At 69.6% G+C, this 115,343-nt stretch carries 106 protein-coding genes, 1 tRNA gene, 3 rRNA genes, 1 pseudogene and 1 riboswitch (2 of these 112 cut by a window edge); of the genes and pseudogenes, 35 read left to right on the top strand and 76 right to left on the bottom strand.

Annotated elements, in window-relative coordinates; genetic code table 11:
* Window positions 1-633 carry the 3' portion of a GNAT family N-acetyltransferase gene (locus CT688_RS18065; RefSeq protein ID WP_107758079.1) on the top strand. Its footprint begins 321 nt before the window's first position, so the window shows 633 of its 954 coding nt (coding positions 322-954); the start codon falls outside the window, past its left edge; the stop codon is at window positions 631-633.
* Here the strand turns inward: CT688_RS18065 and CT688_RS07695 are convergent.
* The gene (locus tag CT688_RS07695; protein WP_107756416.1) at window positions 611-1,384 is read right to left on the bottom strand and encodes a thioesterase family protein; all 774 of its coding nucleotides are present in this window, start codon (window positions 1,382-1,384) and stop codon (window positions 611-613) included. The genes CT688_RS18065 and CT688_RS07695 overlap by 23 nt on opposite strands.
* Before the next feature lie 142 nt (window positions 1,385-1,526).
* Between CT688_RS07695 and CT688_RS07690 the strand changes: the two genes are divergently transcribed.
* Window positions 1,527-2,006: a MaoC family dehydratase gene (locus CT688_RS07690; protein ID WP_107756415.1), complete on the top strand. Its 480-nt coding sequence runs from the start codon at window positions 1,527-1,529 to the stop codon at window positions 2,004-2,006.
* 28 nt (window positions 2,007-2,034) lie between these two features.
* Here CT688_RS07690 and CT688_RS07685 read toward each other — a convergent pair whose 3' ends face one another.
* Window positions 2,035-2,514: a nitroreductase family deazaflavin-dependent oxidoreductase gene (locus CT688_RS07685; protein WP_107756414.1), complete on the bottom strand. Its 480-nt coding sequence runs from the start codon at window positions 2,512-2,514 to the stop codon at window positions 2,035-2,037.
* A 9-nt stretch (window positions 2,515-2,523) separates the two neighbouring features.
* Window positions 2,524-3,864 carry a class I SAM-dependent methyltransferase gene (locus CT688_RS07680; protein WP_107756413.1) on the bottom strand — a complete coding sequence of 447 codons (1,341 nt, stop codon included), beginning with the start codon at window positions 3,862-3,864 and terminating at the stop codon, window positions 2,524-2,526.
* A gap of 225 nt (window positions 3,865-4,089) precedes the next feature.
* On the opposite strand from CT688_RS07680, the gene CT688_RS07675 reads away from it, so the two are divergent.
* The gene (locus CT688_RS07675) at window positions 4,090-5,514 is read left to right on the top strand and encodes an NAD(P)/FAD-dependent oxidoreductase (protein ID WP_107756412.1); all 1,425 of its coding nucleotides are present in this window, start codon (window positions 4,090-4,092) and stop codon (window positions 5,512-5,514) included.
* 53 nt (window positions 5,515-5,567) lie between these two features.
* Here the strand turns inward: CT688_RS07675 and CT688_RS07670 are convergent, their stop codons facing one another.
* Together CT688_RS07670 and CT688_RS07665 are read right to left on the bottom strand one after the other, a co-directional pair.
* Window positions 5,568-5,984, bottom strand: coding sequence for a PaaI family thioesterase (locus tag CT688_RS07670; RefSeq protein WP_107756411.1), 417 nt, complete (start codon window positions 5,982-5,984; stop codon window positions 5,568-5,570).
* Between the two features lie 91 nt (window positions 5,985-6,075).
* A complete protein-coding gene (locus CT688_RS07665) occupies window positions 6,076-6,840 on the bottom strand; it encodes a hypothetical protein (protein ID WP_107756410.1) in 765 nt (254 codons plus the stop codon).
* 297 nt (window positions 6,841-7,137) lie between these two features.
* On the opposite strand from CT688_RS07665, the gene gndA reads away from it, so the two are divergent.
* The 3 genes from gndA to CT688_RS07650 are packed head-to-tail and all read left to right on the top strand — an operon-like array spanning window position 7,138 to window position 10,888.
* Complete coding sequence (gndA, locus tag CT688_RS07660; protein ID WP_107756409.1) at window positions 7,138-8,610, top strand: NADP-dependent phosphogluconate dehydrogenase; 1,473 nt, start codon at window positions 7,138-7,140, stop codon at window positions 8,608-8,610.
* A gap of 47 nt (window positions 8,611-8,657) precedes the next feature.
* Window positions 8,658-9,908, top strand: a complete 1,251-nt coding sequence (locus tag CT688_RS07655; protein WP_231750552.1) for a DEAD/DEAH box helicase — start codon at window positions 8,658-8,660, stop codon at window positions 9,906-9,908.
* Entirely contained in the window at window positions 9,905-10,888 is a 984-nt protein-coding gene (locus CT688_RS07650; protein WP_231750551.1) for a hypothetical protein, read from the top strand. The genes CT688_RS07655 and CT688_RS07650 overlap by 4 nt, the downstream gene beginning before the upstream one ends.
* Here CT688_RS07650 and CT688_RS07645 read toward each other — a convergent pair.
* Window positions 10,845-11,780, bottom strand: coding sequence for a hydrogen peroxide-inducible genes activator (locus CT688_RS07645; protein WP_107756407.1), 936 nt, complete (start codon window positions 11,778-11,780; stop codon window positions 10,845-10,847). The genes CT688_RS07650 and CT688_RS07645 overlap by 44 nt on opposite strands.
* A 154-nt stretch (window positions 11,781-11,934) precedes the next feature.
* Between CT688_RS07645 and CT688_RS07640 the strand changes: the two genes are divergently transcribed.
* The 3 genes from CT688_RS07640 (at window position 11,935) to CT688_RS07630 (ending at window position 14,068) form a co-directional block, all read left to right on the top strand.
* Complete coding sequence (locus tag CT688_RS07640; protein WP_107756406.1) at window positions 11,935-12,531, top strand: peroxiredoxin; 597 nt, start codon at window positions 11,935-11,937, stop codon at window positions 12,529-12,531.
* Entirely contained in the window at window positions 12,528-13,052 is a 525-nt protein-coding gene (locus CT688_RS07635; RefSeq protein ID WP_107756405.1) for a carboxymuconolactone decarboxylase family protein, read from the top strand. Before CT688_RS07640 ends, CT688_RS07635 begins: the two co-directional genes overlap by 4 nt.
* A 188-nt stretch (window positions 13,053-13,240) precedes the next feature.
* The gene (locus CT688_RS07630) at window positions 13,241-14,068 is read left to right on the top strand and encodes a hypothetical protein (RefSeq protein ID WP_107756404.1); all 828 of its coding nucleotides are present in this window, start codon (window positions 13,241-13,243) and stop codon (window positions 14,066-14,068) included.
* Window positions 14,069-14,193: 125 nt separating this feature from the next.
* On the opposite strand, the gene CT688_RS07625 is transcribed toward CT688_RS07630, so the two are convergent.
* From CT688_RS07625 to dut, 4 genes are all read right to left on the bottom strand, one after another.
* Window positions 14,194-14,793 carry a DUF3159 domain-containing protein gene (locus tag CT688_RS07625; RefSeq protein ID WP_228548903.1) on the bottom strand — a complete coding sequence of 200 codons (600 nt, stop codon included), beginning with the start codon at window positions 14,791-14,793 and terminating at the stop codon, window positions 14,194-14,196.
* Window positions 14,794-14,915: 122 nt separating this feature from the next.
* Window positions 14,916-15,299: a hypothetical protein gene (locus CT688_RS07620; RefSeq protein WP_228548899.1), complete on the bottom strand. Its 384-nt coding sequence runs from the start codon at window positions 15,297-15,299 to the stop codon at window positions 14,916-14,918.
* 42 nt (window positions 15,300-15,341) lie between these two features.
* A complete protein-coding gene (locus CT688_RS07615) occupies window positions 15,342-16,217 on the bottom strand; it encodes a DUF3710 domain-containing protein (RefSeq protein ID WP_107756401.1) in 876 nt (291 codons plus the stop codon).
* Between the two features lie 79 nt (window positions 16,218-16,296).
* The gene (gene dut, locus CT688_RS07610; protein WP_107756400.1) at window positions 16,297-16,773 is read right to left on the bottom strand and encodes a dUTP diphosphatase; all 477 of its coding nucleotides are present in this window, start codon (window positions 16,771-16,773) and stop codon (window positions 16,297-16,299) included.
* A gap of 53 nt (window positions 16,774-16,826) precedes the next feature.
* Between dut and CT688_RS07605 the strand changes: the two genes are divergently transcribed.
* On the top strand, window positions 16,827-17,333 hold the full coding sequence (locus tag CT688_RS07605) for a DUF3093 domain-containing protein (protein WP_231750550.1): 507 nt from the start codon (window positions 16,827-16,829) through the stop codon (window positions 17,331-17,333).
* 4 nt (window positions 17,334-17,337) lie between these two features.
* Here the strand turns inward: CT688_RS07605 and CT688_RS07600 are convergent, their stop codons facing one another.
* Window positions 17,338-17,640, bottom strand: a complete 303-nt coding sequence (locus tag CT688_RS07600; RefSeq protein WP_107756399.1) for a DUF4193 domain-containing protein — start codon at window positions 17,638-17,640, stop codon at window positions 17,338-17,340.
* 269 nt (window positions 17,641-17,909) lie between these two features.
* Between CT688_RS07600 and cei the strand changes: the two genes are divergently transcribed.
* Entirely contained in the window at window positions 17,910-18,485 is a 576-nt protein-coding gene (gene cei, locus CT688_RS07595) for an envelope integrity protein Cei (RefSeq protein WP_231750549.1), read from the top strand.
* Here the strand turns inward: cei and CT688_RS07590 are convergent.
* Window positions 18,475-19,350, bottom strand: coding sequence for an inositol monophosphatase family protein (locus CT688_RS07590; RefSeq protein ID WP_107756397.1), 876 nt, complete (start codon window positions 19,348-19,350; stop codon window positions 18,475-18,477). The genes cei and CT688_RS07590 overlap by 11 nt on opposite strands.
* A 157-nt stretch (window positions 19,351-19,507) precedes the next feature.
* On the opposite strand from CT688_RS07590, the gene ppgK reads away from it, so the two are divergent.
* Together ppgK and CT688_RS07580 are read left to right on the top strand one after the other, a co-directional pair.
* Window positions 19,508-20,353: a polyphosphate--glucose phosphotransferase gene (gene ppgK, locus CT688_RS07585; RefSeq protein WP_107756396.1), complete on the top strand. Its 846-nt coding sequence runs from the start codon at window positions 19,508-19,510 to the stop codon at window positions 20,351-20,353.
* Window positions 20,354-20,492: 139 nt separating this feature from the next.
* Window positions 20,493-21,920 (top strand): RNA polymerase sigma factor, encoded by a 1,428-nt coding sequence (locus CT688_RS07580; protein WP_370446355.1) that lies wholly within the window; start codon window positions 20,493-20,495, stop codon window positions 21,918-21,920.
* 81 nt (window positions 21,921-22,001) lie between these two features.
* Here the strand turns inward: CT688_RS07580 and CT688_RS07575 are convergent, their stop codons facing one another.
* Window positions 22,002-23,846, bottom strand: a complete 1,845-nt coding sequence (locus CT688_RS07575) for a DEAD/DEAH box helicase (protein WP_182613371.1) — start codon at window positions 23,844-23,846, stop codon at window positions 22,002-22,004.
* On the bottom strand, window positions 23,839-24,084 hold the full coding sequence (locus CT688_RS07570; RefSeq protein ID WP_017837712.1) for a DUF3039 domain-containing protein: 246 nt from the start codon (window positions 24,082-24,084) through the stop codon (window positions 23,839-23,841). Before CT688_RS07570 ends, CT688_RS07575 begins: the two co-directional genes overlap by 8 nt.
* Window positions 24,085-24,141: 57 nt before the next feature.
* Here CT688_RS07570 and CT688_RS07565 point away from each other — a divergent pair, with 57 nt between their 5' ends.
* The 4 genes from CT688_RS07565 to CT688_RS07550 all read left to right on the top strand — a co-directional run bounded on the left by CT688_RS07565 (window position 24,142) and on the right by CT688_RS07550 (window position 27,875).
* Window positions 24,142-24,654: a DUF3099 domain-containing protein gene (locus CT688_RS07565; protein ID WP_107756394.1), complete on the top strand. Its 513-nt coding sequence runs from the start codon at window positions 24,142-24,144 to the stop codon at window positions 24,652-24,654.
* A complete protein-coding gene (locus CT688_RS07560) occupies window positions 24,651-26,267 on the top strand; it encodes a methyltransferase (RefSeq protein WP_107756393.1) in 1,617 nt (538 codons plus the stop codon). Before CT688_RS07565 ends, CT688_RS07560 begins: the two co-directional genes overlap by 4 nt.
* Window positions 26,264-26,767: a D-aminoacyl-tRNA deacylase gene (gene dtd, locus CT688_RS07555; protein WP_107756392.1), complete on the top strand. Its 504-nt coding sequence runs from the start codon at window positions 26,264-26,266 to the stop codon at window positions 26,765-26,767. Before CT688_RS07560 ends, dtd begins: the two co-directional genes overlap by 4 nt.
* A 139-nt stretch (window positions 26,768-26,906) precedes the next feature.
* Window positions 26,907-27,875, top strand: coding sequence for a sigma-70 family RNA polymerase sigma factor (locus CT688_RS07550; protein WP_017837708.1), 969 nt, complete (start codon window positions 26,907-26,909; stop codon window positions 27,873-27,875).
* A 111-nt stretch (window positions 27,876-27,986) separates the two neighbouring features.
* Here CT688_RS07550 and CT688_RS07545 read toward each other — a convergent pair whose 3' ends face one another.
* Entirely contained in the window at window positions 27,987-30,728 is a 2,742-nt protein-coding gene (locus CT688_RS07545) for a GNAT family N-acetyltransferase (RefSeq protein WP_107756391.1), read from the bottom strand.
* 60 nt (window positions 30,729-30,788) lie between these two features.
* Window positions 30,789-32,021 (bottom strand): acetoin utilization protein AcuC, encoded by a 1,233-nt coding sequence (locus CT688_RS07540; protein ID WP_107756390.1) that lies wholly within the window; start codon window positions 32,019-32,021, stop codon window positions 30,789-30,791.
* A 226-nt stretch (window positions 32,022-32,247) separates the two neighbouring features.
* Between CT688_RS07540 and CT688_RS07535 the strand changes: the two genes are divergently transcribed.
* Together CT688_RS07535 and galE are read left to right on the top strand one after the other, a co-directional pair.
* A complete protein-coding gene (locus tag CT688_RS07535) occupies window positions 32,248-32,937 on the top strand; it encodes a metal-dependent transcriptional regulator (protein ID WP_107756389.1) in 690 nt (229 codons plus the stop codon).
* The gene (galE, locus tag CT688_RS07530; RefSeq protein ID WP_107756388.1) at window positions 32,934-33,920 is read left to right on the top strand and encodes a UDP-glucose 4-epimerase GalE; all 987 of its coding nucleotides are present in this window, start codon (window positions 32,934-32,936) and stop codon (window positions 33,918-33,920) included. Before CT688_RS07535 ends, galE begins: the two co-directional genes overlap by 4 nt.
* 80 nt (window positions 33,921-34,000) lie before the next feature.
* Here galE and CT688_RS07525 read toward each other — a convergent pair whose 3' ends face one another.
* Window positions 34,001-35,068 carry a DUF4192 domain-containing protein gene (locus tag CT688_RS07525; RefSeq protein ID WP_107756387.1) on the bottom strand — a complete coding sequence of 356 codons (1,068 nt, stop codon included), beginning with the start codon at window positions 35,066-35,068 and terminating at the stop codon, window positions 34,001-34,003.
* 264 nt (window positions 35,069-35,332) lie between these two features.
* On the opposite strand from CT688_RS07525, the gene CT688_RS07520 reads away from it, so the two are divergent.
* The 7 genes from CT688_RS07520 to CT688_RS07490 all read left to right on the top strand — a co-directional run bounded on the left by CT688_RS07520 (window position 35,333) and on the right by CT688_RS07490 (window position 42,548).
* The gene (locus CT688_RS07520; protein WP_107756386.1) at window positions 35,333-36,268 is read left to right on the top strand and encodes a PAC2 family protein; all 936 of its coding nucleotides are present in this window, start codon (window positions 35,333-35,335) and stop codon (window positions 36,266-36,268) included.
* 41 nt (window positions 36,269-36,309) lie between these two features.
* Window positions 36,310-38,856: an RNA helicase gene (locus tag CT688_RS07515; protein ID WP_107756385.1), complete on the top strand. Its 2,547-nt coding sequence runs from the start codon at window positions 36,310-36,312 to the stop codon at window positions 38,854-38,856.
* 95 nt (window positions 38,857-38,951) lie between these two features.
* Entirely contained in the window at window positions 38,952-39,410 is a 459-nt protein-coding gene (locus tag CT688_RS07510) for a DUF3817 domain-containing protein (RefSeq protein ID WP_107756384.1), read from the top strand.
* Complete coding sequence (locus CT688_RS07505; protein WP_231750548.1) at window positions 39,407-40,042, top strand: TetR/AcrR family transcriptional regulator; 636 nt, start codon at window positions 39,407-39,409, stop codon at window positions 40,040-40,042. The genes CT688_RS07510 and CT688_RS07505 overlap by 4 nt, the downstream gene beginning before the upstream one ends.
* 61 nt (window positions 40,043-40,103) lie before the next feature.
* The gene (locus CT688_RS07500; RefSeq protein WP_107756383.1) at window positions 40,104-40,931 is read left to right on the top strand and encodes an NUDIX hydrolase; all 828 of its coding nucleotides are present in this window, start codon (window positions 40,104-40,106) and stop codon (window positions 40,929-40,931) included.
* A gap of 63 nt (window positions 40,932-40,994) precedes the next feature.
* Window positions 40,995-41,948, top strand: a complete 954-nt coding sequence (locus tag CT688_RS07495; protein ID WP_107756382.1) for a hypothetical protein — start codon at window positions 40,995-40,997, stop codon at window positions 41,946-41,948.
* 57 nt (window positions 41,949-42,005) lie between these two features.
* Window positions 42,006-42,548, top strand: coding sequence for a hypothetical protein (locus CT688_RS07490; RefSeq protein WP_107756381.1), 543 nt, complete (start codon window positions 42,006-42,008; stop codon window positions 42,546-42,548).
* Here CT688_RS07490 and CT688_RS07485 read toward each other — a convergent pair.
* Window positions 42,545-43,000: a YchJ family protein gene (locus CT688_RS07485; RefSeq protein WP_231750547.1), complete on the bottom strand. Its 456-nt coding sequence runs from the start codon at window positions 42,998-43,000 to the stop codon at window positions 42,545-42,547. The genes CT688_RS07490 and CT688_RS07485 overlap by 4 nt on opposite strands.
* A 350-nt stretch (window positions 43,001-43,350) precedes the next feature.
* Here CT688_RS07485 and CT688_RS07475 point away from each other — a divergent pair, with 350 nt between their 5' ends.
* Complete coding sequence (locus CT688_RS07475; RefSeq protein ID WP_370446340.1) at window positions 43,351-44,943, top strand: fatty acyl-CoA synthetase; 1,593 nt, start codon at window positions 43,351-43,353, stop codon at window positions 44,941-44,943.
* On the opposite strand, the gene CT688_RS07470 is transcribed toward CT688_RS07475, so the two are convergent.
* The 13 genes from CT688_RS07470 to CT688_RS07410 form a co-directional block, all read right to left on the bottom strand.
* Complete coding sequence (locus tag CT688_RS07470; RefSeq protein ID WP_107756379.1) at window positions 44,918-45,769, bottom strand: alpha/beta fold hydrolase; 852 nt, start codon at window positions 45,767-45,769, stop codon at window positions 44,918-44,920. The genes CT688_RS07475 and CT688_RS07470 overlap by 26 nt on opposite strands.
* A 28-nt stretch (window positions 45,770-45,797) precedes the next feature.
* Window positions 45,798-46,625, bottom strand: coding sequence for a hypothetical protein (locus tag CT688_RS07465; protein WP_107756378.1), 828 nt, complete (start codon window positions 46,623-46,625; stop codon window positions 45,798-45,800).
* A 70-nt stretch (window positions 46,626-46,695) separates the two neighbouring features.
* Entirely contained in the window at window positions 46,696-49,590 is a 2,895-nt protein-coding gene (gene gcvP, locus CT688_RS07460) for an aminomethyl-transferring glycine dehydrogenase (protein WP_107756377.1), read from the bottom strand.
* Between the two features lie 175 nt (window positions 49,591-49,765).
* Window positions 49,766-49,862: riboswitch (glycine riboswitch) on the bottom strand.
* A 34-nt stretch (window positions 49,863-49,896) separates the two neighbouring features.
* Window positions 49,897-50,499 carry a MerR family transcriptional regulator gene (locus CT688_RS07455; RefSeq protein WP_370446354.1) on the bottom strand — a complete coding sequence of 201 codons (603 nt, stop codon included), beginning with the start codon at window positions 50,497-50,499 and terminating at the stop codon, window positions 49,897-49,899.
* Window positions 50,500-50,789: 290 nt separating this feature from the next.
* Window positions 50,790-51,290 carry a bifunctional nuclease family protein gene (locus CT688_RS07450; RefSeq protein WP_107758072.1) on the bottom strand — a complete coding sequence of 167 codons (501 nt, stop codon included), beginning with the start codon at window positions 51,288-51,290 and terminating at the stop codon, window positions 50,790-50,792.
* Between the two features lie 70 nt (window positions 51,291-51,360).
* Window positions 51,361-52,095: a MerR family transcriptional regulator gene (locus CT688_RS07445; RefSeq protein ID WP_107756375.1), complete on the bottom strand. Its 735-nt coding sequence runs from the start codon at window positions 52,093-52,095 to the stop codon at window positions 51,361-51,363.
* On the bottom strand, window positions 52,092-52,511 hold the full coding sequence (locus tag CT688_RS07440) for an FHA domain-containing protein (RefSeq protein WP_182612409.1): 420 nt from the start codon (window positions 52,509-52,511) through the stop codon (window positions 52,092-52,094). Before CT688_RS07440 ends, CT688_RS07445 begins: the two co-directional genes overlap by 4 nt.
* Before the next feature lie 121 nt (window positions 52,512-52,632).
* The gene (gcvH, locus tag CT688_RS07435; RefSeq protein WP_182612402.1) at window positions 52,633-53,076 is read right to left on the bottom strand and encodes a glycine cleavage system protein GcvH; all 444 of its coding nucleotides are present in this window, start codon (window positions 53,074-53,076) and stop codon (window positions 52,633-52,635) included.
* A gap of 9 nt (window positions 53,077-53,085) precedes the next feature.
* Window positions 53,086-53,850: a CDP-alcohol phosphatidyltransferase family protein gene (locus CT688_RS07430; RefSeq protein ID WP_107756372.1), complete on the bottom strand. Its 765-nt coding sequence runs from the start codon at window positions 53,848-53,850 to the stop codon at window positions 53,086-53,088.
* Window positions 53,847-56,144, bottom strand: a complete 2,298-nt coding sequence (secA2, locus tag CT688_RS07425) for an accessory Sec system translocase SecA2 (RefSeq protein ID WP_107756371.1) — start codon at window positions 56,142-56,144, stop codon at window positions 53,847-53,849. Before secA2 ends, CT688_RS07430 begins: the two co-directional genes overlap by 4 nt.
* A gap of 89 nt (window positions 56,145-56,233) precedes the next feature.
* On the bottom strand, window positions 56,234-57,382 hold the full coding sequence (locus CT688_RS07420; RefSeq protein WP_107756370.1) for a hypothetical protein: 1,149 nt from the start codon (window positions 57,380-57,382) through the stop codon (window positions 56,234-56,236).
* A gap of 90 nt (window positions 57,383-57,472) precedes the next feature.
* Complete coding sequence (locus CT688_RS07415) at window positions 57,473-58,516, bottom strand: NADP-dependent oxidoreductase (RefSeq protein ID WP_107756369.1); 1,044 nt, start codon at window positions 58,514-58,516, stop codon at window positions 57,473-57,475.
* A 57-nt stretch (window positions 58,517-58,573) separates the two neighbouring features.
* Window positions 58,574-58,960, bottom strand: coding sequence for a DUF1304 domain-containing protein (locus tag CT688_RS07410; protein WP_107756368.1), 387 nt, complete (start codon window positions 58,958-58,960; stop codon window positions 58,574-58,576).
* 105 nt (window positions 58,961-59,065) lie between these two features.
* Here CT688_RS07410 and CT688_RS07405 point away from each other — a divergent pair, with 105 nt between their 5' ends.
* Window positions 59,066-59,650: a TetR/AcrR family transcriptional regulator gene (locus tag CT688_RS07405; protein WP_107756367.1), complete on the top strand. Its 585-nt coding sequence runs from the start codon at window positions 59,066-59,068 to the stop codon at window positions 59,648-59,650.
* Between the two features lie 145 nt (window positions 59,651-59,795).
* Window positions 59,796-60,482, top strand: a complete 687-nt coding sequence (locus CT688_RS07400) for a PBS lyase heat domain-containing protein repeat-containing protein (RefSeq protein ID WP_107756366.1) — start codon at window positions 59,796-59,798, stop codon at window positions 60,480-60,482.
* 79 nt (window positions 60,483-60,561) lie between these two features.
* Here the strand turns inward: CT688_RS07400 and CT688_RS07395 are convergent, their stop codons facing one another.
* The gene (locus CT688_RS07395; RefSeq protein ID WP_182612405.1) at window positions 60,562-61,689 is read right to left on the bottom strand and encodes an ATP-binding protein; all 1,128 of its coding nucleotides are present in this window, start codon (window positions 61,687-61,689) and stop codon (window positions 60,562-60,564) included.
* 217 nt (window positions 61,690-61,906) lie between these two features.
* Here CT688_RS07395 and CT688_RS07390 point away from each other — a divergent pair, with 217 nt between their 5' ends.
* A complete protein-coding gene (locus tag CT688_RS07390; RefSeq protein WP_231750546.1) occupies window positions 61,907-62,629 on the top strand; it encodes a hypothetical protein in 723 nt (240 codons plus the stop codon).
* Between the two features lie 91 nt (window positions 62,630-62,720).
* Here CT688_RS07390 and CT688_RS07385 read toward each other — a convergent pair.
* From CT688_RS07385 to infC, 41 genes and pseudogenes are all read right to left on the bottom strand, one after another.
* Window positions 62,721-62,794 (bottom strand) — tRNA-Pro (locus CT688_RS07385).
* A 68-nt stretch (window positions 62,795-62,862) separates the two neighbouring features.
* Window positions 62,863-64,320, bottom strand: a complete 1,458-nt coding sequence (gene der, locus CT688_RS07380; protein ID WP_107756365.1) for a ribosome biogenesis GTPase Der — start codon at window positions 64,318-64,320, stop codon at window positions 62,863-62,865.
* Window positions 64,317-65,060: a (d)CMP kinase gene (gene cmk, locus CT688_RS07375; protein WP_107756364.1), complete on the bottom strand. Its 744-nt coding sequence runs from the start codon at window positions 65,058-65,060 to the stop codon at window positions 64,317-64,319. The genes der and cmk overlap by 4 nt, the downstream gene beginning before the upstream one ends.
* Window positions 65,057-65,791: pseudogene (locus CT688_RS07370) on the bottom strand (pseudouridine synthase); the annotation flags it as partial. The gene cmk and the pseudogene CT688_RS07370, both read right to left, overlap by 4 nt.
* 31 nt (window positions 65,792-65,822) lie before the next feature.
* A complete protein-coding gene (scpB, locus tag CT688_RS07365) occupies window positions 65,823-66,491 on the bottom strand; it encodes an SMC-Scp complex subunit ScpB (protein ID WP_107756362.1) in 669 nt (222 codons plus the stop codon).
* Window positions 66,482-67,351, bottom strand: coding sequence for a ScpA family protein (locus CT688_RS07360; protein ID WP_194305494.1), 870 nt, complete (start codon window positions 67,349-67,351; stop codon window positions 66,482-66,484). Before CT688_RS07360 ends, scpB begins: the two co-directional genes overlap by 10 nt.
* On the bottom strand, window positions 67,348-68,223 hold the full coding sequence (locus CT688_RS07355) for a ParA family protein (RefSeq protein WP_017837670.1): 876 nt from the start codon (window positions 68,221-68,223) through the stop codon (window positions 67,348-67,350). The genes CT688_RS07360 and CT688_RS07355 overlap by 4 nt, the downstream gene beginning before the upstream one ends.
* A gap of 75 nt (window positions 68,224-68,298) precedes the next feature.
* A complete protein-coding gene (locus tag CT688_RS07350; RefSeq protein ID WP_107756360.1) occupies window positions 68,299-69,249 on the bottom strand; it encodes a tyrosine recombinase in 951 nt (316 codons plus the stop codon).
* Window positions 69,250-69,303: 54 nt separating this feature from the next.
* The gene (locus CT688_RS07345; RefSeq protein WP_107756359.1) at window positions 69,304-69,873 is read right to left on the bottom strand and encodes an NUDIX hydrolase; all 570 of its coding nucleotides are present in this window, start codon (window positions 69,871-69,873) and stop codon (window positions 69,304-69,306) included.
* Between the two features lie 6 nt (window positions 69,874-69,879).
* Window positions 69,880-71,685 (bottom strand): CTP synthase, encoded by a 1,806-nt coding sequence (locus CT688_RS07340; RefSeq protein ID WP_231750585.1) that lies wholly within the window; start codon window positions 71,683-71,685, stop codon window positions 69,880-69,882.
* 82 nt (window positions 71,686-71,767) lie between these two features.
* The gene (locus CT688_RS07335) at window positions 71,768-72,700 is read right to left on the bottom strand and encodes a copper transporter (RefSeq protein ID WP_231750545.1); all 933 of its coding nucleotides are present in this window, start codon (window positions 72,698-72,700) and stop codon (window positions 71,768-71,770) included.
* On the bottom strand, window positions 72,697-73,869 hold the full coding sequence (steA, locus tag CT688_RS07330; RefSeq protein ID WP_107756357.1) for a putative cytokinetic ring protein SteA: 1,173 nt from the start codon (window positions 73,867-73,869) through the stop codon (window positions 72,697-72,699). The genes CT688_RS07335 and steA overlap by 4 nt, the downstream gene beginning before the upstream one ends.
* Window positions 73,870-73,928: 59 nt before the next feature.
* Complete coding sequence (gene recN / locus CT688_RS07325) at window positions 73,929-75,707, bottom strand: DNA repair protein RecN (protein ID WP_107756356.1); 1,779 nt, start codon at window positions 75,705-75,707, stop codon at window positions 73,929-73,931.
* 9 nt (window positions 75,708-75,716) lie between these two features.
* Complete coding sequence (locus tag CT688_RS07320) at window positions 75,717-76,646, bottom strand: NAD kinase (RefSeq protein ID WP_107756355.1); 930 nt, start codon at window positions 76,644-76,646, stop codon at window positions 75,717-75,719.
* Complete coding sequence (locus tag CT688_RS07315) at window positions 76,643-77,461, bottom strand: TlyA family RNA methyltransferase (protein ID WP_107756354.1); 819 nt, start codon at window positions 77,459-77,461, stop codon at window positions 76,643-76,645. Before CT688_RS07315 ends, CT688_RS07320 begins: the two co-directional genes overlap by 4 nt.
* Entirely contained in the window at window positions 77,461-77,664 is a 204-nt protein-coding gene (locus tag CT688_RS07310) for a hypothetical protein (protein ID WP_231750544.1), read from the bottom strand. Before CT688_RS07310 ends, CT688_RS07315 begins: the two co-directional genes overlap by 1 nt.
* Before the next feature lie 10 nt (window positions 77,665-77,674).
* Window positions 77,675-78,667, bottom strand: a complete 993-nt coding sequence (locus CT688_RS07305; RefSeq protein ID WP_231750543.1) for an HAD-IIA family hydrolase — start codon at window positions 78,665-78,667, stop codon at window positions 77,675-77,677.
* A 70-nt stretch (window positions 78,668-78,737) separates the two neighbouring features.
* On the bottom strand, window positions 78,738-79,280 hold the full coding sequence (locus tag CT688_RS17470) for a hypothetical protein (protein ID WP_370446339.1): 543 nt from the start codon (window positions 79,278-79,280) through the stop codon (window positions 78,738-78,740).
* A 616-nt stretch (window positions 79,281-79,896) separates the two neighbouring features.
* Window positions 79,897-80,013, bottom strand: a 5S ribosomal RNA gene (gene rrf / locus CT688_RS07295).
* Window positions 80,014-80,112: 99 nt separating this feature from the next.
* Window positions 80,113-83,211, bottom strand: a 23S ribosomal RNA gene (locus CT688_RS07290).
* A gap of 346 nt (window positions 83,212-83,557) precedes the next feature.
* Window positions 83,558-85,074, bottom strand: a 16S ribosomal RNA gene (locus CT688_RS07285).
* Together the 16S, 23S and 5S rRNA genes form the textbook arrangement of a ribosomal RNA operon.
* Window positions 85,075-85,554: 480 nt before the next feature.
* Window positions 85,555-86,835, bottom strand: coding sequence for a tyrosine--tRNA ligase (gene tyrS / locus CT688_RS07280; RefSeq protein WP_197431482.1), 1,281 nt, complete (start codon window positions 86,833-86,835; stop codon window positions 85,555-85,557).
* 22 nt (window positions 86,836-86,857) lie between these two features.
* A complete protein-coding gene (locus tag CT688_RS07275; RefSeq protein ID WP_107756353.1) occupies window positions 86,858-87,508 on the bottom strand; it encodes a DNA-3-methyladenine glycosylase in 651 nt (216 codons plus the stop codon).
* Complete coding sequence (locus CT688_RS07270) at window positions 87,505-87,726, bottom strand: Trm112 family protein (protein ID WP_107756352.1); 222 nt, start codon at window positions 87,724-87,726, stop codon at window positions 87,505-87,507. Before CT688_RS07270 ends, CT688_RS07275 begins: the two co-directional genes overlap by 4 nt.
* 5 nt (window positions 87,727-87,731) lie before the next feature.
* Complete coding sequence (gene argH, locus CT688_RS07265; RefSeq protein ID WP_107756351.1) at window positions 87,732-89,171, bottom strand: argininosuccinate lyase; 1,440 nt, start codon at window positions 89,169-89,171, stop codon at window positions 87,732-87,734.
* Complete coding sequence (locus CT688_RS07260) at window positions 89,168-90,367, bottom strand: argininosuccinate synthase (RefSeq protein ID WP_107756350.1); 1,200 nt, start codon at window positions 90,365-90,367, stop codon at window positions 89,168-89,170. The genes argH and CT688_RS07260 overlap by 4 nt, the downstream gene beginning before the upstream one ends.
* 52 nt (window positions 90,368-90,419) lie before the next feature.
* Window positions 90,420-90,908: an arginine repressor gene (locus CT688_RS07255; protein WP_182626939.1), complete on the bottom strand. Its 489-nt coding sequence runs from the start codon at window positions 90,906-90,908 to the stop codon at window positions 90,420-90,422.
* Between the two features lie 5 nt (window positions 90,909-90,913).
* The gene (argF, locus tag CT688_RS07250; protein WP_107756348.1) at window positions 90,914-91,855 is read right to left on the bottom strand and encodes an ornithine carbamoyltransferase; all 942 of its coding nucleotides are present in this window, start codon (window positions 91,853-91,855) and stop codon (window positions 90,914-90,916) included.
* Window positions 91,852-93,066: an acetylornithine transaminase gene (locus tag CT688_RS07245; protein WP_107756347.1), complete on the bottom strand. Its 1,215-nt coding sequence runs from the start codon at window positions 93,064-93,066 to the stop codon at window positions 91,852-91,854. Before CT688_RS07245 ends, argF begins: the two co-directional genes overlap by 4 nt.
* Window positions 93,063-93,998: an acetylglutamate kinase gene (argB, locus tag CT688_RS07240; RefSeq protein ID WP_182613277.1), complete on the bottom strand. Its 936-nt coding sequence runs from the start codon at window positions 93,996-93,998 to the stop codon at window positions 93,063-93,065. The genes CT688_RS07245 and argB overlap by 4 nt, the downstream gene beginning before the upstream one ends.
* Window position 93,999: 1 nt before the next feature.
* On the bottom strand, window positions 94,000-94,476 hold the full coding sequence (locus tag CT688_RS07235; RefSeq protein ID WP_107756346.1) for a hypothetical protein: 477 nt from the start codon (window positions 94,474-94,476) through the stop codon (window positions 94,000-94,002).
* Window positions 94,473-95,510 carry an N-acetyl-gamma-glutamyl-phosphate reductase gene (argC, locus tag CT688_RS07230; RefSeq protein WP_107756345.1) on the bottom strand — a complete coding sequence of 346 codons (1,038 nt, stop codon included), beginning with the start codon at window positions 95,508-95,510 and terminating at the stop codon, window positions 94,473-94,475. The genes CT688_RS07235 and argC overlap by 4 nt, the downstream gene beginning before the upstream one ends.
* A 68-nt stretch (window positions 95,511-95,578) precedes the next feature.
* Window positions 95,579-96,364 (bottom strand): DUF2786 domain-containing protein, encoded by a 786-nt coding sequence (locus CT688_RS18005; RefSeq protein WP_107756344.1) that lies wholly within the window; start codon window positions 96,362-96,364, stop codon window positions 95,579-95,581.
* Between the two features lie 91 nt (window positions 96,365-96,455).
* A complete protein-coding gene (gene thiD, locus CT688_RS07220; protein ID WP_234414855.1) occupies window positions 96,456-97,280 on the bottom strand; it encodes a bifunctional hydroxymethylpyrimidine kinase/phosphomethylpyrimidine kinase in 825 nt (274 codons plus the stop codon).
* A 22-nt stretch (window positions 97,281-97,302) separates the two neighbouring features.
* Window positions 97,303-99,810 carry a phenylalanine--tRNA ligase subunit beta gene (gene pheT, locus CT688_RS07215; protein ID WP_107756343.1) on the bottom strand — a complete coding sequence of 836 codons (2,508 nt, stop codon included), beginning with the start codon at window positions 99,808-99,810 and terminating at the stop codon, window positions 97,303-97,305.
* 41 nt (window positions 99,811-99,851) lie between these two features.
* A complete protein-coding gene (gene pheS, locus CT688_RS07210; RefSeq protein ID WP_107756342.1) occupies window positions 99,852-100,907 on the bottom strand; it encodes a phenylalanine--tRNA ligase subunit alpha in 1,056 nt (351 codons plus the stop codon).
* Between the two features lie 108 nt (window positions 100,908-101,015).
* The gene (locus tag CT688_RS07205; protein WP_107756341.1) at window positions 101,016-102,677 is read right to left on the bottom strand and encodes an ABC-F family ATP-binding cassette domain-containing protein; all 1,662 of its coding nucleotides are present in this window, start codon (window positions 102,675-102,677) and stop codon (window positions 101,016-101,018) included.
* The gene (locus tag CT688_RS07200; protein WP_107756340.1) at window positions 102,674-103,570 is read right to left on the bottom strand and encodes an RNA methyltransferase; all 897 of its coding nucleotides are present in this window, start codon (window positions 103,568-103,570) and stop codon (window positions 102,674-102,676) included. The genes CT688_RS07205 and CT688_RS07200 overlap by 4 nt, the downstream gene beginning before the upstream one ends.
* Window positions 103,571-103,580: 10 nt before the next feature.
* Window positions 103,581-103,961, bottom strand: coding sequence for a 50S ribosomal protein L20 (gene rplT, locus CT688_RS07195; protein WP_017836228.1), 381 nt, complete (start codon window positions 103,959-103,961; stop codon window positions 103,581-103,583).
* Between the two features lie 68 nt (window positions 103,962-104,029).
* On the bottom strand, window positions 104,030-104,224 hold the full coding sequence (rpmI, locus tag CT688_RS07190) for a 50S ribosomal protein L35 (RefSeq protein ID WP_007630819.1): 195 nt from the start codon (window positions 104,222-104,224) through the stop codon (window positions 104,030-104,032).
* Window positions 104,225-104,318: 94 nt separating this feature from the next.
* Window positions 104,319-104,924 (bottom strand): translation initiation factor IF-3, encoded by a 606-nt coding sequence (gene infC, locus CT688_RS07185; RefSeq protein ID WP_231750541.1) that lies wholly within the window; start codon window positions 104,922-104,924, stop codon window positions 104,319-104,321.
* Window positions 104,925-105,259: 335 nt separating this feature from the next.
* Between infC and CT688_RS07180 the strand changes: the two genes are divergently transcribed.
* The gene (locus CT688_RS07180) at window positions 105,260-105,670 is read left to right on the top strand and encodes a DUF1844 domain-containing protein (protein WP_107756339.1); all 411 of its coding nucleotides are present in this window, start codon (window positions 105,260-105,262) and stop codon (window positions 105,668-105,670) included.
* A 75-nt stretch (window positions 105,671-105,745) separates the two neighbouring features.
* Here the strand turns inward: CT688_RS07180 and uvrA are convergent, their stop codons facing one another.
* The gene (uvrA, locus tag CT688_RS07175; protein ID WP_107756338.1) at window positions 105,746-108,760 is read right to left on the bottom strand and encodes an excinuclease ABC subunit UvrA; all 3,015 of its coding nucleotides are present in this window, start codon (window positions 108,758-108,760) and stop codon (window positions 105,746-105,748) included.
* Window positions 108,761-108,906: 146 nt separating this feature from the next.
* On the opposite strand from uvrA, the gene CT688_RS07170 reads away from it, so the two are divergent.
* The 4 genes from CT688_RS07170 to CT688_RS07155 all read left to right on the top strand — a co-directional run bounded on the left by CT688_RS07170 (window position 108,907) and on the right by CT688_RS07155 (window position 113,796).
* Window positions 108,907-109,608 (top strand): MBL fold metallo-hydrolase, encoded by a 702-nt coding sequence (locus CT688_RS07170; protein WP_107756337.1) that lies wholly within the window; start codon window positions 108,907-108,909, stop codon window positions 109,606-109,608.
* Between the two features lie 179 nt (window positions 109,609-109,787).
* On the top strand, window positions 109,788-110,837 hold the full coding sequence (locus CT688_RS07165; RefSeq protein ID WP_107756336.1) for a DoxX family protein: 1,050 nt from the start codon (window positions 109,788-109,790) through the stop codon (window positions 110,835-110,837).
* Window positions 110,838-111,001: 164 nt separating this feature from the next.
* Complete coding sequence (locus CT688_RS07160) at window positions 111,002-113,368, top strand: ATP-binding domain-containing protein (protein WP_107756335.1); 2,367 nt, start codon at window positions 111,002-111,004, stop codon at window positions 113,366-113,368.
* Window positions 113,365-113,796 carry a DUF732 domain-containing protein gene (locus CT688_RS07155; protein WP_107756334.1) on the top strand — a complete coding sequence of 144 codons (432 nt, stop codon included), beginning with the start codon at window positions 113,365-113,367 and terminating at the stop codon, window positions 113,794-113,796. Before CT688_RS07160 ends, CT688_RS07155 begins: the two co-directional genes overlap by 4 nt.
* Before the next feature lie 34 nt (window positions 113,797-113,830).
* Here CT688_RS07155 and CT688_RS07150 read toward each other — a convergent pair whose 3' ends face one another.
* Both CT688_RS07150 and uvrB read right to left on the bottom strand, forming a co-directional pair.
* Window positions 113,831-114,280, bottom strand: a complete 450-nt coding sequence (locus CT688_RS07150; RefSeq protein ID WP_107756333.1) for a universal stress protein — start codon at window positions 114,278-114,280, stop codon at window positions 113,831-113,833.
* A gap of 92 nt (window positions 114,281-114,372) precedes the next feature.
* On the bottom strand, window positions 114,373-115,343 hold the 3' end of the coding sequence (uvrB, locus tag CT688_RS07145; RefSeq protein WP_107756332.1) for an excinuclease ABC subunit UvrB. 1,165 nt of this gene lie beyond the right edge of the window; 971 of the gene's 2,136 nt are visible here — the last part of the coding sequence; its start codon lies off the right edge, out of view; the stop codon is at window positions 114,373-114,375.

Below are 115,343 nucleotides of genomic sequence, written 5' to 3'. Positions count from 1 at the left end.
GCGTTCGAGCATGACGCCGCCACCGTGGCGGCCGACCTCAACCGGCTCAAGGGACTCCTCGAGGCGGATCGCCCTCCGCTCCCCTCGTCCGCGCCTGGTCTGGCCCTGCCCGCGGACATCCGCGTGGCCGGGCCCTCGGACGCGGCGTCCCTGGGGCGGCTGCTCCACGCCTTCAACACCGAGTTCGACTGCCCCACCCCGAGCCCCGCCGAGGCGGCGGGGCGCTTCGAACGCCTCCTGGGACGTGAGGACGTCCTCGCCGTCGTCGCGCGACTCACCCACGGCCGCGAAGCCGGGACCGACGTGGGTTTCGCGTTCCTCACCCTTCGCCCGACCCCCTACTGGGACGGTCCCCTCGCGCAGCTCGAGGACCTCTACGTCCGTCCGGACCTCCGGGCGGCCGGTGTCGGAACCGCGATGCTGGACCGTTCGGTCTCCGAGGCCCGTCGGCGGGGGTGCGAGGAGATGCTCATCAACGTGGACGCTGACGACCTCGGTGCCCGCCGGTTCTATGAGCGTCACGGCTTCTCGGACGTCGATCCGGACACCGGATCCGGAATGCGGTGCTATCTGCGCGGACTGAGGGCCGTGGGCGGGTCGCCCGGTGAGGTCAGGTCACCGGTCTCACGGTGAGAGTCTGCGCGAGCGTGCCCATCGGCCCCGATTCGTCGTGCAGAACGCTCGCGGTGAGTCCGAGACCGCCCGGGCCGAAACCCACCCGGGTGTCGAACCCGACCCAGTCCCCGCGCGGTTCACGCAGGAGGTGGGCGGTGAGATCGATATTGGGGAACTGAACATCCGACGGATCGGCACGGATCGCCATTCCGTTGGCGATGTCGAACAGCGTGGCCGCCCCGGCCAGAGCGCCCACCGGCTCCCCTGCGACGAGCGGGACGCCGGTGCGCACCCAGTACCGGGCCCGTCCCGGCCCGACCGAGTCCCGGCGGACGTCCGCGGACGCCAGGTAGCCGCCCTGCCAGACCGAGGTGGGGTCCCACTGCTCCATGGCGGACGGCCCCGGGATCGGGTCGAACCCGGCGCCCTGGAGTCCCGTGGTGTCCCTCGGCTGCTGAAACCAGGCGCGCAGGCGGACCCCCACGCGATCCTCGAGACCATAGCTCGCCTCCACGAGCTCGATGGTGCGTCCCGGTCTGATCACCTGCACGTCCACCGCCACCGGGTCCATGGGCACGGTGCCGAGGATCTCGTAGGTCAACCGCGAGAGCACCATGGGGTCGTCCCGCCGACGCCGCAGGTCACGCTCCACCTCATGCACGAGCAGCCCGAATGACGGGCCGATATGCTGCACCGCCGGGTCCCATGCCCCGGTGGTGTGCGAGGTCGGGCGGAACCGCTGGTCGCCGAGTCGCTCGAAGTACGCCACGCCCGCCTCCCATCGGGTGAACTGTCATTAACTGATTACCACGCGAGGAGGAGTCCGGCCGCGAATCGGCACCCGTCGTCACCCGCGTGCGGTTGACTCTCCACTGCACTCACGAGCCCGTTTCCGCGACCAGGAGTCCCACATGACCGCCGAGCAGTACGACACTTTTGACACACCTCTCCACGACAGGTACCTCGAGGACTACCGGGAAGGTCGGATCTACCGCTTCGGCGAGGAGTCGGTGGACGCCGAGGAGATCGTGGAGTTCGCCCGCAGGTACGACCCGCAGAGCATCCACACCGATCCCGAGGCGGCCGCAGACGGCCCCTTCGGCGGACTGATCGCGAGCGGTTGGCAGACGGCCGCACTCATGATGCGACTGTTCGCCGACAACTATCTCACCGCCGTCGCGAGCCTGGCCTCACCCGGGATCGACGAACTGCGCTGGGTCCGCCCCCTGCGTCCCGGCGACACGCTGACCCTGATCTGCGAGACGACCGGCGTCCGCCCCTCCAGGAGCAAGCCGGACCGGGGAGTGCTCACCACGGATGTGACGCTGGTCAATCAGGACGGCGATCCGGTCCTGACGGCGACGGCGCTCAACATGGTCGCCCGGCGATGACCGGGACCCCGATCCGAACCGGTGACGGTCAGAGCCGGGGGGTCAGGTGGAAGATCGGCAGCTGCCTGCTCGTGCGGGTGGCGTAGATCTCGTAGTTCGGCCACACCTTCACCGCGGCGTCCCAGGCCGAGGCCCGCTCGGCCTCCGACACCTCTCTCACGTCCACGATGAGCCTGGCGCCGTAGACCGATACGGCGACCTCCCCTTCCCTCGCCGCACGGAGGTTGTACACCCACGCCGGCGTCTTCTCGCCGCCCCAGTTGGAGCCGACGATCACCAGTCCGTTGCGCCACGACGCACACAGCAGTGGCGTATCCCGCACCTCTCCGGTCTTACGCCCCGGGACATGCAGTGTGAGAGTGGGCAGTCCCGCCACCCGGAGGAGCGGGACACGCCCGCCGGACACCCTGTTCATCCACTTGTCGACCGTCACGACGAGATGGGAGTTCTCGCGCGTGGCGTCCTGACGACCGAACCAGATCGCGACCGGGGTGAGGAAGTTGCTCATGAACGAACCCTAGGACCTCGGCGTCCCCTCCCGACGATTCAGGGTGGTTTCGGCCGTGGCGACCACCTGGACGGACTCGAGCCACCCCCGTCGCAACCCGGCCTCCAGCGCCGCGAGGTGGAACGCCCACATCCGGCGGTAGACGGCGTCGAATCCCAGAGCCGCCGCATCCCGCCCCCGGAGCGCGAACGTCTCGGACCACAACCTCACCGTCTCGGCATGGTGGGCCGTCGCCTCGATCCGACCGAGCAGGCGCAACCGCGGAGAGCGCTCCACGGCCGCGGCCAGTTCGGCCCAGGACACCACCGGGCCCGCGTCGGAGACGTACCGCGAACCCCATGCGGCGAGTTCGACGACCGCCGGCCTGGGGCGCTCCGCGGACACCACTCCCGCGATCGCGAGCCTGCCGCCACCCACCAACAGCCGCTCGGCCGTGTCCAGCACCTCCAGGTAACCGGCCACACCAGCGGTGACCCCGGGGTCGACCGCGACCACTGCGTCGACACCCCCCCGCGCGTCCGCCGGCCCCCCCAGGAAGAGGGTGATCTCGTCGCGGAGCCCCGCCGCGGCGAATCTCGATCCGAGCGCGGACAATCGCTCGGTCGAGGCGGTCATCGTCCGCACGTGCGCGCCACGCTCGGCGGCCCGCATCGGCAACTCACCCCACCCGGGCGTGACGACAAGGGCGCGGGAGCCGGCGCCGACCCCCGCCAGGGTGAGCAGGGTGTCGACTGATCGACGCTGGGCGTCGCCCAGGTCGTTGCGCCGGGGAGGCGATGCCGGGGCCTCGAGGTGGACCACGTCGGTTCCGTCGTCCAGCCGTACCCGGGTCCGCGCTCCGGAGGCGAACACCGCACCCGCCGTCGACATCGTCTCGTCGGTGTAGAGGGACGTGAGGGCACCGGGAACGGAATCCTCGAGCTCCACCACCACCGGTCCACCCCGCCTACGCCCCCCGCCGGGGGTCCCGCGACCGTCGCGCCCGAAAGCACGTTCACCCGGGTGGGCGCAGTCGGGGTTCCCGGCGATCCACGGCGCGAGGATCCCGATCACCGCGCCGAGGTCGGTGGTCGTCCACTCACCGGCCATGTACGACTCGCCCAGACCGAGGACACCGGCCGAGGCGAGCCGCGCCCAGAACGGCTCGGGATCCCGGAGGAGCACCCGGGCCGGGGCGTCGTACTCCCCCGCCGCCGTCGAGTCCGGGTAGTCGATCCTCAGGCCGATTTCCCTGGTCGACCGCCTCAGCGCCTGCGCGACCTCCACCGCGGACTGGCCGCCGGGTCCCGAGGGCGCCTCGAGTGCGGGCCAACGGTCCAGGTCGACGGTCTGCGGTTCGAGTCTGACCACCGGGTCCCTCCTCAGGGGTGTCGTCAGTGGGACGGTACCGCCGCACGTCGCCCTGGCGGGTCAGGCGCGACGGGGGGATCGTTCACCGCGGCGAGCCCGCCACGTGTGCACCGACGTGCGCATACCACTACCCTGAGGAGTCGTCCCCGCGCGCGACCCGCCGAGGACGCCGATCGGGGAGCCCCCGCGCTCACCGCGACAGCCTCACCTTCACCAGGAGCCGCCATGACCGAGCCCGCACACGACCAGGTCACCGCCACCGCACCGGCCGGACGCCGGCACCGCGTCGTCATCATCGGCTCCGGCTTCGGTGGGCTCTTCGCAGCCCAGCAGCTCAAGAAGGCCGATGTGGACGTCACCCTGGTCGCGAAGACCGGGCATCATCTCTTCCAGCCGCTTCTCTACCAGGTCGCGACCGGCATCCTGTCCGTGGGCGAGATCGCCCCGCCCACGCGGCTCATCCTGCGCGATCAGAAGAACGTCACCTGCATCCTCGGCGACGTCACCAGGATCGACGTCGCCTCGAAGACCGTCTTCGCCTCCGCAGGCCACATCAGATTCGACCTCGGGTACGACAGCCTGATCGTGGCCGCCGGGGCCAATCAGTCGTACTTCGGCAATGACCACTTCGAGCGGTGGGCGCCCGGCATGAAGACCGTGGACGACGCGCTCGAGCTGCGCAGTCGGATCCTCGGATGCTTCGAGCAGGCGGAGGTCACCGAGGACGAGGAGGAGCGCCGCCGCCTGTTGACGTTCATCATCGTGGGTGCGGGACCGACCGGTGTCGAGATGGCCGGGCAGGTCGCCGAGCTGGCCCAGCACACCTTGAAGAACACGTTCCGCCGTATCGACCCCGCCTCCGCCCGGGTGATCCTCCTGGACGCGGCCCCCGCCGTCCTCCCGCCGTTCGGCAACAAGCTCGGCAACGCGGCTCGCGCACGGCTGGAGAAGATGGGCGTCGAGATCCAGCTCAACGCCATGGTGACCGACGTCGACCAGCTCGGGATCGAGGTCAAGGATCCGGACGGTTCGGTCCGCAGGATCGACGCCACCTGCAAGATCTGGTCCGCCGGCGTCCAGGCCAGCACCCTCGGCAAGATGCTCGCCGACCAGACGGAGGCGGAGATCGATCGCGCGGGCCGCGTCCTGGTACAGAAGGATCTCTCGTTGCCCGGCCACCCCGAGATCTTCGTGGTCGGTGACATGATGAGTCTCGACAAACTCCCCGGAGTCGCACAGGTCGCGATCCAGGGCGGCAAGTACGCCGCGAAGCAGATCGCGGCCGAGGTCGAGAAGGGCCGGTCCCCCGCCGAACGCCCGCCGTTCAAGTACTTCGACAAGGGTTCAATGGCCACCATCTCCCGCTACAGCGCGGTGGTGAAGATGGGAAGGCTGGAGATCTCCGGTTTCATCGCCTGGGTCATGTGGCTCGTGGTGCACCTCGCGTACCTCATCGGCTTCAAGAACCGCCTGACCACCATGTTGTCCTGGGGGATGAACATGGGCGGTGACCACCGCTCCCAGCTGACGTCCACCCAACAGTGGGTCTACGGCCGACAGGCGATCGAGCGGGTCGCGGCACACGAGAAGGCCCGGTCGGCGGAGGAGGACCGGGACCGGGCGGTGGAGACCACATCGATCAGTGAGTGACGCCACGCGCCCGGCGGCATCCTGCCGGGCGCGTGTCCGGGCTCCGGCGCCGCCTACTGGAGGTTCGCGAGCCGGACCTGACCCACGGCGGCGGTCCGGCCGTCGTCACCGGTGATCTCCACCCGCCACAGTTGCTGGGTGCGGCCGCGGTGCACGGGGGTGCCGGTGGCCGTGAGGGTGCCCTCGGTGACCGCCCGCAGGAAGTCGGTCGAGTTGTTGACCCCGACCACCTTGCCCTCGTTACCGAGCCACACGGCGCCCGCCACACTCGCGACCTCCTCGGCGATGGCGCAGTAGACGCCGCCGTGGACGATCCCGTAGGGCTGGAGCAGGTGCGGTCCGACCGCCACCGACACCACCACCCTGTCCGGGGTGATCTCGAGGTAGTCCATCCCGATCCCGCCACCGAAGCCCGCACCGGCCCCGGCCCGGATCATCGTGATGAACTCGTTGTCGACCGTCTCGGACATCGGACCTCTTTCTCCCGACCCGGGCGATCCGGGCGACTCAGGCACCGACGCTACCGCGCCTTCGCCCCCGTCGCGTGGAGTCGGAAGGGGCTCAGCGGACCGAGCGCCAGCCCCGGTCGCGAACGGGGATCGGTCCCGCCCCGGGCGTTCGCGGGAGCGCGCTGCGCTTGCGGACCGCGAGACCCGAGTCGTGGAGCGCCTGCAGGACGAACTGGCCGCGGCGGTACCCGGTCTCGGCACTCGAGTCGGCGAAGGTCGGAACGATGGTCGCGGCACCCAGCACGCACTCCCCGACCACCGACCAGAGGGTCTCGACGCTGCAGTTGCTCACACGGGCGAGGCCGTCGAACACCGGCCCCAGGGTCATCCGCGAACGACAGGCCAACCACTGCGCGAGCGCCTGTTCGCACGGCAGGACCACGGTCCCCGGACAACCCGCCTTCGGGTCGTCGCCCAGGACCCGCAACGTGGTGTCGCGGACACCCGCCCAGTCGAGTCCCCCCTCGATGTCGGTACGGACCGCGAGGTTCTCCGCTCCGGTGTCCCACACGCGGCCGATGGTGACGAAGCTCGCGACCGCGCGACCGATCACCCCGTGGGCGAACGCATCCGCGACCAGATAGGTCGAGAAGCGGATGTCCCCGGACTCCGCGAAGTAGTCGCGGAACATCGTCTCGACCCGCCCGCTGTCCACGGCTCGGTCCAGAGGAACCCACCGACGGCGGGACTGTGTACCGAGATCCGCGATCGAATAGAACTTCGGGTATCCCGGCCTGAAACCCGCGAGCACCTCGACTGTGTCGTCGAACACCGTGCACGAACCCACCGCCTGTGTGGGCAGCATGGAACTGGTCATGTCTGCTGCTTCCCCCTCGATGATCACTTCCCGTTCAGGGCCAACCACCCACCGGTGCCGGTCCGCGGCGCGTTTCCCCCCGTTCCGCGGGTAGACCGGTGTCCAGGCCCGGTAATAAGTGTTACAACAGGCCACCTCCTGTATCCAAGGTTTTTCTGTCCGCTGCGGGAATCAGTGCACTCAGTGCACCACTGATATGTCAGCAAGCAATCGGGGTCCAGCGCCCCCCCGGCAATGCCCCGATCTCTCATCGACGCAGGTCCATCGCTCGGCGGCCCGTGGACTAGTCTGGGACGCATGAGTACTGAGCGCGAGGATGCGCAGCCGACCTCAGACACCAACGGCACCGCCGACATCGGAGTCACCGGACTCGCCGTGATGGGCTCGAACATCGCCCGTAACTTCGCCCGCCACGGGTATACGGTCGCCGTCCACAACCGCTCCGCCGGGAAGACCGACGCCCTCCTCGAGGAGCACGGCGGAGACGGCGATTTCGTCCGCACCGAGACGATCCAGGAGTTCGCGGCCGCCCTGCGGTCCCCGCGGCGAGCGCTCGTGATGGTTCAGGCCGGTGGACCCACCGACGCGGTGATCGAGGCCCTCGCCGACGCGTTCGACGAGGGCGACATCATCATCGACGGCGGCAACTCCCTCTACACCGACACCATCCGCCGGGAGAAGGCGATGGCCGAGCGGGGGATCCGATTCATCGGCGCCGGGATCTCCGGCGGTGAGGAGGGCGCACTCGAGGGCCCGTCGATCATGCCGGGTGGACCGGCCTCGAGTTACGAGGTGGTCGGGCCGATGTTGGAGGACATCTCCGCGAAGGTGGACGGGACCCCGTGCTGCACCCACATCGGCGAGGACGGCTCCGGCCACTTCGTGAAGATGGTGCACAACGGGATCGAGTACTCGGACATGCAGCTCATCGGGGAGGCGTATCACCTCCTCCGCGGTGTGGCCGGCATCGAGCCGGCGGCCATGGCCGACGTGTTCCGCGAGTGGAACATCGGCGAGCTCGACTCCTACCTCATCGAGATCACCGCGGAGGTGCTGGCCCAGGTGGACGCCGAGACCGGGGCGCCGTTGGTCGACGTGATCGTCGACCGCGCGGGACAGAAGGGGACCGGCCGCTGGACGGTCAAGTCCGCTCTCGACCTGGGAGTGCCTGTGACAGGCATCGCGGAGGCGGTCTTCGCGCGCGCCCTGTCCAGTTCGGTTCCGCAGCGCGAGGCGGGCCGGGCACTGCCTTCAGGTGCCGTGTCGAGCCCGCGCGAGACCGGCGCCGAGTTCATCGAGGACGTCCGACGGGCGCTGTATGCGTCGAAGGTCATCGCCTACGCCCAGGGTTTCGACCAGATCACCGCCGCCACCGCTGAGTACGGGTGGGATGTCGCGCGGGGCGATCTGGCCACGATCTGGCGCGGGGGGTGCATCATCCGCGCCACCTTCCTCGACCGCATCCGTGAGGCATACGCCGAGAACGCCGACCTCCCCACACTGCTGGCGGCCCCGTACTTCGCCGAGGCGCTCGCCGACTGCGTCGACAGCTGGCGGCGCGTCGTCACCACGGCGGTCTCCGCGGGGATCCCGGCGCCCGGATTCTCCGCCGCACTGGCCTACTACGACGGGCTCAGGACCGAGCGACTTCCCGCCGCACTCATCCAGGGTCAGCGCGACTTCTTCGGGGCCCACACCTACCTGCGGACCGACCGGGAGGGTAGCTTCCACACTCTGTGGAGCGGCGATCGTACGGAGGTGCGGGCCTGACCGGCTCGGCTCGGACAGATCTGGGCCGCCTTCTCGCCGAGTTCGGCGTGTCGGTCCCGCTCAGACACGCCGTCTCCACCCTTGTCGACGGTGCCGCGAGCGCCATCCAGGCCGTCGCGCTCGAGGACGCGGTGGCCGGCCGAGATCTCCTCGCGGTCGCTCCGACCGGCTCCGGCAAGACCCTGGTGTTCGCCGTCGCCGTGGCGCATCGTCTGGCCGGGGCCCCGAGCCTGCCCGGTCGCCCGCGTGCCGTCGTGGTCGCGCCGACCCGCGAGCTGGCGGTGCAGAACGCTGAGGTACTCGCCGAGGTCGGTGCGGGCGCGGGCCTCCGCGTGGCCACGTTCGTCGGCGGTCAGCCCCTGTCCAAGGATCGCCGGACCCTGGTGGCGCCGGTCGACATCGCGGTGGGAACCCCGGGTCGCCTCACCGATCTGATCCGGACCGGAGCCATTTCCACCTCGGACGTCCGGGTCCTCGTCCTGGACGAGGCGGATCATCTGTTGGGGCAGTCCTTCGGCGAACAGACGGCGGTTCTGCTCGCCGACTGCGATGACGCGACCCTATTGTCGACCACGGCCACGGCGGACCCCGGGGTCGAGGACGCCCTGCGACGCCGGCGACCGGGGCTGTGCATCCACCGGGTGGACTCCCCCACCCACCCCTCACCGGGACCCGTCGCCGCGGCGGGAGCACCCCGACGACTGATCGTCGTCTCCGCACCCGATCCCGACTCCTACGCGGTCGATCTGGCCGCCCGGTGCCGACGGGCACTGTTCTTCGTCACCCGCCGAGACGCGGTCGAGCAGTTGCGCGCGTCGATCGCCGCCACCGGCGTCCCCGCGGCCGGAGTGGCGGGTTCCGCCTCCCCCACCAGGCGCGCCGGTGCATTCGCCGATCTCGCCTCGGGCAACGTCCGGGTCCTGGTGAGCACCGACCTCGCCGGGCGCGGACTCGACCTCGACCGGATCGGCCACGTCATCCACGTCGGCCCGCCGCATTCCGTCGAAGATCTCGTCCACCGCTCAGGCCGCACCGGGCGGGGGGACGACACCGCCGGGGTGGTGGCGGCGGTGGTCAGACCGTCCGAGGTCGCCAGGATCAGTGCGCTCGCGCGCGAGGTGGGCATGATCGTCGAGGTCGTCGACCCCACCGGACCACGCGCCGATGCTCTGCTCGACGACCTCTTCGGGCCGGAGATCACGCCACCCCGGCGCCGGCGGGAACCCGCTCCCCCGGCGCGGTCCCGACGGCCGGCCCGGTCCCGGGTGCACCGCCCCAAGAAGAAGCCACGTACGTGACCGGGAGCGGTCGCACACCCGACGTCGTACTCCTGCCCGAGGCCCTCTGGCGCGCGCTGGAATTCCGGCATACCGGGGCCGTGGATTCGGTGACCGGAGATCACCTCGAGCGACGACGACGAGGTGAGCCCCACCCGGTCGCGGACTTCCTCTTCACCTACTACCGGACGAGCGTCGCCACCGTCCGTCGCTGGCACCCCGGCCCCGGCATCATCCTGGAGAACGCCCACCTGACCGAGCGGGTCGACTGGCGCCACTACGAGCGGGCCTCACTCCACGGCCGGACCGGTCTGATCGTAAACCCCGAATCCGTCCTGGCCCGCTGCGCCCCGCGGATCGCGCGAGCACGCGCGATCGTCGAGGCCACCGCCTCGAGGCCCGGTGCCATGGGGTGCTTCGGTCTCCACGAATGGGCCATGCTCTACCGCAGTGGAGACGACGACGTCCGCCACCGCCAGATCCCTCTACGGGTGCCGCACTCGCGCATCGATGAGGTCGTCGAGGAATCCCGGCTGCGTTGCACACACTTCGACGCACTTCGGTTCTTCGCCGAGCCGGCCGTCCCCCTCAACCAGCACGCGCTCTCCCGCGAGGCGCAGGTCCGAAACGAGCAGCCGGCCTGTCTGCACTCCGGCATGGATCTCTACTCGCACGTCGCGGCCATGGAGGCCGGTGCGCCTGGCGAGCTCCTGCGGGACTCGCTGGTCGCCGCATTCGACGCCCGCGAGGTCGACATGAGGTCCTCCCCGTATGACCTCTCCGCCTGGGGACTGGATCCGATCCCGGTGGAGTCGCCCGAGGGCCGTGCGATGTTCGTCGCCCACCAGCGTGCGTGGGTACGACGGACACAGGCGCTACGGGCCCGCTTCCTGAAGGCGGTCCGGCGCCTGGAGTCGTCGAGACCGGACCCGTCGGTCGACAGCGACGGACGACCCGTCAGGCGGGAACCGCACCGAACAGCCGCTGGGCGACCCCGGTGATCACGCTGCCGAGTTCGGTGTAGGCGTCGTCGTCGGCGGTTGCCGTTCGGAGCACCAGGCCCATCGTCCGGCCGGGGGCGGGCTCGCGGAACCTGGCCACTCCGAGTCCTGGGTCGCGGCTCTCGGACACCACTGCGGACTCCGGAACGATCATCACCCCGAGTCCCCCCGCGACGCATCTCACCGCGGTGGTCAGGGACGCCGCGCGCGACCCGCCGCGGCCCAGGATCGGAGCCGAGACCCGCCGACACAGGTCCACCGTCTGGTCGCGCAGGCAGTGCCCCTCGTCGAGCATGAGGAGGGGCAGATCCACGAGCGCCTCCAATGAGAGGTCCTCCCGCCCGTCGAGCGGGTGGCCGGCCGGGACGAGGAGCGCGAACGGCTCGGTGTACAGCGGCATGCCCGCCGCGCCCGCCGCGTCTGTCGGCAGGGCCATGATCGCCACGTCGAGCGCACCCGATCGCAGCTGCTCGAGCAGTCGCGCGGTCTGGTCCTCGACGATCCGCGGCCGCAGATCCGGGAAGCGGTCGGTAAGAGCGGGAAGAAGCCCCGGCAGCAGGTACGGGGCGGCCGTGGGGATCACACCGATCCGGACGTCCCCCGACATCGGGCCGCCGCTGCCCGCGGCGATGTCGGCCACGGCGTCCATCGCACCCACCGCCGCCCGCGCGAACGGGAGGAGTTGGTGCCCGACCGGTGTGACGAGCACGGTCCTGGTGCTGCGTTCGACCAGATGGACGCGCAACCCCTCCTCCAGTGTCGCGAGGGCCTGGGAGAGGGAGGGTTGACTCATTCCCAACTCCTCAGCTGCACTTCGGAAGTGAAGGCGTTCCGCGACGGCGAGGAACACCCTGAGCTGTGTCACGCTCGGAACGAACCGCTGATTGGCCATGTCGATGAGTGTAGAGCGATCGATAGCCCGCCGTCGATGATTATTTGCTCCCCCCTATAAGTGATCTTGGCCTCATTAGGCTTTACCTCTTACCGGATGTCCGGCATAGTCTCTGCTGCCCGTTGAATGACGGCCACCAACTTCAGGAGGACACATGGCTATTCTCACCATCGGTGACCAGTTCCCCGACTTCACTCTCACCGCGCTCAAGGGCGGGGACCTCCAGCAGGTCAACGCCCAGCAGCCCGAGGACTACTTCGAGACGATCACCAACCAGTCCTACGCCGGCAAGTGGCGCGTGATCTTCTTCTACCCGAAGGACTTCACCTTCGTGTGCCCCACGGAGATCGCCGCGTTCGGCAAGCTCGACGAGGACTTCCAGGACCGCGACACGCAGATCCTCGGCGGTTCCATCGACAACGAATTCGCGCACTTCAACTGGCGCGCGACCAACGACGAGCTCAAGGGTGTGCCGTTCCCGCTCCTGTCCGACATCAAGCACGAGCTGATCCGTGAGCTCGGTGTGGAGAACGCGGACGGGGTCGCCGACCGGGCCACCTTCATCGTCGACCCGGACAACGTCATCCAGTTCGTCTCCGTGACGCCGGACGCCGTGGGCCGCAACGTGGACGAGGTGCTCCGGGTGCTCGACGCGCTCCAGTCGTCCGAGGTCTGCGCCTGCAACTGGCAGAAGAACGACCCGACGAAGAACATCAACAAGATGGACATGCTGCAGGAGGGGATCAAGTGAGCATCGAGAACCTGAAGTCCGGACTCCCCGAGTTCGCGAAGGATCTCAAGCTCAACCTCGGCTCACTGGCGCGTTCCACCGAGCTGACGCCCCAGCAGCTGTGGGGCACCTTCCTGGCCACCGCCGCGGCGACCCGGTCGGAGACCGTGTTGTCCGAGATCGCCGATGAGGCGCGCGAGCACCTGACCGAGGAGGCGTTCAACGCCGCCCTGGGCGCCGCGTCCATCATGGCCATGAACAACGTGGTCTACCGCGCCAAGGAGTTCCTGGGCGACGACTACACCCAGGTCCGGATGGGCCTGCGGATGAACATCATCGCCAACCCTGGCGTGGAGAAGGCAGACTTCGAGCTCTGGTCCATGGCCGTCTCGACCATCAACGGCTGCGAGAACTGCACCGCCGCGCACGATGACGTCATCCGCAAGGAGGGCATCACCAAGGAGCAGGCCTGGGAGGCCGTCAAGATCGCCGGCACCGTGGCCGGGGTCGCTCAGGCTGTGGAGATCCACGCCAACGTCTGACACCCCGTTCCGGACACCGGAGACAGAGCCCCGTCGACATCCTCGACGGGGCTCTGTCGTGTGACCTGCCTTTCCCCTGAAGTGCCTCTCCCAAAAACGCCGTGGCGGGACTAGGTTCGGACGCGGATAAGTGGAAATATCATTCACACCAGTTCCGCGCCACCGAACCGACGAGAGATGGAGATGCCATGACCACCGGAGGCACACCGCCGCAGGGCGGGTACCCGAACGATCCGAACGGCCCCGGCCCTACCCACCAGAGCTGGGGCGGGGAGCCATACGGAGCCCAGGGTGACGCCCAGGGCTTCGGTCAGCAGCCCTACGGGGGCCACGGTTACGGGGACGCCTACCCCCAGTCCGGCCCGGCAGACGGGACGATGATGTCCGGCAAGGTGTCCGCGACCGACGCCATCGGCGCGGGCTGGCAGATGTTCAAGAACAATCCCCTGCCGTGGGTTCTGATCATGCTGATCATGTTCGTCGCCAACGGCGTGGGGAGCTGGATCCAGAACTCGCAGTCGGAGTCGGTGGCGTTCCTGGGCTCGATCCTCACGATCGCGGTGAGCCTGGTGTTCCAGGCCTTCCTCATCCGGGGCGCCCTGCTCGAGGTCGACGGCCACAAGCCGGAGATCGGCGACTTCTTCAAGCTGCACAATTTCGGGGCGTTCGTCCTCGCGGCGATCCTCGTGGCCATCGCGACGACCATCGGGTTCATCCTGCTGATCATCCCCGGGATCGTGGTCGCGTTCTTCCTCTACTGGACTCTCCACTTCGTCGTGGACCGCAACATGACCGCCATCGACGCGATGAAATCCAGCGTCAACGCGATCAAGTCCGATGCCGGCAACCTCTTCGCCCTCGCCCTGCTCAACATCCTCATCGTCATCGCCGGTGCCCTGGCCCTGCTCGTCGGGTTGCTGGTGGCGGCCCCTGTCGCCGCCCTGGCATCCGTGTACGCCTATCGCACCATCACCGGTCCGAGCGACTTCTCGCGCATGGCCACCAGCGCGGTCTGATCGCCGCGTCCCGTGCACTCGCGGGCGACCGGTGACCCGCTCCCACGGGAACTGCCCCCGACGATTCCGTCGGGGGCAGTTCTCGTGTGCACGGCGGCAGCCCTCTCCCACTGGTGGATCGGGGATCACTCGTCGGAGGCGTCCCGGGCCGCAGCGGGCTCGTTCTCATGGGCCATCGCCCGTCGGACAGCCCAGATCGTCGCGGCGAACGCCACCAGGGCCAGCGGCCACCCCATGGCTATCCGCGCGGCCCCGAGCCAGTTGACCTCGTCGTTCAGGTAGAGCGCGTACTGCAGGACGGCACGGATCGCGAAGAGCCCGGCCCAGATCCAGGTGGCGATGGCGTACCACCGTCGCGCATGCGGGTTCCGACGCCACGCCATCCCCCTACCGTCGATCAACCCCCAGATCACGCCGACGAGTGGCCAGCGCACGAGCGCGGACAGCGCGAACGCCCCGCCGTACACCGCCTGCGTGATGATGCCGTAGAGGAAGTACCCCTTCGCGTCGCCTGTCCGCCAGGCGATCAGCACACCGATCGCGACACCGATGAACCCGGAGATCGCCGGCTGGGGGTTCTCCCGTCTGACCAGGGACCATGCCAGCATGGCGACCGCCACACCGAGCGCGGCCCAGATCGCCACCGTCAGCCCCCAGAACCCGTTGACCGGGACGAAGGTCAGGATCGGGATCGAGGAGTAGACGAGCCCGCGGACACCGCCCATCTGCTCGAGCAGCGAGGCGTCCGGGTCACCGAACGCGGACTTCCGCTCAGGTGGCGTGTCCACGGCGGGGGCGTCCCCGGTGTTCTCGGTGGAGGCCTGATCCCCCGCGCGTTCAGACTCGGTCACGCTTCTCCTCCGCGTCCCGCGCCCGGTTGTCCGCTGAGCAACTCGTAGCGTGGATTGAACATGATCTTCTGGCCGGAGCGGACGCCGATGCGGCCGGTCACCTTGATGAACCGGCCGGTGTCGATTCCCGGAATCGATCGACGCCCCAGCCAACAGACGTCGACAGCCCCCGTGCCGTCGTAGACCTCCGCGGTCACACCCAGGAACTGCTCTCCCCCGCCGGACAAGACCGTGCGCACCCGCCCGACCAGAGTCACCAGTTCACCTCGCTGCGCACTCTCGACGGGCGAGCTGCAGAGTCCCTGCACCCGCCCGGCCAGGTCCACGGCGTCGAGGGACTCGAGCGGCGCGGTCAGGCGGGACGAGAGTCCTTTGAACATCCGCGTGACGGACATGGCTTGCCTCTCAGCGCGTGGGCGGGGTCAGAGGTCGTCGGAGGTGCGGAGTCGGTCCATGGCGCCGGCGTCTCTGCGCGGGGGCGACCCGGGCTGCTGCTGGGCCTTGCCCGGTGACGGTGTTGACGGCGGGGCCTGGGGAGACGAGGGGGCCTGGGACTGTGCGGCCTGGGCCTGGTTGTGTGCGGCCTGGGGCCGGACCTGCGGCGCGGCCTGACCCTGCTGACCCGCCGCCATCTGCTGCTGGTAGGCCTGCGCCTGCTGCTGCGCCGCGAGTTGCGACTGCGCCTTGACCAGCGCCTGCTGGATCTCGTCGGGGATGGTCAGGGGCAGCGCCTCGCGGACCGGCATCGGCCCGTCACCACGGTTGATCATGAGGTGCGCGAAGACCTCCCGGCCCTCCTCTGCGGCCTGCTCGGCCAGCTCCGGGGTGGCCATGATGCGCACCTCGGCGGTCCACCTGCGCCCGTCGACCCCGATGGCGCGGAAGACGGCGCCCGGCATCGCGGCGACCAGTTCACGACCCCACGGGCCGTCGACGACGGTCACCTCCGCTCCCTGCGCCTCGAGTTGCTCCCGCATGCCCGCGACCATGGTCCGCCACTGCCCTGCGGACTTCGGCGCGGCGAAGGCGCGCGGGATGACCCGGGAGACGGAGGTCACCACGTGGAATTCCGGCTGACCGTTCGGGTCCAGCGCGACGTTCAGATCGCGCCCCTTGGGGACGCCGATCACCAGGGAACCGAGATCGATGTGTCCGTAACCGAGGTCGGTGTAGTACCGCGCCACGTCCCCGACCGAGGAGCGGTCGTGTGGACCGGTCGTGGACGGTGCGGAGTCCGCGGGCTCCGCGGGGGCGGCGGCGACGCGGTCCCCGGTCACCGACTTCTTGCGTCCGAACATGGTCGAATCCTCTCCGCGTACGACCCGGTCCCGGACGGGACCGTGCCTCTTGACGCTACCCAACGTCGGATGGCGCCGGTCAGGCCAGGCGGTGGTGACCGCCGGTCGACCCGTGACCCCGGTCGCCCCGGGCGGTCTGATCGAGCTCGTCGACCTCGAGGACCTCCCAGAGTTCGACCCTCTGGATGAGCAACTGTGCGATCCGGTCTCCGCGGCCGATCCGCACCGGCTCGGACGGATCGAGGTTCACGAGGTTGACCTTGATCTCGCCCCGGTATCCCGCATCGACGGTCCCCGGGGCGTTGACGATCGAGAGACCCGCACGCGCGGCGAGCCCGGATCTGGGGTGGACGAGTCCCGCGTATCCGTCCGGGATGGCCACGGAGACCCCCGTGCCCACCAGTGAACGATGTCCGGGCTCCAGCACGAGATCCTCGGCGGAGTAGAGATCGATACCCGCGTCCGAGGGGTGGGCGCGGGACGGCACCGGGAGGCCCGTGTCCAACCTCCGTAGACGCAACGGCCCGCCTCCGGAGGAGTGATCCGGGTTGTTCATCGCTGTCCGCCCTCCTGCCGGGCTGAGCCCGGGTGATGGATAGTCTTGATCTCGTGACCGAAGATGATCTCCGACCGTCTCCCGACCGTGTCCCGCGTCCCGTTCACTCGGAACGATTGCGGGTACCGGGATGGTGGTGGCTCGTGCTGGCCGCCGTCACCGCCCTCGTCGTCGCGGTGGCCTCGATCCTGGGCGCCCCGTGGTGGCTGTGGCTCCTGTGCGTGGTCGTGCCCGCCCTGTTCGCCTGGCTCTTCATCACGGTCGGTCGCGAGAGTATCGAGGTCGAGTCCGACGGTCAGGGCGGAGGAACCCTCTATGCGGGCCGGGCGCGTCTGCCGTTCGAGGCGATCGCGCGCAGCGCCGTCGTGCCCGCGACCGCGAAGCAGGCCGCGATGGGCCGTCAGCTCGACCCGGAGGCGTTCGTCGTACATCGCGGTTACGTCCCCACCATGGTGATCGTCGTTCTGGACGACCCGCTGGACCCCACGCCCTACTGGCTGATCAGTACTCGCGACCCGGAGGGCCTCGCGGCCGCCCTGCCGGACACGCGCTATAGCTGAACGATCAGCCGGCGCAGTCCACGCAGATCGGCAGACCGTCCCTCTCCTCGGCGAACCGGCTGCGGTGATGGACGAGGAAACACTCGCCGCAGGTGAACTCGTTGTCCTGCTCGGGGATCACACGGACGGTGAGTTCCTCCCCCGAGAGGTCCGCCCCGGGGAGCTCGTAGGACTCGGCGGTGTCCGTCTCGTCGACGTCGACCTCGCCGGTGGCACCCTCCGCCCTTCGGGCCTTGAGTTCCTCCAGCGAATCGCCGGCCAGCTCGTCGGCTTCGGTCCGGCGGGGTGCGTCGTAGTCGGTTGCCATGTGTCTCTTCTCTAGCGGTCTGGTGACGAGGGGCGGACGGTGCGATCGTGGACCGACCGGCGCCCGCATATTAGCGGAATCCAGCAGGGATTTCATCCGCGCTGGCGGGCCGTGTCCCCGCCGGGCCCCCGGTCGCGCGGCGATTACAGTGATGGAGCGGACCCGGGCCGGGCTCCGACACCGTTTCCCCTGCAGGAAAGGCCCTCATGGTCGTCCACCTCAGCGCCCAGGCGACTCCCAGTCCGACCCCCGCTCGGGGGTTCGGTCGGATGCGCAGCCCCTACGTCCTGTTCGTGGTGGCCGCGCTGGTCCTCGGGTGTCTCGTGTGGGTGACCGCCCTGAGGGGGAGCGATGCGGCGACACAGGCCGCCGCCTGCCCGGTGACGCCGGCCGCGCAGGAGGCGGGCCTGGAGGAGCAACCCGCCGGTGCGCTCGACTCCGTCGAGCCGGCCGTGCTGTCGGACACGAGGATCCGGGTGCTCAACGCGAACGGGCAGAGCGGGCAGGCGGGCGCGGTCGCCGCCCAGCTCGCCGAGCGCGGATTCCAACCGGTGGGGGCCGACGCCACCGGCAATGACCCCATCTACGCCCAGGATCTGGAGTGCCACGGCCAGATCCGGTACGGGGAGGCCGGCCAGGCGAGCGCGCGCTCGCTCTCGCTCGCGGCGCCGTGCATGCAGTTGGTGTCCGACGGGCGGACCGATCCGTCGGTGGACCTGGTGCTCGGGACGATCTTCTCCCGGTTGTCGGACTCGGCCGAGAGCGTCGGGGCCCTCGACGAGCTGAAGCTGGGGCGTCAACCGATCTCCGCCGAGCTGGACGCGGCGCGCTCGGTCAACTGCTGACGGGGTCCCCGAGGGCCTCGAGCGCGGCCAGGAGTTCCTCCGCCACACCGGGCGCGGCGGCGACGGTGGGGACCTCGTCGTCGGCGGCGACCCTCACCATCGCGCCGGCCTCGGCCGCGATCAGCGCCCCGGCCGCGTGGTCCCATGGCTTGAGGCAGCGCTCGAAGTAGGCGTCGACGCGGCCGGTGGCGACCATGCACAGGTCCAACGCCGCGGAGCCACACCGCCTGATGTCACGGATGGTCGGGAGAAGGGCCGCGACCGTCCGCCCCTGCTCCGCACGGATCTCCGCATCGTAGGAGAACCCGGTGCCGACGAGCGCCATCGACAGATCGTCACACGATGACGCGGCGAGTTCGGTGACCGTTCCCGCGGCGGATCGGAGGCTGGATCCGCGGCCGACCGCTGCGGTCCAGGTCTCACCGGTGACGATGTTGTGCACCGCCCCCGCGACCACCACCCCGTCGACCTCGGCGGCCACGGAGACGGCCGTGAAGGGGATCCCGTAGAGGAGGTTCACGGTGCCGTCGACCGGATCCACCACCCACCTGACCACACCCCGTCCCGTGGCCGCGGGCTCCTCGCTGACCTCCTCGCCGCCCTCCTCACCCAGGACCCGGTCGCCCGGCCGCTCGGTGCTCACCAGCTCGCGCAGGTGCCGCTCGACGGTGGTATCGATGACGGTGACCGGGTCGGTCGCCGAACTCTTGGCGCGTGGATCGAGCCCCGAGGAGTCGAACCGCTCCAGCATCCGCCGGGCGACGCCCCCGCCCGAGACCGCGAGCCGCTCCGCGAACACCCTCAACTCGTCGACATCCACCGGATGGTCTCGTCCGGCGAGGCCCTCCACCGTCTGCTCCGACACTTCCTCTCCCCTCGTCGTCTCCGAATGGCCCGGCCCCCCGGCGCACCGGACGGATACTCTGACGAACGGGTGCTCGCCCGCCCCCATCGTGCCCCGCCGGCCCGGTGGTCTCCAACCCTCGGCCGTGACCCCGCGGCCCGTCCCACGGGAGCCAGAGATGCCGACCACCAGCCCCTCCGAGCGCACCCAGGAATCGGACACCCCCACCGGCGTGGGGGTGGACGTCGGTGGCACCGGGATCAAGGTCGGCCGGGTCGATCTGGGCACCGGCGAGCTCGTCGGCGACCGGCTGACACGCCCGACCCCGCAGCCGGCGACACCGGACGCCGTCGCCGGGGTCATCCGCTCGATGGTCGAGGAGCTCGGGTGGGACGGACCGGTGGGCGTGGCGCTACCCAGCGTCATCCACGACGGGATCGCGCGGATCGCCCACAACATCGACGGCTCCTGGGTGGGCTGCGACGTCGTCGCACTGTTCGCCGAACACCTCCCGGGGCGCCCGGTGGTGATGCTCAACGACGCCGACGCCGCGGGGATCACGGAGGTGCACTACGGCGCCGGCGAGGGTGTGGACGGCCTGGTGATCCTCCTGACCTTCGGCACGGGCATCGGGTCGGCGCTGCTGCTGAACGGTCATCTGATCCCCAACACGGAGTTCGGGCACCTTCTGGTCCACGACATCGACGGTCGGGGGGTCGACGAGGCCGAACACCTCGCCTCCGCGGCGGTGCGGCATCGTGACGGGCTGACCTACGAGCAGTGGGCACCGCACGTGTCCAACGTCCTGCGGTCCCTCGAGGACCTGCTCTGGCCGCGCGCCTTCGTCATCGGGGGCGCGATCAGCGAGGCCGCCGAGGAGTGGTTCCCGCTGCTGGAGAACCGTACCCCGGTTCGCGTGGCGGTCCGACGTGGCGACGCCGGGATCATCGGGGCCGCCCTGTACGCGGCGGCGAGCACCGGACTGCTGGACCTGGACGCGACGGTGTCCCCGTCCGACCACTGATCCCTCGGCGACAGCGCCTGATGCGACCTCCGGACCGGATCCTCGTTACAATGGCGCAGGCCGGTATCACCTACCGGCCGGGGACGGGACCGGTACCGCAAGGCGGACGGCTCGCGAGTCGGCACACTGTGCGGCGTCGATCCCCGTTTCCCATCGAATCACCGGTTGTGAAGGGGCGTTTGTGGCAGCCACGAAGACCACCAGTTCGGATTCCGCGATGAGCGGCGATCCGTCGGACACAGAGGTCACGGGCGAGGCCCCCGCCAAGAAGACCTCGGCGAGCAGGACACCCGGGAAGAAGACCGCTGCCGCCAAGAAGACCGCGGCCAAGAAGACCGCTCCCGCCAAGAAGACGGCAGCCAAGAAGACCGCCGCGAAGAAGACCGCGGCCAAGAAGACGGCGGGTGCGGGCGAGCCCGCGGACGCCGCGCCGATCGATGACGCACCCGTCGAGGCCCTCGAGGTCGAACCGGACACCGCCGAACTCGAGGACGTCGAGGTCGACGTCGTCGACGTCGAGGACGCGGAGGCCGACGAGGAGACCAAGGACGGCCCCACCGCCAAGGACAAGGCGTCGGGAGACTTCGTCTGGGACGAGGACGAGTCCGAGGCCCTCCGCCAGGCCCGCAAGGACGCCGAGCTCACCGCGTCCGCCGACTCCGTCCGCGCCTACCTCAAGCAGATCGGCAAGGTCGCCCTGCTCAACGCCGAGGAGGAGGTCGAGCTGGCCAAGCGGATCGAGGCCGGCCTCTACGCCACCTGGTTCATGGCGCAGGTCGCGGAGCGCGGTGAGAAGCTCACCACCGCCCAGCGACGGGACTACAAGTGGATCGAGCGGGACGGGGTCCGCGCCAAGAACCATCTGCTCGAGGCCAACCTCCGCCTCGTCGTGTCCCTTGCCAAGCGGTACACCGGTCGCGGAATGGCGTTCCTGGACCTCATCCAGGAGGGCAACCTCGGCCTGATCCGCGCTGTGGAGAAGTTCGACTACACCAAGGGGTACAAGTTCTCGACCTACGCGACGTGGTGGATCCGCCAGGCCATCACACGCGCCATGGCCGACCAGGCCCGCACCATCCGGATCCCGGTCCACATGGTGGAGGTCATCAACAAACTCGGCCGCATCCAGCGGGAGCTCCTCCAGGACCTGGGCCGCGAGCCCACCCCGGAGGAGCTCGCCAAGGAGATGGACATCACCCCCGAGAAGGTGCTGGAGATCCAGCAGTACGCGCGAGAGCCCATCTCGCTCGACCAGACCATCGGTGACGAGGGCGACTCGCAGCTCGGCGACTTCATCGAGGACTCCGAGGCCGTGGTGGCCGTGGACGCCGTGAGCTTCACCCTCCTGCAGGACCAGCTCCGCTCCGTTCTCGACACCCTCTCCGAGCGCGAGGCGGGCGTTGTGCGCTTGCGCTTCGGCCTCACCGACGGGCTGCCCCGCACGCTCGACGAGATCGGGCAGGTCTACGGCGTCACGCGCGAGCGGATCCGCCAGATCGAGTCCAAGACCATGTCGAAACTGCGTCACCCCTCGCGATCCCAGGTCCTGCGCGACTACCTGGACTGACCCCGGATAGCGAAAGAGGGCCCCGCCGGCGGCGGGGCCCTTCTTCCGGTATCGGAGGTGGGGTCGCGGGACTCCCGCCGGTCACCAGCTCCGCAGCAAGGAGATTCGCTCCCGGATCTGATCGGCCGAGGCCATCGGCACCGGTGGACCCCCGCAGGCGTTGCGCAGCTGCGTGTGGATCGCGCCGTGGGACCTGCCCAGACGGCCGGAGTACACCGAGACCAGCGTGTTGAGCTGCCGCCGGAGGTCCTTCAGCTCCGCCGCGGAGGCCACCCGGGCGGCCGCCGCGCCCGCGTGCGCGCCCGGGCCGCCGGCGTTTCCCGGCAAGGTGGTGCCGGAGATGGCCGGATCCGTTCCCACGCCCACCACGGCGACGGGCCCGGATGCGGTGACCTCGCCGGAGGTCCGCCGGATCTGCTCCTTCTCCCGCTGGCGCAGGAGCGCCTTGACGTCATCGGCACCCAGCAGACCCGGCAGCCCGATGTAGTCGGCCTCCTCCTCGCTCCCGGCGAAGGTGGCGGTGCCGTAGGAGGACCCTTCGTAGACGATCTGATCGAGCTCCGCGTCCGCTCCGAGGGATATGTATCCCCTGTCCTCCTCGTCGGCGGTGTCGGGTTCGTCCTGCTGCTGGTTGGCCTGGGCCAAGAGTTCGTCCTCGAGCCCCTCCTCGCGGTGGGGTTTGCCCAGGACGTGATCCCTCTGGGCCTCCATCTGCGACGCGAGCTGCAACAGGACCGGGACCGACGGCAGAAACACCGACGCGGTCTCCCCGGGCCTCCGCGACCGGACGAACCGCCCGATGGCCTGGGCGAAGTACAGGGGGGTCGACGCGCTGGTGGCGTACACGCCCACACACAACCGCGGCACGTCCACCCCCTCCGACACCATGCGGACGGCGACCATCCACTCGTCCGTCGAAGCGGAGAACGCGCCGATCCGGCTCGAGGCAGTGGGATCGTCGGACAGGACGACGACGGGGGCACGCCCCGTGATCTCCGTCAGCAGCGCCGCGTACTCGCGAGCGCGTTCCTGGTCGGTGGCGATCACCAGCCCGCCGGCGTCGGGGACGCCGCCGGCCCGGATCTGCCGGAGTCGGGTGTGCGCGGCCTGGAGCACCGCCGGCATCCAGTCGCCATGGGGGTCCAGGGCGACCCGCCAGGCGCGGGAGTTCTGGTCCGCGCTGAGCGGTTCGCCGAGCCGGGCGGAGAACTCCTCGCCGGCGTTCGTGCGCCAGCGGGCCTCGCCGGAGTAGGCCAGGAAGACGACGGGCCGCACGACGCCGTCGGCCAGGGCGTCAGCGTAGCCGTAGGAGTGGTCCGCCCTCGACCGCTGATGGCCCTGGCCATCGGGCTCGTAGGTGACGAACGGGATGGGACTGTCGTCCGAGCGGAAGGGGGTGCCGGTCAGCGAGAGCCGACGCTCGGCGTCGTCGAACGCCTCACGGATGCCGTCGCCCCAGCTCTTGGCGTCCCCGCCGTGGTGGATCTCGTCGAGGATCACCAGTGTTCGGCGGGATGCGGTCCGTTCGCGGTGTTTGAAGGGGTGCGAGGCCACCTGGGCGTAGGTGACCACCACGCCGTGGAATTCCGGCGCCAGTGCCCCCGAGGAATTGGAGTACTCGGGATCGAGCGCGATCCCCGCCCTCGCGGCGGCCTCGGCCCACTGGAATTTGAGGTGCTCGGTGGGGGCGACGACCGTGATCGCGTCGACCGTCCGGTCGGCCAGGAGCTCGGTGGCCACGCGCAGACCGAACGTCGTCTTACCGGCGCCGGGGGTGGCCACGGCGAGGAAGTCCTTCGGCCGTGCCATGAGGTACTTGCGAAGGGCGGTCCGCTGCCATGCGCGCAGTGGTGCGCCGGTGGCCGTCGCGGTGGCGGGATCTGCGGTCTGCTCCTCGGTGCCCGGGACCGCGCCGGGATCACTCACCAGGCTTCAGGGTCTCGTAGACGCGCTTGCACTCGGGGCAGACCGGAGAACCCGGCTTGGCGGACCGGGTGACCGGGAACACCTCGCCACACAGGGCGATCACGTAGGAGCCCATGACCGCGCTCTCGGCGATCTTGCTCTTGTCCACGTAGTGGAAGAACTTGGGCGCGTCGTCCTGCGTCTCCTCGGTCGTGGTGACCTCGGGACGCTCGAGTGTCTTGGTCCGGGTGGTGCTCACCCCCTCATGATGCCGCACGCCACGGCCGCGGCGCCAACGCCGGAGTACCTTGGGGCCATGGCACCCGACTCCCGTCGCACGCGGTCCGAGGATCGGGACGGTTCCGCGAGGCCCGTTCTGATCACCGCCGCGCGTGAGTCCTACCGGGACGAGCTCGCGGCGCGGAAGAAACGGTATTTCCTCCTGATGTCCGTCCGGATCCCGGCGTTGCTCCTGGCCGCGGGTTCTCTGGCTCTGTGGAACAACCCGTGGATCGCACTGGCCATCGTCGCGGGGTCCATCCCGATCCCGTGGATCGCCGTGCTCAGCGCCAATGACAGGCCGCCGCTTCCCAAGGGGCAGGCACGTCTCTACACCGCAGGCGCACTGTCCGCGAACACACCGTCCGTCGTGCCGCCGGGGCTCTCGGGCATCTCCTCGCGTCCCACTCTCTCCCTGCAGGGCCCGGTGGGCGAGGACCCGGGACCCGAATGTTCAGAACACGGGCACGGTCCCGGCAACGGGACCCCGGACGGCCCCGGCTCCCCCGGCCGTGCCGACGGCCCCGGCGAGAGCGACAACGCGCGGTGAACCCTGCAGTCCCCACGCTGACCCGGCTCGCACCGCTTCTGGCGGAGGCCTTCCGCCGCCACCGCTTCACGGTTCCCGGGTTGGAGGATGCCCTGGGGCCGGCGGCGATCGCAGCCCTCGCGCGCTCCGATTCGGCATCCGTCCGGAGACACGCCCGCTCAGCCGGGCCGACCGGGACGCTGGTCCGGTTGTTCGTCCTGAACGACGCGGTCCCCGAGAGCGAGATCGTCCGGGTCCTGCCCGGGGTGGACATCGAGGACGGGATCGACGCCGGGTTGTGGACGCGCCCGTCCGCGCCCGGAGGAAGCCTTCGTGCACTCCTCGACCTCCGCCCGGTGGACACGGGCCACGGCACTCGATGGGTGTTCGCCGACATAGACGGGTCGATGGTGCACTCCTCGACGAGGTCCGATCACGTTCTCGGAGTGGGGCAGGCCACGCTGTCCCTCCTGAAGATCACCCCCACCTCGCGGGTGGATTCGGTTCTCGATCTGGGCACCGGTTGCGGCATCCAGATGGTGCACGCCCTCGAGACCGCGGCCACGGCGACGGGAACCGACATCACCCCGCGGTGCCTGGCGTTGGCCGCCGCCACGCTCGCGATCAACGGGCTGGACGGGGAACTGCTGTCCGGCCCCTGGTTCGAGCCCGTGGCCGACCGCCGATTCGACCGCGTCGTCGCCAACCCGCCGTTCGTGGTGGGCCCCGCGGATCCCGGGCACTCGTACCGGGAATCCGGCCTCGCCCTCGACGGTGCGAGTCAGACGGTCGTCTCCGGGGTCGACGGCCACCTGACCGAGAACGGCACCGCGGTCATCCTCGCCTCGTGGGTGGAGCGTCGGCACACCGACTGGAGGACCCACGTGGCGTCGTGGATCCCCTCGGAGGGCGTGGAGGCCTGGGTGCTGCGTCGCGACCGCTCGGACCCCGAGCTCTACGTGTGGACATGGCTCACCGACGAGGGCATGGATCCGCGTGACGAGTCCACCGCCCTCGCCGCGGAGACCTGGCTCGACCATCTCGGCGACCACGAGGTCGACGGGGTCGGGTTCGGGTACGTCTACCTACGGCGGATCGACGGCGCCTCGTCCGTGCTCTGCGAGGACCTGACCCACCCCTTCGACGAGGGGCTCGGCGACGAGGCCGAGGCCTACTTCGCGCGGTCGGCGTGGCTGCGGTCGGCCACGAACCAGCAGGGCGGGCAGGCGCGGGCTCTGGACACGACCGTGTTCACGGTCTCCCCCGACGTGCATCTCCACTCCTCGGAGAGCCTGGCGCCGGACCCCGATCCCCCGGGAGAAGAGGATCCCGATTCCGAGGCGCTGACCGGATCGGTGATCGTCGAACGCGTCACCGGCGCGCGCTGGCGCCACGAGATCGATCCCCTGACCGCCACCGTCCTCCGGGGTGCACGGATGGGCGCGCTGCCCCTCGAGGATCTGGTGGTCCTGGCCGCCGCCGGGGCGGGCGAGGACCCGGCGACACTGGCGGACCCCGTGCGCAGGGTCGTGGCCGACCTGTTCCTCCACGGTGTCGTGGTCCCCGCCGGGGTTCCCGGAATGCTCCCGCCCGGCGTGTCGGCCGCGGCCTGCGCGGGACCCGCGGACCGATGAGAGCCGTGATCTCGCGGGTCACCGAGGCGTCTGTGACCGTGGACGGGGCCGTGGTGGGCGCACTCCCCCGCGCCGGACTTCTGGTCCTGCTCGGCGTGTCGACCGACGACGACGAGACGGACGTCTCCACGATGGTCCGCAAGATCGCCGAGTTGCGCATCCTGCGGGGCCGGTCGGGCGCGGACGACGACGGTGCACTCCGGGACGATGCGGTCCGGGACGGTGCGGTCGAGGTGGGCGCGGTCGAGGTCGGCGCGCCCGTCCTGGTGGTCAGCCAGTTCACCCTCATGGGGTCGACGACCAAGGGGCGCAGGCCGTCGTGGTCCCGCGCCGCCCCTGGCGAGCAGGCCGAAGCGGCCGTCGACGCGGTGGTCCGCGGTCTCCGGGACCGCGGTCTCGAGGTCACGACCGGCAAGTTCGGCGCGATGATGCAGGTCAGTTCTGTCAATGACGGCCCGTTCACCGTCCTCGTCGACACCTCGGGTTCCCGCGCCTCGTGACGGGCGTCATCATCGCGGGAACATTCCCGGCGGCCCCGCCGTTGTAGCAGTACGTGACCGTGACCCGGCCACGCGCCCGTTCCGTCCATCAGCAACCGACCGCCGGCTCTGATCCCCCGGACCGGCAGGAGGAGGAGACATGACGTCAGCCACCACCCGATCGGATCGTCGGACGGAGGCGGAGTCGGAAGGCCAGAGCCCCAGCGCGGACCTCGTCCGCGTCTACCTCAACGGGATCGGCAAGACCGCCCTCCTCAACGCGGAGGACGAGGTCGAGCTCTCCAAGCGTATCGAGGCCGGTCTGTACGCCTCCCACCTCCTGGCCACCAAGAAGCGGATCGGCCCCACCAAGAAGGCGGACCTCAAGGTGATCGTCGCCGAGGGGGAGGCGGCCCGTGCACACCTGCTCGAGGCCAACCTCCGACTGGTGGTCTCCCTGGCCAAGCGCTACACCGGTCGCGGGATGCCACTGCTCGATCTCATCCAGGAGGGCAACCTCGGACTGATCCGAGCCATGGAGAAGTTCGACTACGCCAAGGGGTTCAAGTTCTCGACCTACGCCACGTGGTGGATTCGCCAGGCGATCACCCGGGGCATGGCCGACCAGTCCCGCACCATCAGGCTCCCCGTGCACCTGGTGGAGCAGGTCAACAAGCTCGCCCGCATCAAGCGGGAGTTGCACCAGCAGCTCGGACGCGAGGCGACCCTGGATGAGCTGGCGGAGGAGTCGGGAATCCCCGCGCACAAGATCGAGGAGCTGCTCGATCACTCCCGGGACCCGGTGAGCCTGGACATGCCGGTCGGCGCCGACGAGGAGGCGCCCCTGGGCGACTTCATCGAGGACGCCGAGGCCACCAGCGCCGAGAACACGGTCGTGACCAACGTGATGCACTCGGACGTGCGCGCGGTGCTGTCCACGCTCGAGGAGCGCGAGCAGCAGGTCATCACCCTGCGCTTCGGGCTCGACGACGGCCAGCCGCGTACTCTCGACCAGATCGGGAAGCGTTTCGGTCTGTCGCGAGAGCGTGTCCGTCAGATCGAGCGTGAGGTCATGGCGAAGCTCCGGGAGGGGCGCCGCGCCGACAAGCTCCGTTCCTACGCGGTCTGAGGGACGGACGGGCCGCACGGGCGCAGGACGCAGCCCCGGCTCCCCGAGGCGGGTTCACCCCGCCGAGGGAGCCGGGGCTGCGTTGCGCGTGGGCCCGGCCGCCGCGACCCGCTAGCGCAGTCGCCGCGGGCCCTCGTCCCCACTGGACCGCGGGGGCGGGCCGAGGTGGACCTGCGCGTACAGCACCGCCACCCCGTCGGGGGCGGCGAGCGCGGGGTCGATGGACAGACGTCGCAGCTCCGGGACGTCCTCCACGAGGCACGACATCCGGCCCATGAGTTCCACCAGTGCCTCCCGGTCAGCCGGTGTGTCCCCGGCGTACCCGTCGAGAATGGGTGCGGCCCGGGGGCGATCAAGGAGCGATCGGGCTTCGGACGGGGAGATCGGCAGAGTACTGAACGCGCGATCGGCGAGGAGGTCCGAAAGCATCCCGGACACTCCGAACGAGATGAGCGAGCCGAAGATGGGGTGGTCCGCCACCCGGATGGTCACGGCGACCCCCTTGGTGGCCATCTTCTGCACGTGCAGCGAGCGCGAGCCGGTGGTGGTCTGGAGTTCGTCGAACGCGTGACGTAACGACGCGGCGTCGGTGAGGTCCAACCGGACCCCGGACTGGTCACTGCGGGTCCGCCACTTCTCCCCCATCGCCTTGACCGCCACCGGGTAGCCGAGCTCCTCGGCCGCCATGGCAGCCTGCTCCACCCCGGCCGCGACGCGGTAGTCGACGATCCCGACCCCGTAGCATTCGAGCAGGCTCCGGACCTGCCCCTGGGTGAGTTCGAACGAGGTGTGTCCGGCGTTCGAGTGGCAGAGCGAGTCCACGAGGTCGCGTGCGCGTGCTCGGTCGATGTCGTCGTACTCGGCGGGTTCCTCCGCTGGCCGGTCCAACCACTCGGCGTAGCGGCGGGCGCGGACCAGGGCCGACACCGCACGCTCGGGGTACGGGTACGAGGGGATGGAACCGCGCGAGGCCACGCCGGAGTCGTCGGTGATGGTGAGCCCCTCCGGCAGCCCCTCCCCGGCGAGGAACGTGCTCACGACCGGCTTGGAGCTGCCGGACGCCGCGGCCCGGATGGCCTCGGCGTACGCGTCGGGCTCGGTGGCCACCGGTGGGACGAACACCGTCAGGACCGAGTCCACCTCGTCCCGGGCGACCACGTCGGCTATCGCGGCGCGGAAGTCCTCGGGCAGAGCCCCGGCTCCCAGGTCCACCGAGTCCGCCACCGTGAATCCCTGCAACCGGGCCGCGTCCCCGCCGAGACGGCCGACGGCCGTCGAGTTCCCGACGATCGCCAGGCGTCCGCCCGCGGGCAGCGGTTGGTAGGCGAGCAGCGTCGCGGTGTCGAACATGTCGGTGATGGAGTCCACCTGGATGAGGCCGGAGTCGCGGAACAGTCCACGGATGGCCGAGGCGGTCAGTCCCTGTACCCCCGACTCCAGGTCGTCGACGGCCCGCCGGACCACGACGACCGGCTTGTTGCGGGCCACCCGGCGCGCGATCCTGGAGAACTTGCGGGCGTTGCCGAAGCTCTCGAGATAGAGCAGGACCACCTCGGTCCCGGTATCTGTGTCCCAGTACTGGAGCAGGTCGTTGCCGGAGACATCGGCGCGGTTGCCCGCGGAGACGAAGGTCGACAGACCCAGACCGCGCCGGGCGGCGGCGGCGAGGATGGTGATGCCGAGGGCGCCGGACTGGCAGAAGAACCCGGCCCGTCCGGGCCCGGGGACCACCTCGGCGAGGGTGGCGTTGAGTTGGACGTCGGCGGAGGTGTTGATCACCCCGAGCGCGTTGGGGCCCACCACCCGCATCCCGTGCGCCCGGGCCTCGCTCACCAGTCGACGCTCGGACACCACACCCGCGCTGCCGACGTCGGAGAACCCGGCCGAGATCACCACGAGCGTCGACACGCCCTTGGACAGGCAATCGTCCAGCACCTCGGACATGGACGCGGCCGGGACCGCCACGACGGCGAGGTCGACCGGGTCGGGGATGTCTCGGACGCTGGCATAGGCGCGGACGGACTGCACCGAGGTGGCATCAGAGTTGACCGGGTACACCGGACCGGTGAACCCGTTGCCGATGAGGTTGCGCAGCACGGTGTGGCCGATCTTGCCGACCTGGTCCGAGGCGCCGATGACGGCCACCGACCCGGGGGTGAGAACCCTCGCGACACTGCGCGCCTCGGCCGCGGTCTCGCGCGCGTTGCGGACGTTGGTCAGAGCCTCGGTGGGGTCGATAGCGAACTCGAGGTGCAGGGTGGATCCGTCGAAGGAGCGGGAGATCTCATACCCCGCCCGACGGAACACCTGGATCATCGACCGGTTCTCGGACAGGACCTCCGCCTCGAAGTGGTCGATCCCGCACTCGGCGGCGGACCCCGCGAGGTGCTCCAGGAAGATCGATCCGAGCCCCCTTCCCTGGTGCTGGTCCGAGATGGTGAACGCCACCTCGGCGAATGTCGAGTCGGGAAGGCGCTCGTAGATCGCCATCCCGATGATCTCCGCACCCAGCTCCGCGACGAACGCCATGCGGTCGCGGTAGTCGACATGGGTCATCCGCTGCAGTTCCCTGGCCGACAGGACGTCATGGGAACCGAAGTAGCGCAGGTATCGCGTCCGCTCGGAGAGACTCGAGTGGAAGCGCGCGATCTTCTCGGAATCGTTGGGCAGGACCGGACGGATCCGCACCGCCCGGCCGTCGGAGCCCAGGACGTCGGCCGCCCACTCGTGCGGGTACCCCTCCGGATACGCGTCGACCGTCGTGTCGGTGGAGGCGTGCTCCGGCGGAGTGACGACGGGCGCATCGCCCTCGGGGTCGCCGACGTCGGTCGTTCCGTCACCGGGGTTGGCCATCGTGGTCCTCCAAGAGACTTCGGTGGTGGATGGTGGGCACCCGCGACGCGGGCGTTGCGGTCAGTCCCGGGGGTCGTCCGGGTCGAGCCCGAGAAGGGGGTAGACGGAACGGCGGGTGTCGAGGATCGACTGGTCGAGTCGGGCCAGCGTCCGGTCGACCTCTCCACCGCGATCGGCGCCGGCGGGCTCCCACGGCGTGTGCGCGGGGGCGGCGCCATCACTCATCGTCTGCGGGACCCTGTCCGGAACGGTGTACCGGGCGGCCATGGCCGCCCACTCCTCCGGCACCCGGGTCCCCGGATCCACGGGGTCCCCGAGGATCGCGGCGATGAGGTGGGTCCACGATCGCGGAACCACCCGGACCAGTTCGTATCCACCTCCGCCGATCGCGATGATCCGCCCCTCGCAGAGCTCGTCTGCGAGCGCGATCACCTGGAGGTAGGACTCGCGGTGCCCGTCGACTGTGAGAGACAGGTCGGCCAGCGGATCCTCCCGGTGCGAGTCGCACCCGGCCTGCATGACGATGATCTGTGGCTCGAACGCACGGAGGGCCCCGGGTACCACGGCGTGGAATCCCCTCAGCCACAACCCGTCCGTGACCGCGGGCAGGAACGCCAGGTTCACCGCGGTGCCCTCCGCCCGCCCCACGCCCGTCTCCGATGCCCACCCGGTCGACGGCCACAGCGTGGCGGGGTGCTGGTGCAGGGACACGGTCAGCACGCGCGGATCCTCGTAGAAGGCCGCCTGGACACCGTCACCGTGGTGGACGTCGATGTCGACGTAGGCGATGCGGTCGTACCCGTTGTCCAGCAACCAGCTGATGGCCACCGCGGCGTCGTTATAGACGCAGAACCCGGCCGCGGCGGCGGGCATGGCGTGGTGCATGCCGCCCGCCACGGACACCGCCCGGGTCGCCGCGCCGCTGGCGATCGCCCGCGCGGCCGCGAGGGTCCCACCCGCCACCGCGGCGCTCGCTTCGTGCATGGCCGGGAAGGTCGGGTTGTCCGCCGTGCCGAGCCCGTGGCTCATGCCGTAGTGCTCGCCGGGTGGCAGGCCGCCGGCCGCCTTGACCGCGCCGATGTAGCGGGACGTGTGGACGCGGAGCAGCTCCTCGTCACTCGCCGAACCGGGGTCCAGCATCTCCACGCCCTGCAGAACTCCCAGTTCAGTCGCGAGAGACATCGTCAGATCGAGTCGGCGGGGGCTCATGGGATGGTCGGCGGAGTGCTTGTACTCCATCAGCGACGGACTCCACACCACCGCCGCGGCGATGCCGTCCCGGATACCGGCCATTGCCACCCGTCCTCCCCTCTCACCGGGACGCTCCCGGCGACCCACACCCGGTGGGATCACCGAGATGTACGCCCCCCGAATCTACGCGGCGGGACCTGACCCGGCCCCCGATTGCCGGCTCCCCACCCCGGTTCGAGGACCGGCGGTAGTCTCGTCTGTGAACCCGGAGGGGATCGTCAACCACCGGGAGCCCCTACCTGCGACGATCCGACGTGGAGGATTCAGCGTGAAAGACCTGGTGGACACCACCGAGATGTACCTCCGCACGATCTACGAGCTCGAGGAGGAGGGTGTGATCCCGCTCCGGGCCCGCATCGCGGAGCGACTCGAGCAGAGCGGACCGACCGTGAGCCAGACGGTCGCGCGGATGGAACGCGACGGCCTGGTGCACGTGGCACCCGACCGGCATCTCCAACTCACCACCAGCGGCCGGGACCTGGCCGTGGACGTCATGCGCAAGCACCGTCTCGCCGAGCGGCTGCTCGTCGACGTGATCGGACTGGAGCTGGAGAAGGTCCACGCCGAGGCGTGCCGCTGGGAGCACGTGATGAGTGACGACGTGGAACGGCGGCTGATCGAGGTCCTGGAGGATCCGAGGACGTCCCCGTACGGCAACCCGATCCCGGGACTCGACAAGATCGGTTACGCCTCCACGATGGCCGACGAGTCCGCCTTCACCCGTCTGTCCGCCCTGGACACGGACATCCCGCACAGCGTCCGGATCCAGGCGATCGGCGAGAACGTCCAGATCGACACCGACCTGATCTCCGAGCTTCGCGCGGCCGGCGTCGAGCCGCTGAAGACCGTGACCGCCACCCGGCGGGGCCACCTCGTCGAACTCGACTCCGGTGATGGTCACACGGTGGAGCTCGACGGGGATCACGCGCACGCGATCCAGGTCGAGATCCTCCCGTGAGACTACTCGTCACGGGAGGAGCCGGATACGTCGGCGGGGTCTGTGCGACGGTTCTCGTCGAGCGCGGACACGAGGTGGTGATCCTCGACGACCTCTCCACCGGCAACAGGGACGGCGTCCCCGCGGCGGCGACGTTCATCGAGGGGGACGTGGCCGATCTGGCGGGCGAGGTCCTGCGGTCGGGGCCCGGCTTCGACGGCGTGGTGCACTTCGCCGCCCGCTCGCTCGTCGGGGAATCGGTGGAGAAGCCCGGGGAGTACTGGCGGGGCAACGTGGTGACCTCTCTCGCGCTCCTCGAGGCGATGCGCGCCGCCGACGTGTCCAACCTCGTCTTCTCCTCCACCGCGGCGACCTATGGCGAGCCGGAGCAGATCCCGATCACCGAGGACATGCCCACCCGGCCGACCAACACCTACGGCGCCACTAAGTTGGCGATCGATCACGCCATCACCTCGTACGCCGCGGCCCACGGGCTCGCTGCCACGAGCCTGCGCTACTTCAACGTGGCCGGCGCCCACGGTCCGGTGGGAGAGAACCGTGTCGTCGAGACCCACCTCATTCCGTTGGTGCTGCAGGTGGCCCTCGGACACCGGTCCGCCATCAAGGTCTTCGGCGACGACTGGCCCACGCCCGACGGGACCTGTGTCCGCGACTACATCCACGTCGCCGACCTCGCCGATGCCCACCTGTTGGCACTGGAATCCAACCGGCCCGGCGTCCACCGGGTGCTCAATCTCGGGAGCGGGGAGGGATTCTCCGTCCGCGAGGTGATCGACGTGTGCCGCGAGGTCACGGGGCACCCGATCCCGGACGTGGTCGCGCCACGCCGGGCGGGCGACCCGGCGGTGCTCGTCGCCTCGAGCGAGAAAGCGATGACCGAATTGGGGTGGACTCCCACCCGGACCGATCTCCACACCATCGTCCGCGATGCATGGGCGTTCACCTCGGCTCTGGGAGATCGGGCGCACTCCGCGCCCCGGTAGACCGGGGCGGCACCGGCGCCGCGGCCACCGACCGCGGCGCCGGCCGCCGTTCCCGGACATCGTCGCCAGGCGGTAGCCCCTCAGGCCGCGGCCACCCGGCGGAGCCGCTCCGGTGCGAGCCCCTGCTCCAGACCATGGAGCAGTAGACGCGCCAGCGAGTTCGCCGGATCCGCGGACACCGCGGCCTCGAGAGCGGCCCGGGCGTGCACGCCGCCACCGGCGAAGTACGCCGCGGCTCCCAGCAACAGCAGTGCCACCGAGCGTTCGCGGCCGGGCCTGCGGCGAGCGAGCAACCACCAGAGCAGACGACGACCGTCCTGATCGCCCAGACCCCGCTGGGCCAGACGCCTGTACACCTCGTCCCGCACCGCGATGTCCAGCAGGGCTCGTCCGATCCCCGCCAGGACGTCCTCGTCGAGCTCCTCCCCCACCTCCAGGCTCCGGACCGCGTCCTCGTGTGCCTGCACCGCTCGGTCCACCTCGTGGGACCCACCGAGCCTGACCGGTCCGCTGCCGTGCGGGTCGTCGTCACACGCGTCGTCATCACGCTCCAGATACAGGTCCTCGATCTCGTCCCGAGACCCTGCCCGGATCCGGCCGTCGAACGCGTGGACCGCCGCGATCTCCGTCGAGTCAGGGTCCACCTGCGTGCCCCGGACCATGCCGAACAGGTCGACCCACGGTGAACCGTGTGCGAACTCGCCGACCCCGTACGCACCGACGACCTGCGTTCCGGACAACCCCAGCCAGTACTCGAACGCCGCGGCGACGTCCTCCGCCAGGAGTCCGGCGGTCTCCCCGTCCGCACAGTCCTCGTGGACCACCACCAGATGAACGCCCGTCACTCCCTCTCGAGCGCAGAACCGTGCCAACCCGCGCGCCGGGCCGTCGTCGACCGTCATCGGCGGGAACTCGTCCCGCCCGGAGAGCTCGTCCCGATCACTTCCGAGCAGACCGTCGACATCCATCCTGACGACCGGACCGGCGCGGCCTCCGGCGGTCCGTCCACACACGATCACCACCGATCCGGTGCCCGGCGGGAAGCCCAACATCGACGGTATTGACGCGATGAGCTCCTCAGGGGAGGTGATCACCACCGTCGGAGTGCCATCCATCCCGTCTCCACCGATCCGTCCGTTCCCCGTCATCGTCGTCCACCCGTCTCCTCGTCTCACGCCGCTCCGCCGTCGGGGCGAACCGTGGGTGCCGGTGCACCGGATCAACCTTCGGACACGGCGCCGACGTCGGACGCCCGCGAACCGGCCCTGAACGGACCGCTGAGGAGTACGGGAACTGTTGGGGAATCATCTGCGGCCCGCTGTCGTTGGCACAGAGGTGAAACCCCGTCCCGGTGGGACGACCTATTCGGACCGGACCGGACGATTCGGGGTGTTGCGACGAGAGGAGTCGACATGGCCAGGCACAGCGATCTGTACCGACTGATCGAGCCCGTCCCCGATCTGCGGTCGGAATCCGGACAGGGCCCGGTGCTGGTGCACGCGTTGGAGGGCTTCTCCGACGCAGGCCAGGCGATTCAGGGTGTCACCGAACACCTCAAGGGGAGCCTGGACTCTCAGCTGATCGTGGAGTTCGACGCGGACAAACTGGTCGACTACCGCTCGCGTCGACCGCCGGTGCGGTACTCCTTCGACCATTTCGCCGGGTACTCCGAACCGACCATCCAGATGCACGCGGTCAAGGATGCGGACGGGACGCCCTTCCTCCTGCTCTCCGGTCTCGAACCGGACCTGAGGTGGGACGGGTTCACCGAGTCCGTGATCGACCTCGCCGGGTCGTTCGGGGCCCGGATGTCGATCGGCCTCGGTGCGATCCCCCTCGGGGTGCCGCACACCCGCCCCACCCAGGCGAGCGCGCACGCCAGTGACGTGGACCTCATCCGTGGGTTCACCGCCTGGCCCGGGGAGTTCTCCGTCCCGGGGAATGTGAGCGCCCTTCTGGAGCTCCGCATGGCGGAGCACGGGATCCCGTCCGCGGGCTTCACCGTCCACGTCCCCCAGTACCTGTCACAGACCGCCTACCCCGCGGCGGTCCTCAATCTCGTCGGGAACATCGCACAGATCTCCCAGCTCGAGTTGCCGTCGGGTGAGCTCGAGTCCGCGGCTGCGGACTTCACCGCACAGGTCACCGCCCAGATCGCCGAAAGCCCGGAGATCCGGACGGCCGTGGAGCTGATGGAGAAGCAGTACGACGCGTTCATGGAGAGCCGCCACGGTTCCGACTCGCTGAATCCCGGCGGCACCCCCCTCCCGTCCGGAGACGAGATCGGCGCGGAGTTCGAGCGGTTCCTCGCGGAACAGACCGGCGAGGACGGGCCTGGCGCCCAGTAGCACGGGAGGGCGGTGTCGGCCGGGCGGCTAGGCTCGGTCTGGTGCACCTGCCCGAACTCCTCGCCGACCTGGACGACGTCCCCTCCGATCTCCTGGAGGAGGCGGTCTTCGACGCCTTCGTGGCATGGGCCGACGCCCAGGGCCTGACCCTCTATCCGGCCCAGGAGGAGGCGGTCCTCGAGGTGGCGGCGGGGAGCCACGTCGTCCTGGCCACCCCGACCGGATCGGGAAAGTCCCTGGTCGCGCTGGGCGCGCACTTCTCCGCGATGGCCAGGGGGGCGCGGAGCTACTACACCGCGCCGATCAAGGCACTCGTCAGCGAGAAGTTCTTCTCCCTGTGCGCGGTGTTCGGCGCGGAGAACGTGGGAATGCTCACCGGTGACGCCTCCGTCAACGCCGATGCGCCGATCGTCTGTGCCACCGCGGAGATCGTCGCCAACATCGCGCTGAGGGAGGGCGCCGATGCCGACATCGGCCAGGTGGTGATGGACGAGTTCCACTACTACTCCGAACCCGACCGGGGCTGGGCCTGGCAGGTGCCGCTCATCGAACTCCCCGACACGCAGTTCCTCCTCATGTCCGCCACTCTCGGGGACGTCGACTGGCTGATCGACGACCTGCGCACCCGCACCGGCCGGGAGTGCACGCTCGTCGGGGGAACCGAGCGGCCGGTCCCGCTGACGTTCGACTACGCGCTGCAGAGCGTCCACGAATCGGTCGAACTCCTGCTCCGCGACGGCAAGGCCCCCGTGTACATCGTCCACTTCACCCAGGCCTCCGCCCTGGAACAGGCGCAGGCGCTGACCTCGGTCGCCGTGTCCTCCAAGGAGCGCAAGGCCGCGATCGCCGAGCAGATCGGCGGCTTCAGGTTCACGACCACCTTCGGTCGGAACCTGCGCAAACTGCTCCTGCACGGGATCGGCGTTCACCACGCGGGCATGCTCCCGAAGTACCGCCGCCTCGTGGAACGGCTCGCGCAGGACGGGTTGCTCACCGTCATCTGTGGGACCGACACCCTCGGCGTCGGCATCAACGTCCCCATCCGGACCGTTCTGTTCACGGGCCTGACCAAGTTCGACGGCCGCCGGCAGCGGGTTCTCAAGGCCAGGGAGTTCCACCAGATCGCCGGCCGCGCGGGCCGCGCGGGCTTCGACACCGAGGGGCTGGTGGTGGTGCTCGCACCCGAGCACGAGGTCGAGAACGCCAAGGCGGCAGCCAAGACCGCCGCCAACCCCAAGAAGAAGAGCAAGTCCGCCAAGAAGAAGCCTCCGGAGGGATTCGTCAACTGGTCCCGCTCCACGTTCGACAAGCTCGTCGGTGCCCAGCCCGAGCAGCTGACCAGTCGCTTCGAGGTCGACAACGCGATGCTGCTCAACGTGATCTCCCGGCCCGGGAGCTGCTACACCCACATGCGGCATCTGCTGCTGTCCTCACACGAGACCAGGGCCCGCGTACGGCAGCACGTCCTGCGGTCCATCGAGCTCTTCCGAGGGCTCGAGACGGCGGGCATCGTCGAGCGGATGACGGAACCGGACGACGAGGGTCGGCACGTCCGACTGACCGTGGACCTACAACGGGACTTCGCCCTCAACCAGCCCCTCGCCCCGTTCGCGATTGCCGCGATGGAGGTTCTCGACCCCGACTCCCCCACCCCGGTCCTGGACCTGGTCTCGGTGATCGAGTCCGTTCTCGACGACCCGCGCCCGATCCTCTACGCACAGCAGCGGGCCGCCCGAGGTGAGGCGATCGGGGCCCTCAAGGCCGAGGGGGTGGAGTACTCCGAGCGGATGGAGCTCGTCGAGGACATCACCTGGCCCACGCCCCTCGCGGACCTCCTCGCCGACGCCTACGACGCCTACCGCGCCGGTCACCCGTGGGTCGCGGGGATCGAGCCGTCGCCGAAGTCCGTGATCCGCGAGATGGTCGAGCGGGGAATGACGTTCTCCGATCTGGTCTCCGCATACGGTCTCAGCCGGTCCGAGGGCTCCGTCCTGCGCTATCTCACCGACGCCTACCGGGCACTACGGCAGACCGTTCCCGCAGAGCGTCGGACCGAGGAGTTCGATGACCTGGTGGAATGGCTCGGGGAACTCGTCCGCCAGGTCGACTCGAGCCTGTTGGACGAATGGGAGCTGCTCACCGACCCGGAGGTCTCGCCGGACCAGGTGGCGGAGCTCGCCTTCGGGCAGTCGACCGGTGGCACCCGACCCGTCACCGCCAACCTGCGGGCGTTCCGGGTGATGGTCCGCAACGCGATGTTCCGACGGGTCGAGCTGTTGGCGCGGGACGACATCGACACGCTCGCCCGACTCGACGCCGACGTCCCCGACCATCCCGACTGGGACAGCGAGATCGACGCGTACTGGGACGAGTACGACGCGATCGGCACCGGGCCCGCGGCACGTGGGCCCGCTCTGTTCTCCGTCGCCGAATCGGGCGACGGGGTGGAGCCGGGAACCTGGAGGGTCCGGCAGGTCCTGGACGATCCCGAGAACGACCACGGTTGGGCCGTCGAGGCCGTCGTGGACCTGGGCGCCAGTGACGAGGCGGGGGAGGTCCGCTTCGCGTCCCTGACGCTCACCGGGTGACCGAGCCGGGAGGCTGAACCGGGCGGCGGATCCGGCGTCCGTACGATGACCGACGAACACCGAACCGACCCCTGAACGACCCCTGGAGGACATCTGTGACCCCCCGCATCCTGTACAAGAGGCTCGCGTTCGCGGAGGTGATCACCTGGACGTTGCTCATCCTGGGGATGATCGGCAAGTACGGGTTCGGGCTCGACTGGGCCACCACGGTCGGTGGCAGCATCCACGGTTTCGTGTTCCTGTGCTACTCCGTGGCGACCGTCGCGGTGTGGACGGACAAGCGCTGGTCCGCGGGCACGGGTCTGCTGGGCCTGCTCTCCGCCGTCGTGCCCTACGCCACCGTGCCGTTCGAGAGGTCCGTCGAACGCCGCGGTCTCCTCGACGGTCGGTGGCGACTCGAGCCGGGGAGCGAACAGCCTCACTCCCCCGCCGAGCGCGTCCTGGCCTTCGCGCTCCGGTCCCCGGTGGTCGCCCTCATCGTGACCCTCGTCGTGGTGGCGGTGGTCTTCTCCCTCCTCCTGGTGGCGGGCAAGCCCACGGAGTGGTTCTCGTGACCCTGAACCGCGACGACCGTGGGCCCGGACGCCGGGAGCTGAACAAGGCGGACAAGCAGCGTCGGATCCTCGCTGCCGCCCGAGACCTGTTCTTCCGCAACGGGTACTCGTCGGTCACCACGCAGGAGGTGGCCGAGCAGGCGGAGGTCGGCACCGGGACGCTATTCCGGTACGCCCGGTCGAAGGGCGAGCTCCTGTGCATGGTGGCCAATGAGGAGTTCCGGGCCATGGTCGAGACCGTCCCGGACACCGGCGACCCGGTCGAGGACCTCGTCGCGCTGTGCGGCCCCCTGTTCTCCGCACTCGAGAACCAGCCGGAGAACATCGTCGCCTATCATCGCGAGACCGTGTTCGGGGAACCCGGGCCCCATCGCGCGGAGGCGCAGCGCATCCTCCGGGAGCTCCGGGGGATCATCGGCCTGATCCTCGCCCGGCATTCCCCGGGCCCGCTGGAGGCCTCGGACCTCGACGGCCCCGCCCAGACGGTCTTCGATGTCCTTTACATGTGCATCGTTCGTTCGGGGATCGATCGGTCGCCGGGCCGTGATCACCGGGCCGACCTGCGCGAGCATGTCGAACGGGTCCTGCACGGCGCACTCGCCCACCGGGTCGCGCCGGACCGCGCGCACTGACGCCCTCGGCCAGGCCACCCCGACGACGGGCCCCGCACCCCTCCGGGTGAGACTTGTTCGCATGACTGAGGGCAACGACACCGATACCCACGCCGTGACCCGCCCGATCAAGGACGCGTCCACGGTGATGGTGATACGGGACTCCGAGCGCGGACCCGAGGTGTTCGTGGCGCGCCGGGTCCGGGGAATGGCCTTCGCCGGGGGCATGACGGTGTTCCCGGGAGGGGGTGTGGACGCCAGCGACGATGATCCGGAGCTGGCGTGGACCGGGAAAGCGCCCGAGTGGTGGGCGGAGCGGTTCGGCTGCGACGTACCGCGGGCGCGCCGGTTGGTGTGTGCGGCCGCGAGGGAGACCTTCGAGGAATGTGGCGTCCTCCTCGCCGACCACGCCGACGGATCCCCGGTCGCGGACGCGGGTCGATACCACTCGAGTCGCGAGGAACTGGAGAGTCACCGGCTGACCTTCAGCCGGTTCCTCGCCGACGAGGGGCTCTCCCTCGCGGCGGGCAGACTCCGACCCTACGACCACTGGATCACGCCCACGGTGGAGTCGCGGAGGTATGACACACGGTTCTTCCTCGCCGCGTTGCCGGAGGGGCAGGAACCCGACGACCTCACGACCGAGGTCGACATGACCATGTGGGCCCGTCCCGTCGACCTCCTCTCCGACTTCCGGTCCGGACGGTCCATGCTCCTGCCCCCGACGTGGACCCAGCTCCGGGCCCTCGCCGGGTTCCCGGACGTCGCGGCTGCTCTGGCCTCCGAGCGCGCCATCACACCCGTACAACCGGAGGTCGTCGAACACCGAGGCGGGGTGCGCGTGCGCTTCGACGGTTCTGACGAATACTGGTCCGACTACCAGGCCGGCCGTCCGGAGTCGGGGATCTGATCGCCGCCACCGGACATCTCGAAGTGCCGACGCACCCGGCTGCGCGGTGGTTGACTGCCACTCATGCCGGATTTCGAGTTCGACGTGGACACGTCGATCGCCGCCGGGTGGGATCGCTTCGCGGCTCGCCTGGCCGAACTCCTGCGTGACCTCGTCCCGGGAGCGACCTTCGACCTGGCCGTCCCCGTGCTCGGCTCCCCGTCCACCCGGACCCCGTACGTGCGTTTCACCGCTGCCGACGACGGCAACATCCACGCAGAGGTCTCCGGCGGGGGGTCCGAGGACTCGCCGGAACCGTTGGGGCCGGTCCGGCTCCGGCAACTCGTCGCGCTCGGGTGGGCTCCGGGAGCGTCCACGGAATCGGGACTCGGTCTGACGTTCCCGGTCGATCGTGCACCGGAGGTGGCGCACCTCGTCGCCGGCACGATGGAGCGGGTCTTCGGAATCCCCCACCCGGTCTTCCTCCACGATGTGTCCGAGCCGCAGGACCCGTCTGTGTCCGAGCCGCAGGAACCGTCGACGGGCCGCTCCGAGGACCCCGCGCCCGCGGATGTCGACTTCCGTCCCCGAATGATCGCCACCCCCGACGAGGCGACCAGGGCCCTGGAGTCGGTGCTGTCAGAGGTGTACCAGAGGCGGGTCACGCCCGACGAGCACGACGTGTTCACCGTTCCCGCCGGATACGTGCTGCTGTTCATCCGTGCACACCGATCGCTTCCGCTCGTGGTGTTGCGAAGCCCGCTCGTGTCGTCCGTGGAGGACCCCGCGGCCGCGGAGGCCGAGGTCGCGATCCTCAACCGAGACTCGTTGTGGTGCCGGTACGTCTTCGACGGCGAGACGATCTCCGCCGAGGCGGAGTTCGTCGACAGGGTGTTCGTCCCGGTCAACTTCAAGATCCACCTGGCCGAGATCTCCGCCGAGCTCGACGACGTCTACTCCGATCTCGCGCACCGGGTCACGGGCCGACGATGGCGTGACCTGCGCGCCGCCGATGACCACCGACCGCGGGAGCAGTAAGATCTGGGACCGTGCCGGGACGTGCCCGGTGTGAGACCTCGCCCCAGGAGCGCCAGAATGCGTCGCGCCGTCCTCGCCGCAGTGATCGTGAGCGCGGCCGTGTCCGCACCGGCCTGCTCGCCGGCGTCCCTGTTCGGCGACGACGACACCGTGGGCGTCCCGGTCCAGACCGGCGAGCAGTCGGGTCCCCTGCCGTCGTCGCAGCAGTTCGACAGGCCGTTCCCCGTGGCCGGTGACGCCTGGGACGCCACCCTGACACTGTCCGACCTGCGTATCGTGCCCTCCACCGCGTACTCGGACGCGGTGGTCGTGGTGGACGTCCGGGTGGTGCAGGCGTCCGGTCAGCCCGAACTGGGCCCCGAGGACTTCTCCGCCTTCGACCCGGCGGGAAGGCCCTTCGAGCGGATCGAGAATCCCACGGGAACGATCGAGGACCCCCTGGTGCCGTCGGTCCTGAGCTTCCCCGGCGAGGAGATCCGCGGGATGGTCGCCTGGACGATGCCCCGGGGGCACCGGATCGGACGGATCGACGTGGTCACCCCGAGGACCATCGGTTCGGTCACCGTGACCCGCCAGCCGGGGGACCCGGCGGCCTCCTAGGACACGAGAGGGCCCCGACCCTCGGGAGGAGCAGAGCCCTCCGGTGCAACAGTGCCCTCCGGTGACACGGTGCCCTCCGGTGACACGGTGCCCTCGAGATAGGTCCAGCGACCACCTCGGCGCTCGAACACCGACCGCTCGCGCAGGACTGCAGGCCCGCCGGGCCCGACGTAGCGGGCCTCGAACTCCACGGTCCCGATCCGGTCGTCGGAACCACCGGACACCACGTCGAGGATCGTGAGCCCGCTCCACTCCACGTCTCCGGCCTCCACACGGGCCGGCCTCGTCCGCGGATGCCAGGTGCGCCAGAGATGATCCTCCCGACCCAGGACGAAGGCCGTGTACCGGGATCTCATGAGTTGCTCGGCGGTCTCGGCGGGGACACCGTCGTCCACGAGCGGACCGCAGCAGGCTCCGAGAGCGCGCCGGCTCCCGCAGGGGCATTCGCTCACGTGCGCCTCCTCAGTCCACCCGGGTCCGCGGTCAGGCTACCCACCCGCTGTCCGGCTATGCTCGGCGGAGACATGTCCAGGTTCAGTGCTCTCCCGTTCCGCGCCGGTCGCCGGTCCGATCCCGATGACGTCCCCTTGCGGGTCCGCTCGTGTCGGGACCTGTGCCAATGGACCAGGACCCCGGCGGAACGTCGCGGCGAGCCCGTGTTCGCCTGCCGCGGCTGCGGATCGCAGTGGGTCCCGAGCGAGCACTGGACCCCGCGGGACAGCAGCGGGGCGGTACCCCCGGAGGTGTTGGGGATCATCAGAGCCGAACCATGACCGCACCGGACGGCCTCTAGGCTGACCGGATGACCACCACCCCTCGAGCCTCCGGTTCCGCCACGGGCCCCTCCGTCAATTCCGCTCTGAGCTCCACTGCGAGCTCCAGCACGATCGATGCCGTCCTGCGCCGCTCGGCCGCCCGGTTCCCGGACCGGGTGGCACTGACCTTCGCCGACCGCCGGTGGACCTACGCGGCCTTGGACTCCGCGGTCGACCGGGTGGCCCATATGCTCTCCGGCCAGGGTCTGGAGGACAAGGCCCGGGTGGCCGCCTACGGGGTCAACTCCGATGCCTATCTCATCGCCTTCCTCGCCACGTCGCGTGCCGGATTCACCCACGTACCCATCAACTACGCCCTGACCGGGGGCGAACTGGAGTATCTGCTGACCGACTCGGGGTCGTCACTGGTCCTGGTGGACCCGGCACAAGCGCCCACCTTGACCGAGGTTCTCCAGACGCTGGCCGGGGTGCGGTCCCTCGCACTGCTGCCCCACGCGGGGGAGCCCGCGGACGGCACCGTCCTGGGGTCCGCCCTCGACGACTCTCCGTGCGCGGTGATGCAGTCCCCGGCCACCGGCACCGACCTGGCGCAACTCCTCTACACCTCGGGGACCACCTCGCGTCCCAAGGGCGCGATGATGACCCATTCGGCGTTGATACACGAGTACGTGAGCTGCATCCTCGCCCTCGACTTCACGGCCGACGACGAGCCGCTGGTGACGATGCCCCTTTATCACTCGGCCGCGATGCACGTCTTCGCGCTCCCCTATCTGTCCCTGGGTGCGACGGTCCACCTCATGGCGGCCCCGGACATCCCGGAGATCCTGCGACGGATCGAGGTCGACAGGATCGGCTCGCTGTTCCTCGCGCCGACGGTCTGGGTACCCCTGGCCTCACACCCCGATCTGGAGTCACGGGACCTGTCGAGTCTGCGCAAGGCTCAGTACGGTGCCTCGATCATGCCGGTGACGGTGCTCCAGCGACTCCGGGGCAGGTATCCCCAGCTCGGGTTCTACAACTGCTTCGGGCAGTCGGAGATCGGGCCGCTGGCCAGCGTCCTGCGCCCCGAGGAGCACGAGGCTCGCCCGGCGAGCGCCGGCCGCCCCGTCTTCTTTGTCGAAGCCAGGGTCGTGGACGAGACGGGTGCCGAGGTCGCGGACGGCGACCGCGGCGAGGTGGTCTACCGCTCTCCGCAGTTGTGCCAGGGCTACTGGAACAAGCCCGACGCCACGGCAGAGGCGTTCCGCGACGGATGGTTCCACTCCGGCGATCTCGTGGTGCGGGACGGCGAGGGGTTCATCGAGGTCGTCGACCGGATCAAGGACGTCATCAACACCGGTGGGGTCCTGGTGGCGTCCCGGGAGGTCGAGGACGCGGTCTACCAGGATGACCGTGTCGCGGAGGTGGCGGTGATCGGAACGCCGGACGCCAAGTGGATCGAGGCCGTCACCGCGGTGGTGGTGCTCAGGGACGGCGCGCACGCCAGCGAGTCCGAGATCATCGAGGGCACCCGCGCCCATCTCGCGCCGTTCAAAATGCCCAAACGTGTGGTCTTCGTCGACGAACTGCCGCGTAACCAGTCGGGCAAGCTCCTCAAGCGGGAGCTGCGTCAGAGCTGACCCGGTCGAGGACCTCCGCGGCCACCACGTCGGGAGCCTGCTCCGGGATCCAGTGCCCCGTGCCCGAGAGCGGAACGAATCGATACTCCCCGGTCATCCGCGAGGCGGTGGCCTCCGCACCGGTGCGCCCGATCGCCGGGTCATCCTCCCCCCACAGATAGGTCGTGGGAACCGATATGTCCGGCAGGTCGTACCGCCGCATCGCGCGGTACCAGTTGAGCGCGCCCGTCAGTCCGGCCCGGGAGCCGACCAGGTGGAGGTGCCGTGCCACGAGCTCCTCCGACACGTGCTCGTCGAACATCTCACGCAGCCGCCGGGCCCCGTCCTCCAGGAGGACGTCCTCGGCTTTTTCGGCCTGGCGGAACAGGGCGAAGTACGCCGACCGCGCCCGTTGGTCCGGGTCCGACTCCAAGGCCCGGGCGAACTCGGTCAGGTGGGGCACGGACACCACCGTGAGGCTGCTCACCCGCTCGGGGTGGTGGCCGGCGAGCCACCACGCGACCGATGCCCCCCAGTCGTGGCCGAGGACGTGCACGGAGTCCAGACCCAGCTGATCGACGACCGCGAGTGCGTCCGCACCCAGGTACTCGATCGCGTAGTCTGCGACGTCCTCCGGACGGGCGCCGGTCGAATAGCCACGCTGAGCCGGGGCGACGACCCTGAGGCCCTGCCGCGCCAGCGTCCCGGCGACGGCCTCCCACTCCCACGGCGACTCCGGGAAGCCGTGCAACGCCAGCACGGTCCCCCGCTCCGCTCCGATCGCAGGCCACTCCAGGACGTCGAGCGTGCCGACCGGTACATCGACGGTCATGTACTGCGGTTCCATGAACCGGACCCTAGCCCCTGTCAGGGAGTCACCGCAGCCGACCTCCCGGTGGGTTATGGGCGGACGACCCCGTGGGGGCGACCAGAGAGCGTCGCTCGTACCAGTCGCGCACCAACCACATCTCCACGACGAGCGGGTCCACGGCGGCCTCCTCCGCCCACGCGGAGACCAACTCCAGGTACCACTGGTACCTGCGAGGCGTCATCCGGCCGATCGACTCGATCTCCGTCCATCCGGCGTGGACCAGGGTGCCGATCCCGGCCGGGTCGACGGGAACGATGTGCGGCTGCGACCACGCCATGCCCAGCGACGACAGGTAGAGCGACGCGAGCGGGAACCCGAGATCGGGCACCCCCCTGCCGGCCCTGCCGTGTGGCGCATCGTTGCGCAGGAGGTTCATCGCCTCTCCTGGCGTGTCCAGCCAGTTCGCCACCTCGTGCAGGACCAGGGGATAGCCGTGGGAGGAGACCGAACGCCACCCGGACCGGTCCCGCTCGGGCACGCGGAAATCCGGTAGCCCCCGACGCACTCCTGACCTCAGCGGGTGACCGGAGAGCCAGGCCGCGCACATGTAGAGCGCGACCACCGACTCCTCCAGGCTTCCCCGCGCCCGGCGACCCGCCGCCCACAGGTCGCTCCTTCGGAGGTATCCGGAACCGGACTCGACCCGGCCGCCGTCCGGCCCACCGGCGACCAGGCGGAGGTCGACGCGGCGCTCGGCCAACCTGAGGTTCCACAGGTCGAGGTCGATCTCCACGTACTCGTCCGCCACCAGCAGAGCCGGGGGCTGGGCACGGCACCACCTGAGACACGAAGAGGGTAGGTCCGGGATGGGACGGGATCCTGTCATCGTCATGCCCGCACGGTCTCACGTGGGTACGACACCCCGGACCGCCGGTCGGCCCGGCCCCCCGGGGCGCCTCGACTCAGTCCTCGGCGAACGCGTCCAGTGGAGGGCACGAGCAGACCAGGTTGCGGTCGCCGTAGGCGCCGTCGATCCGGCGCACCGCGGGCCAGACCTTCGGGCGCCAGGCCGGCCCCAGCGGGTAGCCCGCGAGGCTGCGTGGGTAGGCGTGCCCCCACTCGTCGGCGGAGACGCTCTCGGCGGTGTGGGGCGCCCCGCGGAGCGGGTTGTCCTCCACGGTCCACTCCCCCGCCTCGACCCGGGCGATCTCGGCGCGGATCGCCGCCATCGCGTCGCAGAACGCGTCCAACTCGGCGAGATCCTCGCTCTCCGTCGGCTCCACCATCAGGGTGTTGGGGACCGGGAAGCTCATCGTGGGGGCGTGGAACCCGTAGTCCGCCAGTCTCTTGGCCACGTCGTCGATCGAGATGCCCACCGAGTCGATGAGCGGCCGGAGATCGAGGATGCACTCGTGGGCGACCCACCCGCCGTCCCCGGAGTACAGCACCGGGAAGTCCTGCCCGATCCGGCGGGCCAGGTAGTTGGCGCTCGCGATCGCCGTGAGGGTGGCGCGACGCAGTCCGTCGGCGCCCATCATGCGGACGTAGGCCCACGTGATGGGGAGGATCGACGCGGACCCGAACGCCGCGGCCGAGACCACCGCGCCCGACCCCAGACCCTCCTCGTACGGGTGGCCCGGCAGGAACTCGCGCAGGTGCTCGGCCACCGCGACCGGGCCGACCCCGGGACCGCCACCCCCGTGGGGGATGCAGAAGGTCTTGTGCAGGTTGAGGTGGCTGACGTCGCCACCGAACCGCCCCGGCCGGGCCACCCCCACGAGGGCGTTGAGGTTGGCCCCGTCGATGTAGACCTGACCCCCGGCGTCGTGCACGATCGCGCAGATCTGCTCGATGTCGTGCTCGTACACCCCGTGCGTCGACGGGTAGGTGATCATGATGGCCGAGAGCTCGGCAGCGTGCCGCTCGACCTTCTCCTTGAGGTCGTCGACGTCCACGTCACCGTTGGGCCGACAGCCGACGACGACGACCTTCATCCCGGCCATCACCGCGGACGCGGCGTTGGTCCCGTGTGCCGAGGACGGGATCAGGCACACCCTGCGGTCCTCGTCGCCGCGGGAGCGGTGGTACTGCCGGATCGCCAACAGTCCCGCGTACTCGCCCTGGCTGCCCGCGTTGGGCTGCAGGCTCACCGCGGCGTAGCCCGTGATGTCGACGAGCCACTGCTCGACGTCGGCCACCAGCCGGCGGATGCCGCGGGTCTGCTCGGCCGGCGCGAACGGGTGGAGCCCGGCGAACTCGGGCCACGTGATGGGCTCCATCTCCGTGGTCGCGTTGAGCTTCATGGTGCAGGACCCCAACGGGATCATGGTGCGGTCCAGGGCGAGATCCTTGTCTGCCAGGGCGCGCAGATAGCGCAGCATCGCGGTCTCGGTCCGGTACTTCACGAACGCCTCGTGCTCGAGGAACGGCGAGGTCCGGTCGCCGTAGGCGGGGTCGACGAGGACCTCCAACTCGCCTGCGTCCGCGACGTCGGCCACATCTGCCCCGAACGCCTCGAGGACGAGCGCGACGTGGTCCCCGGTGGTGGCCTCGTCGCAGGCGATGGACACGTGGTCGTCGTCGACCTTCCACAGGTTCACCCCCCGCTCGGCGGCGGCGGCCAGCACCTCGGAGGCGCGGCCCGGCACCCGGGCCAGGACGGTGTCGAAGAAGTCGGCGTGGACCACCTGGATACCGGCCGCGACGAGGCCGTCGGCCAGGACGGCCGCGTGGGCGTGCACGCGCCGGGCGATCGCCGCCAGACCCTCGGCGCCGTGGTACGAGGCGTACATGGCGGCGACCACCGCGAGCAGGACCTGCGCGGTACAGATGTTGGACGTCGCCTTGTCGCGCCGGATGTGCTGCTCCCGCGTCTGCAGGGCCAGCCGGTAAGCCGGCCGGCCGTCGGCGTCGGTGGACACGCCCACGAGGCGGCCGGGGAGGTTGCGGGCGTGCGCGGTGCGGCAGGCGAGGAATCCCGCGTGCGGGCCACCGAAACCCATGGGCACGCCGAAGCGCTGGGAGGAACCGAAGCAGGCGTCCGCCCCCTTCTCCCCCGCCGGCGTGAGGACGGAGGCGGCGAGCAGGTCGACGCCCGCCGCCACGAGGACACCCCGGTCGTGGCACTGCTCGATCAGCCCGGCGACGTCGGCGACCCGCCCCGAGGCGCCCGGCGTCTGCACGAGTGCGCCGAAGAAGTCTCCCTCGGGTAATCCGTCGTCGATCAGGTTCGCGGTCACGATCTCGATGCCCAGTGGCTCGGCGCGGGTGGCGAGGATCGCGGCGGTCTGGCCGAAGACGTCCGTGTCCACCGCGAAGCGGGGACTCTTGGAGGACCGGTTGGCCCGACGGAGCATCGTCATGGCCTCGGCGGCCGCGGTGCCCTCGTCCAGCATGGAGGCGCCCGCCATGTCCATGCCGGTGAGGTCGGCCACCATGGTCTGGAAGTTCAGGAGCGCCTCGAGCCGGCCCTGGCTGATCTCCGGCTGATACGGCGTGTAGCCCGTGTACCAGGCGGGGCTCTCGACGACGTTGCGGCGGATGACCGCCGGGGTGAGGGTGTCGTAGTACCCCTGGCCGATCATCGAGACCGCGACCTCGTTGCCGTCGGCGAGCACCCGCAGGGCGGCGAGGGTGTCGGCCTCGGACAACGGCTCGGGGAGCGCGTCGATGCCGGCTGCCCGTCCGTCGGGCCCCACCTCGTCGAGAATGACCGAGGGGAACGCGCGTTCGGCGAGCTCGTCGAGCGAGTCCACGCCGATGGTCCGCAGGATGTGGGCCAGGCCGTCGGTATCGGGTCCCAGATGGCGGGCGACGAACTCGCCTCCGGTCCGGGCGGTGTGCGGGGTCGTCGTCACAGGTGCTCCTCGAAGGGCGGGGCCGCCCGGGCGGGCGGCCTGCGGGCCGGTGCTACCCTCTCCGCTCTGTCCCCAACCGGCTGACGCCGGCGCCTGAGAGATTCACGGGGCCCACCAGCGAGCCGCGCTTTCCCCGTGGGCGGGTGGTCTGTTCCACCGCTCTCCAGAGGCGTTAGACGACTGCACGGTCCGGGTGCCTGAGAGATTCTCGGAGAGGAGTTGCTCCTTCGGCGCCCGCGGCTGCAGCCGCGGAACTCTCCCGTGAGTCGCGTGAACGCACCGCCGAGTCTAGACGACTCCCGCCGATCAGCCCGTTCGCCGCGAGGCGCGGGCGCGCCGGCGGGCCGCCAACTCGTCCTCGAGGGGCTCGATGACGTCCTCTGCGGAGACGGTCTCGGCGGGGAACTCGGAGATCGACCCGGCGAGTTCCCGCATCGCACCCCCGATCCCGATACCGAAGACCCCCTGCCCGCCCTGCAGGAGGTCGAACACCTCCTCCTTGGACGTGCACTCGAACACCGTCCGGCCGTCGGAGAAGAGGGTGATCGTGGCCAGGTCCTTCACGCCGCGGGAGCGGATCTGGTCCACGGCCTTGCGGATGTTCTGCAGCGAGATTCCGGTGTCGAGCAGCTGCTTGACTATCTTGAGGACGAGGATGTCCTTGAACGAGTACAGGCGCTGACTCCCGGACCCGGCGGCGTTGCGGATCGACGGCACCACCAGATCGGTCCGGGCCCAGTAGTCGAGCTGACGGTAGGTGATGCCGGCGATCTGACAGGCGATCGGGACCCGGTACCCACTCGTCCCGTCAGGGATCCCGTCGTCGGGGAACAGCCCGGGTTGCACCTCGTCGAACGTGGCCTGGGTGGCCTCGATGTCGCCTCCGAAGAGACCCTCCGTCTGCGTCACGATGGAGGACGACTCCGGATCCCGGGTGTGGTCGGCCACGATTGCTCCCTCAAGCTGTGGGGTGCCCCCGCTGGCGCGGCGGCACGGTGCCGGATCCTGACGGGCCCGGTTCCTGAACGTGTGAACACCATCGGTGTAGTTCACTGGGAGCAACGCTAGGCCCGCGCGAGGCTGCGATCAATAGGACACGCGGTAAACCTCAACCTCAAGTTGAACTTGAGACATAGTCGCGACCTGCCAACTGGTGCTGGAGTGACTCTTGTGAGTGTCGAAATACCTGGTCACAGCGGTCAGGATGTGCGGCCGCCGGGCTCCCGCGGGGCGTCGCCACCGCCGAGAAAGTCGTCCGGGCTCACCTGGTCGAGGAACTCACGGAACGCCTCGACCTCCTCCTCGCCCTGCTCCACCAGAGAGATACCGACCTCGTCGAGGACCTCCCGGCTGACGAGGACCGGTGACGACGTCCTCAGCGCCACCGCCACGGCGTCCGACGGGCGAGCGGACACCCGTCGCCCCTCGAAGACGAGCTCGGCGAGGAAGGTCCCCTCGGAGACCCCCACGATCTCCACCTGTTCGAGCGGGTGGGAGAAGGTCTCGAGGAGCGTCGCGACGAGATCATGGGTCAGCGGCCTGCCCGGCTGCACACCCTGCTGTTGAAGACTGATGGCCGCGGCCTCGGACGCGCCGATCCAGATCGGGACGTATCGGCCACCGTCCTTCTCGTGCAGGATCAAGACCGGTGCGTACTCCGGCTCCTCGAACCGGATACCGACGACGCTCACCTCGCGCATGTTCTGTCCCATGTCCTCCGCCTCTCGCACGCCTAACAGCCTAGTCCCGAACCGCCCGCGAGCGCTCGCGTCAGGATTCCAACGCGTGACGGACGGCAACGGTGACCAGCGTGGAATGCAGCGCCACCGACAGCGCCGCGATCTCCCGGGCCAGCTCTGCCGCGCGATCGCGGGCATCCGCATCGCCCTGCCGGGCCACCGGGCCGGCGATCTGGGTGATCAACCCCGTCTGCCGGTCAGCGGCGGTCCGGAACCCCCGGAGATGACGGACGTCCACACCGTGACCGGCGAGATCGTGCGCGGTCCGCGCGACCAGGACCGCCTCCGGGTCGAAGAAGCCACCCGCACCAGCCACGATGAGCCCGGCGTCGATGAGCGACCCCACGAACTCCGGGTCCACCTCCGACTGTGCCACCACGTCCTCGCGCGTGAGACGTAGGACGGTGTCGCTCCGGAAATCGTCCGGGGTCGACCCCGGCACCCCGTCCGTGCCATGCCGCGGGAGCAGAGCGGTGGTGGACCCGTCCGCGATGGCGGAATCGAGCGCTTCCAACTCCTCGCGGATCACTTTGAGCGGCAGATAACGGTCTCGCTGCGCCGTGAGGACATACCGCAGCCGCTCGCGGTCACCGACGCTGAACCGACGGTATCCGCTGGCGGTCCGCTCGGGGGTGACCAGTCCTTCGTTCTCGAGGAACCGGACCTTCGACACCGTGAGGTCCGGGAAATCCGGACTCAGGAGTGCGATGACGCCGCCGATGGAGAGGTGCCCCTCCTCTGCGGCGCCGTGTCCGGCGGCCGTCACTGCCCGGGCGTACCCGTCAGGAACACGAGGCGGAACTTGCCGATCTGTACCTCGTCCCCGTTGGACAGTGATGCCGAGTCCACCGGCTCACGGTTGACGTACGTCCCGTTGAGGGATCCCACGTCGACGACGGTGAAGGTCCCGGCCTCGCTCCTGAACTCGGCGTGGCGTCGGCTCACGGTGACGTCGTCGAGGAAGATGTCGCTGTCCGGATGGCGGCCCGCCGACGTCGTCGACTGGTCCAGGAGAAACCGTGAGCCCGCGTTGGGCCCCCGCTTGACCACCAGCAGCGCCTGCCCCTCGGGTAGGCCCTCGACACCGGTGACGGCGGGCTCGGACTGAGCCGCCTGCTGATCGGACTCGTTGAGAAGCTCAGCGCGGAACACCGAGGTGGTCTCGGCGGTGGCCTCGGGCATGTTCTTGTTCTCGGTCACGTTCGTCTCTCCTCGTCCGAGCCCGGGCGTGGGGCTCACCATGCGGTGCCTGCGATTCTATGTCGGACCGTCCGGCCACGGGGCCGGGGGCGGTCCCTCCCCCTCAACCCTCCGTGATCTTGGAGTACCCGTCCGAGTCGAGGGTCTGTTCGAGTTGCGCCTCGAGGTCGTCGACGTCCGGGATCTCGAGGACGACGATCCACCCTTCACCGTAGGGATCCGAGTTGACCAGCTCGGGCGAGGTCTCCAGGGCGGTGTTCACCTCGACGACCTTCCCACTGAGCGGGGCGTACAGATCGGAGACGCTCTTGGGGGACTCGACCTCGCCGAACGGCTCACCCGACTCCGTCTCCCCGCCCACGTCCGGGAGCTGTACGAAGACGATGTCCCCCAATTTGGACTGCGCGTACTCGGTGATGCCGATGCGAACGCGGGTATCGGACACCCGTTCGACCCACTCGTGCTCGTCGGTGTACCGGAGCTGGTCGGGGATGTTCTGGTCGCTCACTGACGTGCCCTTCTCGCGTGGCTCACTTGGCGTGTACATGTGGCGACATTACACACCGCCGGGCGACTCCACTGAAGTAGATCGGCCGCGGCGCGGGGGGACGGAGCGGGCGATCCTCCAGGCCTGCCACAGGTAGATCCCGCCGCTCCAGCAGTAGAGGCCCACGCCCCAGTACAGGCACGCCTCGCCCAGGATCATCAGCCCCTCCCCTCCGGGAACCCCCGCGTACCCGGCGAGCAGCAGGGGCAGCGACCAGAACAGTGCGAACGTGGCCGCTTTGCCCAGGTACGTGACCTCGGGTTCGATCCCGCGCCTCCGGTAGACCGGCATCGTCCCCACCAACACCGCGTCTCTGACCAGCAGAACCACCACCACCCAGACGGGGATGTATCCGGCGACGGCGAAGGCCACCGGCACGGCCGCCACCAGGAGTCGGTCTGCGAGGGGGTCGAGACGCTCGCCCCACGTCGACCGCATGTTCCACAAGCGGGCGATCTTGCCGTCGAGCCAGTCGGAGACCACCAGAACGCCCAGGAGCCACAGTGCCAGGGGCGGATCCTCCCAGACCAGGATGCTCACGACGAGCACCGGGATCAGCGCGATGCGCGCCAGCGAGATGACGTTGGGGAGCGTCCAGAACCTGTCGCTGACCTCGGGGTCGCGGGGCGGCTGTTCGTACCCGAGGCCGGGTGGCACCGCGGCCGAGAGGTGCCCGTCCCGCGGGGGCGGGATGCGTGCGCCGAGGACCTTGCCCTCTCCCGTCCGCCATTCCCGCAGATCGGTCTCCCGTCTGCCCTCCCGCGCCGCGCTCATCGGAAGGTCGACATCATCCCGGAGAAGACGTTCCCGCCGGCCGCCATCGGGTTATCGTGGACCATGTACGTCCACGTCGAGGTGGGCCGCGCCATGGCGTTGGCCACCAGGTCCACCCCCGAATCGGTGAACTCGATCTCGGCGAACGTCGCCTCCGACTCCCGGACGGCGTCCGAGGCGAGGTCCCTGAAGTGGTCGATCGCGATCCGGTGGAATTCGTCCAGGGGGTTCTCCCTGCCCAGCGCGCGCAGGTGGATCGACTCGCGGACGTCGTTCATCGTCTCCAGGTGGCGGGCCCACCCCCGGTCGAGATGCCACAGCATGATGTCCCGACACCCCTGCACCACGGCGTCGCGGCCGTGGGCCTCCACGAGTTCGGCACTGCGATCCGGATCGTGGGAGGTCAGCTCCTCGAACGCCTTCTCGGTGAGCAACAGCGCCGCGCGGCGCTCGGCGAGGATCGACCGCTGTTCGGCGAGGAGCCGGCTGTACCGCCACGTGTTCGAGTGGATCGCGAGCATCTGTCCCTCGGTGACCCGCTGTGCGTGGTCGACCGCATCGCGTCCGCGGTTGCCCTTGAGCAGCCCGCTGATCCTGTCGTGCGCGGTGGGGATCTTGTCGGGTTCCAGCGCCGAGGTCACCACCGGGTCGTCCATGGCGGCGAAGAACACCGAGCTGCCGGGGTCCCCCTGGCGTCCGGCGCGACCACGGAGCTGGTTGTCGAGCCTCTCCGTCCGATGCCTCCCGGTCCCCACCACGTGCAGTCCGCCGAGTTCGACGACCTCGTCGCGGCGGGCCTCGTCGGACCCACCCAGTCTGATGTCGGTGCCCCGGCCGGCCATCTGGGTGGAGACGGTGACGTTACCCACGTCGCCCGCCTCGGCGATGATGGCGGCCTCCTCCTCGTCGTTCTTGGCGTTGAGCACGACGCAGTCCACGCCCCTGTCGGCCAGGCGTGCTGCGAGTTCCTCCGACTCGGCGACGTCATGGGTACCCACGAGCACGGGTTGGCCGGTCGAGTGGACGGCGGCGATGTGTTCGACGATCGCGCGGGTCTTGCTGTCGTTGTCGATGTAGGTCCGATCGGCCTCGTCGAAGCGGACGCAGGGGGTGTTGGGGTCGATCTGGGACACGCCCAGGGAGTAGAACTCGCGGAACTGTGCCCCCGCGGCGAGCGCCGTTCCCGTCATCCCGCACACCCGGTCGTACCTCCCGATGAACGCCTGGACCGTGATGCTGTCGAGGATCTGCCCGGCCTCGGAGACCGCGACGCCCTCCTTGGCCTCGACGGCCGCCTGCAACCCGTCCGGCCACCGCTGCAACTCGGCGACGCGACCCCGCGAGGCGTTGATCAGTTGGACCCGGCCGTCCCGGACGATGTAGTCCACATCCCGCCTCAGCAGGAAGCAGGCGTGCAGTGCGACGTTCACCTGGACCAGCGTGGTGCCCACGTGCTCCGCGTCGTAGAGATCGCCGATTCCCAGTTCACCCTCGATGGCCTCGGCGCCGTCGTCGGTGAGGAAGATGTTGCGCCGCTCGGAGTCGGTCTCGTAGTGGCGACCCGGCCGTAGCTTGCGCACCGCGGAGAGGATCTCCCCCGTGGGCGCCTCCCCGGAGGTCGACCCGGCGAGGACCAGGGGGACCAGCGCCTCGTCGACGAGCACCGAGTCCGCCTCGTCGACCAGGGCGACATCCGTGGTGGGTGCGATGAGATCCGCCGGGTCGGTGACCAGCTGCTCCCGCAGGACGTCGAACCCGATCTCCGAGACGGACCCGTAGGTGACGTCGCAGGCGTAGGCGCGGCGACGCTCCTCGCGCGTCGACGACTCGGTCACGTGGCCCACCGTCAGGCCCAGGAGCTCGAACATCGGACCCATCCACCGCGCGTCCCGCGCGGCGAGGTAGTCGTTGACGGAGATGACGTGGACGGTGTGTCCCTGCAGTGCGTATCCGGCCGCCGCGACCGCACCCGCGAGGGTCTTGCCCTCCCCGGTCGCCATCTCCACCACGTCGCCCGCGAACATCCTCAGTGCGCCCTGGAGCTGGACGTCGAACGGCCTCAGGCCCACGGCCCGGGTCGCGGCCTCCCTGGCCAGAGCCAGGAACCGGGCGAGGTCCTCGGGCGACTCACCGAAGAGCTGCAGGCCGTGGGCTTCGTCCGCGAAATCGCCGTCCGCCACCCCCGAGGCCCACTCGTCGAACCCGTGTGACGCCTCGACCGCACTCTGCGCGCGCGAGGTGTCCCGGCCCTGGGTGGAGCCCATCAGCTTCCAGAAGCGGTTGGCGAATCCCACGCGAGGAGTCCTTCCCGGTCTATCGAACAGTTGATGCCACCGTACGCAGCGGCCGAGCCGATCGGCGGCCGACCCCGCCGGTCGCCGCGTCAGCGATTCGGGTCGATCTGTCCGCGCAGCCTCCGCATCGCCTCGGTGGAGAGCATCCGGTCACCGGCACGGGCGGCAAGCTGCTCGGCCGTGAGGTCCGCGGGACTGGGAGCGTGCACGGTGGACGGAGGCCTCACCCCGTTCTCACGGGCGATGTGGTTGAGCCGCGCGGCCTCGGAGACCGCGGCCTCGGCACGGTTCTCCACGGACTCCACCAGTTCGCGGAAGGCGACCGCGCGCTCCACGACCTCCGCCCAGACCTCATCGATCGCGGCGCCCATCCCGGTCAGGAGGGTGAACCCGTCCCGAGCGGTGGTGAATCCCGGTGTCGACGCCGTCTCGCGGAGGCGGCAGAGATCTCCGGCGAGCCCCACCAGCTCGGTCTCCGCATCGAACTGCAGGCGGATCTCCTCGACGGACCGGCCCCCGCGCACGTAGGCGCGGATCAGCCGGTCGTACAGCCCGCCGACCTCGAGGAGCAGTGCCGTGTACATCTCGGGCAGGCGCCGGCTGTCGGCGCGGATCCGCGGGAGCGACGGCAGCGAATCCACCACCGCCTGGACGCGGTGGGGCAGGACGACCCGGCCCATCTCGCGCTGACCGTAGGCCGCTGCGGCGGTCCCCAGCTCGACCATGGTCCGGGGCACCATCGGCACCGGCGCCATCGTCGGGGTGGAGGCGAGGGCGTCGAAGAGCCGGCCCCGGTCCTCCGGGTCCAGATGAACGCCGCGCTTACGGTCCGCGCGGATGTCCTTGATCCGATAGGCGAAGACTCCGGCGCCGCGGGTGAACCCGGTGCGCAGGCCGACGTACTTCCGATCGAGTTCGGCCAGCCGCGTGCGCAACGCCATCCTCAGGACCGACGGCAACGGAGTTCCCAGCTGACGTCTGAGGTCGTGACGCTGCTCCTCGATCACCCGCAGCTGGTGGAAACCGCCGATCGTGGGAAAGGGCAGGTTGCGGTGCAGACGCGCCAGCACGATCCCCGCGATCCGGGGGTCGACGAGTCCACAGGCGATCAGGAGGGCGGCCCGATCGGAGAGCTCGCCCCGGCTCGTGGAGGCTTTGCCCGTGCACAGCTCATCGACGCGGCGGACCAGGCGGGCACGGGCGTCCTCGCCGTCACCGTCCTGATCGCGACTGGTCATACTCGAGCACCTCTCCCCGGCTCCGGCGGTCTCCGCCGTTGGACATCATGGTTCCATGATGCCCGCTCCGCCGAGCGCCCGCCTCCAGTGCTACTCGGGCGTGACCCGCACGACCATCTTCCCGGTGTTGGCCCCGCGCATCATGTCGAGGAACGCGTGGACCGTGTTCTCGATGCCGTCGACCACCGTCTCGTCGTAGGCGATCTCTCCGTCGGCGAACCAGGCCGTCATCCGGTCGGTGAACTCGGCGCGCAGGTCGAGGTGGCGGCCGAGGGTGAAGCCCGTGAGGGTCAGTCCCCTGGTGATGATGGTGGCCATGTTGTCCGGGCCGGGTGTCCTGCCCTCGACGTTGTAGCTCGCTATCGCCCCGCACATCGCGATTCGCCCGCCGTCGTTCATCACGTCGAGCGCCGCCTGGAGGTGGTCACCACCGACGTTGTCGAAGTAGACGTCGACGCCCTCCGGAACCAGTTCGCCGAGCTGCTCACGCACCGGCGCCTCCTTGTAGTTCAGCGCGGCGTCGAAGCCGTATTTCTCGGTGAGCAGCCGCACCTTCTCGGGCGATCCCGCGGATCCGATGACGCGACCGGCACCCAGGAGTCGCGCGATCTGCCCCGCCGCGGTGCCGACCGCGCCGGCGGCGCCGGAGATGAAGACCGTGTCCCCCGGCTCCAGGCGGGCGATCGCGGTGAGTCCCACGTAACCGGTCAGTCCCGTCATGCCGAGGATGCCGAGGTACAGCGAAAGTGGGGCTCCCTCCAGCTCGGGCACGACGGTGAAGGTCGAGGCGTCGGCCTGGACGACGTCCGACCACCCGTGCTGGTGGAGCACCACGCTACCCACGGGGACGGCAGCGTCGGCGGAGGCGGTGACGCGGCCGACCGCGCCGCCGGTGATGGTCGCACCCACGGCGTACGGGGCGGTGTAGCTACGCGCATCGTTCATCCGGCCCCGCATGTAGGGGTCGACGGAGACGTAGAGGTTCGAGACCCGGACCTCCCCCGGCCCGACCGGTCCGTAGGTGACGGTGGCGGTGCGGAAGTCCTCGTGCGTCGGCCACCCCGTGGGGCGCGCGGCGAGCTGGATCTGGGTGCTGGTTGCGGTGTCGGTGTCGGCGTGGCTGACGTTGGTCATGGTTCGGCTTTCTGGTGAGAACGCGTGCGTGTTGCGGGACCGCGGCGGCGCGGGCCGCTACACCGCGAGCGAGAGGGCCAGGGCGAGGACCGAGACCAGCGGGAGCAGCCCCTGCTTGAGGGCGGCCCCCCGCTTGTCGGGAGCGGAAAAGAACAGGACGAGCGCCGCCGCGGCCATGGAACCGGCGCCGGCGATCAGCAACGCGGCCCCCACGGGCACGACGCCGGCCAGGACGAACCCGATTCCGGCCACCGTGACGATGGCGAGGAAAAGGTTGTAGAACCCCTGGTTGAAGGCCATCTGCTGGGTAGCCCTCGCCTCCTTGAGGCTCGTTCCGAAGACCCGCCGGGCGCGCGCGCTCGTCCACATCAGCGATTCCAGCGCAAAGATGACGACGTGCACCAGCGCCGCGAGGGCGGCGAGAACAAGGGAGAAGATGAGCATGATGTGACCTCGTCGGATCGATGGGGTGGTGCCGTGTAGCGGCATATTCTGAACTGATCGTTTCACTATATACTGGACTGAGCATTTCACATAAGGAGGCCGACCATGGCTCGCACGCAGGGTTTCGACACCGCCGCCGCCGTTCGCTCCGCGCGCGAGGTGTTCTGGGAATCGGGGTACGAGGATGCGGCGATCCCTGCTCTCGAGCGCGCCACCGGGCTGAACCGCTCCAGCATCTACAACGCCTTCGGCAGCAAGCGCGGCCTCTTCGACGCGGCGGTCGAGAGTTATCTCGACGAGGTGGTCCGCCCGATGCTCCGGCCGTTCGCCGCGACCCCTGTCGCGCCCGACGCGATCGTCGTCTACCTCGGCAGACTGCGGAGCACGTTTCTCGACTCCGATTCCCCGGCGTTCGCCCACGGGTGCCTTCTCATCAACTCGGCGACCTCGCCGATCGCGCGGGACGCGGCCGTGCGCGAGGTCGTGGCCGCGTATCGCGAGGAACTCCGTGCCGCAATCGGCCGCGGTGTCCTCGCTCACCGCCCCACGCACGAGGCGGAAGCCAACGCCCGGCTCGCCGACGCCTGCACCGCGATGATCGTCGCGGCGTTCGCGCTCGCCCGCGTCGACACCGTGGCGGCGCTGCAGTGCATCGACACAGCTCGACGCCTCCTCGACGACCACGCCTGATTCCGGCGCACCAGGCTTACACGAGGGCCTGATTCCGGCGCACCTGGCCAACACGAGGACCGTCAGGTGGTGCGACACCCCCTACGGGTGGCCGCGGGGCGCCATACCCCCGCGAGGGGCGCGGCGGCGGACGTACCGTCAACCGATGGGGACTGATCAGTCATCACGCAGCGATCTCCGCGCGCTGGAACCCGAGCTGTGGCCGGAGTATCTGTCGGCCCGGTCCGGGCTCCCGGGACCTCGCGCCAACCTCTCGTTACTCACCGTCGCCGCCGGAATGGCGGACGAGCGCGCCATCGAGGCGATGCTGGCCGACGGCGGCGAGTATCCCGCGATGTGTGCCGCCGCGGCCCTCGCGGCGAGAGCCGACTCCGCGGAATGCGAGGACCGTGCCCGGGCACTGGCGACAGATGACCGGTGGCGGGTTCGCGAGGGGGTGGCCATCGGTCTGCAACTCCTCGGTGACGACACGCTCGAGGTGCTGATCGAGCTGGTCCGGCGGTGGGCCGAGGATCCCGAGTCCTATGTCCAGCGCGTCGCCGTGGTGGCCATCTGCGAACCCCGCCTCCTGCGCACCGCCCCGGCGGCGGCCGTCGCCATCGAGGTGTGCCGACGCTGCACGGACCGCCTCATGGCGCTGCCGCCGACGCAGCGCAAAGACCCCGCGGCCCGCAACCTCCGCCAGGCGCTGGGGTACTGCTGGAGCGTCGCCGTGGCCGCGGATCCCGAGCCCGGGCTGAGGGCCTTTCGTGAGCTACCGACCGACGACCCCGACGTCCAGTGGATCGTCACGCAGAATCTGCGCAAGAAGCGACTGTCCGCGCTGCTGTGACGACCGCCCTCTCCCCCGGGGCCGGAGCCGTGGGCAGGGGCCGGGGCCGGGGGCCAGGAGCCAGGAGCCGACCCCCGTCTCACTCGTCGCCGCGAAGCGGCACCCCCACGTCCCCGCCCGACTCCTCGGTGATCCGGCGGCCCATCTGCACGAACGTCGGCTCGGTGAGGAAACCCCCGGCGAAGAGCGCCTGCCCCTGGGCGAACGACGCCGAGCGCCGGATCTGTTCCTCGCCGGCGAACCCGAACACCTCCGCGAGCTCCTTCAGGTCCCTGGGCGAATTGACCCTCATGAGGCCGAGGTTGTCGCACTGGGAGAGCACGTTGGGGTGGATCTTGTTGGGGCGCTGCGTGGAGAGCAACAACCACAAGCCGAACTTGCGCCCCTCGGCGGCGATCTGGACCAGTTGCCGGGTGAGGGCACGCTCGACGTCGGTCTGAGGGTCGGGTGGACAGATGTTGTGCGCCTCGTCGATCACGATGAGGATCGGCTTCCGGTCCTCGCGCCGCGTCCACAGGTGTTCCAGGACCGCCAGTGCCGCGACCTTGGATTCCGCCGGGTGAGTGAAGCCCCCGAGGTCCATCACCGTGGCGCGCGGTCGTTGGTCGATCACGTCGACAACCGAACCGGCGCCCCTGGACCACAGGTCCCACTCGAGCACCTGGAGGTTCTCCATCCGGTAGGACAGCCGCACCTCCCCCGGGTCGGACGACTGCCGGAACGCCGTGAGCGCGCCCGCCGAGTCGAAGCTCTCGGCACGGACCTCCGCCCGCAACAAGACGTTGTACTCCTCCGCATCCGCGATCGGATCGAGGTGGAGCAGCGCGGCCTTGGACGCCGGGGTCAGGTCGACATAGCGGGCGTGCAGCCGATCCGCGGGACTGTTACCCGTGCCCTCCCCCGAACCCGCAGGCGAGTCGCCCGATGAGCGCAGCACCCGGATGTCGAGCTCCGCGAGCCGGGCCGCCTCCGCCGCGTCGGCATCCTCGCGGGCCTCGGGCAGCCTGACGAAGTCGGCGTTCGGGTCGAGGATGACCATCGGGAGCTCGGTGTGCAGCAGCAACTGCTCCAGGACCACGCCCAGCGCGTAGGTCTTCCCGCTACCGCTCTGCCCGCACCAGAACGTGTGGCGGTTGAAGCGACGGGCGTCGAGGGTCACGGACGCCCCCGGAACATCGATGTCTGTACCGATCACGAGCCCGGTCATTCTGTCTCCATTCGATTGATTGCCCAGCGTAACCCACGGATCAGGCGCCACTCGGGGGACTTCGGAGATCCGACAGCGTGGGATCCAACGGTCCGACGCCCCCCATCCACGCCCGGTGGTGAGGCACCGTAGGTCTTCCGTGGGGCCGGCCGGGTGGGAATGATGGGACTCTGGCCGCCGCGGCCGTCGCGCCCGCGGACCCACGAAAGGTCACCCCATGAGTTCCACGCCCCATGTCGACGACCCCGCGGCTCCAGCCGACCCCCGCCGGTTCACCGCATGGCCCCTCTGGGCGGTGCTCGCCGGTGCCGCGGGGCTGGTAGGGACCGTCGCGACAGACCTCCGGCCCGACGCCGAAGTGGAGGCGATCAACCGCGGCGAGAGCCACGCCGTCGTCCCGGCCGACGTGGTGGGCCTCGATCCCGCGATCGGCCGCGTCGGATTCCTCGCGGGCCTGCTCGCCGTCTTCGCCCTGATGGTCTTCGCCGCAGCCTGGCGCCGACACGTCGAGACCCTCTTCACCCGCTCCACGGCCGCCCGGGTCGTGAGCATCGGCCTGATCGCGTCCGCGGGAGCGCTCATCCTGGGGTACGGGTGGCGAGGTGCGCTGGCCAACTACCTCGGCCCGGAGGCGGGCGCGTACGGCGAGGAGGGACTGTTCGTCTACTACATGCTGACCGACTTCGGGGCGTACATCCCGTGGACCGGGCTCATCGCCTCCGCGCTCGCGCTGGCCTGGATGGCGTGGGTGGAGCGGGACGTCTCCCGCATCCTCGGGACGGTCGCGGCGATCCTCGGTGTGGGCACGCTCGGCGCCGTCGTGGTGTCCGGCGTCCCCGGACTGCCCGGGATCCTCATGCCGTTCTGGCTCGTCGTCACCGGGGTCTGGCTCGCCGTGGGCCGCAGCCGTATGGCGCACCCGTCGGAGCACGGCGCCTAGGAGCGATATCGGAGCGGAACGACCGTGGGCGCACACGACCCAGGGGCGGTCTCCCGAGTGGGAAACCGCCCCTGGAATCGTCGTACGAGCGTCGGGCTGACAGGATTCGAACCTGCGACCCCTTGACCCCCAGTCAAGTGCGCTACCAAGCTGCGCCACAGCCCGCCCGCCACCGCTCTCGCGGCGACTGGATCAGACTAGCGCACGCCTGTCGGAGCACTCCAATCGCCTGGTCACTTGCGCTGTCGGCGCTCCTTGACGCGCACGTTCACGCGGACCGGAGAGCCGTCGAAACCGAAGGTCTCGCGCAGGCGACGCTCAAGGAACCGCCGGTAGCCGGCCTCGAGGAACCCGGTGGAGAAGAACACGAACGTGGGCGGCCGGGTGGTGGCCTGCGTGCAGAACCGGATGCGCGGCAGCTTCCCGCCGCGCATCGGCGGCGGGGTCGCGGCCACGACCTCGCTCATCCACGTGTTGAGCGGACCCGTGGGGATCCGCTTGTCCCAGGAGTCGAGTGCGCCCTCCATCGCCGGCACCAACTTGGCCAGGGCTCGGCCCGTGGTGGCCGAGATGTTCACCCGGTAGGCCCAGGTGAGGATCTTGGACAGCTCCCGGTCGATCTCCTTGTCCAGGTCGTACCGGCGGTCCTCGTCCACCAGGTCCCATTTGTTGAAGGCGATCACGAGCGCCCGGCCGGCGTCGGCGACCATGGAGATCACCCGCAGGTCCTGCTCGGTGATCGGTTCGGAGGCGTCCAGCAGCAGCACCACGACCTCGGCGGCCTCGATGGCCCCCCGCGTCCGCAGCGAGGCGTAGTACTCGTGCCCGTAGGCCTGGTTGACCTTGCGTCGTAGGCCGGCGGTGTCGACGAAGCGCCACGTCTTGCCGCCCAGCTCGACGAGCGAGTCCACGGGATCGACGGTGGTGCCGGCGACGTTGTCGACCACCGACCTCTCCTCGCCGGTGAGCTTGTTGAGCAGGCTCGACTTGCCGACGTTGGGCTTGCCGACCAGCGCCACACGCCGCGGCACGTCGGTGGTCTCCCGCATCCGGGCCTTGGACGGGAGTTGGCGCAGGATCTCGTCGAGCAGGTCGGCGGTGCCCCGGCCGTGCGCGGCGGAGATGGCATAGGGCTGGTCGAGGCCCAGCCCCCAGAATTCGGCCGCCTGGAGCTCCGCCTTCTCGCTGTCCACCTTGTTGACCGCCAGGATCACCGGGGTGTTCGAGCGGCGCAGGCTCTTGGCCACCGTCTCGTCCGCGGAGGTGATGCCCACGGTCCCGTCGCACACCAGGACGATGAGGTCGGCGGTGCCCATCGCGATCTCGGCCTGCTGCGCGATGGAGCGGTGCATGCCCTTGGCGTCCTGCTCCCACCCACCGGTGTCCTGGACCATGAAGGTGCGGCCGTTCCACAGGGCCTCATAGGAGACGCGGTCGCGGGTCACCCCGGGGACGTCTTCCACGACGGCCTCGCGGCGGCCGATGATCCGGTTGACCAGCGTGGACTTGCCCACGTTGGGGCGCCCCACGATGGCGACGGTGGGCAGGATCTCCACTCCGTCGAGCTCGGCGCCGATCTCGTCGGCCCACTCCTCGGCGACGGCGTCCCAGTCCGTGTCGTCGTTCCAACCGTCCTCGACGGTCTCCTCGGCCGGACCGGTGGGCAGGTCGAACTCCTCGTTGCTGGTCATCGTGTGTTCCCTTCTGCGGCGTCGCCGTGCGACGCGTCGGTGCCCTCCGCGAGTGCGACCAACCGGTCGAGCACCTCGTCGAGGGTCAGGTCTGAGGTGTCGAGGACGATCGCATCGTCCGCGGGACGGAGCGGGCTCGCGGCGCGGGTGGAGTCCTTGCGGTCACGCTCGATCACCGCCGCCAGCACCTCGTCGTAGTCGGCGTCACGTCCCGCGGCGCGGTCCTGTTCCGTCCTGCGTCGGGCCCGGATCTCCGGGCTCGCGGTGAGATACACCTTGACCTCGGCGTCGGGGAGCACCACCGTGCCGATGTCGCGGCCCTCGAGGACGACGGTGCCGCCCCCGGACGCCAGGCGCCGCTGCAGGCCGACCAGATTGGCCCGGACCTCGGGGACGGCGGAGACCGCCGAGACCCCCGCGGTGACCCGGGCGGTGCGGATCTCGTCACTCACGTCCTCCCCGGCGAGCAGGATGCGTTCGGATCCCGCGTCCGTGCCGATCTCCATCGGCAGATCGGCGGACGCGGCGATCACCGCCGCGGCATCCTCCGGGTCGATCCCGGCACGCAGCACCTGGAGCGTGGCCACCCGGTACATCGCACCGGTGTCGAGGTAGGCCCCGCCGAGCCGTTCGGCGAGCAGGCGGGCGAGGGTGGACTTTCCGGTGCCCGCGGGTCCGTCGATCGCGATCCGGCGCCGGCGGGCGCCGTCCGGCACGGTCGGACCTGCCGGCGCGCTCACAGGCCCACCGCCGAGTAGAGATCCGAGACCTCTCTGCGGCCCAGCTTGCGGAAGCTCCCCGCGCGCTGGTCCCCCAGCGCGACGGCGCCGAAACGGGTCCGCACCAGCGACTCGACCGGGTGGCCGACCTCGCTCAGCAGACGCCGGACGATGTGCTTGCGACCCTCGTGCAGCACGACCTTGACCAGCGACCGCCCCTCGTGGACGTCGAGCACCGAGAACTGGTCGACCTTGGCGGGACCGTCCTCGAGTTCGACCCCCTCGCGCAGAGTCCTGCCGACACCCTTGCCGACGACCCCCGTCACGGTGGCCATGTACGTCTTGGACACCTCGTACGACGGGTGCATCAGCCGGTGCGCGAGTTCGCCGTCGTTCGTCACCAACAGCAACCCCTCGGTGTCGGCGTCCAGGCGACCCACGTGGAAGAGCCGCTGCCCGGCATCCACGCGGTCGGCGACCAGGTCGCCCACGCAGGGCCGGCCCATGTCGTCGGACATCGTGGTGTGGTACCCGCGGGGCTTGTTGAGGGCCAGGTAGACGAGGTCGTCGTCGAGGACGATCCGGGTGCCGTCGACCCTGATCACGGCCGTGGCGGGATCGACCTTCACGCCCATCTCGCGGACGATCTTCCCGTTGACCTCCACGCGCCCACGGGCGATGAGGTCCTCTGAGGCCCTGCGGGAGGCGATCCCGGCCTGGGCCAGGATCTTCTGGAGTCGTACCGGTGAGCCGTCTCGGCCAGCGGACTCAGTCATGAGTAAGTCACATCTCTTCGTTCTGGTGGTCATGGGCTGGGTCGGGCGCAGCGGTTCTGCGCCGCCCCAGAGGTATCCGCGGGTCCTCCGCGGGGTCGTCGCTCATCTCGTCGACCAGGTCCACGTCCGGCAGCAACGGGGCGATGTCCGGGAGCTCGTCGAGCGACGTCAACCCCAATCTTTCCAGAAAGAGCTCCGTGGTCCTATACAGGAGGCCCCCCGTGTCCGGGTCGGTGCCGCATTCCACGGTCAGGCCGCGGGCCACGAGGGTCCGCATGACCCCGTCCACGTTGACCCCACGGACCGCCGCCACGCGTGACCGGGTGACGGGCTGCCGGTAGGCGATCACCGCCAACGTCTCGAGTGCCGCCCGCGTGAGGGTGGACCGGGTGCCGTCGGTGAGCAGCCGCTCCACATACGGGGCGAACTCACGACGGGTGTAGAGACGCCATCCCTCCTCGGTGCGCCTCAGGTCGATCCCACTGCCGCGGGCGGTGAGGTCATCCCGCCAACCGCGCAGCTCCGCCGCCACCTGTGCAGGCGTCGAGTCCGCCGCGGCAGCGAGCGCCCCCTCGGCGGTCGGCTGGTCCACGACCAGCAGAAGCGCCTCGAGTCGGGCGCGTAGCGGCGGTGACGCGTCGTCGTCGAGCCCGTTCTCGTCGTCCGTCACATCCATTCGTCCCTCCCGCGTGTCACCTCGGCGGCCTCCTCACCCGTCCAACTCACAGACAGGTCACCGAGCGCCTCGTCCTGGGCGAGCGCGACCGCGCGGGCCCTGTACAACTCCAACAGCGCGAGGAACCTGGCGACGACGACGAGGGAGTCGCCGCACCCGGAGACCAGGTCCCGGAAGTCCACCCACTGGCCCCGTCCCCGGAATCTCAGCAGCTCCAGGACACGCGCGGCCTGCTCGGGGACGGAGACGGTCGGGGTGTGGACGTGGGCGACCCCCACCTCCTCCACGGGACGGGGGCGGAACGCCACGGCGGCGATGGTGGCGAACTGCTCCACATCCACCCCCAGCTCCACCTCGGGCAACACGTCCAGGAACTCGTCGTCGGGGCCGGCCGTCCGCGGATGGGAGTGACGGGCGGTCCTGTCCAGCTCCGCGAACAGCTCGGCCACCTGGCGGAACGCCCGGAACTGCAGGAGCCGCGCGAAGAGCAGGTCCCGGGCCTGGAGCAGCGCCAGATCCTCCGGGTCCTGGACCTCGCCGGACGGCACGAGCCGCGCCGTCTTGAGGTCGAGCAGGGTGGCCGCCACCACGAGGAACTCGGTGACCTCCTCGAGGCCCGCCTCGCGGCCCAGCTCGCGGGCGTGCGCGATGAACTCGTCGGTCACCATGTGGAGGGCGACCTCGGTCACGTCGAGGCGGCGCGAGTCGATGAGCCCCAGGAGAAGGTCGAACGGGCCGGTGAAGTTGGTGAGGTGGACGGTGAACGCGCGCGTTTCCTCGGCCTCGGCGACACCGCCCCCAGGCGGGTCCCCGGGCGTGTCCCCGACGCCGCTCACCGGACCGGTCACCGGAGCGCTCATCTACCGCGCTGGATGACCTCGCGAGCCAGCGCCCGGTAGGCCTGCGCTCCCGCGGATCTGGGCGCCCACGTGGTGATGGGTTCGCCGGCGACGGTGGTCTCCGGGAACCGGACCGTCCGGGTGACGAGCGTGTCGAAGACCTTGTCACCGAACACCTCGACCACCCGGCCGAGGACATCGCGGGCGTGGACCGTCCTCCGGTCGAACATGGTGATGAGGATGCCGGACAGGTGCAGACGCGGGTTGATCCGGTCGCGGACCTTCTCGATGGTGTCCGTCAACAGTGCGAGCCCGCGCAGCGAGAAGTACTCACACTCCATGGGGATCAGCACCCCGTCCGAGCAGGCCAGCGCGTTGACGGTGAGCAGGCCCAACGACGGCTGGCAGTCGATCAGCACATAGTCGTACCTGTCGAGCACCGGGTACAGCGCGCGGCCCAGCGCCTGCTCCCGACCCACCTCGTTGACCAGTTGGATCTCCGCGGCGGACAGGTCGATGTTGGCGGGGATCAGGTCCACCCCCTCCACGCGGGTCCGGACCAGCACCTCCTCGGTCGACACGGTGGTGTCCACCAACAGGTTGTAGACCGTCAGCTCCAGCTGGTGGTGCGGGATGCCCAGACCCGCCGACAGCGCGCCCTGGGGGTCGAGGTCCACCACGAGGACCCTGCGGCCGTATTCCGCGAGCGAGGCGGCGAGGTTGATCGTGCTGGTGGTCTTGCCCACCCCGCCCTTCTGGTTGCACATCGAGAGCACCACCGCGGGACCGTGGGAGGTGAGCGGCTGGGGCTCCGGGATCGCCGAGAAACCCTCGCCGGCCGCCGGGTCGTCGGCGCCCAGGAGTTCCGCGCGGGAGAACAGTGCGGGATCCATCGTCCCAGAGTCCTGCGCCACCCGCGTCTCCTCTCGCTGCGTCGTCACCTGCGCCCAGGCCGGTCCCCGGTCACGTTACCGTGCCCGGGGGTGGCACTCGGCCCAGACCTCACGGAGCGTCTCGACGGTGACGAGGGTGTAGACCTGGGTCGTGGTGACCGAGGCGTGCCCCAACAGCTCCTGGACCACCCTGATGTCCGCCCCGCCGTCCAGCAGGTGGGTCGCGAAGGAGTGCCGGAACGAGTGCGGGGAGACCTCAGGCCCGGCTCCCGCCCTCTCCGCGGACGCCGAGACCACGTTCCACAGGGTCTGCCGGGTGATGCGCCCGCCGCGGGCGTTGAGGAAGAGCGCGGGCCCACCTCGGACGGCCAACGCGGGTCGGGCGCGCACCAGGTAGGCGCCGACCGCGTCGCAGGCCGGGCGCCCCACGGGGACCACTCGTTCCTTGCCCCCCTTCCCGCGCAGGATCACCGTGCCCCCGTCCGGGCGGTCGAGACCGTCGAGGTCGTCCACGTCCAGACCGACGAGCTCGGCCGCACGGGCCCCGGTGGCGTAGAGGAGCTCCAGCATCGCCCGGTCCCGCAGTCGCGCGGGGTCGGTGTCCACCTCGGTTCCGCCGGCGGCCTCGATCACCGCGATGATCCGGTCCACGGGGAGGGCCTTGGGAAGTCGGCGCGGCGGCCGCGGGGGGGTCACGGCAGCCGCGGCGTCGACACGGGTCACGCCGTCCCTGGTGGCGAACCGGTGCAGTCCCCGGACCGCGGCGAGCGCACGGGCGACCGAACTGGGCGCGAGCGCTCTCCTGCCGACGTCCGGGTCGGCGGTGGCGAGCCGCACCCGGAACTCCTCGACATGCGATTCGGTCACGGCCCCGAGATCCTCGACCCCCGCCTCCGACAGGTAGAGCCGGTACTTCTCCAGGTCACGCCGGTAGGCGGCGAGGGTGTGGGCGGAGGCCCCCTGTTCGACGGCGAGGTGGTCGAGGTATCCGCGGATCTGGACCGCAGCGCCGTCGTGACGTGTCATCGCGGTACGGACGGCGTCATCAGGGCAGCGGCCGGCATCATCGCTGGCGCCCGGTCAGCGCCCGGCGAGCATCGCCCGTGCGGCGAGGATCCCGGCCACGGCGATGCCGTTGACGATGCGCCCGTCCAACACGGCGTCCACGGCGTCGGGGAACGGGATACGCGTGACCTCCATATCCGCCTCCTCGTGATGGGCCTCCGGACGGTCCACCTCACTGAGCTCCGTGGCGAGGAACACGTGGACGCGTTCGGTGCAGAAGCCCGGTGACGGGACGATCGAGATGACCGGCTCCCAGGACCGCGCCTCCACCCCGGCCTCTTCGACCAGCTCACGGCGTGCGGTCTCCACGGGCTGCTCCCCCTCGACGTCGCACAACCCCGCCGGCAGCTCCCAGAGTCGCTCCCCCACCGCGTGGCGGTACTGACGGACCAGCGTGATCCGATCGGCGTCATCGAGCGCGATCACCGCGACGGCGTCATCGTGCCCGCAGATCTCACGCTCGGCGGTCCCCCCGCCCGGCATCGTGAGGGTGTCCACGCGCAACCGGACTATCCGGCCGTCGAAGATCTCCCGGCTGGCGACGGTCCGGTAGTCGTGCGACCCGGGGGCGCCGGAGTCGGCCACCGGTGATCAGCTCCCGTCCGCGCGGGCGTCGGAGGTCAGCTCGGCGTCGACGTCATCGACGCGGACACTGGACGTCCCGGCGTCCGGCGCGGCGACGGTCGCCGGAGCGGGCTCCCCCGACTGGTCGGCCCGCCACGGTTCGACCGGCAGCCGCATCTCGTTCTCGTAGTCCAGCGCCGCCTTGATAAAGGCGACGAACAACGGGTGCGGGCGGGTGGGCCGCGACTTGTACTCCGGATGCGCCTGCGTGGCGACGAAGAACGGGTGCTGCTCCCGCGGGTACTCGACGAACTCGACCAGGTGGCCGTCGGGAGACGTGCCGGAGAAGCGGAGCCCGGACTCGGCGATCCTGTCCCGGTAGGCGTTGTTGACCTCGAACCGGTGCCGGTGCCGTTCGGAGATCTCGGTGGCGCCGTACGCCTCGGCGACCAGCGACCCCCTGCTCAGGACCGCCGGGTACGCGCCCAGTCGCATGGTGCCCCCCAGATCGGCGTTGCCCGCCACGGCGTCGACCTGGTCCGCCATCGTGGAGATCACCGGGTGCTCGGTGTCGGGCTCGAACTCCGTCGAGGACGCGCCCTCGAGTCCCACCGACCGGGCCGCCTCGATCACCGAACACTGCAGTCCCAGGCACAGACCCAGCAACGGGATCCCGTTCCTGCGGGACCACGAGATCGCGCCGAGCTTGCCTTCGATCCCTCTGATGCCGAAGCCGCCGGGGATCAGCATGCCGTCGACTCCCCGGAGTGCCTCCCGCGCGCCGGCCTCGGTCACGCAGGCGTCGGATTCCACCCACCGGATGTTGACCCGCGCCCGGTGGGCGAAGCCACCCGCGCGCAGGGCCTCGGTCACCGAGAGGTAGGCGTCGGGCAGGTCGATGTACTTGCCGACCAGGGCGATCTCGACCTCCTCGCGGGGCTCGTGCACACGCCTGAGCAGCTCGCCCCACACCGTCCAGTCGACGTCCCGGAAGGGCAGATTGAGCTTGCGGATGACGTGGGTGTCGAGGTGCTCACCGAAGAGGACCTTGGGGATGTCGTAGATGCTGGGCGCGTCAGGGGTCGAGACGACGCCCTCGAGGTCGACGTCGCACATGAGCGCGATCTTGGACTTCAACCCGTCCGGCACCTCACGGTCGCAGCGCAGGACCAGACCGTCCGGGACGATGCCGATGGACCGGAGCGCCGCCACGGAGTGCTGGGTGGGCTTGGTCTTGAGCTCGCCCGACGGCGCGAGATACGGAACCAACGACACGTGGAGGAAGAAGATGTTCTCGCGCCCGACCTCGTGGCGGACCTGCCGACAGGCCTCCAGGAAGGGCTGCGACTCGATGTCGCCGACGGTGCCGCCGACCTCGGTGATCACGACGTCCGGGCGGCGCCCCTGCTCGTCGGGCGCGCCCATCGCGATGATGCGCTCCTTGATCGCGTCGGTGATGTGCGGGATCACCTGGACGGTGTCCCCCAGGTACTCGCCGCGACGCTCCTTGGCGATCACCGCGGAGTAGACCTGTCCGGTCGTCACGTTGGCGTTGGCGCTCAGGTCGCGATCGAGGAAGCGCTCGTAGTGCCCCAGGTCGAGGTCCGCCTCCGCGCCGTCCTCGGTGACGAACACCTCACCGTGCTGGAACGGGTTCATGGTGCCCGGGTCCACGTTGATGTACGGGTCGAGCTTCTGCATGGTCACGCGCAGTCCGCGCGCGGTGAGGAGCTGCCCCAGGCTGGAGGCGGTCAGCCCCTTACCCAGCGACGACGCCACGCCACCGGTGACGAAGATGTGCTTGGTCGCGGACCGCGACGCGGCTCGGTTCAGTGCCAAGGGGACTCCCGTGTCCAGACGCCGGAATGGATGAATGCTGGTGTGGCTCCGGTGCACCCCACGGGGCTTCAGGCTATCACCGCGCAGGCGCGGTGGGGAGCGACGGCACCGCCGCGGTCGCGTCCGGACGCAGACCGTAGTGACCCTGGCCTCGTGCGAGCTGCTCCGCGAGCGCGAGTCCCGTCGCCAGGCGGCCCGAGTCGGAACCCGCGGAGTCGACGGTCGAGACCCCGTCCTCCCCGGAGGACCGCAGTACGGTCACCGCGTCGTACCCCTGCGTGCCCGTGAGTTCGGCCGACACGACCGTCCCCGCGCCCTCGGCGTCGAGGGTCCGGGCGAGGGCGGCCAGCCGGACGGCGGTCGATTCGGCCTCGCCGGGGCCGGTGACGATCAGGGCCAGCTGACCCGGCCGGAGGGTGCCCTGCTCGAAATCGATGAGCTCGGCGTCGGCCAGGGTGGTGAGAACCGTCCCGCGGTCGTCGTCGTCGAGGTGCGGTTCGGAGTCCTCCGTGCGCAGCAACCCGGCGCGGCCCAGGGCGGTCCCCAGTTGGGTGCCCAGGTCTGCGTCCGCGGCCGGCGCGCGGCCGATCGGGAGGTTCGCCACGAGAGCCTGGACCTCGGCGTCGGCCTCGGGGTCGAACGCCTTGTCGGTGAGGGACACGCGTCCCGCGGTGATCCCCCCGGCGGCGCCGATCACGTCGACGGCCGCGCTGACGTCCTCGTCGGACGCGCCGGGGGCGACGACGACGAGGACGGGGCGGCCCTCGAGCGTCCCGTCCACCACGGGCCGGGTGAGCTCGCCGGCCATGTCGTCCAGCCGCTGCGCGGCGAGCCGGCGGGTCGCGGCGTCGTCGCGGGCCGCCTCGAGCTGCGCTGCCGTCGTCTCCTCGCGGTCGACGACCGCGTCCCGGATCGACGTCGCCACGGACGTCGACCCCAGGACCACTCCCAGCCCGAGGGCGAGGAACACGGCCACCAGCGTGAGAACGTGGCGACGCAGAGAGATCAACGGACGAGCCCCTGGACCCAGAGCGCGAAGGTGTTCCACGTGTCGATGGCCCAGATGAGCAGGTCCTGGGCGGAGTCGCGGGCGACCACCACCGCGGCCACCGCGACGAGGGCCGCGAGCACCACGAGGGCCAGGCCGATCCCGGCGCCGCGCGAGCGGTACAGCGTGGCGCACGCGTCGGCGTGCACGAGGCGGGACGACACGGCGGTGTCGACCATGGTCGACGACGGCGCCGAAGAGCCCGCGAAGGCGTTCTCCAGACCGCGATCGTCACCGGTCACCACGATCATCTCCGCCCCGCCGTGGTATGCCAGCAGCAGGGCCATGTCGCGCGCGGTCGCCGCGGCCGGGAAGGTGGTCGCGCCCACGCCGAGTTCGGTGACCCGCTCCAGGCCCTCGGCCCTGCCGTCGCGGTCGGCCGGAACGACGAGGACCGCGCCGTCGGTGAGGACCTCCTCGGAGACGCCGGTCGGGGTCGCGACCACGACGTCGGCGGTGACGCGGGCCGCCCGCAGGACCTCGGCGCCCCTGTCCACACCGACGACCACCGGTCGATACTCCTTCATGAACGGCTTGAGGCCGGCGAGCTGGGCCTCCGAGGACCCGTCCCCGGTCACCACCACCACGTGGCGGCCGGAGAAGTCCACATCGATCCCGGGCAGGCCCTCGCCGTCGAGGAGCAGCTGGTGCTCCAGGCTGAGGAACTCCGTGGCGTTGGCCAGGTGCGCCAGCGCGGACTCGACGTAGTCGTGTTCTGCCGCGTGGACCTCGGAGAGCAGGGTGGCCGAACCGGACTCGCGCCCGGTGGCCAGCTGGTCCTCGGATTTGACGGAGTAGATCACTCCCTCGTCGATCCGGACCCGGGTCCCGTCGTCGACCTCCGCGAGATCCGCGTCCTCGATGACCGGGATGTCGGAGGAGGCGAGGATCCGGTACGCGGCCCGGGGCAACCGCTCGTCCCCGGCGCGCGGTACATGGACGACGGCGGTGACGCCGGCGTCGACGACGGCGCGGGCGGTGGCGGCCGACGTCCGGTTGAGGTCCAGCACGGCGACGTCCTTGGCGCCGAGCTTCCGGGGGATCGGGGATCCCGCCCGGATCTGGCGGACGGTACCGACCACACCGGCGAGATCGTTGGAGCGGCGATTGAGCAGACCCGTCATCTTCATGTGCCCGAGTATCACGCGTGTGATTCGAGTGACGAGGGAGGTCGGATCGGCGTGTCGGGTTAACGGTCGACTTGAGCTTGAGACTTCTCCGATTGCGCCTTGGCCAGAAGCTCCTCGGCGTGCGCGAGCCCGGTGTCGGTGTCCTCCATGCCCGCGAGCATCCGCGCGAGTTCGGTGACCCGGTCCGCGTCGTCGACCGCCCGCACGCCCGACACGACGCCCTCGCCGCCCGTGGGCTCGGCGGCGGAGTCGGTGGGGTCGGCGGCGGAGCCGGTGGCCTTGTGGATCACGAGATGCGTGTCCGCGTATGCGGCGACCTGCGCGAGGTGCGTCACCGCGATCACCTGATGTGTCCGCGCCAGCCTGGCTAGCCGCTTGCCGATGCTCAGCGCGGCACGCCCGCCCACCCCCGCGTCGACCTCGTCGAACACCAGCGTCCCACCCCCTGAGCGTTCGGCCAGCACGACCTCGAGCGCGAGCATCACCCTGGACAGCTCGCCGCCGGAGGCACCCCGACCCAACGGGACCACCCCGGAGGGCCCGTCGAGCGCCAGTTCGACGTCGTCCAGCCCGGACTCCGTCGCGGCGGCGAGCCCCTCACCGGCCGGTGCCACCCGCACGACCAGCCCGGCCCCTCCCATGGACAACTCGGCCAGCTCCGAGGTGACCCGTCGAGCCAGGTCCTCCCCCGCGGCCCTGCGGACCGCGGTGAGCTCCGCACCGCGCTGCTCCAGGTCGGCCGCGAGCCTCGCCACCGTGGCCTCGAGCTGGGCCACCGCGCTGTCAGAAGTGTCCACCTCCGCCAGGCGGAGCCGCGCCTTCGCGGCCCACTCGATCACGTCGTCGACGTCGGTCCCGTACTTGCGCGTGAGCGCCCGGAGTTCCTGCCGCCTCTCGAGAGCCGAGTCGAGATCCGCGGCGTCGACCGGGAGCTCGGCCAGGTAGAGGCCGAGCTCGGTCGCGGCGTCCCCGAGCGCGGCGACGGCCTGGTCGATGCTCGTGGCGATGGTCTCCAGTGCGGGATCCCCCGCTCCCGCGAGCCGTTGCCGCAGGTGGTCGAGGAGGCTGACGACGGGCTCGGTTGCCTCGGCCTCGCCGGTCAGCACCTCGTGAGCCTGGCCCGCCACCTCGCGCAACTCTTCCGAATCCGTCAGTCGACGGATCACGGCGTCGAGCTCGGCCTCCTCCCCCGGCCGGGGATCCAGCGCGTCGATCTCGTCGAGCCCGTGGCGCAGGAGGTCGGCCTCCCGCGCCAGCTCACGGGCGCGGCCGGTGCGTTCGGCGAGGGATCTCTCCGCCTCGCGCCACCGATGGAAGGCCGCCCGGTAGTCGCTCAGCGCCCGCCGTGCCGGTTCGCCGCCGTGGGAATCGACGGCCTCCCGTTGCCTGTCCGGACGCAGGAGCCGGAGCTGGTCGTTCTGGCCGTGGACCGCGAGCACCGGAGCGCAGAACCGGGCCAACGTCCCCGCCGGGACCGAACGACCCCCGAGCCGGGCCCGGGAGCGTCCGTCGGCGCCGACCCGGCGGGCCGCGATCACCGTCCCGTCCTCGTCGACCTCCGCGTCCGCCTCCTCGAGGAGACTGTCGAGCTCGCGTCGGTCCTCGGGGTGCATCGTCTCGGCGGCGGCCAGGTCGAACCGCCCCTCCACCACGGCCTTGTCCGCTCCGCGACGAACCCGCCCCGGATCGGCGCGCCCCCCGGCCAAGAGCCTGAGACCGGTGACCACCATGGTCTTTCCGGCGCCGGTCTCACCGGTCAGGACGGACAGGCCCGGGGCGAAATCGGCCACGGCCTCGTCGATGACGCCGAGTCCGCTGATCCGAAGTTCCGTGAGCACGCACCCACCCTAGGCGAGGGGGCGCGCGGTGGACCGGCCACGCCACCCGGTGACCGGGAGTTCGAACTTCGTCACCAGCCGGTCCGTGAACGGCGAGTCGTCCAATCTCACCCACTTGACCGGTCTGTGGCCACGCACCACCTCCACCCGACTACCGGCGGGGGCGTCGATCGTTCGTCGCCCGTCCAGCACGACCACCGCCGGTCCGGACCGGGTCCCGGTCTCCACGGCGACCCGCGAGCTGGGCGCCACGACCATGGGCCGGGCGAACAGGGCGTGGGCGTTGTTCGGGACCACCAGGATCGCGTCGAGCTCCGGCCAGAGGATCGGTCCCCCCGCCGAGAACGCGTACGCCGTCGATCCGGTGGGCGTCGAGACGAGCATGCCGTCGCACCCGAAGTCGCTCACCGGTCGCCCGTCGATCTCGACCGACGCCTCGAGGACGCCCTGCCGCGAGACCTTCTCGATACTCACCTCGTTGAGTGCCCAGTCACGGCCGAGCACGGTGTCCCCGTGGATCACAGTGGCCTCGACCGTCATGCGCTCGACCACCCGGTAGTCGTGGTCCGCGATCTGTTCGACGACGCCGTGGAGAGAGGAGATCTCCGATTCGGCGAGGAAGCCGACATGCCCGAGATTCACTCCCAGCACCGGCACATCGGCCGCGGTCGCGTACTGGCATGCCCGCAGGAACGTCCCGTCCCCACCCAGGACCAGGACGAGCTCGCAGCCGTCAGCGGCGTGCGGGGTATCCGCCACCGACTCCACACCGGTCCCGGTGGCCACGTTCTCGCTGGTGTCCGCGAGCATCCGCACCGCGATCCCGCGGTGCGCGCAGGCGTCGACGACCTGGGCGACGATCGCGACGATGTCCGGCCGCTCGATGTTGGCCTCGAGCAGGATGCGGCGGGGCGCCCCCACCTCTGGGCTCTGCGTCATCTCGGTCCCTCCTCCACCGCGCTGCGAATAGCGTCCTGCGCCCGGTCCGTCAGTGCCACCGGCGACCCCGGTTCGGTCTTGCGGAGGTGAAGAAAGTACTCGACGTTCCCGGACGGGCCCGGAAGCGGGCTCGCCACACACCCGAGAGCCTCCAGCCCGAGCGCCGCGGCGGCCCGCGCGACACCGGTGACCGCGTCGATCCGGAGCCCGGGGTCACGGACGACGCCCCCCTGACCGACCCGCTCGCGTCCCACCTCGAACTGCGGCTTGACCATCGGTAGCAGCGCCCCGCCGGTGCGGACACACGCGGACAGAGCGGGAAGGACGAGGGGCAGGGAGATGAACGACAGGTCGGACACCACCACGTCGACCTCGCCGCCGATGTCCTCGGGGGTGAGGGACCGCACGTTGGTCTTGTCGTGGACGCCCACGCGATCGTCGCTGCGCAGGCGCCACACGAGTTGTCCGTAGCCCACGTCCACGGCTTCGACGCGGTCGGCCCCCCGCGAGAGCAGGACGTCGGTGAACCCTCCCGTGGAGGCGCCGGCGTCGAGGCAGCGCGTACCGGCGACGTCCACCCCGAAGGCGTCCAGGGCACCGATGAGCTTGTGGGCCCCCCGCGAGGCCCAGTCCGGTTCCCCGGACGCGGCGACCGCGATGGACGTCGTCGGTTCCACCTGCGTGGCGGGCTTACTCGCGGCGACCCCGTTGACGATCACACGACCGGCACCGATGAGGTCCCGCGCGCGCTCCCGACTGTCACACATCTTGCGACGGACCAACTCGGCGTCCAGGCGCCTACGGGCGACCGCCATCAGCGGGCCGAGTCCAGGGAGGACAGGGCGCGGGCGAGCAGATCATGGGCCGAATCCAAGGCGGCGACCTGCTCGTCGCGAACTCCCCCGACCTCGTCGCGGGGTTCGGCGGAGTCGGAGAGCAGATCGTCGAAGGCCGAGCGGAGCTCGTCGATGTCCGGGCCCGCGGGCCCTGGCAGTGGTGTCGGTCCGGGAGTGCTCACACGGTCCACGCTAGCCCACGAGCAGTCCCGCATCGGCGAACCGTGACCGGGCACCGTCGCCGGGATCCGCCAGGGCGCTCACACCGTGCCTCCACGCCTGCCGGAGGACCCCGCGCGCCAGGTCGACGCCGTCGAGTGTCGCGGGGAGCCCGTCGAGGTGGAGGACACCGTTCTCCACCCTCGCGTCGAGCCAGGGGGCCGAGTCGATGTGACTAGACTCCGGCGGCGCGGCGAGCGCGGACAGGTCAGGGGCGAGGTGGGTGGCGCGACGGTGCGCGTCCGCGACCAGCAGATCGGCGGTCCCGTGGACGCCCGTCAGAACCAGCAGTGCGGGCATCCCGGCCGCGAGCGCCCCCTCGATATCGGTGTCCAGACGGTCCCCGATGACGAGCGGACGGCGGGAGCCGACGAGGTCCGCGGCCGCCCTGAGCACTCCCGCCGCCGGTTTCCCCGCCACGACGGGGTCTCTGTCCGTCGCGGCGCGAAGTGCAGCGACCAGCGAACCGTTCCCGGGGAGCAGACCGCGCTCGGTGGGCAGGGTGGTGTCGGTGTTGGAGGCGACCCACGGCACCCCGCGCCGGATCGCGAGACATCCTTCGGCAAGGTCACCCCAGGTCAGTTCGCGGGACAGGCCCTGGAGGACCGCCTCGGGTCCGTCGTCGGCCGAATAGACGACCTCGTAGCCGGCCTGTCTGGCGAGCTCCCGGAAACTCTCGTGACCCACCACGAGAACTCTCGCCCCCGCGTCGACGTGATCACCCAGCATCATCACCGCCGCCTGGGCGCTGGTCATGACGTCGGACGCGCGGGCCGGAAATCCCAGATCCCGGAGGTGTTCGGCCGTCTGGCCGGGGGAACGGCTCGCATTGTTGGTCACGTAGACCACCGGAAGCCCCGACCGGTCCAGCGCCTCGGCGGCGCCCGGAATGGGCTCGGTACCGCGGATGAGCGTCCCGTCGAGATCCACGAGAAGTGCGTCGTGCAGATCGGACAGAGCCGCCACAGTCTCCGACGCGGCAGACTCTGACCCCGCCGACCGCGGTACTGCTGACGTCGGGCCTGGTGACACCGAGTTAACCCCCGAGCTCGGCCAGACGCGACTCCGCGTCCGTGTGATGATCCGGGTCGGCGGACACGGCGTGGGCGAACCAGGCGGCCGCCTCGTCCTTGCGGCCGGACGCCAACAACACCTCCGCGTAGGCGTAGTCCAATCGCGCCGCCTCCTCGCCGACAGCATCCGGGTCCGCTCCCGCATCCTGGAGAGTCACGAGGGCGGCGTCGAGCTGGCCCATGTCCACTCGCGCGCCGGCTTCGACGATGCGCAGCTCCACGAGGTCCTCGCCGGTGACCTGACGGGACTCGTCACCCCGGGCGAGTTCGATGGCCTTCTCCGGACGTCCGAGGCCCCGCTCGCAGTCCGCCATCATCGCCAGCAGTCCGGGTCCTCCCGAGATGCGTCGAGCCGCACGGAGCTCACCCAGCGCTTCCGACCACTCTCGCGCGCGGTACGCGAGAACGCCGACGGTCTCCCGGACCACACCTATCCGGCCGGCTCGGTTCTTCGCGGCACGTCCGTGGGCCAGAGCGAGCTCGGGGTCGTCGTCGACGAAATACATCGCCGCCACCAGATGCCGCGCGACGACTTCGGCATTGGCCTTGTCCAGACCCCGCAGGTCCCGTCGGATCTCCGTGTCGAGGTCCGCGGCCTCGATGTCTTCGGGGAGAGTCGGCTCGTCAACGCGTGCGGCCTGCCGGGCGTCCTGACCCGGACGGCCAGCCGTGCGCCGCTCGACGCCCTGCCGCCCTCCGTCACGGGAGTCACCCCGGGAGGAACCCCCTCGGCGATCGACTGCCGCGGATCCTCGGCCCTGTCCCGCCCCCGATGTGCCGGTGCGCTGCCCAGCGCCCCGGCCCGCGCTACCGCGGCCCCCGGCGGATTCACCCCGGGCTGCCGGCCGCCGACCCGAGTCGCCGGCGCCCGTCCCGTCGTACCGGGTTCCACGACGTTCACCGTAGGAACTGTTGTCCCTACGACCGCCCCCGGTGGCCCGGTCGCCCCTGCGGGGTAGGTCACCATCGCCCCGTCTCGGGGTTCGATCTGAATGCTCTGACCGAGGTTCGTTCACGTCGTTCACCTTACGTGCGCCGGACTACCGGCACTGCTGTTGAAGGGAGGCACAAATACGACCAGCGGGAGGAACGATGAGTCCCTCCCGCTGGTCATGAAGTTGTGTTCGGCGGTGACCTACTCTCCCACACCCTCTCGAGTGCAGTACCATCGGCGCTGGCAGGCTTAGCTTCCGGGTTCGGAATGGGACCGGGCGTTTCCCTGCCGCTATGGCCGCCGTAACTCTGTGAAACAAGGCCCGACCCGCGATCGAGACCGCGGATGGGTGTGTTGTTTCAGATACTGCACAGTGGACGCGGTGCGATTCTTTTGGCTTGAGTGTGTGTAAGCCCTCGGCCGATTAGTACCGGTCACCTCCACGCATTGCTGCGCTTCCAGTTCCGGCCTATCAACCCCATGGTCTGTGGGGGGCCTTAACCACGCAAGGTGGTGAGAAACCTCATCTTGGAACAGGCTTCCCGCTTAGATGCTTTCAGCGGTTATCCCTTCCGAACGTAGCTAACCAGCGATGCTCCTGGTGGAACAACTGGCACACCAGAGGTTCGTCCGTCCCGGTCCTCTCGTACTAGGGACAGCCTTCCTCAAGTTTCTTACGCGCGCGGCGGATAGAGACCGAACTGTCTCACGACGTTCTAAACCCAGCTCGCGTGCCGCTTTAATGGGCGAACAGCCCAACCCTTGGGACCTACTCCAGCCCCAGGATGCGACGAGCCGACATCGAGGTGCCAAACCATCCCGTCGATATGGACTCTTGGGGAAGATCAGCCTGTTATCCCCGGGGTACCTTTTATCCGTTGAGCGACACCGCTTCCACTTGCCGGTGCCGGATCACTAGTCCCGACTTTCGTCCCTGCTCGACGTGTCAGTCTCACAGTCAAGCTCCCTTGTGCACTTGCACTCAACACCTGATTGCCATCCAGGCTGAGGGAACCTTTGGGCGCCTCCGTTACTCTTTGGGAGGCAACCGCCCCAGTTAAACTACCCACCAGGCACTGTCCCTAACCCAGATCATGGGCCGAGGTTAGACGTCCAATACGATCAGAGTGGTATTTCAACAACGACTCCACACACACTGGCGTGCATGCTTCACAGTCTCCCACCTATCCTACACAAACCGAATCGAACGCCAATACCAAGCTATAGTAAAGGTCCCGGGGTCTTTTCGTCCTGCCGCGCGTAACGAGCATCTTTACTCGTAATGCAATTTCGCCGAGTCTGTGGTCGAGACAGCAGAGAAGTCGTTACGCCATTCGTGCAGGTCGGAACTTACCCGACAAGGAATTTCGCTACCTTAGGATGGTTATAGTTACCACCGCCGTTTACTGGGGCTTAAATTCTCAGCTTCGCCTTGCGGCTAACCGGTCCTCTTAACCTTCCAGCACCGGGCAGGCGTCAGTCCGTATACATCGACTTACGTCTTCGCACGGACCTGTGTTTTTAGTAAACAGTCGCTTCTCTCTGGTCTCTGCGACCACACCCAGCTCCCACCGCGAGGGTGTTCACCGGGCATGGCCCCCCTTCTCCCGAAGTTACGGGGGTATTTTGCCGAGTTCCTTAACCACAGTTCTCTCGATCGCCTTGGTATTCTCTACCTGATCACCTGTGTCGGTTTGGGGTACGGGCCGTGTATGAACTCACTAGAGGCTTTTCTCGGCAGCATAGGATCACTGAATTCCCCACAACGGGTACGCATCAAGTCTCAGCCTTCATGTGACACGGATTTGCCTATGTCACGGCCTACACTCTTACACCAGTACAACCACTGACTGGCCCAGCTACCTTCCTGCGTCACCCCATCGCTTGGCTACTACCAGATCAGGTCCCGCGCATCCAGTCCACGTCATCCCGAAGGATGCTCCAGGACGTTCAGGGCGGTTAGTATCACTGATTCACCATGGGCGCGCATACACGGGTACGGGAATATCAACCCGTTGTCCATCGACTACGCCTGTCGGCCTCGCCTTAGGTCCCGACTCACCCTGGGCAGATTAGCTTGACCCAGGAACCCTTGATCATTCGGCGGACGAGTTTCTCACTCGTCATTCGCTACTCATGCCTGCATTCTCACTCGTGTGGCCTCCACGCCTGGATCACTCCGACGCTTCTATGGCCACACGACGCTCCCCTACCCACCCACACACCTGCCCGGAGGAGGTTCTCGTGTGAGTGCCGCGGCTTCGGCGGTGTACTTGAGCCCCGCTAAATTGTCGGCGCAGGACCACTTGACCAGTGAGCTATTACGCACTCTTTCAAGGGTGGCTGCTTCTAAGCCAACCTCCTGGCTGTCTCAGCGATCCCACATCCTTTTCCACTTAGTACACGCTTAGGGGCCTTAGCCGGCGATCTGGGCTGTTTCCCTCTCGACTATGAAGCTTATCCCCCACAGTCTCACTGCCGCACTCTCACACCTCGGCATTCGGAGTTTGGCTGACGTCAGTAACCTTGTAGGGCCCATCGGCCATCCAGTAGCTCTACCTCCGAGGTGAAACATGCGACGCTGCACCTAAATGCATTTCGGGGAGAACCAGCTATCACGGAGTTTGATTGGCCTTTCACCCCTACCCACAACTCATCCCCTCAGTTTTCAACCTAAGTGGGTTCGCGCCTCCACGACGTCTTACCGTCGCTTCACACTGGCCATGGGTAGATCACTCCGCTTCGGGTCTAGAGCATGCCACTACGATCGCCCTATTAGGACTCGCTTTCGCTACGGCTTCCCCACACGGGTTAACCTCGCGACATACCACTAACTCGCAGGCTCATTCTTCAAAAGGCACGCCATCAGCCACGAAAGGCCTCTGACGGATTGTAAGCACACGGTTTCAGGTACTATTTCACTCCCCTCCCGGGGTACTTTTCACCATTCCCTCACGGTACTAATCCGCTATCGGTCACCAAGGAGTATTTAGGCTTACCGGGTGGTCCCGGCAGATTCACAGCAGATTTCACGGGCCCGCTGCTACTTGGGAACACAAATCGCCCAGCCACAAAGTTTTCAGGTACGGGACTCTCACCCTCTACGGCCGACCCTTCCAAGTCGTTCCCCTAACCCGCGGACTATCAAGCGCCTGATCCGGCAGAACCAGGACATCATGCCCCACAACACCACACACGCAACCCCTGCCGGGTATCACACGCATGCGGTTTAGCCTCTTCCGCGTTCGCTCGCCGCTACTGACGGAATCACTGTTGTTTTCTCTTCCTGCGGGTACTGAGATGTTTCACTTCCCCGCGTTCCCTCCACACACCCTATGTATTCAGATGCGGGTAACACGCCATCACGCGCGCTGGGTTCCCCCATTCGGACACCCTCGGATCACAGCTCGGTTGGCAGCTCCCCGAGGCTTATCGCAGCCTCCTACGTCCTTCATCGGCTCTTGGTGCCAAGGCATCCACCGTGTGCTCTTACACACTTACATTCACAAACAATTAAAGATGCTCGCGTCCACTGTGCAGTTCTCAAACAACACACACCAACCCCACCCACACCCCGGCCAACCAGCCAGGACATCTCGGGAATCAGTGCCACCAGAAACAACCAGACCCAGCACAAACCAGGCCCAACGGTGTTGTCTCAGACACCCAACAGTGTGTTTCATCCGGACCACGCTCCCCCCACACGCCGGCCCTGAGCCGACGCCCGAAGATCAAGGCGAGTCCTACGCGATAGTGTTCCACCCAATGAGCCACCCGGCGCGCCACACTCGGACGCGAACCAGGCGCAAACTCTGACCACACCCAACAGGCATGGTGAGTGCTCCTTAGAAAGGAGGTGATCCAGCCGCACCTTCCGGTACGGCTACCTTGTTACGACTTCGTCCCAATCGCCGATCCCACCTTCGACGGCTCCCTCCACAAGGGTTAGGCCACCGGCTTCGGGTGTTACCGACTTTCATGACGTGACGGGCGGTGTGTACAAGGCCCGGGAACGTATTCACCGCAGCAATGCTGATCTGCGATTACTAGCGACTCCGACTTCATGGGGTCGAGTTGCAGACCCCAATCCGAACTGAGACTAGCTTTAAGGGATTCGCTCCACCTCACGGTCTCGCAGCCCTCTGTACTAGCCATTGTAGCATGTGTGAAGCCCTAGACATAAGGGGCATGATGATTTGACGTCATCCCCACCTTCCTCCGAGTTGACCCCGGCAGTCTCTCACGAGTCCCCACCATAACGTGCTGGCAACATGAGACAGGGGTTGCGCTCGTTGCGGGACTTAACCCAACATCTCACGACACGAGCTGACGACAACCATGCACCACCTGTATACAAGCCACAAGGGAAACGACATCTCTGCCGTCGTCCTGTATATGTCAAGCCTAGGTAAGGTTCTTCGCGTTGCATCGAATTAATCCACATGCTCCGCCGCTTGTGCGGGCCCCCGTCAATTCCTTTGAGTTTTAGCCTTGCGGCCGTACTCCCCAGGCGGGGCGCTTAATGCGTTAGCTACGGCACGGAATCCGTGGAAGGACCCCACACCTAGCGCCCACCGTTTACGGCATGGACTACCAGGGTATCTAATCCTGTTTGCTCCCCATGCTTTCGCTCCTCAGCGTCAGTTACTACCCAGAGACCCGCCTTCGCCACCGGTGTTCCTCCTGATATCTGCGCATTTCACCGCTACACCAGGAATTCCAGTCTCCCCTGTAGTACTCAAGTCAGCCCGTATCGCCTGCACGCCCCCAGTTGAGCTGGAGGATTTCACAGACGACGTGACAAACCGCCTACGAGCTCTTTACGCCCAGTAATTCCGGACAACGCTCGCACCCTACGTATTACCGCGGCTGCTGGCACGTAGTTGGCCGGTGCTTCTTCTGCAGGTACCGTCACTCTCGCTTCGTCCCTACTGAAAGGAGTTTACAATCCGAAGACCGTCATCCCCCACGCGGCGTCGCTGCATCAGGCTTCCGCCCATTGTGCAATATTCCCCACTGCTGCCTCCCGTAGGAGTCTGGGCCGTGTCTCAGTCCCAGTGTGGCCGATCACCCTCTCAGGCCGGCTACCCGTCGTCGCCTTGGTAGGCCATTACCCCACCAACAAGCTGATAGGCCGCGGACTCATCCTGCACCGAAAAACTTTCCAACCCCCACCATGCGGCAGGAGCTCATATCCGGTATTAGACCCGGTTTCCCAGGCTTATCCCGAAGTGCAGGGCAGATTACCCACGTGTTACTCACCCGTTCGCCACTCGTGTACCCCCGAAAGGGCCTTACCGTTCGACTTGCATGTGTTAAGCACGCCGCCAGCGTTCGTCCTGAGCCAGGATCAAACTCTCCATAAAAGCTTCTCAGCACTACAAAAAGCACAATCCAAGCAAAAAACAAACCAAAAAACTGGCTGTTTCAAAAAAACGCGACCCCCACGACAGGGATGTGAAAGGGTCGCAACCAAACAAAAAATTTGGCACTATCACAAACAAAACACACTGTTGAGTTCTCAAACAACACCACCACACCGCTCCCCGGACAGTCACCGACCACCCAGATCACGAGGGTTCTACATCAACCGCCACCCTTTTCGGGGCAACTTCTCCAGCCTAGCGCACGCGGCCCACCCGGTCAAACCAGGCAACCCACCACCATCCGGAGCACGTCGCCTCCACCAGCCCGAACCTCCCGGCCCGCACCCGCTCTCGGCGACCTCCAATAAGTTACGCAGACGTGAACCCAAACGCAAATCGCCAGGTCACGCACGCAATTCCGGGACTTGAAAGCAAGGCGGCGCCGGTCGACACCGGCGCCGCCTCACATCGTGGTCGCGATCAGCGGAGGCGCACCCCGGCGAGGTTTTTCTTGCCGCGGCGGAGCACCAGCCAGGACCCGTGGAGCAGATCATCCTGCCCGGGCGTCCACTCCGGGTCGTCGATGCGGGCGTTGTTGACATACGCGCCACCCTCGCCGACGGCGCGGCGTGCGGCGCCCTTGCTGTCACAGAGTCCGGAGGCGACCAGGAGCTCGATGATCGTTCTCGGGGCATCGGACGCCACCTCGACGGCGCCGGCGTCCTCGAGTGCGGCGCCGAGCGTCCGCTCGTCGAGCTCAGCCAATTCTCCCCGCCCGAACAGTGCCTGGGAGGCCGCCTGTACGGACTCCGTGGCCGCCACCCCGTGCACCATCGTGGTCATCTCCTCCGCCAGGCGCTTCTGTCCCGCGCGGAGGTGCGGCGTGTCCCGGGTGAGTGCCTCCAGCTCCTCGATCTCCTCACGACCCAGGAACGTGAACCACCGCAGATAGCGGACCACGTCCGCATCGGACGTGTTGAGGAAGTACTGGTACCACGTGTACGGGCTGGTGAGGTCGGGGTCGAGCCAGAGGCTCCCGCCACCCGTCGACTTGCCGAACTTCTTCCCGTCGGACGACGTGACCAGGGGGACAGTCATGGCATGAACCGTCTCACCATCCATCCGGCGGTTGAGGTCGACGCCGCCGACGATGTTCCCCCACTGGTCGGAGCCGCCGATCTGCAGTGTGCACCGCATGGTGCGTCTCAACTGCACGAAGTCGTTGGCCTGCAGGAGCATGTAGGAAAACTCCGTGTACGAGATCCCGTCACCGTCCAGGCGACGTTTGACGGTGTCCCGCCCGAGCATGGTGTTGAGCGAGAAGTGCTTGCCGACGTCTCGCAGGAACTGGATGGCGGTCAGATGACCGGTCCACTGCATGTTGTTGACCACACGGGCCCCCACGGGCCCCTCTGTGAGGTCGACGAACAGTTCGAGTTGACCTGTGATGCGCTCTGCCCAGTCGGCCACGGTGTCCGCGGTGTTCATGGTCCGCTCCCCCACGTCCCGGGGGTCCCCGATCATGCCGGTCGCTCCCCCGGCCAGGACGATCGGCCGGTGCCCTGCCAACTGGAACCGCCGGAGGGTGAGGAGCGGGATGAGGTGACCCGCGTGCAGGCTGGGCCCGGTCGGGTCGAAGCCGCAATACAGCGACACGGTGCCCTCGTCGAGGTGTTCACGGAGCGCGTCGAGGTCTGTCGACTGCGCGATGAGCCCCCGCCACTGCAGGTCATCGAGGATGTTGGAAGTCACGAGCGACATTGTCCCCCATCGGCGCGTCGGGCTACCACGGGGCGGGGTGCGGGGAACGCGGCGCGCGTGGACTGCGCCGGTAGGAGGACACCTCCCGGGCGCCCGTGATCCAGAACCGCCACGGGCGGTCGGCCTCACGGGACACACCCACCCGGGGTCCCGACCGGACCTGCGACGCGGGAACGGGATCAGGACGGAACGTGACCGGTGACGCCGCATCGAGGACGTCCATGCCCCGGAAGGACAGGTCGATTCCCATCACCCTCCCGAGGTTCCCCGGGCCGCGCGCCGCGTGCTCGGGGAGTATCCCGGGTCGGCGCTGCCGGGTCGCCTCGTGTCCGCCCACCACGCGGCCGGCGCGGAGGAGAACACCGCCGCCTTCCCCCGGGGGTCGGCACGTGATGTTGGCGCACTGGTGGATCCCGTGGCTCAGATAGACGTACAGATGCCCGGCATCGCCGAACATCACCTCGTTCCGCGGCGTCGGTCCCGGCCACGTGTGCGCGGCGGGATCCGGGTGGGGCGAGTCGACCGGGCCGCCATAGGCCTCCACTTCCATCACGCGTACCGCGACGGGCCCGTGGGTCAGGACACCTCCCAACAGGGACCGTGCGGCCTCGTCGGGGTCCGAGTCGCGGAGCAGCGCCCGGAAGGTGGCCCCTCCGTCCTGCGGCAGGGTCACTCCTGCGGAGCCCCGCCCGCACGGGCGAGCAGGGCCTCGTGCTCCGCCTCGTCCACCGGACGTGACTCGTCCGCCAGCAGCACCGGGATGCCGTCGTCGATCCGGTACGCGCGGCGCAGGCGGGGGTTGTAGAGCGTGTCGTCACCCGCCAGGAGGAGCGGCCCCTTGTCCTCGGGGCAGGCGAGGATCTCCAGCAGGCGGTCATCGATGACGGACATGGCGCTCACCCTACCCAGTCGGCGAGTTCGTCACGGACTTCTCCCAGTCGGCTCCGCTGCGCGGCCACCGCGGTGCCGGCGGTCCCGCCCCGTGCGTTCCGTGAGGCGATCGATCCCGTCACCGTGAGGACGTCGCGGACCTCCGGGGTGAGTGCCGGGTCGATCGAGGTCAGCTCCTCATCGGTGAGCGCATCGAGTCCCACACCGCGGGATTCGGCCACCCGGACGCACTCCCCGGCCGCCTCGTGGGCGACCCGGAACGGCACACCCTGACGGACCATCCACTCCGCGATGTCGGTGGCCAGCGTGTACCCGGCCGGAGCGAGCGCGGCGAGGCGACGCGGGTGGAACTTCAGGGTCGAGACCATCCCTGCCATCGCCGGGAGGAGCAGATAGAGCTGGGCCACCGAATCGAAGAGCGGTTCCTTGTCCTCCTGGAGATCCCGGTTGTAGGCCAGCGGTTGGGCCTTGAGGGTGGCGAGCAGGCCGGTCAGGTTGCCGATCAACCGGCCGGTCTTGCCGCGCATCAGTTCCGCGACGTCCGGGTTCTTCTTCTGGGGCATGATCGAGCTCCCGGTCGACCATTCGTCGGCGAGCGTGACGTATCCGAACTCGGGGGTCGACCAGGCGATCACCTCCTCCGCCAGGCGGGAGAGATCGACAGCGACCTGCGCGAGGACGTATGCCGCCTCGGAAGCGAAGTCCCTCGAGCTCGTGGCGTCGATCGAATTGTCCGCCGCACGATCGAAGCCGAGTTCCGCCGCGATCGCGTCCGGGTCCAGCCCGAGGGACGACCCGGCCAGGGCGCCCGAACCGTACGGCGACACGGCCAGGCGTCGGTCCAGGTCCCGGATCCGGTCGACGTCGCGCAGCAGCGGCTGCGCGTGGGCCAGGAGGTGGTGTGCGAGCAGGATCGGCTGCGCGGCCTGGAAGTGCGTCTTGCCCGGCATGACCGTCTCGGGGTGCTCGTCCGCCTGGGCCACCAGTGCGTCGACCACGTCGAGCACCCCCCCGGCCACCTCCCGCACCGCGTCGCGCAACCACATCCTGAACAGCGTGGCGACCTGGTCGTTGCGGGACCGGCCGGCCCGGAGGCGACCGCCAACCTCGACACCCACCCGGTCGATCAGGCCGCGTTCGAGCGCGCCGTGCACGTCCTCGTCCGACTCCGCCGGGACGAACGCGCCGGAATCGACGTCGGCGGCCAGACGGTCCAGACCGTCCAGCATCGCGTCGAGCTCCGGACCGGAGAGCAACCCGGCACGGTGCAACACCCTGGCATGGGCCTTCGAGGCCCTGATGTCGTACGGCGCCAATTCCCAGTCGAAATGCGTGGACTTGCTCAGCGCGGCCATCGCCTCGGCGGGGCCTCCGGCGAAGCGCCCGCCCCACAGGGCGCCGGTGTTGGTGCCGTGTCGATCGTCCCGGCGGTCGGGTCCGCTCACAGCCCGAGGTCCCTCTTGGCGGCGATCTTGGAGCTCAGACCGTGGAGGTTCACGAAGCCCTTGGCGTAGCTCTGGTCGAACGAGTCCCCCTCGTCGTAGGTCGCGAGGTTGAAGTCGTACAACGACGAGTCGGAGCGACGGCCGTTGACGACGATGGACCCACCGTGCAGGACCATCCGGATGTCCCCGGAGACGTGCTGCTGGGTGTTGTCGATGAAGGCGTCGAGAGCGTACTTGAGCGGAGAGAACCACAGGCCGTCGTAGACCGCGTTGGACCACTCGTCGGAGACCCCTGACTTGTACCGGGCCAGCTCCCGCTCGAGGGTGACGTCCTCGAGCGCCTTGTGCGCGGTGATGAGGATCATCGCACCCGGCGCCTCGTAGACCTCGCGACTCTTGATCCCGACGAGACGGTCCTCGACCATGTCCAACCGACCGACACCCTGGGCCCCGCCGCGGCGGTTGAGCTCGATGATGGCCTCGAGCACGGAGACCTTCCGCCCGTCGATCGCCACCGGGACGCCCTCCGAGAAGGTGACGGTGACCTCGTCGGGAGCCGCGAAGTTGAGGGTGGGGTCCTCGGTGTAGTCGTAGACGTCCTTGGTGGGAGCGTTCCACAGGTCCTCGAGGAACCCGGTCTCCACCGCGCGGCCCCAGACGTTCTGGTCGATCGAGAACGGGGACTTCTTCGTCACGTTGATGGGGATCTCGTTCTGCTCCGCGAACTCGATGGCCTTCTCGCGCGTCCAGGCGTAGTCCCGGACCGGGGCGATGACCTCGAGGTCGGGGGCGAGGGCGCCGAAGCCCACCTCGAAGCGGACCTGGTCGTTGCCCTTGCCGGTGCATCCGTGGGCGACGGATGTCCCACCGTGCATCTTGGCGGCGGTGACCAGGTGTTTGACGATGAGCGGTCGGGAGATCGCCGAGACCAGCGGGTACTGCCGCATGTACATCCCGTTGGCCTTGATCGTGGGCGCGCAGTACTCGTCGGCGAACTCGTCGCGGGCGTCCACGACGATCGACTCCACGGCCCCGCAGTCCAGGGCACGCTGCCGGATGACGTCCATGTCCTCACCGCCCTGGCCCAGGTCGATGGCGACGGCGACGACCTCGGCGCCGGTCTCCTTGCCGATCCAGCTGATGGCTACTGACGTGTCGAGGCCGCCGGAGTAGGCGAGGACTACGCGATCGGACATGGTGTGCTCCTTTGTTGTTCGGGTCGGAGAGTATCGGGTCGGGCGGTGGCGGTCAGACCGGGCGCCGGGCCAGCGAGGCCAGCCGGTCCGCGAGCTCAGCGCCCCCGACGGGCTCACGGGCCATCACGAATATGGTGTCATCCCCGGCTATCGTGCCCACCACGTCGTCGAGGTTCGCGCGGTCGAGCGCGCTCGCCAGGAAGTTCGCGGCGCCGGGCGGAGTGCGCAGGACAGCGATGTTGCCACTGTGGTCCGCGGAGACCAGGAGGTCGCCGAGCAGCCGGCCGAGCCGGTCGGTGCCCCCGGGGATCCCGGGGGCCCGGCTGCCGTCCTCCGGGATGACGTAGCGACCAGCCCCGCCGTCCGCGGCCCGGAGCTTGACGGCCCCGAGCTCGTCGAGATCGCGGCTCAGGGTCGCCACCGCGACGGCGATGCCCTCCTCGGCCAGGGCCTCCGCCAGCTCGGTCTGGCTGCGGACGGCGCGACGCTCGAGGATCTCGGCGATCCGCGCGTGTCTGGCGGTCCTGCTGACCGTGCCCATCGTGGTCACGACCGCCCCATGAGCCAGACGAGCAGTGCCTTCTGTGCGTGGAGCCGGTTCTCGGCCTCGTCGAACACTCGGCTGCGGGGCCCGTCGATGACCTCGGCCGTGATCTCCTTGCCGCGGTAGGCGGGGAGGCAGTGCAGGACGATGACATCGTCAGACGCCTTGTCGACCGAGTCCTGGCCCAACCGGTAGTCGGCCAGGTCGCGGATCCGCTCTGTCGCCGAGTCCTCCATCCCCATCGACACCCAGGTGTCCGTGATGAGGACGTCGGCCCCGACCACCGCCGCGTCGACGTCGGTCGTGATCGCCACGGAACCGCCGGTCCCCGCCGCGACCCGCTCCGCGTCCGCGACCACCTGGCCGGTCGGCTGGTAGCCCTCCGGCGCGGCGATGGTGATGTGCATGCCCGCGGTGGCGAACCCGAGCAGATACGAGTGCCCCATGTTGTTCGCACCGTCACCGAGGTACACCGCACGCAGGCCCGCCGTGCGACCGAAGTTCTCCCGGATCGTCAGCAGGTCCGCGAGGATCTGACACGGGTGGAACTCGTCGGTCAGCGCGTTGACCACCGGTACGTCGGAATGCGCGGCGAGCTCCACGAGCGCGTCCTGCGAGTACGTCCGCCAGACGATCGCCTCGACGTAGCGCGACATCACCCGGGCGGTGTCCGAGAGGGTCTCACCCTTGCCCATCTGGGTGGATCCGGACTCCACCACGATGGCGTTCCCGCCCAGTTGGGCGATGCCGGCATCGAACGAGAACCGCGTCCGCGTGGACGTCTTGTCAAAGATGACGGCGACCGAGCGCGGACCCTCGAGCGGGCGGGCCGAGAACGGGTCGGCCTTGAGCCGCAGACCCAGATCGAGGACCTCGGCCTGTTCCTCGGGGCTGAGGTCGTCGTCACGCAGGAAGTGTCGCACCGACGGTGTAGCTGCGGTCATGGGGTGGACTCCTTCGGGGTCGCCGCGTCGAGGATCGCAGGGAGTCCCGCGACGAACCGCGCGGCCTGTTCCTCGGTCAGGATGAGCGGTGGTGCGAGGCGGACCACGTCCGCGGTGGTGGCGCCGACGAGGTACCCGGCCTCCCGGGCCGCCCCTTCCACCGACTTGGCGAGCGGGGCGGTGAGGACGACGCCCAGCAGCAGGCCGCTCCCGCGGACGTGGTCGACGAGCGGGTGGTCCAGGCATTCGATCTCCGCGGCGAGGATCTTCCCCAGCCGGTCCACGTGCGCGACCAGGTCGTCGGACTCGATCGTGTCGAGGACCGCCAGTGCGGCCGCGCACGCCACGGGGTTACCTCCGAACGTGGTCCCGTGCTGGCCCGCGGTGAGTAGTTGCCCGGCCGCGCCGACCGCGAGGCAGGCCCCGATCGGCAATCCCCCTCCCAGGCCCTTGGCCAGGGTGATCACGTCCGGGACCACCCCTGCCCGCCGGCTGGCGAACATCGCACCGGTGCGGCCGATCCCGGTCTGGACCTCGTCGACGATCATGAGGATGCCGTGCTCGCTACACACCGCGCGCACCTCTGACAGGAAACCCTCGGGGGGCTCGACGACCCCGCCCTCGCCCTGGAGCGGCTCCAGGATGACGGCGGCGGTGTCCCCCGGAGCCTGTCCGACGAGAGCGGTGAGGGCCTCGATGTCTCCGTAGGGGAAGAACTCGACCCCGGCGGGCATCGGCTCGAACGGCTCCCGTTTGGCGGGTTGGCCCGTCATCGCGAGCGCGCCCATGGTCCTGCCGTGGAACCCGTTCTCGGCCGCGAGGATCCGTGAGCGGCCCGTCCGGCGGGCGATCTTGAACGCCGCCTCGTTGGCCTCCGCGCCGGAGTTGCAGAAGAAGGCGCGGACGGGCTCGTCCACCGCCAGCAGCGACTCGAGCCGTTCGGCCAGCGCCACGACCTTCGGGTGAATGTAGAGATTGGACACGTGGCCCAGCTCGGCGACCTGGCGGCTGACCGCGTCCACCACCGCCGGATGTGCGTGGCCGAGCGCGTTGACCGCGATCCCGCCGAGCAAGTCCACGTACTCGCGGCCGTCGGCCGAGATCACGGTGACGCCCCGGCCCGAGACGAGCTCCAGGGGCGGGGTCCCGTAATTGCGCATGAGAGCGCTCTCCCACCGTGCGGTGAGCGATGGGGTGTCGGATCCGGTCATGTCGCGCCTCCTACCGGTGTGCGGATCTCGTGGTCACCCGCGGTGACCATGGTGCCGATGCCGCCCTCGGTGAGAATCTCGAGCAACACGGAGTGTTCGACGCGCCCGTCGATGACGTGGGCCGCCCGCACCCCGCCCTGGACCGCCCGCAGGCACGCCTCCATCTTCGGGACCATCCCGCTCTCGAGTGACGGGAGCATCTTCTCGAGCGGACCGGTTCCGAGGTGCGTGACCAGTGAGGACCGGTCCGGCCAATCGGTGTAGAGGCCCTCGACGTCGGTGAGGACGACGAGCTTCTCGGCACCGAGCGCGGTGGCCAGTGCACCGGCGGCGGAATCGGCGTTGATGTTGTGGACGGTGCCGTCGGCATCCGGTGCGATGGTGGACACGACCGGGATGCGGCCGGCCTCGATGAGGTCCAGGACGGCAGCGGGGTCGACCGACTCCACATCGCCGACCAGCCCGATGTCGGTCGGCTCGCCGTCGACCATCGCCGTCCGCCGGACGGCGGTGAACAGCCCCGCGTCCTCCCCGGAGATCCCGACCGCGTACGGACCATGCGCGTTGATCAGGCCCACGAGTTCCCGGCCGACCTGGCCGAACAGCACCATTCGGACGATGTCCATGACCTCCGGGGTGGTCACCCGGAAGCCTCCGCGGAACTCGCCCTCCATCCCCAGTCGGCCGAGCATCGACGTGATCTGGGGGCCGCCACCGTGGACGACGACCGGCTTGAGGCCACAGGTCCGGAGGAACACCATGTCGGCCGCGAACGCCGCCTTGAGCTGGTCGTCGATCATCGCGTTTCCGCCGTACTTCACCACGACGATCGTGTCGTGGAACTTCTGCAGCCAGGGCAGCGCCTCGGCGAGGACGTGCGCGCGGACGAACGGCGTCAGTTCGGTGGACCCGTCGTTCATCTTGGTGGTCATGTCAGGCCTCTTCCGGCTGGTCGGGAACGGTCAGGGTCAGGCGCACGTCGGCGCCCCCGCGGTGGCGGAACGCGAACTCCACCCCGTCCGTGGTGCGTGTGGGCTCCGGCCACGGCGACCGATCGGTGTCGGGTCGGAAGACCAGGACCTCGATCGGACCGACCTCGCCACCGGATCGGGCGCCGACGAACCGGGCGACGTCCTCCGCGACGGAGTGCGTGAACGTGAAATCCTGCCCGGTGTCCCCGGATCCGGGTCCGCCGAGCAGGACCACCGCTCGGATCGCCGGAACCTCGGCGCTCAGAATGCTCCACCGTAACTCCGCGGCACCCGCACCCTCGCCGTGGACCTCCAGGACCGACGTCGTGCCCGGGGGAGCCACCCAGAACAGCGCGTCGTTCCCGACCGGATCAGACCACGACTCGAGTCCGTGGGCGCGGCCACCGGATACCGCGCCGGACGAGGCGCCCACCGTCACGGAGCGAGGCCGACCGTGCTGAGACCGGCCGTCTCCGGGAGTCCGAGAGCCAGGTTCATCGACTGGATGGCGCCACCGGCGGTGCCCTTGGCGAGGTTGTCGATCGCAGCCGTGAACACAGCACGTCCGGCCCGCTCGTCGACCTCGATACCCAGTTGGACGGCATTGGACCCGAGGACCGAGGCGGTCATCGGCTGCACTCCCACGGGCAGCACGTGGACGAAGGGCTCGTCGTCGAACGCCTCGGTATACACCCGCCTCAGCTCCTCCGCGGTCGCGGTGGTCGGGGCGACCGCCGTGGTGAGGATTCCCCTGGCCATCGGGGCCAGGACAGGGGTGAAGCTCACCGACACCCGCGACTCGGTGACCCCCCGCAGGTTCTGGGTGATCTCGGGAGCGTGACGATGGGTGGTGACGCCGTACGCCTTCGCCGAGCCCATGACCTCCGAGGCGAGCATCGGCACCTTGGCGGACTTCCCCGCGCCCGAGGCGCCGGTGACCGCGACGATCGTGATCCCCGACGCGTCGACCAGGCCGGCAGCGACCGCCGGGAACAGCGCGATGCTCGCCCCCGTGGGAAAGCACCCGGGGACCGCGATACGGCGGGTCGACCGCAGCGCCTCACGCGCGCCGGGGAGTTCGGGCAGACCGTACGGCCAGGTGCCGGCATGGGCGGAGCCGTAGTAGGCCTCCCAGTCCGCGGCGTCGGAGAGCCGGAAGTCCGCGCCCAGGTCGACGACGAGGACGTCCGGCCCCAACTGCTCGGCGATCTCCGAGGAGTGCCCGTGGGGCAACCCCAGTACCACGACGTCGTGACCGGCCAGGGTGTCAGCACTGGTCTCGACCAGGACACGGTCCGCGAGCGGGAGGAGGTGGGGATGGTGCTCGGCCAGCGGCTGGCCCGCGTTGGACCCCGCGGCCAGCGCGCCGATCTCCATCTCACCCGACACCACCGCGGGATGCCCGAGGAGGAGGCGGAGGAACTCCCCTCCCGCGTAACCCGATGCACCCGCGACTGCCACTGTGATTGCCATGCGCACGAGTATGCAACATCATGCAATCTTTTGCACGTCCGCGGCCGTCCGCGCCACCCCCGGCCCGATCACGCCCCGATCTGACGCCGCCCGCCACCGAAGCGGCTCTGCCCGAGATCCACCGAGCCGCCCACCCGACGCCCTTCCTGAATCCCCGAGGAACCCAGGCGACGCCGCGCGCCACGGACCGCGGACGGGAAGCGACGCCGCAGCTCACTGTCCGCTCGCTGGGCGTCGGACCGCAGGACGAGCCCGGCCCCGGCGGCGTCGGTGCTCACGGCGACCGCTCCCCCCTCGGCGGCGGCCAATCGGCGCCCCACCTCGTGTGCGAACCCCGTCATGAACGACTTGCGGTGGGTGACCGCCGGAACACCGGGAGCCGGTCGCTGGCGTGCCGCCGCCGCGAGCATGATGCCGGTGAGAGCGCCCGCGAGCATCCCGACCCGCTCGACGTGCCGGCGCACCCCCACGACGTGGACCACCCTCGTGCCGTCGCGGCGGGTGGAGGTGACGGCCCGGCAGTGCATCGCGGCCGCCAGCGATGCCACCAGGCTCACCTGATCCGGCTGGTACCTGCCCGCGACCGGATGGTCCAGGACCACCACCTCCGCCGGTTGCGCCTCGGGCCCGGATCTCGCCAGGGCCTCGTCGACCCCGTACTTGGCGAGCAGGCCGTACGCCCGCTCGAGAAGGATCTCGGCCTCCGGCGTACCGGCCACGCTCTCGGCCTTGGCGAAGAGCTTCCGGACCCGATCGAGCGCCCGGGCCGCCGACGGCGCGGCAGAGGACCGGGCGAAGGGGTCGGTGGAGGATGCGGTGGTGGGCTCTCCGGAGGACTGCTGCGTGGTGCTCATTCTCTGCTCCTGATCTCGGCCGTGTACTGAGCCGGATATTCGCACAGGTGTACGACAGCAGGCCCGAGGGGGGAGCGGGATCGCAGGGGTCTCAGTGGTGGAGGAACCAGGTGTGGTCGAGTGGCCCGGCCCCCCGGCCCACCTCCAGATCGAGCCCACCCCGCAGGGCGCCGTCCATCCAGGGACGGACCCGCCGGTACGCCGCCTCCCAGTCGGCGGTACCCACCCGGGCCGTGGCCAGGGCGGAGGACAGCGAGCATCCGGTCCCGTGGGTGTTCGGGGTGTCCACGCGGACGAACGGCAGGCGCACGGTCGGGCGCGCGCCGCCCGCGGACCGGACGAGGACGTCCTCCGCGCTGCCGTCCTCGAGATCGCCGGTCGTGGCGAGCACCGAGCACCCCGTCTGCTCGTGCACGAGTTCGGCCTGGTGCACGATCATCTCGATTCCGCTCGCGGCGGGCTCGCCGCACAGGACTCCGAGTTCCGGGACGTTGGGGGTGACCAGGTCCACGAGGGGAACGAGGTCCCGCAGCATCCGCGAGGCGTCGTCACTGGCGAGCCTGCCCCCCGTGGTGGCGACCATGACCGGGTCGAGGACGACGTTCGGGGGCCGCCGGCGACGCAACCAGTCCCCCACCGCCTCCACGAGGGACGCCTCGCCGAGCATGCCGATCTTGACCGCGTCGATCCGGACGTCGTCCGCCACCGCGTCGAGTTGGGCGACAACGGTCTCGACGGGAACCCCGTGCACGCCCTCGACCCCGAGGGTGTTCTGGATCGTCACGGCGGTCACGGCTCCCATCGCGTACCCGCCCATCGCGGCGACGGACTTGACGTCCGCGAGCAGGCCGGCGCCGCCGGACGGGTCGGTGCCGGCGATGCACAGGACCCTCGGGACCCCAGCCTCCGCGGACACCACGGATGCCTGAGGCGACACCTCAGCCACGGAGCGTCGCCCCGACCGCCGCCTGCGCGGCCTCGACCGCCGCCGTGCGCCACCAGGTCGCCTCGTCCTCGGTGAGGGTCCGGTCGTCCGCCCGGAAGCTCAGGGCGTACGCCAGCGACTTGCGGCCCTCGCCGAGCTGGGAGCCCGTGTAGACGTCGAACAGTCGGACGCTCTCCAGGAGATCCCCGCCGCCCGCGCGCAGGGCCGCCTCGACCGCGGACGCGGGCACGCCCGCCTCCACCACGAGTGCGACGTCCTGGTTGACGGCCGGGTAGGCCGAGATCGACGGCGCCGGCAGCACGTCGCGTGCCCCGACGGCGCTGAGGTCCAGCTCGACGGCGCAGGACCGTGCGGGGAGTCCGAGCCGCTCACACGCGGCCGGATGCAGCTCCCCGGCGTGGCCGACCACGGTGCCGTCGACCAGCGCCTCGACACAACGGCCGGGGTGCCACGGTGCCCGCTCGGCCGCCCGCACGTCGACCTCCGCCCCCAGGGCGCGGGCGACGATCCTCACGGCCTCGACCGCGTCGAGGGCGTCCGCGTCACGGCCCGGTCCGGCGTGACCGGCCGGGACGCGCTTACCGGTGTAGAGGGTGGCCACGTGGAGCGGCTGGTCGGGCAGCGACGCATCGAGGCGCTCCCGTTCCTGCGGGGTGGGCTCGCGGTCCACCGGCAGCATCTCGACCGCCCCTGTGGTGGGGGTCCGGAACGAGACCTGCGCGACCGAGAACAGCGCCAGGTCACGCGCGCCGCGGGTGAGGTTGCGACGGGCGATCTCCACCAACGACGGGAGCAGCGTCGTGGCGAGATGCGCCTTGTCGCTCTCCAGGGGGTTGACCACGGACATGGTGTTGCGCCGCTCGTCGTCGTCGGCCAGCCCCATCGCGTCGAACACCGAGGGGTCACAGAAGGGCGACGTCAACACCTCGACATGCCCGGCGGCCGCCAGGGCGTGGCCCACCGCGCGGCGACCCCGCTGGGCAGCGGTGAGACCACGACCCGCGGGGGCGGACGGCACAACGGACGGGATGTCCTCCAACCCCTCGAGCCGCACGACCTCCTCCACCAGATCCGCGGGCAGCGTGAGGTCCGGGCGCCAGGTCGGTGGGGTGACCTCGAGCAGCACCTCGTCGTCCCCCGAGACGCCGCACCCGATCTGCTCCAGTCGGCGCCGTGCGGTGCCCGACGGATACTCCACCCCGGCGACGCGCGAGGGCCTGCTCGCGTCGAACGCGATGGTCGGCATGACCGGGGCGGATCCGACGTCGGTGAGCGAGGCCTCCACGGAGCCGCCGGCGATGTCGGCGAGCAGCGTCGCGGCCCGGTCCAGAGCGGCGATCGTCGCGGCCGCGTCGACACCACGCTCGTACCGCTTGCCCGCCTCGCTGGGGAGCTTGTGGCGGCGGATCGTCCGGAACACCGCGAGGGCGTCCCACACCGCGGCCTCCAGCAGCACGTCCGTGGTATCCCCGGAGACCTCGGTGTCCGCGCCGCCCATGACCCCGGCCAGCGAGATCGGGCCGCGGTCGTCGCAGATCACCACGTCCTCGGGGTCGAGAGAGCGCTCGACGTCGTCGAGGGTGGTGAGCGCCTCCCCCGCTCGGGCCCGCCGGACGGTGAGACCACCGCGCAGCGTCCCGGCGTCGAACGCGTGCATGGGATGCCCGAGTTCGAGCATCACGTAGTTGGTCACGTCGACCGCCGGCGAGATCGGACGCACCCCCGAGAGCAGCAGTCGACGGACCATCCACCACGGCGTGCGGGCGGACGGGTCGATCCCGGTCACCCGGCGGAGGGCGAACCGCTGCGCGCCCGACTCCGGCGCGACCACCAGGGGCCAGGTCTCACTCCCGGCGGGCAGCCCCAGCTCGGTGGCCGGGTCCGCGAAGTCCAGATCGAATCCGCACGCGAGCTCGCGGGCCAGACCGCGCGCCGACAGGCAGTAGCCCCGGTCCGGCGTGACGTTGAGCTCGATGACGGTGTCGGACCCAGCCGCGCCCGCGTCCAGCACCGCCCCGGCGTCCAGTACCGGGCCGGCGGGGTCACCGGGCTCCGCGGTCCCGTCGGCGAGCACGATGATGCCGCTGTGGTCGGAACCGATACCCAGCTCGGACGCCGAACAGATCATGCCCTCGCTGGGCCGGCCGTAGGTCGTGCGCTCACCGATCTCGAAGCCGCCCGGCAGGACGGTCCCGGGCAGCGCCACCACCACGAGGTCTCCCGCGGCGAAGTTCCGGGCACCGCAGACGATCCGTTGCGGTTCGTCGGCGCCCACGTCCACCAGGCAGAAGCGGATGGGTTTCTTGAATCCTTCGAGCTCCTCGATGCTGCTGACCCGGCCGACCGTGAGCGGACCCCTGATCTCGGGCAGCTGCTCCGGCTCGCCCTCGACCTCGAGGCCGACCCGCACGAACCCCGCGTCGAGCTCGGCCGGGGTCACCGACCAGCCGTCGTTGGCCCGCTGCAGGATCTCGGTCAGCCAGGACTGCGCAATTCGCACTGTGGGGGTCCTTCGTCTTATCGGGTGGAAGGGGGTGGTGGTCAGGCGCGGATGCCGAAGGGCAGCGAGAACCGCACGTCCCCCTCGACCATGTCCCGCATGTCGGACAGTCCGTTGCGGAACTGCAGGGTGCGCTCGAGGCCCATACCGAAGGCGAACCCCGAGTAGACCTCCGGGTCGATACCGCAGGCGGTCAGAACGTTGGGATGGACCATCCCGCACCCACCCCACTCGACCCAGCCGGCGCCACCCTTCTTCCGCGGGAACCACACGTCGACCTCGGCCGAGGGCTCGGTGAACGGGAAGTAGTTGGGCCGCATCCGGGTCCGGGTCTCCGGACCGAACAGGGCGCGGGCGAAGGCGTCGAGCGCGCCCCGCAGATGCGCCATGGTCAGGCCCTTGTCGATCGCGAGCCCCTCGACCTGGTGGAAGACCGGTGTGTGGGTGGCGTCGAGCTCATCGGTGCGGAAGGTCCGTCCCGGGCAGGCGACGTAGATCGGGGGCTCCCTGTCGAGCATCGTCCGGATCTGCACGGGCGAGGTGTGCGTGCGCAAGACCTGCCGGCTGCCCTCCGGGGCGATGTGGAAGGTGTCCTGCAGTGTGCGCGCAGGGTGATCCGGGAGGAAGTTCAGTGCGTCGAAGTTGTAGTGCTCGGCCTCGACCTCGGGGCCCTCCGTGATCTCCCACCCCATGGCCACGAACACGTCCATGACCTGCTCGGTGATGATCGTGATGGGGTGTTGGGCTCCGACGGGCGCCCGGCCCGACGGGACGGTCAGATCGAGCGTCTCGGCCACGAGGACGGCGGCGTCACGCTCTGCCTGGAGCTCTGCGAGCCGGGTGTCGTACGCCTGCTGGACCCGGCCCCGGGCCACGTTGACCGCCTTCCCGGCGGAGGCCTTCTGCTCCTTGGGCAGCGATCCGAGTGTCCGGCGCCCCAACGCGATCGGGCTGCGGTCACCCAGGTGGGCGGTCTTGGCCGCCGCGAGCGCCTCGAGGTCGGCGGCGGCGGCGAACGCCGCTTCGGCCTGCGCCGCGTAGTGCGCCAGCGATTCCTCGTCGATCCGCACCTCGACAGCGCTCGTGTCTTCGCTCACCTGTGCTCTCGTCCTCCCCGTCACGGCGATCTCCGGCGATCGCCGGCGGCATCCCGGACCAGGATAGTCGATCGGGATCGGACGCCCCGGCCCACGTGCTCCCGCCTGTCAGCGGACCTCGTCGACAGCGCCGGAGACGACGAGCAGCTCGCGGGTCACCCGGAAACCCCGCCGCATCCGCCGGTCGTGGGTCACCAGCAGGACCGTGCCGTCGAAGGCCTCCACCGCCCTCTCGAGCTGCTCGATCGCGGGCAGGTCCAGATGGTTGGTGGGCTCGTCCAGCACGAGCAGGTTGACGCCGCGCTGCTGCAACAGGGCCAGCGCCGCCCGGGTCCGCTCCCCCGGGGAAAGGGAGGCGCACGACCGGGCGACGTGTTCACCGCCCAGTCCGAACTTGGCCAACAGCGTCCTGCCCTCCGTGGGGTGCAACCCCTCCGGGTCCGCGGCAGCGCAGAACGTGTCCAGCAGGGATCCCGGCCCGCCGAACTCCGAGCGGACCTGGTCGACGCGTCCCGCCGCGACCCCTGCTCCCGTTCTCACCCGCCCCGCGTCCGGGAGTCGATCTCCGGCGAGCAGACCCAGCAGCGTCGATTTGCCGGATCCGTTGGCACCGGAGATCAGCACCCGGTCCCCCGCATCGATCTGCAGGGTCACCGGACCGAGCACGAAATCGCCACGGCGGGCGACCGCCTCGCTCAGGACGGCCACGACGGACCCCGACCGGGGTGCGGCCGCGATCTCCATCTTCAGCTCCCACTCCTTACGTGGCTCGGCGACCACGTCGAGCCGCTCCATCGCGCGCTGGGTCTGGGAGATCTTCGCGGCCTGCTTCTCCGACCGCTGTCCGGCGCGGTTTCGGATGTGTTTGTCCTTCTCCGCGTCCCTGCCGCCCGACTTCCGCATGGTGGTGCGCACGCCCTTGTCGAGCCACGTCTTCTGGGTCTGCATGCGCTCCTTGAGCTGACCGACCCGGCCCGCGTACTCCGCATACGCCTCGCGCGCCCGTTGCCGCGCCAGCGCGCGTTCGGTGAGGTAGGACTCGTACCCTCCGTCGAACACCGTGATCTGCCTCTGGGCGGAGTCGAGTTCGACGATCCCGGTCACGCATCTGGCGAGGAACTCACGGTCGTGGCTGACCACCACCATCGGACGCCGCTCGGTGTGAATGAAGTCCTCCAACACGGAGAGCCCCGCCAGGTCGAGGTCGTTGGTCGGCTCGTCCAGCAGCAGGATGTCGTACTGGCTCAGCACCACCGCGCAGAGGGTGACGCGGGCGGCCTGACCACCCGAGAGCGCCGCCATGGGCCGGTCCAGTGCGGCCCCGTCCAGGCCGAGCCGGGCGGCGACCACCGGGATCCGCTCGTCCAGGTCTCCACCGCCGAGCGCGAGCCACCTCTCGAGGGCGTCACCGTAAGCCTCGGCCGCCGAGGCCGAGTCCGCCATCCGCGCGGCGAGATCGTCCATCAGCGCCTGCGCGTGGGCGACCCCGGTGACGCGATGGAGGAAGCCACGCACCGCCTCGTCGTCGTGACGATCCACCTGCTGACGCAGGAGACCGACCGTCGCGTCCGGTGGGCTGACGGTCACCGTCCCCGTCATCTCGGCGTCGGGATTGCCTGACAGTGCGTGGAGCAGGGTCGACTTGCCGGCACCGTTGGGGCCGGTGAGGCCCCAGACGTCCCCCTCGGCGACGACGAGGTCGAGTCCGGCGAACAGTGAGCGAGCTCCCCGCGCGGCGCCCAGGCCGCGGGCCGTGAGGGTGGCGGTCACGAGGAGGCGGCCTGCAGGCGCGCGCTGGTGTGGAGGCAGATCGAGGCCGCGGTGACGATGTTCAGGCTCTCGGCTCTCCCCCGGATGGGGATCCGCACCCGCAGATCGGCGCGAGCGGCCAGCTCGGCCGGGACGCCGTGTGCCTCGTTGCCGAACACCCACGCCGTCGGCCGGGAGAGCTCCTGTCCGGCGTGTTCGATGTCCACCTCACCGTCACCTGTGGCCACGGCGACCTGAAGGCCCAGGCGGTGGGCCCGACCGATCAGATCCGACTCGGCGACCCCCCGCACCACGGGAAGGTGGAAGAGGCTGCCCGCCGAGGCGCGGACGGCCTTCGTGTTCTCCGGGTCCGCCGCACCCTCGGTGAGCCACACCGCGTCGGCGCCGAGCGCGTCGGCGACGCGCACGAGGGTGCCGACATTGCCCGGCTCGGCCAGCGCCTGGCCCACCGCCACGAGCCGCGGACCACGCTCGCCGGTGTCGTCGGGCCCGTCGGACGCGGGGGGCCCGTCGGACGCGGAGGAGTCATCAGACGCGGAGGGCTCCCGCACGACGGAACGACACAGCGCGACGATCCCCGTCGGCGACACGGTGTCGGACAGTGCCCTGACCGCGCGATCGGTGACCACGGAGACGGCGAGCCCGGACGCCGACGCCGTGGTGACGAGGTCGGAGAACCGCTCGAGCGAGTCCTCGCCGCAGAACACCTCGATCGCGACGCCGGCCGCAAGGGCCGCCTCGACCGAGTTCGCCCCCTCCGCGAGAAAGCGACCAGCTCTTCGGCGGGCAGCGGCCCGGTGGAGCTTGGATGCGGAAACGACCCGCGGGGTCCGTTCGGTGAACGGATCCGCGGGTCGTCCGGTGCCCTGCCCGGGCCGGGCGCTGTGCGTCAAGTCGCAGGTGTCAGGCAGCCGGCGCGTTGACGTCGGCCGGCAGTGCGCCACGGGCGACCTCGACCAGCGCCGTGAAGGCGGCCGGATCGGTGACGGCCAGGTCGGCGAGCACCTTGCGGTCCACCTCGACGCCCGCGAGCTTGAGACCCTGGACGAAGCGGTTGTACGTCATGTCGTTGGCGCGGGCCGCCGCGTTGATGCGGGTGATCCACAGCTTCCGGAAGTCGCCCTTGCGTGCACGACGGTCGCGGTAGCTGTAGGTCATCGAGTGGAGCATCTGCTCCTTGGCCTTGCGGTACAGCCTCGAACGCTGTCCGCGGTAGCCCTTGGTGGACTCGAGTACGGTCCTACGCTTCTTCTGGGCGTTGACTGCCCTCTTCACGCGTGCCACTGGTCAATCCTCACTGATCTGGGTGGCCACCTCGACGGTGACCGGAAGTACTACGTATGGGAGAGGGCTCAGAGCCCGAGGAGCCGCTTGATGCGGGGGACGTCGGCCGGCGCGACGTCCGTGCGACCGTCGAGACGACGGGTGCGCTTGGTGGGCTTCTTCTCCATGATGTGGCGGCGGTTGGCCTGCTGGCGCACCAACTTGCCCGTCCCGGTCTTCCGGAAGCGCTTGGCGGTGCCCTTGTGGGTCTTCATCTTCGGCATGATCGGTCTTCCTCACATGGTTCGTCCCGAAAGACCGGAGGGGTCTCGGGTGAGCGGACGACGTGCGTCCGGTGGTCGGTGTGGTGCCGGAGTCCTACTCCGAGGCGGGGTCGGTGACCTTCGACTCCTGCGCCTTGACCCGGGTCTTGGCTCCCTTGTGCGGGGCCACGACCATGGTCATGTTGCGGCCGTCCTGCTTGGCGCTGGTCTCGACGTATCCGTACTCGGTGATGTCGTCGGCCAGTCGCTGCAGCAACCGGTACCCGAGTTCGGGGCGGGACTGCTCCCGACCGCGGAACATGATCGTCACCTTGACCTTGGAACCCTTCTCGAGGAAACGGACGACGTTCCCCTTCTTGGTCTCGTAGTCATGGGTGTCGATCTTGGGCCGGAGCTTCTGCTCCTTGACCACGGTCTGCTGCTGGTTCTTCCGCGACTCGCGCTCTTTCTGCGCCGCCTCGTACTTGAACTTTCCGTAGTCCATGATCTTGCAGACCGGCGGGCGCGCGGTGGGCGCGACCTCGACGAGGTCCAGATCGGCCTCGAGGGCCAGACGAAGTGCATCCTCGACGCGAACGATCCCCACCTGCTCGCCCCCGGGGCCGACGAGTCGGACTTCGGGGACACGGATTCGTTCGTTGATACGTGCTTCGGCGCTGATGGGCCCTCCTCGGTAGATGGTGCGTCTGTCCGCGACCACTGGCGCGGTCGCGCATCCGCCCTCGAGGTACCCGCGGCGCCGCCGGACACACCGGTGACACCGAGAAGGCCCCACGGCACGGATACCGGGGGGCCTTTCACTCCTCACCCGTCGACGACGACTCGCCCGCGATCAGCTCGCGGGCCCCTCGCCGGGGGTGGTGACCATCAAACTACCTGAGGCGTCGGATGGTGGGAGATCGGGCTCCTCTTGGACGTCGGAACCCACCACATAGCGGGTTCCCACAGTCACCTGAGAACTGTACCAGTGTTGCGGGGGACCCCCAAACCGGTCCGGCCGCCCGGCGTCGAGATACCCGTGGGACAGTATTCGGCATGAACACCGACCACCCCGCGTCCACTGACCCCTCCGACGACGCGGCCGCCGAGACCTCTCTCGAAGACCACCTCGACGCCCGCGAGGTCGAGATCGTCGAACTCGCGGACGTTCCCGCCCAGGAGATCATCTTCCGCTCGATCGTCGTTCTGATGAGCGCCGCGGCGGAGAAGCTCGGGTTGTCCGACGACGACCCGACCGCGAGCCCGCACCTCGACCTCGACGAATCCCGGAAGCTGATCACCTCCCTCGCGGGTCTCGTGACCGGGTCCGCCGAGTACCTCGGACCGCAGGCAAGCGTGGTCCGGGACGGCCTCCAGGGCTTGCAGCGGGCGTTCCGAGAGGCGAGCGCGTTTCCCGACGAGCCCGGCGAGGGACCCGGCGAGAAGTTCACCGGGCCGGTCTACTGACGTCGCTCTGACCTTCTGACCCGGCTCCGACCGGCCCGCGGGGTGACGCCACGGTCTTCCCCACCGGGTATCCGATCAGCGCAGCGCCCGTGCCTTGCGTGCCGCCTTGGCCGCGGCGGCCTTCTTCGCCGGGGCTTTGCTCGCGACCGTCTTCTTGCTGGCCGTCGTGCGGGCGGCGGCTCTGCCGGCCTGCTTCCCCGCGGGCCGACGACCCTCCGCGGGCTCTTCCTGCACGGTGGGTAGAACCTGCGCGAGGAAGCGTCCGGTGTGGCTCTCGGGCACCGTCGCCACCTGCTCGGGGGTGCCCTCCGCCACGACGACACCTCCACCGGCCCCACCCTCGGGCCCCATGTCGATCACCCAGTCGGCACTCTTGATGACGTCGAGATTGTGCTCGATCACGATGACGGTGTTGCCCTTGTCGACCAGCCCCTGGATCACCAGGAGGAGCTTGGTGATGTCCTCGAAGTGCAGACCCGTGGTGGGCTCGTCGAGGATGTAGACGGTCCGTCCACTCGACCGCTTCTGCAACTCGGCCGCGAGCTTGACCCGCTGCGCCTCACCACCGGACAGGGTCGGCGCCGACTGGCCCAACCTCACGTACCCCAGTCCGACCTGGGAGAGCGTCTTGAGGTACCGGTGTATCGACGTGATCGGCTCGAAGAACTCGCACGCCTCCTCGATCGGCATGTCGAGCACCTCGGCGATGGTCTTGCCCTTGTAGTGGACCTCGAGGGTCTCGCGGTTGTACCGGGCGCCCTGACACACCTCGCACGGGACGTAGACGTCCGGCAGGAAGTTCATCTCGATCTTGAGGGTGCCGTCCCCCTGGCACGCCTCGCATCGCCCGCCCTTGACGTTGAACGAGAACCGCCCCTGCTTGTAGCCGCGGACCTTGGCCTCGGTGGTCGCCGCGAACAACGTCCGGATCTTGTCGAACACCCCGGTGTACGTGGCCGGGTTGGACCGCGGCGTGCGCCCGATCGGCGACTGGTCCACCTGCACCAATTTGTCGAACGACTCCATCCCGTCGATGCGGGAATGCCGACCTGGAACCTGGCGTGCCCGGTTGAGCTGGTTGGCGAGGGACGTGGCGAGAATGTCGTTGACGAGGGTGGACTTTCCGGACCCGGACACCCCGGTGACAGCGCACAGCACGCCCCCGGGGAACATCACGTCGACGTTCTTGAGGTTGTTCTCCCGGGCCCCGCGTACGTGGAGCATCTTCTCCGGGTTCAGTCCGCGCCGCGTCTCGGGCACCGCGATGGACCGCCGACCCGCCAGGTAGTCACCCGTCAGTGACTCCGTGCTGGCCAGCAGCCCGGCGTAGTCCCCGGAGTGCACCACGCGTCCCCCGTGCTCGCCGGCCAACGGGCCGATGTCGACGATCCAGTCGGCCGCGCGGATGGTGTCCTCGTCGTGCTCCACCACGAGAAGCGTGTTCCCCAGGTCCCTCAACCGGACGAGCGTGTCGATGAGACGACGGTTGTCCCGCTGGTGCAGACCGATGGAGGGTTCGTCGAGGACGTACAGCACTCCGGCGAGGCCGGACCCGATCTGGGTGGCCAGCCGGATCCGCTGGGCCTCGCCACCGGACAGACTGCCCGCCACCCGGTCCAGGGACAGGTAGTCGAGTCCCACGTCGAGGAGGAACCCCATACGGGCCTGGATCTCCTTGAGGACCCGGCCGGCGATCATCTCCTGGCGGGAGTCCAGTTCCAGCCCGTCGAGGAACTGCGCGCAGTCCGCGACCGACATCCGCGAGATGTCCGCGATCGACCGCTCGCGCCCGCCTGGGCCCGTCATGGTCACCGCGAGGATCTCCGGCTTGAGTCGGGTCCCCTCGCAGGTGGGACACGGGACCTCCCGCATATACCCCTGGTAGCGCTCCTTCTGCGATTCCGACTCCGTCTGCTCCAGCCGGCGCTTGAGGAACGACATGACGCCCTCGAACTTGGCGTCGTACGTGCGGACCCGGCCGTAGCGGTTCTTGTACCGCACCCGCACCTTCGTCGACGCCCCGCCGAGCACCGCCTTGCGCACCTTGGCGGGCAGGTCCTGCCATGGCGTACGCAGGTCGAAGCCCAGGTCGTCGGCCAGTCCCGAGAGCAGCTGCTGGAAGTAGTCGGCGCTCTGACCCCCCGACCACGGTGCGATCGCGCCGTCGGCCAACGACCGCTCCGGATCGGGGATCACCAGGTCGGGATCCACCTCGAGGTGGGACCCGAGTCCGTCACAGACCGGGCAGGCGCCGTAGGGCGAGTTGAACGAGAACGCGCGGGGTTCCAGGTCGTCCAGGCCGATCGGATGGCCGTTGGGACAGGCCATGTGTTCGGAGAACCGACGCCGCCGGGCCTGGTCGGTCTCGTCGAGGTCCACATAGTCGATCACGATGACGCCGTCCGCCAGGCCCAACGCGGTCTCGACGGAATCGGTGAGGCGCTGTCGCGAGGACGGCTTCGCGGCGAGTCGGTCGACGACCACCTCGATGTCGTGCTTCTCCTGCTTCTTGAGCGTGGGCGGTTCCGCGAGGGTGTGGAGCTCACCGTCGACCCGCACACGGTTGTACCCGTCGGCCGCGAGCTGCGCGAACAGGTCGACGAACTCCCCCTTCCTCGTGCGCACGACCGGCGCGAGGACCTGGAACCGCACGCCCTCCTCGCCGGCGAGGATCTGGTCGACGATCTGCTGAGGGGTCTGACGCGAGACCACCTCTCCGCACGTGGGGCAGTGCGGCACACCCGCCCGCGCATAGAGCAGACGGAGGTAGTCGTAGACCTCGGTGATCGTGCCCACGGTCGACCGCGGGTTCCGGTTGGTGGACTTCTGGTCGATCGACACCGCCGGGGAGAGCCCCTCGATGAAGTCGACGTCCGGCTTGTCCATCTGCCCGAGGAACATGCGCGCATAGGAGGAGAGCGACTCGACGTACCGACGCTGACCTTCGGCGAAGATCGTGTCGAACGCCAACGAGGACTTGCCGGAGCCGGACAATCCGGTGAAGACGATCAGGGCGTCGCGCGGGACGTCGATGTCCACGCCCTTGAGGTTGTGTTCCCGTGCGCCGCGGACGACCAGACGGTCCACCATGGGTACTCCTTCCGAGGGGGCTGTCGCCACGGACCCGTGGCGGTGGCCGTGCGCGCCGCATGGCCGCCGTCCCGCAGACGAAGGTACCAACGAACCCCGACACGCTTCCCGTCGCAGACCGCCGTCGACACCAGTAGCCTGCAATTATGTCGAATTCCGCCGCTTCAGTTCCCGCGCACATCACCCTCACCGAGGGCTACTCCGGCCGTCTGGGCGGTCGCCTGACCGGCGAGCGCTGGACCGTCGGCCCGGCGCGGTTGTCCAAGATCTCCGTGGGAGAGATGGACAACAACGTCTACGTGATCGAGTCCGTCTCCACCGGCGAGGCACTCCTCGTCGACGCGGCCAACGACGCCCCCCAGCTCATCGCCCACCTCGAGACGCAGGCCCCCGGGGTGCGAGAGGTGGTCACGACCCACCTGCACGCCGACCACTGGATCGGTCTCCCCGAGACCGTCGAGGCCCTCGGCCTGAGGACCATCGCCTCACCCGGTGACGCCGAAGAGATCCACGTACCGACGGACCGCCACGTCTCTCACGGTGACGAGATCGTCGTGGGGGATCTGCGCCTCGGGGTGATCGGTCTGCGTGGCCACACCCCGGACGGCATCGCGCTCCTGCTCCGAACCGCGGAGGGGTCCCACCTGTTCGCCGGTGACTCCCTCTTCCCCGGTGGCCCGGGGAAGACCGCCACTCCGGAACAGTTCGCCACCCTCATGGACGACCTCGAGACCCGGGTGTTCGGGGTGCTCGACGACGACGTGGTGGTCCATCCCGGACACGGCGATGACACCACACTCGGGGACGAGCGGCCGAGCCTGAGAACGTGGCGGGAACGCGGCTGGTGACCGACGACAGCCCGGGGCGAGGAGCTTGTCGGAATCGTTATCTCGGCCCTCCATGACCGATCGCCCCAGCGCATCACGCGGGTCCGCGCGGTCCGCGACATGCGAGGTTCCCGGACCGGAGGCGAGTCGCCGGGGTTTTCACTAGGTTCGACCACGCATCCCAATTCCCAGGAGGAACGATGATCCGACGACTCGCACGACCCATGCTCGCCACGGTGTTCGTCATCGACGGCGTGGAGACACTCCGCAATCCGCAGGCCCATGTCGCCAAGGCGGCCCCGCTCGTGGACAAGGCCGCGCCCCTGGTGGAGAAGGGCGAGCAGGCGGTCAACGAGCACGTCACGACCTCGGTGCCGCCGGTCACCAAGGACACCGAGACGCTGGTCAAGGCTCTCGCCGGGGTCAAGGTCGGCGCGGGCGTGCTCTTCGCACTGGGCAAGGCCCCCCGCCTGTCGGCCCTCGCACTCACGGCGTCGCACCTGCCCACGACCGTCACCCGCAACGACTTCTGGGCGGAGTCCGACTCCGCCGCCAAGAGCCGCAAGACCACCGGCCTGGCCACCGACGTCGCGCTGCTCGGAGCGCTCCTGCTCGCCTCGGTCGACACCGCCGGCCAGCCGGGTCTCACGTGGCGCGCCCGCAGGGCGGGAGACAAGGTCACGGCCAAGCTGCCCGGAGCGAAGGCCGAATCCGCCGCCGCCGGGGCAGCCCTCGCGGGGGTGGCCCACACCGTGGCCGATCAGGCCCGAGGCGTCGCCGACACGGTCAGGGACAAGGCTCCCGAGGTCGCGGACGCTGTCCGCGAGAAGGCCCCCGAGGTCGCCGACCAGGTTCGCGGTCAGGCGTCCGGCGTCGCGGAGGTCGTCCGCGCGAAGGCCCCCGAGGTCGCCGAGGCGATCCGGGGCCGGGCCACGTCGGCGCGCAAGCAGGCCGCCCCGATCGCGGCGCAGGTACGGGACCAGGCCGCGGCGGCCGCCCATGTCGCCGCCGACCAGGCCGCGGAGACCCGCGAGGCCGCCCGTGACCGTGCGGCCCACGTCCGCGACGTCGCCGCCGAGCGCGCGGACAAGGCCGCGGCGCGCGCGGGCAAGGTCGACACCAAGGACCTCCGTAAGTCCGTCGACTCGGCTAAGAAGAAGGCCCGGAAGGACGCGCGGAAGAAGGTCACCACCGCCAAGAAGTCGAGCGACCGCGCCCGGAGCAAGGCCGCCGCCGCCATCCGACCCTGACGGACCGCCCCACCCGGCGCTGCCCGCCGGTTGCCGACGACCCCGCCCTGACCGGCGGGGTCGTCTGCGTCGGAGCACCCGCCCGACACCCGGTAGCCTGGTTGTCCCGCACCGTGCAGTCCGACGCGACCGCCGCCCGGTCCACACCCTCGAGAGGAGCGCGCATGACGGAGTCCGACGCCGTCGACGAGGAGCAGCGCCACCTCGGTCGTCTCCTCGACCGTCTCGAGGAACTGCGGTCCGACACCCGGGCCCGCCTCGACGCCGTCCTCCGGGGTACGGGGGGCACGCCACAGGCGAGGTCCGAGAGAGAATCGTTCGCGCGGCTCTATTCGGCGGAACTGGCGGCGTACAACACCGCCAATCTAGGCCTGTACTTCGGACGGCTGGACATGGCCGACGGGGAGGTCCGACGGATCGGCCGCGTGGGGCTGAGGGACGACGACGAGGACCTCACCCCGCTCCTACTGGACTGGCGGGCGGACCACAGCCGCCCGTTCTACCTGGCCACCACCGCCCGTCCCGAGGGCGCACACCGTCGCCGGCACCTGCGCACGATCGGGCGGAGGGTCATCGGGGTGCACGACGAATTCCTCACGGCCCCGGCCGACGGGGAGATACCTGAGAACCACGACGACGTCGTGGGGGAATCCGCGCTGCTCGAGGCCCTGGACAGCGCGCGGTCCGCCCACATGACCGACATCGTCGCGACCATCCAACGAGAGCAGGACGAGATCATCCGCAACCCGCACGCCGGGGTGCTGGTGGTCCAGGGTGGGCCGGGTACGGGCAAAACCGCCGTGGCCCTTCACCGTGCGGCCTACCTCCTCTACACGCACCGCCGCAGGCTTGATCGCAGTGGCGTCCTCATCGTGGGTCCGAACGCGCGATTCCTCGACTACATCGCGCGGGTCCTGCCGTCGCTCGGGGAGTCGGGCGTCGTCCTGCGCACGCTCGCGGACCTGTTCCCCGGGGTCCGGGCCACCGGTCACGAGACGCTCCGCGGCGAGGAGGTGAAGGGGTCCGCCGACATGGTCGACATCCTCAAGGCCGCGGTCCGCGCCCGACAACTCGCCCCGACTTCGGACGTGGTGGTGCGGTGCGAGGGCCATGCCCTGGTCCTCACACCAGCGGTGGTGCGCGCTGCCCGCGGCCGGGCCAGGATGACGCGACGCCCCCACAACCAGGCGCGATCCACCTTCCTGACCAAGATCGTCGACGCACTCACCGAGCAGTACGTTGCCGTGCTCACCGACCCGGTCGGGCAGGCGGAGGACGCCGCCTGGTCCCCCGGGGAGGGTGGGGTCGGGGACCTCGGGGATCCGGCCCGCCCGCTGCTGGACTCGGATGACAGGGCGGCGCTGCGCGCCGAGGTGGAACGTGCGCCGGAGGTCCTCGCCGCGATCGACGAGTGGTGGCCCACCCTGCGTCCGGAGAGTCTGTTGGCCGACCTGCTCTCCAGCCGCGAGCGCATCTCCGAGGCTGCCGGTGATTATGTGGCCGAGGACCAGGCAGCCCTCTTCCGTGAGGACGGTGGTGCCTTCTCGGTGGCGGACGTACCGCTCCTCGACGAGCTCGCCGAGCTGCTGGGCGAGGACCCGGCGGCGGAGGGCAGCGACGCGGACCGGGCCTGGGCCGAACAGGTCCGGCAGGCCGAGGAGGCCCTCGAGATCCTCACCGGGTCGGCGGTCCAGGACATCGAGGACGACCTCGACCCGGAAGTCCTCATGGCGTATGACGTGGTCGATGCCGAAGCCCTCGCCAGAAGGCACAGCGCGGACTCGGACCTCACCGTCGCGGATCGCGCCGGCGCGGATCGGACCTGGGCGTTCGGTCACGTGATCGTCGACGAGGCACAGGAACTGTCCGTCATGGCGTGGCGCGCGTTGATGCGCCGCTCCCCCAACCGGTGGATGACGCTCGTCGGGGACGTCGCCCAGACCTCGAGCCCGGCGGGCATCGACTCATGGCACGACGCGCTGTCGCCCTACGTCGACGACCGCTGGGTCCTCTGCGAGCTCACCGTCAACTACCGCACCCCGGAGACCGTGTCCGCGGTGGCGGGGCGACTACTCGCGCAGATCGACCCGCGAGCGACCTCACCGCGCCCGGTACGCGCGGGCCACCGTCCGGTCGCATGGCTCGAGACCGAGGCACGGTCGCTGGGCCGGGTCGTGGCCGATGAGGTCTCCGTCGTCCCGCAGGACCGCGCCGTGGCCGTACTGCTGCCCGACGGACCCGAGAAGGAGCACGCCCGCGAGATCGCCGACCTCAGGCGCGCCGTCGCCGAGGCACGCCCCGACACCTCGGTCCTCCCGCTGTCGCTGGCCAAGGGGCTCGAGTTCGACGTGGTGGTGGTGGTGGATCCGGAACGGGTCCTCGGACGGTCCCCGCAGGGACTCCAGGACCTCTACGTGGGGGCCACCCGCGCCACCCAGGAACTGGTCCTCGTCCAGCCCGGACGGTTCGGCCCGTTGCTCTCACTGATCCGGGAGTCGGTCACGGACGGTCCCGAGGAGCTCACCGCATGAGCATCAACGCCATTGCACGACTCTCGGTCGCCACGGTCGTGTGTGCCGTCCTGGCGGTGAGCACCGGATGCGCCACCGGGGAGGGCACCACCGACCGGACCGTGCGCGCGGACACCGTGGGGCAGGGTGCCGACGCCGCCGACGGGCAGCCCGCCGGAACCGCGAGTGGACCCGCCAGGAACGGCAGCGAGCAGGAGTTCCTCGATCAACTCGCCGCCTCAGGACTACCCACGGAGATGACCGCGGCCACCACGGTCGAGGTCGGCCTGGGCATCTGCCGGAGCATCTCCGACGGGGCCGATACCGAGACGATCCTGGATCACCTCCGGCCACTCACCAGCGCGATCGCCGCCCAGGACGCCGACCGCGACACCACCGCGGTCGGCCGGGCCCTCATCGACGCCAGCCGGGCCCACCTCTGCGGCTGACCACCGGCCGGTCCGGCTCGGGTGATCCGTGTACTCAGGTCGTGTGCACGATGAGGACGTCGCACACCGCCCGACGGGCAGCGTCGGCGGGCACCGAACCCAGGAGTCGACCGGTCAGCGAGTTCAGCCCCTTGTTGCCCACAACGAGCAGATCCGCCTCCACCTCGTTGGCCAACTTGATGAGCGATTCGACGGGCGCCCCCTTGACGGTGCGCGCCTCGATGGTGGACGCCCCGGCGGCGGCCGCCCTGTCTCTCGCGGTCCGGACGATGTCCTCGGCGGGATTGTCACCGCGGATCTGATAGGCGTCGTCGCCCAGCTGATCCGCGGCCTGGCTGACCGACCGCGGGTCGGCGGGCACGTAGGCGCAGGCGATCACGAGAGTCGCGGACTCGTCGGCGGCCAGCGCCGCGGCACGATCGACCGCCCGGTAGGACGACTCCGAGCCGTCCGTTCCCACGACCACCTTGTTGTAGGCGCTCAATTGTCTTCCTCTCGTCGGCAACACGTGCTCCCCAGCGTAGTGCGCGGAGGCCCGCGCCGTGCCCGGTAGGCGCGCGACGTCACAGTGACGGGTCAGTCGACTCCGGCCTCGCGCATCCCCTTGAGCTCCTTGCGCAACTCGGCGATCTCGTCGCGGAGCCGACCCGCCAACTCGAACCGGAGGTCCGTGGCCGCCGACATCATCTGCTCGGTCATCTCCCCGATGAGCTTCTCGAGTTCCGCACGCGGCCGCGCCGAATCGCCCGCCGCCCGTGCCCCCACGAGCTCGGGCCGGTCCCGCGGGTCGGGGGACGACTCCCCGCCGCCCTCCTCCCCGACCCTGTCGAGGATGTCGGCGATCTTTCTCCGCAGTGGCTGGGGGTCGATACCGTGCTCGGTGTTGTATGCGACCTGCTTCTCACGCCGACGGTCGGTCTCCTCGATGGCCTGACTCATCGCTTCGGTGACGGAGTCCGCGTACATGTGGACCTCGCCGGAGACGTTACGGGCCGCGCGGCCGATGGTCTGGATGAGCGAGGTGCTCGAACGGAGGAAGCCCTGCTTGTCGGCGTCGAGGATCGCCACCAGGGAGACCTCGGGCAGGTCCAGCCCCTCGCGGAGCAGGTTGATGCCCACCAGGACGTCGAACTCGCCACGGCGCAGGTCCCGGAGCAGCTCCACCCGCTGCAGGGTGTCGATCTCCGAGTGCAGATAGCGCACACGCACGCCGAGCTCCAGCAGATAGTCGGTGAGGTCCTCGGACATCTTCTTGGTCAGGGTGGTCACCAGGACCCGCTCGTCGCGCTCCGCACGGGCGCGGATCTCTCCGAGGAGATCGTCGATCTGCCCCTTCGTGGGCTTGACCACGATCTTCGGGTCCACCAGACCGGTGGGCCGGATGACCTGCTCGACGAACTCGCCCCCGGTGCGTCCCATCTCGTACGTCCCGGGGGTTGCGGAGAGGTACACCGTCTGGCCGACCCGGTCGGAGAACTCCTCCCACGTGAGCGGACGGTTGTCGAGCGCCGAGGGGAGCCTGAAGCCGAAGTCCACGAGGTTGCGCT

The organism is Dietzia sp. JS16-p6b (assembly GCF_003052165.1).
In the GTDB taxonomy this organism is placed as follows: Bacteria; Actinomycetota; Actinomycetes; order Mycobacteriales; family Mycobacteriaceae; genus Dietzia.
The sequence above is the reverse complement of the archived record's forward strand: the minus strand, read 5'-3'. Positions and strand labels throughout refer to the sequence as shown.

What these genes read in the sequence shown, in the direction of transcription:
- CT688_RS18005 (WP_107756344.1), bottom strand. Translation starts at nt 96,364, where the DNA reads ATGAGCACCACGCAGCAGTCCTCCGGAGAGCCCACCACCGCATCCTCC.
- CT688_RS07470 (WP_107756379.1), bottom strand. Translation starts at nt 45,769, where the DNA reads ATGGAACCGCAGTACATGACCGTCGATGTACCGGTCGGCACGCTCGAC.
- CT688_RS07565 (WP_107756394.1), top strand. Translation starts at nt 24,142, where the DNA reads ATGGCACCCGACTCCCGTCGCACGCGGTCCGAGGATCGGGACGGTTCC.
- CT688_RS07395 (WP_182612405.1), bottom strand. Translation starts at nt 61,689, where the DNA reads ATGACCGGGCTCGTGATCGGTACAGACATCGATGTTCCGGGGGCGTCC.
- CT688_RS07500 (WP_107756383.1), top strand. Translation starts at nt 40,104, where the DNA reads ATGACTGAGGGCAACGACACCGATACCCACGCCGTGACCCGCCCGATC.
- CT688_RS07600 (WP_107756399.1), bottom strand. Translation starts at nt 17,640, where the DNA reads ATGGCAACCGACTACGACGCACCCCGCCGGACCGAAGCCGACGAGCTG.
- CT688_RS07615 (WP_107756401.1), bottom strand. Translation starts at nt 16,217, where the DNA reads ATGTTCGGACGCAAGAAGTCGGTGACCGGGGACCGCGTCGCCGCCGCC.
- CT688_RS07170 (WP_107756337.1), top strand. Translation starts at nt 108,907, where the DNA reads ATGTCGAATTCCGCCGCTTCAGTTCCCGCGCACATCACCCTCACCGAG.
- rpmI (WP_007630819.1), bottom strand. Translation starts at nt 104,224, where the DNA reads ATGCCGAAGATGAAGACCCACAAGGGCACCGCCAAGCGCTTCCGGAAG.
- CT688_RS07415 (WP_107756369.1), bottom strand. Translation starts at nt 58,516, where the DNA reads ATGACCAACGTCAGCCACGCCGACACCGACACCGCAACCAGCACCCAG.
- CT688_RS07475 (WP_370446340.1), top strand. Translation starts at nt 43,351, where the DNA reads ATGACCACCACCCCTCGAGCCTCCGGTTCCGCCACGGGCCCCTCCGTC.
- CT688_RS07550 (WP_017837708.1), top strand. Translation starts at nt 26,907, where the DNA reads ATGACGTCAGCCACCACCCGATCGGATCGTCGGACGGAGGCGGAGTCG.
- CT688_RS07690 (WP_107756415.1), top strand. Translation starts at nt 1,527, where the DNA reads ATGACCGCCGAGCAGTACGACACTTTTGACACACCTCTCCACGACAGG.
- CT688_RS07520 (WP_107756386.1), top strand. Translation starts at nt 35,333, where the DNA reads ATGGCCAGGCACAGCGATCTGTACCGACTGATCGAGCCCGTCCCCGAT.
- CT688_RS17470 (WP_370446339.1), bottom strand. Translation starts at nt 79,280, where the DNA reads ATGTATTTCGTCGACGACGACCCCGAGCTCGCTCTGGCCCACGGACGT.
- argF (WP_107756348.1), bottom strand. Translation starts at nt 91,855, where the DNA reads ATGACCGCAGCTACACCGTCGGTGCGACACTTCCTGCGTGACGACGAC.
- CT688_RS07260 (WP_107756350.1), bottom strand. Translation starts at nt 90,367, where the DNA reads ATGTCCGATCGCGTAGTCCTCGCCTACTCCGGCGGCCTCGACACGTCA.
- CT688_RS07180 (WP_107756339.1), top strand. Translation starts at nt 105,260, where the DNA reads ATGAACACCGACCACCCCGCGTCCACTGACCCCTCCGACGACGCGGCC.
- CT688_RS07545 (WP_107756391.1), bottom strand. Translation starts at nt 30,728, where the DNA reads ATGGCCAACCCCGGTGACGGAACGACCGACGTCGGCGACCCCGAGGGC.
- CT688_RS07420 (WP_107756370.1), bottom strand. Translation starts at nt 57,382, where the DNA reads ATGACCAGTCGCGATCAGGACGGTGACGGCGAGGACGCCCGTGCCCGC.
- CT688_RS07245 (WP_107756347.1), bottom strand. Translation starts at nt 93,066, where the DNA reads ATGACCGGATCCGACACCCCATCGCTCACCGCACGGTGGGAGAGCGCT.
- CT688_RS07270 (WP_107756352.1), bottom strand. Translation starts at nt 87,726, where the DNA reads ATGTCCGTCATCGATGACCGCCTGCTGGAGATCCTCGCCTGCCCCGAG.
- CT688_RS07410 (WP_107756368.1), bottom strand. Translation starts at nt 58,960, where the DNA reads ATGCTCATCTTCTCCCTTGTTCTCGCCGCCCTCGCGGCGCTGGTGCAC.
- dut (WP_107756400.1), bottom strand. Translation starts at nt 16,773, where the DNA reads ATGAACAACCCGGATCACTCCTCCGGAGGCGGGCCGTTGCGTCTACGG.
- CT688_RS07405 (WP_107756367.1), top strand. Translation starts at nt 59,066, where the DNA reads ATGGCTCGCACGCAGGGTTTCGACACCGCCGCCGCCGTTCGCTCCGCG.
- CT688_RS07525 (WP_107756387.1), bottom strand. Translation starts at nt 35,068, where the DNA reads ATGACGGGGAACGGACGGATCGGTGGAGACGGGATGGATGGCACTCCG.
- gcvH (WP_182612402.1), bottom strand. Translation starts at nt 53,076, where the DNA reads ATGTACACGCCAAGTGAGCCACGCGAGAAGGGCACGTCAGTGAGCGAC.
- CT688_RS07440 (WP_182612409.1), bottom strand. Translation starts at nt 52,511, where the DNA reads ATGCCCGAGGCCACCGCCGAGACCACCTCGGTGTTCCGCGCTGAGCTT.
- CT688_RS07360 (WP_194305494.1), bottom strand. Translation starts at nt 67,351, where the DNA reads ATGAGCGCTCCGGTGACCGGTCCGGTGAGCGGCGTCGGGGACACGCCC.
- CT688_RS07670 (WP_107756411.1), bottom strand. Translation starts at nt 5,984, where the DNA reads ATGTCCGAGACGGTCGACAACGAGTTCATCACGATGATCCGGGCCGGG.
- CT688_RS07355 (WP_017837670.1), bottom strand. Translation starts at nt 68,223, where the DNA reads ATGGATCCCGCACTGTTCTCCCGCGCGGAACTCCTGGGCGCCGACGAC.
- CT688_RS07430 (WP_107756372.1), bottom strand. Translation starts at nt 53,850, where the DNA reads ATGAGCGCGGCGCGGGAGGGCAGACGGGAGACCGATCTGCGGGAATGG.
- CT688_RS07315 (WP_107756354.1), bottom strand. Translation starts at nt 77,461, where the DNA reads ATGGCGGTCGCCCGTAGGCGCCTGGACGCCGAGTTGGTCCGTCGCAAG.
- CT688_RS07665 (WP_107756410.1), bottom strand. Translation starts at nt 6,840, where the DNA reads ATGACCAGTTCCATGCTGCCCACACAGGCGGTGGGTTCGTGCACGGTG.
- cei (WP_231750549.1), top strand. Translation starts at nt 17,910, where the DNA reads ATGCGCAGCCCCTACGTCCTGTTCGTGGTGGCCGCGCTGGTCCTCGGG.
- tyrS (WP_197431482.1), bottom strand. Translation starts at nt 86,835, where the DNA reads ATGTCGCTCGTGACTTCCAACATCCTCGATGACCTGCAGTGGCGGGGG.
- steA (WP_107756357.1), bottom strand. Translation starts at nt 73,869, where the DNA reads ATGAAGATGACGGGTCTGCTCAATCGCCGCTCCAACGATCTCGCCGGT.
- ppgK (WP_107756396.1), top strand. Translation starts at nt 19,508, where the DNA reads ATGCCGACCACCAGCCCCTCCGAGCGCACCCAGGAATCGGACACCCCC.
- CT688_RS07495 (WP_107756382.1), top strand. Translation starts at nt 40,995, where the DNA reads ATGCCGGATTTCGAGTTCGACGTGGACACGTCGATCGCCGCCGGGTGG.
- scpB (WP_107756362.1), bottom strand. Translation starts at nt 66,491, where the DNA reads ATGGATGTGACGGACGACGAGAACGGGCTCGACGACGACGCGTCACCG.
- CT688_RS07465 (WP_107756378.1), bottom strand. Translation starts at nt 46,625, where the DNA reads ATGACGATGACAGGATCCCGTCCCATCCCGGACCTACCCTCTTCGTGT.
- dtd (WP_107756392.1), top strand. Translation starts at nt 26,264, where the DNA reads ATGAGAGCCGTGATCTCGCGGGTCACCGAGGCGTCTGTGACCGTGGAC.
- der (WP_107756365.1), bottom strand. Translation starts at nt 64,320, where the DNA reads ATGACCAGCAACGAGGAGTTCGACCTGCCCACCGGTCCGGCCGAGGAG.
- CT688_RS07645 (WP_107756407.1), bottom strand. Translation starts at nt 11,780, where the DNA reads ATGGCCAATCAGCGGTTCGTTCCGAGCGTGACACAGCTCAGGGTGTTC.
- gndA (WP_107756409.1), top strand. Translation starts at nt 7,138, where the DNA reads ATGAGTACTGAGCGCGAGGATGCGCAGCCGACCTCAGACACCAACGGC.
- CT688_RS07450 (WP_107758072.1), bottom strand. Translation starts at nt 51,290, where the DNA reads ATGCGCGAGGTGAGCGTCGTCGGTATCCGGTTCGAGGAGCCGGAGTAC.
- CT688_RS07160 (WP_107756335.1), top strand. Translation starts at nt 111,002, where the DNA reads ATGACGGAGTCCGACGCCGTCGACGAGGAGCAGCGCCACCTCGGTCGT.
- CT688_RS07625 (WP_228548903.1), bottom strand. Translation starts at nt 14,793, where the DNA reads ATGGGCGGTGTCCGCGGGCTCGTCTACTCCTCGATCCCGATCCTGACC.
- CT688_RS07620 (WP_228548899.1), bottom strand. Translation starts at nt 15,299, where the DNA reads ATGTTCAAAGGACTCTCGTCCCGCCTGACCGCGCCGCTCGAGTCCCTC.
- CT688_RS07320 (WP_107756355.1), bottom strand. Translation starts at nt 76,646, where the DNA reads ATGACGCAGAGCCCAGAGGTGGGGGCGCCCCGCCGCATCCTGCTCGAG.
- CT688_RS07390 (WP_231750546.1), top strand. Translation starts at nt 61,907, where the DNA reads ATGAGTTCCACGCCCCATGTCGACGACCCCGCGGCTCCAGCCGACCCC.
- CT688_RS07685 (WP_107756414.1), bottom strand. Translation starts at nt 2,514, where the DNA reads ATGAGCAACTTCCTCACCCCGGTCGCGATCTGGTTCGGTCGTCAGGAC.
- CT688_RS07540 (WP_107756390.1), bottom strand. Translation starts at nt 32,021, where the DNA reads ATGGCCGGTATCCGGGACGGCATCGCCGCGGCGGTGGTGTGGAGTCCG.
- CT688_RS07350 (WP_107756360.1), bottom strand. Translation starts at nt 69,249, where the DNA reads ATGACACGTCACGACGGCGCTGCGGTCCAGATCCGCGGATACCTCGAC.
- CT688_RS07640 (WP_107756406.1), top strand. Translation starts at nt 11,935, where the DNA reads ATGGCTATTCTCACCATCGGTGACCAGTTCCCCGACTTCACTCTCACC.
- CT688_RS07490 (WP_107756381.1), top strand. Translation starts at nt 42,006, where the DNA reads ATGCGTCGCGCCGTCCTCGCCGCAGTGATCGTGAGCGCGGCCGTGTCC.
- CT688_RS07255 (WP_182626939.1), bottom strand. Translation starts at nt 90,908, where the DNA reads ATGGGCACGGTCAGCAGGACCGCCAGACACGCGCGGATCGCCGAGATC.
- argC (WP_107756345.1), bottom strand. Translation starts at nt 95,510, where the DNA reads ATGGCAATCACAGTGGCAGTCGCGGGTGCATCGGGTTACGCGGGAGGG.
- CT688_RS07155 (WP_107756334.1), top strand. Translation starts at nt 113,365, where the DNA reads ATGAGCATCAACGCCATTGCACGACTCTCGGTCGCCACGGTCGTGTGT.
- CT688_RS07165 (WP_107756336.1), top strand. Translation starts at nt 109,788, where the DNA reads ATGATCCGACGACTCGCACGACCCATGCTCGCCACGGTGTTCGTCATC.
- argB (WP_182613277.1), bottom strand. Translation starts at nt 93,998, where the DNA reads ATGACCACCAAGATGAACGACGGGTCCACCGAACTGACGCCGTTCGTC.
- CT688_RS07630 (WP_107756404.1), top strand. Translation starts at nt 13,241, where the DNA reads ATGACCACCGGAGGCACACCGCCGCAGGGCGGGTACCCGAACGATCCG.
- CT688_RS07675 (WP_107756412.1), top strand. Translation starts at nt 4,090, where the DNA reads ATGACCGAGCCCGCACACGACCAGGTCACCGCCACCGCACCGGCCGGA.
- uvrA (WP_107756338.1), bottom strand. Translation starts at nt 108,760, where the DNA reads ATGGTGGACCGTCTGGTCGTCCGCGGCGCACGGGAACACAACCTCAAG.
- CT688_RS07400 (WP_107756366.1), top strand. Translation starts at nt 59,796, where the DNA reads ATGGGGACTGATCAGTCATCACGCAGCGATCTCCGCGCGCTGGAACCC.